The organism is Janthinobacterium lividum (assembly GCF_011601275.1).
Lineage (GTDB): Bacteria > Pseudomonadota > Gammaproteobacteria > Burkholderiales > Burkholderiaceae_D > Janthinobacterium > Janthinobacterium lividum_E.
Map to the genome: position 1 here is coordinate 1 of NZ_JAAOLY010000021.1, position 83,733 is coordinate 83,733.

The following is an 83,733-nucleotide window of genomic DNA, read 5'->3' on the forward strand; positions in this document are numbered from 1 at the left end:
CCTGCTGGAGCCGCTCGGCTATATACCGCCGGCTGAAGCTGAGGCAAACTATTACAAGCAACTGAGCAGTCAAGCCGTCGCGGCCTGACTCACACCAACCGGCCTCCACGAAAGCCGGGGCGATTCAGTTTTGCTTGAGAAGCTGCGGAAATTGGAGTGATAGAAAAGACCTGCGCGCCGACACGCTTGTCTTGCGAGATCGATACTTCGAATTCGACCTCATACATGCCCGGTTGAGTGTCTTTGAAGCGCTCCGGCAACACCAGCTCACCGATTAACGGTTCGATAACGCCGGTATCGCGGTTCGGCTTGTGGACGATGCATTGCGCCATGCGCATATCGTAGTCATTGCCGGTTTTTTTCGAACGGCCAGCCACTTGGGTGACGTGCAAAATTTGAATGGTGTTTTTCATTTTCTTCTCTCTTTAGTAGATTTGCCCGCTAGAGCAATGGAGCACGGCTGTGCTATGGTTTTAACAACTTCACCAACAATGAAACTACCTACAAACCTATGAGCCAACTTCAATTTTTCATCGTCGCTATGGCGATCATTTTTATCGTCGCCAGCCTCGTGAATGAAAAGCGCAAGAAGCCAGCGGGGCCATTAACACTGAAGCGGAAACAGCTACTTACAGACCCCGAACAGCAAATGTTTTCCGTGTTGTCATCGGCCCTCCCCGAATGCGTCGTACTTGCTCAGGTCTCGTTTTCCGCTCTTGTGACCGCCGAAGGCTGGCAATCCCGAAATCGCTTCAACCGGAAAGTGGCCGACTTCGTTTTGTGCAGCAAACAAATGAACGTCATCGCAGTGATCGAACTAGATGACCGTAGCCACATTGGCCGGGAGCATCACGACCGGGAGCGAGACGCCATGCTCAAACAAGCTGGATATACCACCATCCGCTACCCGAGCATTCCAACAACAGAACAAATACGACGCGATATCGAAGACCAGCTAATGGCAATGCATAACGCTCGATATGGTTGACGGCAGACGCAACTGTGCTATCGTTAACTTCGTCCAATCGGACAAATTAAAATGTCCGTTTGGACTAACTAAGAGCGATATTAATGTCCATTTGGACTAATTGCCAATGAGAAAATACTATGGAATATCAGGAATTGATAGCGAAAGCGTTACAGGGTAGAAAAGTGTTGCCTGTAGCGAAGGCGTGGGGCGTGCCTCAGAAGACACTGGATCGCTATGTGAATGGCGAGAGAGTGCCCGACTTCCATACGACCATAAAGATCATTGAAGAGTCGGGCGTCCCTGCAGACGAGGTAGTGCGGATCATAGCTGCCCATGAGCAGCTACGTAAAAATGGTGGGCCTCCCGTGAGTCGAACACGGCACCAACGGATTATGAGTCCGCTGCTCTAACCAAGCATGAGCTAGAGGCCCGGGGACTGCGGCGTGGCGGCGCTGTTGATGCCCGCCTCACGCGGCCGTTTTGGAAACGGACACGCGAGGATAGGGGTATCAGGGGCGTACGTCAAGCCCTATTGGCTTCTAGTTGCCTTCCAAGAAGCTTTTCAGCTTGTCGGAGCGCGATGGGTGGCGCAGCTTGCGCAGCGCCTTGGCTTCGATCTGGCGGATGCGCTCGCGCGTCACGTCAAATTGCTTGCCCACTTCTTCCAGGGTGTGGTCGGTGGACATCTCGATGCCGAAACGCATGCGCAGCACTTTCGCTTCGCGTGGCGTCAGGGAGTCGAGCACGTCCTTGACCACGCCCCGCATGGACGCGTGCAGGGCCGCGTCGGCCGGCGCCAGGGTGTTGTTGTCCTCGATGAAGTCGCCCAGGTGGGAATCGTCGTCGTCGCCGATCGGCGTTTCCATCGAGATCGGTTCCTTGGCGATTTTCATGATCTTGCGGATCTTGTCCTCGGGCATCTCCATCTTGATCGCCAAGGTGGCCGGATCGGGTTCCGCACCCGTTTCCTGCAGGATCTGGCGGGAAATCCGGTTCATCTTGTTGATCGTCTCGATCATGTGCACGGGAATGCGGATCGTGCGCGCCTGGTCGGCGATCGAGCGCGTGATGGCCTGGCGTATCCACCAGGTCGCATACGTCGAGAACTTGTAGCCGCGGCGATACTCGAACTTGTCGACGGCCTTCATCAGCCCGATATTGCCTTCCTGGATCAGGTCGAGGAATTGCAGGCCGCGGTTCGTGTATTTCTTGGCGATCGAAATCACCAGGCGCAAGTTGGCCTCCGTCATTTCTCGCTTGGCCTTGCGCGCCTTCATTTCACCAGCCGCCATCTGGCGGTTGATGTTGCGCAAGTCTGGCAGCGGCAATACAACGCGCGCTTGCAGGTCGATCAGGCGTTGCTGCAGTTCCTTGACGGTCGGAATGTTACGGCCCAGGATGGCGCTGTACGCGTGTCCTGCGTTGACTTCGCCATCGACCCAGTCGAGGTTGGTTTCATTGCCAGGGAAGACCTTGATGAAGTGGGCGCGCGGCATGCCGCAGCGGTTCACTGCCACGTCGAGGATCTGTTTCTCGATATGGCGCACTTCGTCGACCTGGCCGCGCAGGGTGTCGCACAGCTTTTCCACGACCTTGGCCGTGAAACGGATGCCCAGCAATTCTTGCGAAATGGCTTCCTGCGCCTTGGCGTACGGTTTCGAGTTGTAGCCTTCTTTTTCGAAGGCGCGGCGCATCTTGTCGAATTGCTGCGAAATGATGGCGAATTTTTCCAGCGCCGTGCGTTTCAGGGTTTCCAGCTGTTCGGCCGAGAAGCCGGCGGCGCCCGAAGCGCTCGCTTCTTCTTCCTCTTCTTCTTCCTCTTCTTCCGCTTCGCCCTCTTCCTCGTCTTCTTCGACGGGCGCGGCCACGACAGGGGCGGCGGCGACCGGTTCGTTTTCATCGACGAGGCCGTCGACGATTTCGTCGATCTTGATCTCTTCGTTGGCGATGCGGTCGGCGGCGGCGATGATTTCGGCGATCGTCACGGGGCAGGCGGAAATGGCCTGGATCATGTCTTTCAAGCCATCTTCGATGCGCTTGGCAATCTCGATCTCGCCTTCGCGCGTCAGCAGTTCGACCGAGCCCATTTCGCGCATGTACATGCGCACGGGGTCGGTGGTGCGGCCGAAGTCGGAGTCGACGGTCGACAATGCGGCCTCGGCCGCTGCTTCCGCCTCGTCGTCGCTGGTGACGACGGCAACGTTATCGGACAGCAACAACGTTTCCGCATCGGGCGCGTGCTCGTAGACGGCGATGCCCATGTCATTGAAGGTACCGATGATGCCTTCGATGGCTTCCGGATCGACAATGTTTTCAGGCAAGTGATCGTTGATTTCCGCGTAGGTCAGGAAACCGCGCTCCTTGCCGAACTTGATCAGGGTCTTGAGTTTCTGGCGCCGGCGCTCGAGTTCTTCCTCGCTCGCTTCCGTGTCGGACGAGAACGCGTCCTTCAGCAGTGCGCGCTCTTTCGCCTTGCGATCCTTGGCCTTGGCCTTGTCGACGGCCTTCAGTTCGGCCCGCTCGACGGCGTTCAGGGCGGCGACTTCATCATTTTCTGGCTGGAATTCTTTAGGCTTGCGGCCGCGGCGGCCTGGCACTTTTACCGACGGCAAGACATAACCGGACGTATCGATCGCCGCCAGGGTGGCGGCGTCGGTGGTCTGGCTGACCACGGGCGCGCTGGTGACGCGCGCTTCTGGCCGGTCGAGCGCCTTTTCGGCTTTCGTGGTAACTTTAACGGGCTTTACAGCCGCTTTGGATTCGGGTTTCTTGATTGGCACAGGCGCTTTCGATTACACAACGACTTGCTTTACGGTGGATTAGGATAAAGTTTGCTGCCAGTTCCCTGTCTACCTGCGGGAACCACCATCTTCGAACCTGCCGACAACGCAAATTCGACACTGTTACGTTACTTACACCTCATCGGCCACGATCCGCGGGAAGCGCAGCAATTCCTGTCCACCGGCTGTTGCCAGCCGCCTCGGCAAAAATTCCTGCATCGACCGCGTTGGGAGCGAGAGCCTGGCGCGGCTTGCCAGCGTCTGCGGGCCTTGCCCGCAACGCCGAAAGCGCCTGTTGGCCCTGGCTGCCGACACGATCCACCGCGCCGATCAAGAGCCTAACTTACTGAAAACAAATACTATTTACGAAACAGAACTAGCTTGCCAAAGCACACAATACTTAGCATTTAATTATAGCACGCGAAAAATGTTTTTCCAGTGCGCGCCATACCCTCAGGGCAAGGTTAGCGATTCACCAACTCAGCATCGCGCTCGCGCTCCAGCGCCCCCTGCTCCTGCATGATTTCGCGGTAGCGTACACCAATTTTCTCCGATGGCAAACCCGACGCAAACAATTGCTGCAATTCCGCCTTCAAGGCATTCAATTTGATCTCGCGGATGGTGCTCACCAGCCACGACAATTCGCTGTCGTAATCGGATTCCGTGCCGGCCGCGATCTCGCCGATAATCTCGTCGTATTCGCTGCCCAGCTCCTTCAACTGCTGCGCCAGCGCGGCAAAACTGCCGTGCTCGCCCAACGCCTGCCCCACGGCCACCAGTTGCCCCAGGCTGTGCGCCGCATCGGGCCCCAGGTGCTGGAAGGCGGCCAGGGCGGCCTCGTCGATACGCATCGTCAGTGGCGGATGCGCCACCAGCATGCGCATGATCTTCAATTCCAGCCCGACAGGCACGGGGCGGCCCGATTTCGGCGGCGCGCGGTGCGCCACGGCAACGGGTTTCGCCAGCTCGAACAGGGCTTCGATCTCGGCCGGCGTGGACTGCGTCAGCTGCGCCAACCCGCGCACGATCTGCAGGCGCAAAGACGATGGCGCCATCAGCTGCAGCAGGGGCTTGGCGTCGAACTGCACGCGGGCACGCCCTTCCGGTTCCGACAAATCATGTTCGCCCGACACTTCCTTGAGCAAGAACTGCGACAACGGCATGGCTTCATGCACTTGCTGCTCAAACCCTTCGGCGCCGAATTCACGGATATAGCTGTCCGGATCGTGTTCCGACGGCAAGAACAGGAATTTGATGGTTTTATTGTCCGACACGTGGGCCAGGCTCGCCTCCAGCGCGCGGCGGGCGGCGCGGCGGCCGGCCTTATCGCCATCGAAGCTGAAAATCACGTTATCGGTCTGGCGCAGCAGTTTTTGCACGTGGGTGGGCGTGCACGCCGTGCCCAAGGTCGCCACCGCTTGCGGGAAACCCATCTGCGCCAAGGCAACCACATCCATATAACCTTCCGTCACCAGCACGTAGCCGGCGTCGCGGATAGCCTGGCGCGCCTCGAACAGCCCATATAGTTCGAAACCCTTGGAAAACAAGGGGGTTTCCGGCGAATTCAGGTATTTCGGTTCGCCATGGTCGAGCACGCGGCCGCCAAAGGCGATCACTTGTCCCTTGGTATTGCGGATCGGGAACATGATGCGTTCGCGGAAACGGTCGTAGCGCTTGCGGTTATTGCCCTCTTCATCGACCTTGTCGATCACGAGACCGGCCTCGGCCAAGGCCACCACGTCGTATTCAGGGAAGACGGAGCGCAGATTGTCCCAGCCGCTGGGCGCGAAACCCATGCCGAAGCGAGCGGCCACTTCGCCCGTCAAGCCCCGGTTCTTCAGGTAGGCGATGGCTTCGGGCGCGTGGCGCAATTGCCCGCGGTAATAATCGCAGGCCTGCGTCATGGCATCGGACAGGGCCAGGCTTTGCGCCTGGATCTGCGCGCGCTGGGCCGGCGGAATCTTGTCGTCCGCTTCCGGCACGACCATGCCCACGTTCTGCGCCAGGTCCTTGACGGCATCGACAAAGCCCATGCCCGAGTACTCGATCAGGAAGCCGATCGAGGTGCCATGCGCGCCACAGCCGAAGCAGTGATAGAACTGCTTGGTGGGGCTGACGGTAAAGCTGGGCGATTTTTCACTGTGGAACGGGCACAAGCCCATGAAATTGGCGCCACCTTTTTTCAGTTGCACATAGCGCCCCACGACATCGACGATATCGACGCGGTTGAGCAAATCGGAAATGAAGGATTGAGGTATCACTGGCTAGGGCGGGTCTTGTTATAGGTCAGACTATACTACCGCACGCGGCCTGAGGTTGAGCCAGGTCAACGTGTGGGCTGTTAACAGGCTGCCAGCGCGACGGCTGACAGCCCTTGCTACTATTTATGCTTACGCTGCCGGCGTCAAGGCTTTCTTGACCAGGGCGGACACCACCGTCATGTCGGCGCGGCCAGCCAGCTTCGGCTTGACGATGGCCATGACCTTGCCCATGTCTTGCGGACCGGCGGCGCCCGAGGCGGCCACGGCGGCAGCCACTTCGGCCGCCACTTCTTCGTCCGACAGGCCGGCAGGCATGTAGCCCGTCAGATGCACCAGTTCGGCTTTTTCGATGTCGGCCAGGTCGGCGCGACCGCCGGCTTCGAACTGGGTGATCGAATCCTTGCGCTGCTTGATCATCTTTTCCACGATGGCCGTCACGTGCGCATCCGTCAGTTCGATGCGTTCGTCGACTTCCTTGCGCTTGATTTCCGCCAGCAACAGGCGAATCGTGCCCAGCTTGCCCGCTTCCTTGGCGCGCATGGCGTTTTTCATGTCTTCGGTAATTTGTTCTTTCAAGCTCATGGCAATCCTCGTGTTGGTAAGTAGGGTTCGATGCTCGTGCAGGCACTCCAAGCAGGCGGCCACAAAAGCGAAAACCCGCTGCGGCGAACCGGAGCGGGTATGCGACTCATCTGAAGTAGTACTCCAGGCGAATCAAAACAAAACCCGTGGCGAACAATGCGCCGAACTACCCGGGTTGGTTCTGACTGAACAGTCTTAGAATAATTTTTTCGGCAGTTGTTGGCTGCGGATGCGTTTGTAATGACGCTTGACAGCAGCTGCCAGCTTGCGCTTGCGCTCAGCTGTTGGCTTTTCGTAGAATTCGCGAGCGCGCAATTCGGTCAGCAGACCCGTTTTTTCGATGGTGCGTTTGAAGCGACGCATTGCGACTTCGAACGGCTCGTTTTCTTTAAGGCGAATAGTGGTCATGTAAAATTCAAACCGTTGAGGTGGTGTATAGGAAGAGATAGATAGTAGCAGCTTTTATTCGGAAAGGGAAGCCCCTCCCCCACTTGCGTGCGGCATGCAGCCTGAGATTGCCGCCCGGCTGTGGCGTAAACCACGCATCCGGACGGCAGCGTCGCTTAAACGGCCGACTTGCGGCGGCGCGCCATGAAGCCCAGCAAACCCAGGCCAGCCAGCAGCATGGCATACGTGCCTGGTTCCGGCACGGCGCTGACGTTCATGCTGACACCGTCCAGGAAAGCCGACGTATCGCGCGCATTGCCCGGGTTGATGCCGGCAAAGCTCAAGGTATGGCTGCCGGCACCGATGTTGAGCGCGTTCACATTAAAACTGCTCCAGCCCGTGCTGGTAACAGCATACTGCCCCAGCTGCGTGCCGTCCAGACTAACCGTTACGGCCTGTCCCTGGTCGTAACCGGGACGCAGCGCCAGATTGAAGGCGAACGCGTAGTCAGCGGCGCCCGAGCTGACGAAGCTTTGCGAGATCGATGCCGTATTTTGCAGGAAAGCAAAGGCATTACCCTCTTGCGCCACGCCATTCCATGCCGTGTAGCTGGCCGATACGCCCGCGCCGCCCGTGAAGCTCCATCCCGGCGCCACATTGCCATAGACGTAGCCGCCACCGACGGTATTGTTTTCAAATCCACCATTATTCAGCACGGGGGTGCTGGCAAAGGCGCTGGTGCTGAGCAAGGCAACTGCGACGGCGGCGATCAGGCGTTTCATATTAACTCCAGGATAATGTTTATTTAATTACCATCGGACATCAAAGATATCCAAAAGTCAATTTACATGCCAAGTATTCAATACAGTTTCATTGAAGTCAAGAAAATTATCACCAATAATCACAGGCCGAGGTCGCAGAACAACTAAGTATTACTGCAAGGCAATACCTGCCGCCACGCCGGAAGCCCAGGCCCACTGGAAGTTGTAGCCACCCAGCCAGCCCGTCACGTCGACAGATTCGCCGATGAAATACAGGCCCGGCATTTTATTGGCCATCATGGTCTGCTGCGACAGCTCGCGCGTGTCGATGCCGCCGCGCGTCACTTCCGCCTTGCGGTAGCCTTCGGACCCGTTCGGCACGATGGACCAGGCATTGATGGCCTGGCCCAGCTTGCGCAGCTGCGCGTCGGGCATGTCGGCGATGCGCGCGTCCGGCGCCAGGCCGTTAGTGGCCAGCAGGCAGTCGGCCAGGCGCTGCGGCAGCCATTGCGCGACGATATTGCCCAGCTGCTTCTTCAAGGTGCCCTTGCCTTCAATCAACGTCTGCGCCACGTCCACTTCCGGCAGCAGATTGATGACGATGGGTTCGCCCGGCAGCCAGTAGCTGGAAATTTGCAGAATAGCCGGACCCGACAGGCCGCGGTGCGTGAACAGCAAATCTTCGCGGAAACGCGCGCCCGTCGCCTTGCGGCCTTTCAGGCTGCCTGTTTCCACATCCACTTCCAGGGCGATGCCGGACAATTCCGCGAACGGCGCCCAGCTGGCCGCATCGAACGTCAGCGGCACCAGGGCCGGACGCGGCTCGACCATCGTCAAGTCGAATTGTTTGGCGATGCGGTAGGCAAAATCCGTGGCGCCGATCTTCGGGATCGACAGGCCGCCCGTGGCGATGACGATGCTGGCCGTCTCGATGTCGCCGCTATCGGTCTGCAGCACGAAGCCGCCATCCGCTTGCCGGACAACATTGTCGATCTTGCACGGCATGCGCCAATGCACGCCGCCAGCGGCGCACTCGTCCTTGAGCATATCGATGATCTGCTCGGCCGATTCATTGCAAAACAGCTGGCCCTTGTGCTTCTCGTGGTAGCCGATCCGGTATTTTTTCACGAGCGCGAGGAAATCCTGCGGCGTGTAGCGCGACAGTGCGCTCTTGCAGAAATGCGGGTTTTCCGAGAGGAAATTTTGCGGGGTGGCATTGATATTGGTGAAATTACACCGTCCACCACCCGAGATACGGATCTTTTCGGCCAGCTTGGCCGCGTGATCGATCAACACCACGCGCTTGCCTTGCTGGGCGGCAACAGCCGCACACATCATGCCGGCCGCGCCCGCGCCGATCACTGCCACATCAAATTGTTTTGCCATAAGAATTCCGGTCACCGCTGATTACAAAGACGCCATTGTAAACTGCGGCGACGCGGCTAGCGCGGCCGTGCTGCAATCTGCCGCGATGTCGTCAAGCATTGTTCCACCTGCTCGGCGATCGACGGCGGCACGGGCACGTCGCCGCGCAGCACGGCCGCGATCCAGGCCGCCGTCGTGGCTGCGTCGCGCTCGGCCGGCAAATGTGGTAACTCTTCCACCAGCAACTGCTTTTCCACCAGCACCGTACGCTCCACGCCGTGGAACCAGTCGATCTGCTGCGCCTTGTTGGCGTTGGCCACCGTCTCGCCCTCCGTGCCGCGCATCAGGAAAGCGTCGCCGCGCGCGGGATCAGAGGCGGTGAGGAAATATTCGCCGAGCATTTCCAGGTATTCCGGATGCGTGTACGACACCAGGCGCAAGGCGGGACCGGCGAACGGCTGCATGATTTTCACCAGGGTGTGCGTGGAATTGCGCACGCCCAGCACGCGCCGCAACGACAGCATCCAAGATAAGCGCGGCGCCAGCGATGCTATGGGCAGGAAGGCGGCTTGCCCGCGCGCCATGGCGGCCTCGGCTTGCGCATGGTCCGTGGAAGCGGGCACACCCAGCGCGGCCAGCACTTCGGCCGTCGTGATGCGGCCCGGGTCGCTGGTCACGCCATGCACGAGCACGGGTGCGCCCGCGCGTGCCAGCAGCAGCGCCAGCAAGGCCGTCAGGTTGGCCATCTTGCGTGCGCCGTTGTAGCTGGGAATGATGATCGGGGCAAATTCACCGGCCGGCGCGGCCAGCGGGGCAAATGAAGCTTCGGCAGCGTCGAGGAAGCCGGCGATCTCGTCCACGGACTCGCCCTTGATGCGCATCGACAACAAAATGCCGCCCAGCTCCAGGTCCGACACGCGGCCCTCGAGCATGGCGCGGTACAGGGCGTGGGCATCCATGCGCGTCATGCTGCGCGCGCCGTTCTTGCCGCGTCCTATTTCCTTGATGAAACGTGCTGCGGGGAATGGCTCACCGGCCACATCGGTATGGGGTATGGAAACAGTCGTCATGGCGCCAGCTTACACGGATTTTAGCCCTTGCAGACGGGCTGGAAGACGCCATAGGCGAGTATGCAACAGTCTTCCAGGTTCTTTTTTGATTGAATCCGCATCGCGGCTGCATCCAAACGCGCCACCGCTGCGTATAAGACTGCACAGGGGGACTCATCATGGAACACGCGATCAAACGGGAAACAGCCTTCGTCGGCATCGAAACGAGCAAGCTGCTGCTGAAAGCCGTACTGCTCTCGGGCAATGAAGTGCTGTGCAAGGTGCTGGAAAACGACGTGGCCGGCTACCGCTGGCTGCGCAGCTGGCTGCAAAGGAACGATGTGCCCGTCATGGGCTTGCGCGTCTGCATGCGCCTCGATATGCCGTACAGCGAGACGCCGGCGCGCATGCTGGCCGACATGGGCATGGTGGTTTGCGATGCCCAGCCCGCGCATCTGGCAGACTATCTGCGCGGCCAGGACTTGCCCGATGACGCGGCGCACAGCGCCGTGGTGCTGGCCAACTACTGTGCGCACAGGCGCCCCGCGCGCTGGACGCCGCCCTCGCCCGCCTACGTGGAACTGCGGCTATGGCTGCGCCGCCTGCACGCCATCGAAGGCGTGCGCCAGCAGGAATCGGCGCGCCTGAATACGCATCTGCAGGCCGGCCAGCATGCGCTGCACGCCCTGCTGCGCCAGCAGATCGCCTGCCTGGACGCACAGATACGCCAGCACGAAAGCGCCATCCTCGCGCATGTGAAGCGCCATCCCGGCCTGCCCCGGCCGCCCGAGCTGGCCGGCAACTACCAGGGCATCGCCCGCTACAACGTTGGCGCCAGCCTGGCCGGCGGCCATTGAACGCACGGGGGCCGGCAGCGTGCCGGCCCTGCCATAAAAACAACTGAACCATTGCCGTTTTGGCCCCATCCCCGCCGCCAGGCCGCATTTCCGCTACACTATTGCCTCTTAAAGAACGCAATCGCGAAAGCCGAGCCAGAATCATGAATACGCCAGACATCGAAAATATCAACGTCACCTCTTTCGCGCCCATGCCGACACCGGCCGAACTGCACGCCAAGCTGCCCTTGTCGGAAAGCGCCTTCGACACCGTCAGCCGCGGCCGCGAAGCGCTGCGCAACATCATCGACCGCAAGGACCAGCGCCTGTTCGTCGTCGTCGGGCCATGCTCGATCCACGACCCCGTTGCCGGCCTCGATTACGCACGCCGCCTGAAAGCGCTGCAAGAGGAAGTCAAGGACACGATGCTGCTGGTGATGCGCGTGTATTTCGAAAAACCGCGTACCACCACAGGCTGGAAGGGATACATCAACGACCCGTACATGGACGATTCGTTCAAGGTCAACGAAGGCATGGAAAAGGCGCGCCAGTTCCTGCTCGACGTGTGCGAACTGGGCCTGCCCACCGCCACCGAAGCGCTGGACCCGATCTCGCCGCAATACCTGGGCGACCTGATCGCCTGGACGGCCATCGGCGCGCGCACGACGGAATCGCAGACGCACCGCGAAATGTCCTCGGGCCTGTCGACCCCGGTCGGCTTCAAGAACGGCACCGATGGCGACATCAGCATCGCCGTCAACGCTATCCTGTCGTCGGCGCACCCGCACTCGTTCCTGGGCATTAACGGCGAAGGCAACGTCGCCATCGTGCGCACGCGCGGCAACGCGTATGGCCACGTCGTGCTGCGCGGCGGCGATGGCCGTCCGAACTACGATTCCGTGTCGATCGCCATCGCCGAACAGGCGCTGGCCAAGGCCAAGCTGCCGGCCAACCTGGTGGTCGACTGCTCGCATGCGAACAGCTATAAAAAGCCGGAACTGCAACCGCTGGTGATGGCCGACGTGGTCAACCAGATCCGCCAGGGCAACCGCTCGCTGGTGGGCGTGATGATCGAATCGAACATCGTCGGCGGCAACCAGAAGATCCCGCAAGACCTGTCGCAACTGACCTACGGCTGCTCCGTCACCGACGGCTGCATCGACTGGGACACGACGGCGACCATGCTGCGCGATGCGCACGCGCATTTGGTCAATCGCCCAAAATAATGCCGGCGATGTTGTCGGATTACGGCGCTTTGCGCCTAATCCAACCTACGAATTGAGCCGCGTAGGTCGGCTTGGCGCGCAGCGCGCAAGCCGACACCACCACGAGGCATATCACGCCATCTGCACATGCGGCAGCACGGCGAACGATCCCGCCAGCGCCTGTTCCGCCTTGCTGGCCGGGATATTGAGTTCATTGACGTCCAGGTAGATGCGCCCGTCCAGGATGCGCACGGCGTACAGGCGCGCCATGCCCTGCACGGGCGCCACCAGACGGCCCGAATCGAGCTCGATGATCCAGCTGTTCTTCGGCCCCATCAGGTTTTTCTCCATCAGCCCCCCCTGCGCCAGCGGGCCGCCCAGGCAAGGCACGGAGTCGAGCAGCGCGTACACCGTATCGTCAGCCGCGCGAAACAGCGCCACGCCGGGCAAATCCTGCCACGCCAGCCCCCGCTGCACCATGCGCGCGCCCGCCAGCGGCATGTCCTTCAGGCGGCAAATCATTTTCCATTGTTCCGACATCGCTAGCTCCCTCGAGAAAGGTACACGCTTGCATAAGCAAGAGCGGTGCCAGTGCCGGCACAGGCGGGGAATGGCCAAAATCCAGGGAAAAAATGGCACCGCGCCGCACTGCGCAAGTGCACACTGCCGCCGAAATGGTGCGCTGGCCGCACGGTGGAGTGCCCGGCTTTCCTTTACAATGGCGGATTACTCCTCCCTACCCCGCACCTTCATGATTGTTCTTGGCGTCGAATCCTCCTGTGACGAAACCGGCCTGGCCTTGTACGACACGCAACGCGGCCTGCTGTCGCACGCCCTCTATTCGCAAGTGGCCATGCACGAGCAGTACGGCGGCGTGGTGCCGGAACTGGCGTCGCGCGACCATATCCGCCGCGCCATTCCGCTGCTCGAAGAAACCCTGGCCAAGGCCGGCATCACCCTGCCCGAAATTGACGCCATCGCCTACACGCAAGGCCCGGGACTGGCCGGCGCGCTGCTGGTCGGTTCCTCCGTTGCCTGCAGCCTGGGCCTGGCCATCAACAAACCGGTGCTGGGCATCCACCACCTGGAAGGCCATTTGCTATCGCCCTTGCTGGCGTCGGAGCCGCCGGAATTCCCCTTCATCGCCCTGCTGGTATCGGGCGGCCACACGCAGCTGATGCGCGTCGATGGCGTGGGCCAGTACACGATGCTGGGCGAAACGCTCGATGATGCGGCAGGCGAAGCGTTCGACAAGTCGGCCAAGCTGCTGGGGCTCGGTTATCCGGGCGGTCCCGCCATTTCGCGCCTGGCCGAATTCGGCGATCCGCTCGCGTACAAGCTGCCACGCCCGATGCTGCACTCGAAGGATTTCAATTTCAGTTTTTCCGGACTGAAGACGGCCGTGCTGACGGTGGTGAAAAACCATGAAGAAAAAGTCATCGCGAATATCTGCGAGCAGGACAAGGCGAACATCGCGCGCGGCTTCGTCGACGCCATCGTCGACGTACTGACGGCCAAATGCGTGTCGGCCCTCAAGCACACGGGCTTGAAGCGCCTGGTGATCGCCGGCGGCGTGGGCGCCAACGCGCAACTGCGCGCCTCGCTCAACGCGGCCGCCGCCAAGAAGCGCTTCAAAGTGTATTACCCGGAGCTGGAATTCTGTACCGACAACGGCGCCATGATCGCCTTTGCCGGCGCCATGCGCCTGCAGATCAACCCGGCCGCCGCCAAGCACGATTACTCGTTCAACGTGCGCCCGCGCTGGCCGCTGGACGAGATCCGCGAAGTCTGATCATTTCAGCAGGAAGTTGCGCGCGCCCCCCAAGGCCGCGCCCTCTTCCACCGTTTCATCCTTCACTTCCACGCCTGACAGCTGCCTTGTAAACGCCTGCGACAGCAAATAATGCAGCCGGTACGCCGCCTGCGCATACGCCAGCCCCTCGGGGCGCACGTTCGAGATGCAGTTGCGGCGCTCGTCGAGCAGCCCCACCTTGGGCGCCCACGTCAGGTACAGGCCCAGGCTGTCCGGAGAACTCAAGCCCGGCCGCTCGCCGATCAGCACCAGCACGGCCTTCGCTTGCAGCAAATGCCCCACCTCGTCGCCAATGGCCACCCGCCCCTGCGCCACGATGTGCAGCGGCGACAGCGTCCACGCCTCCAGCGCCAGCCGAGCGCGCAGGGCGGCCAGGAATGGCGCCGCGTGGCGCTGCACGGCCAGCGCCGACAGGCCGTCGGCCGCCACCAGCGCCAGGTCGACTCCCGTGGCAGCAGCGGCCAGCCGCGCGCGGGAAACGTCGTCCAAGCGGCGTCCCAGATCGGGCCGTTGCAGATACTCGGCGCGCGTGGCGGCCGCGCTGTGCAGCTGCACGCAGTCTTGCCCCTGCGCGGCCAAGTCGCGCGCCAGGGCCTCGCCATCGAGCGCCAGGTGCACGGCGTCGCGCGCCTGCGCGTGGGCCAGCTGGAACGCCAGCTGCGCGCTGGTCGGCACGCTGACGCCACGGCGCCCCAGCGCGATGCGCGCCGCCGTATGTGCGCGCAGGGCCTGCCACGGGGTTTTCTCGTCCATGTATCCTCCCTAACCTTCCAGGCGCAGCAGGGCCGCCTGGAAGGCCGGCGCCAGCGCCACGTTCAGATTTCCCTGCGCATCCGTAATCCGCATGTGCGCCAGCCAGGCTTCGAATTCGGGCGCAGGGCGCAGGCCCAGCACGCGGCGCGCATACAGGGCGTCGTGGAACGAGGTGCTCTGGTAGCCGAGCATGATGTCGTCCGCGCCCGGCACGCCCATGATGAAATTGCAGCCGGCCACGCCCAGCATGGTCAGCAAGGCGTCCATGTCGTCCTGGTCCGCTTCGGCATGGTTGGTGTAGCACACGTCGCAGCCCATGGGCAGCCCCAATAGCTTGGCGCAGAAATGGTCTTCCAGTCCCGCGCGCACGATCTGCTTGCCGTCGTACAGATACTCGGGGCCGATGAAGCCGACGACGGAATTGACCAGCAGCGGCTGATACGCGCGCGCCACCGCATACGCGCGCGCTTCGCAGGTCTGCTGGTCCATGCCGTGGTGGGCGCCCGCCGACAGGGCGCTGCCCTGGCCCGTCTCGAAATACATGACGTTGTTGCCCACCGTGCCGCGCCCCAGCGACAGGGCCGCCGCCTGCCCCTCGGCCAGCAGAGACAAATCGATGCCGAAGCTGCGGTTGGCTGCCTGCGTGCCCGCCACCGACTGGAACACCAGATCGACGGGCGCGCCGCGGCGGATCGCCTCGATGGTATTGGTGATGTGGGTGAGCACGCACGACTGCGTGGGAATCTGGTACTGATCGATGACGGCATCGAGCAGGTGCAGCAGCGACACCACCTGCGCCACGTTGTCGGTGGCGGGATTGATGCCGATCACGGCGTCGCCGCTGCCCAGCAGCAGGCCATCGAGCACCGACGCCGCGATGCCCGTGGCGTCGTCCGTCGGGTGGTTCGGCTGCAGCCGCGCGGACAGACGCCCTTCCAGGCCCAGGGTATTGCGGAAAGCCGTGACGACACGGCACTTGCGCGCCACCAGCACCAGGTCCTGCAAGCGCATGATTTTCGAGACGGCGGCCGCCATTTCCGGCGTGATGCCGGCGGCCACCTGCGACAGCGTGGCCGTGTCCGTCGCGTCGTCCAGCAGCCAGTCGCGAAAGTCGCCCACGCACAGGTGGGAAATGAGCGCAAAGGCGGCGCGCTCGTGGGTGTCGATGATCAGGCGCGTGACTTCATCGTCCTCATACGGCACCAGCGCCTCGTTGAGGAACAGCGCCAGCGGCACCTCGGCCAGCGCCAGCTGCGCCGCCACCCGCTCGCGCGCGCTGGCGGCCGCTACGCGGGCCAGCACGTCGCCCGAACGGGGCGGCGTGGCCTTGGCCAGCAGCTCCTTCAGGCTGGCAAACTGGTAAACATGGCTGTCTATCGTATGGCTGAAGCGGGGCATAGATTGTGCTCCAAGGCATCCCAATGGCCCATTCTACGCCAGGCTACAGGCTGCGCAGCGCCCCTTCCAGCTGCGGATAGCGGAAGACAAAACCGTCGGCCAGCAGGCGGCGCGGGGCGACCCGCTGACCTTCCACCAGCAAGTCGGCCTGCTCGCCCAGCAAGGCGCGCATGACGAAGGCGGGCGTGGGCACGATGCTGGGGCGATGCAGCACGGCCCCCGCCACCCGGGCGAAGCGGCGCTGCTCGATCGCTTCCGGCGCGCAGAAGTTATACGCGCCGCTCACGGCCTGTTCTTCGCTGCGGCGCGCCACATGGGCGATGGCGCGGATGACGTCGCGCACGTGCACCCACGTGACCCACTGCTTGCCGCTGCCCAGCGGGCCGCCCACACCGAAGCGGATCGGCAGCAGCATTTGCGGCAGCGAACCCTGGTGGCCGAAGACGAGGCCAAAGCGCATGCAGCCCACCTGCACGCCAAATTTCTCCGCCTGGCGCGCGGCAGCTTCCCACTCCTGGCACAGCTGCGACATAAAGATGGCTTGCGGCGCGCTCTCCTCCGTCAATTCCGTGTCGTCGCCCTGCGGCTGCACGCCGTAGTAGCCGATGGCCGATGCCGACAGCAGCACGCGCGGCTTGTGCTGGGCGCGGGCGATCCACGCCACCAGTTCCTGCGTCAGCGCGACCCTGCTGCGGCGCAGGGCCGCCTTGCGCGCCTCCGTCCAGCGCTTCCCGACGATGCGCGCGCCGGCCAGGTTGACCACCATGTCGATGCGCTGCGCATCCGCCAATTCTTCGAATGACTGGATGCAGCGCACCTGACCATTGAACGTCCACGCGGCCTGCTTGGGCTGGCGCGTCAGCACCGTCACGGCATGGCCGTCGGCCAGCAAGGCGCTGACTAACTGCTGGCCGATGAAACCCGTGGCGCCCGTCACCAGCACGGATTGCGGCGCGGAGGCAAAGCGCAGCTGCTCCTCTTGCTCTGCCGTCTCTTGCACCTTGCGCCGTCCCAGCTGCCACACGGCATACGCGTCGCGCAGTCCGGACAAGCCCACGCCCACGCCGCACAGGGCGAGGAAGACGCTGAGCCAGCCATACGGCTGCCACACTAGGGCCGTCGGCAAGCTGGCCCATTCGCTGCTGTTCAACGCCAGCAGCGCGATGAAGGCGCCCGCGTTAATCGCCAGCACCGTGTGCGTGACTCGCTCCGTGGCGGGCAAAAGGCGCGTCTGGTCTTCGACGACGAAGTCCCACAGGGTCAGCACGATTTCCACGCCAAACACGATGACCAGCACCCAGGCCCAGGCCCCATGCCACTCCCATGCCGCCAGGCCCACGAACAGCAGACTGTAGATCAGGGCGCGCGTCGCGTGGATCGTCAATTCGAGACGCGCCGACGCCTTTTGCGGCAGCGCCTCCGTGATTTCATGGTGGTAGATGGTGTCGAAAGCGCCCAGGCAGCCTTGCGCCGCCATCAGTTGCAGGGCCAGCAAATGGGTATTCATGGTGTCTCCTTCATTTCCGGTGCGGCGGATTCGCGGAACACGCCCGCCTGCGTGAACGTGGTGCCGAACAGGGCATGGCGAATCTCGATGCGGATATTGAACTGCTGCGGCGTTTCATTGCGGTGGCACAGAAAGGTCTTGCCGGGCGTGAGTACGCCGGGCAGCGGCACGCGCCAGCCGAAAAGATCGAGAAAATAACCATCGCTGGTGAAGTGCAAATTGCCATCCTCGACGTGCAGCACCAACTTCATGCCAAGGCCCATGCCCACGTATTCGAGCACTTCACCCTTCGCACTTTCCGCCATGTAGGAGGTGAAGCGGATCGGCGCGCGCCCGTGCAGACGGTAGGTGCGCTGCTTGAAGATGAACGGGCAGCCGGGGCGCGAATAGACTTCGATATCGACTGGGAAATCGTGATCGTCGTACGGGATCAAAGCGCCGTCGATGAAGGGACGCGTCAGCCAACCGAGGAATTTTCCCAGGCGCGAGCTGGTGAGTTCACTAAGCTCCCCCCGGTAATACAGGGGCTGGCCCGGCGCGGGATTTTTCTCGAAGCGGCGGCGGATGTCCGGGTGCAGCGTGAGCCACTGCGCGCCCATCACCTTCTTGAACAGCTCTCCTTCCGAGGGGCCGTTCATGATTTTGCGCGCTTGCCAGGTTTGTCTTCCGGGCTGAGGAACTTGGCCACCTTGCCCCCCATCGACAGCATGCGCTGCAGGGTCGCTGGCGGCAAATTCTTGTAATCGCTGTAGGTGCTGCTGAGCATTTCCAGGAAGGCCAGCACTTCACCCATGCGCTCCAGGGTGGCCGGTGGAATGGCCGCATCGTGCTCGCCCTCGATCGCGCATTCACGCAGCACCGTCAGCGTGGGATCGATCTCACGCCGCTTGCGCTCCTCCATGATGACGCGGAAGATTTCCCACACATCCTGCAGGGCAACGAAATGGTCGCGCCGGTCCCCCATCACGTGCGTGATGCGCGCCAGGCCCCAGCTTTGCAATTCCTTCAGGCTGTTGCTGACGTTGGATCTGGCCACGTTCAGGCTGGCCGCGATGTCTTCCGCCGTCAGCGGCTCATTCGCCAGGAACAGCAGCGCGTGGATTTGCGCCACCGTGCGGTTGACGCCCCAGCGGGTGCCCATCTCGCCCCAATGAAGGATGTACTTTTGCGTGGTCGGGCTCAGTTCCATGGATTTCTCTTATTTCTGTCGTTACAGAAATGTAAGACGAAACAGAAACCGAGTCAAGCCCGATTCGTCAGGACTTTGCGGGCGGCTGGCCCATGGCGCGCAGGAACTGCTGCTGCGAGGCGTGCAGCTGGCCGTAACCGAGTTCACGGTACACGAGGCCGTGGCGCGGCGCCAGTTCGGCCAGGATGCGCGCCAACGCCGGGTAGTGGCGATGATTCCAGGTGGGGAACAGGTGATGCGTGAGGTGCAGATTCAAGCCGCCCAGCCAGTAACCTAGCCAGCGCAGCGCGCGCGGTTTTGGCGTCCAGTCGCAAGCCGTGTAAAACGTGTGCTGGTACCAGTCGTGCGGCAAGGTGCCGTCCGCGCCCGGCTGGAAGAATTCCACTTCGGCCCAGTGCGTGCCGAGGATCAACGCCACCAGCGCGCACGAGGCGATCATCTGGCCCAGGAAATACGCGCCCAGCACCACGTTCCAGCTTATGCCGTGCTGCTGCAACACCCACATGGGCAGCGCCAGCACCAGCGCCGCGTGGCCCAGCTTCCAGCCGAGGAACGACAGCCAGCCGCGCCAGTCCTGCAAGCGGCTGTGCGCCGCCACGGGCGTCTTGCCGAAGCGGTCCAGCCAGTCGCCATACCAGTTCAGGTACGGCAGCGACAGGGCCGCCACCACGGGCCAGTACAGGTATTGATAGCGGTACTGGGGCGACCAGCGTTGGAACGGCGTCTGGCGCAGGAAGGGGTTCGGTTCCGTGTCGAGGTCATAGCCTTCCACGTTCGCGTACGTGTGATGGAAGTGCACGTGGCGGATGGTCCAGAAATCCGTATCCACGCCCACGGGCAAGCCCACCAGGCGTATCAGCACACGGTTCAGGAAGCCCCGGCGGAAGACAGCGCTGTGGGCTGCATCGTGCAGGGTATTCATGGCCAGCGCCATGGCCGCGACCAGGCAAGCGACGTAGCTGGCGACAAACGGCCAGGTGCTGCCGGCGTTCAAGGCCAGCGCATACAGCACTACCGTCAGCGCGGCCAGGAACACGGTTTTCGCATGCAGGCGCGCGTCGCCGAAGCGGTGCGTTCCTTCGTCCGCCAGGTAGGCGTCGGCGCGGGCGCGCAATTCGCGGCGGAAGGCGGAATCGCGGGCGGGCTGGAAGCGCAGCGGCGGCAACGATGGTACAGGCTGCGTCACGCGCGCGTCCCCGCTGCGGCAGGCCACCACAGGCGGCGCGCGCCTTCGAGGCCATGCGCCAGCAGCGCGGCCAGGAAGACCATGCCCCACACGTCGCGCGCGCCATACCAGCCCAGGTACAGGGCCGGCATGGCCAGCGCGATGGCCACCCAGGCGATGGCGCCCCAGCGGCGCGCATCCGACAAGCCGCCCAGCGCCAGGGTGCCGCCGAAAATCAGTGCGAACAGGATGACCTGCTGCGCGCCGGCCAGCACCGCTTCATGGTTGACGTAATAGATCACGAGGCCAAACAAAATCACGCCGCCAATGCCGATGAACAGCTCGGGCACGTGGAAGGTGCCGCGCGACTGCCAGTGGGGAAAGCGCGCACGCAGCCATTTGAACAATTTCCCGTTGCTGGCCAGCAGCGGGTTGTGCGTGGGTGTCATGCCCTTCACGCCATAGCGCATTTCCACGCCCTCGAGTTCGGGCTGGAAGCTGCCGAACAGCCGGTCCCACAGCAGCAGGGTGCCGCCGAAATTGCGGTTGATGTAGCGTTTGTCCGTGCCGTGGTGCACGCGGTGGTGCGACGGCGTGACCATGAATTTATCGAGGATGCCGGACTTGTTTACCAGCGCATTGTGGTTATAGAACTGCACCGTGTAATGCAGGGACGAGACGACGAGGAAGATTTCCAGCGGCACGCCCAGCACGGCCAGGATGGCGATGAAGGGGAAATTCGTCAGCGACGAATACCAGGAATTGCGCACACCCAGCGACAGGTTGAAATGCTCGCCCTGGTGGTGCACCACGTGCACGGCCCATAGCAAAGGGATTTTATGGTGCAACCGGTGCATCCAGTAAAAGCACAGGTCCCAGGCAAAAAACGCGAATATCCACTGCGCCGCCACGGGCCACTGGTCGACGACGTGCAGGTTCGCATGGCGCAGCAGCAGGGCGAAGGCCGCCACCTCCACGCCGCGGAACACCCACATCAGGATATGGCCGGAATTGAGGTTGAAGATCACGTCCTTCCACGGCACGGGTGTCTTGCGTACCCATTTGAGTATCAGCAGTTCGGCCAGCACGAAGGCCAGCATGATCAGGAACGACAGGGCAAATGGATTCATCATGGTGCGGTTTTGATGGAAACGGCGCGGCGGGCAGCCAAGGATACCTGCATTTTCGCCAGCATGCCGCCAGCGATGCCAACAGCCAGGCCGGCGGCCAGGTCGATGCTCACGTGCCGGCGCAGCGCGATGATGGCGTAGCAGATGGCCGCGCCCAGCACCAGGGCCAGCGCGGAACGAACCAGGTGGCGTTTGTCGCACAAGGCCCACACGCACAGCAAGGTCAGGGCGCCGTGCAGCGACGGCAAACAGTTTTGCGTGGAGTCAAACGACTGCAGCATGCGCAGCGCCTGCGTGCTCCACGCGCCGCCCTCGCCCACGGGCGGGTAGGCGAGCGTGGTCGGATACAGCAGGAAGACCACGCCGCACAGGACGGCGGAAAGCGCCATGGCGCGCGCCAGCCAGCGCACGCGAGCCGCATCGGCCGCCAGGTAGGCGTAGGGGATCAGGATGAAGAAGGACAGGTACAGCCAGATGGCAGAGTCGCTATAGGGAATGGCGCGGTCGATGGCCGTTTCGGGCAGCAGTGCCCCCTGCCCTTGCAGCAAATCGCTGGAAAAATACACGAGGCCGACGCTGCCCCAGCCGGCCAGCAGGTGAAGCAGGCGGGAAGTCAGCGTCATGGTGTCTACAGATTTCATGCGGTGGCAAGGCGCCGGATGCGGCGCCGTTTCATGGTGGGGTCAAAAGGTGGCAGTTCGCTGCTCGCCGTCCAGGCCAGGCCGTCGGTGGCCACACCCAGGCCCTGCAGCACCGTGACCAGGTGCGCGCGCAGGGCGGCCAGGCCGGCATCGTCCAGCGCCGCATGCAGCTGTAAGGCGCTATCGCCCGATTGCACCAGGCGGTAATCGGCGTCGGGCGGCAAGGCTTGCGCGAAGGCCCGCGTCAATACGTCGGCAAACACGGCGACCGGTGCGCCGCCTTGTGCGGATGGCAACGGTGGCAAGAGCAGCATATCGTCGCAGCGCCCTTCGATGCCATCGATGGCGCGCGTGGCGCGGCCGCACGGGCATGGCGTGGCGCGCGCGAGCAGGATGTCGTCCAGGCGGTAGCGCACGATGGGTTGCGTGATGCGCGTAAAGTCGGTAATAACCGGCACGAAGCGCCGCTGCTCACCATCGAGCCACTGCGGCTCGATGTGCACATACTCTTCGTTCAAATGCAGCACGCCATGTTCGCAGCTGCTGGCAAGGAAACCTTCCGTGGCCTGGTAGATTTCATGCACGGCGCCAAATGCCTGCACGATCAGCGCGCGGTCCTGCGGCTCCAGCACTTCGGCGACCGAAATGACTTTTTCCGGCGCCAGCGCCAGGCTGCCGTCGATCACGCGCAAGGCCAGCTGGCGCAGCACCTGGGCCGGCGCGACGATGACGGACGGCCGGTATTGCGCCAGCCGCGCGCACAGCGAATCGAACGGTTCGAACAGATCGTAAAAAGCAAAGGTCAGCCAAGGCGAACGCACGGCCGTGTACAGATTGCTGTTCGCGCGCAGGAACAGCGCGACCCGTTCGCCGGAGAACAGGCCGTCGGGCAGCGCCTTGGCCAGCATCACGCCCGCCCATTGGGCTTTTTCGCGGGGGCTGACGGTAAACACGGCGCGTCGCGACGAGGTGCCCGACGACAGGCCCACCGTGATGTCGCCGACAGCCGGCGTGAAGTCGCGGCTATGCTCGGCCGCCATGGCCGCGTCCATCGCCTGCGCCAACGTGATTCCTGCTGTGTTCATGGCATCGAAATGCTCGAGCATCAGCGCCTTGTTCATCGTCGGCCACTGCGCCAGCGGCAGCTTGCGGTATGGGGCAAAGTAGCGGCTACGCGCGCACAGCGTGTCGATAAAGCGGGCCAGTTGCCGCTGCTGATAGGCGTCGAGCTGGGCGCGATCCGCAAAGCGCAAGCGGCGCGTGCGCCAGTACGACAGCAACAGCCAGAAAATACGCTTCACGTGCGGCCCGCCACGGCAATGTAGTCAACCGTGTCTTCATGCGTGATGCGTATCTGCGCATTGCCCGACCGGTGCAACTGGTGCAGGCGGTTCAGGGTTTCATAGTACGGCGCGCGCTTGTGCTGGATGATGAACGACAGTTCAGACGGTCCACGCAGTTGCTGGAAGCTTTCCGGCACCCAGGCCGCATCCGACGCCAGCAAGGTCCAGCCGCTATCCTGCAGCACGAAGGCACCCAGATGGCCGATGGCGTGGCCGGGCAAGTCGACGATGTAGATCTCGCCCGTGCCGCTGACGTCGCGCCCGTGCGTAAATGGCAGCAGGGCCGCCGGCAAGGCCGTCTCTGGCACGCTTTCCACGAAATCCAGGCGGTCGGCGATATCGTTCGGCAGCAGCTCGGGCACGAAGGCCTGGCGCACGGCGGCCACCCCGGACAGTCCCCGCACGGCGTCCCAGCCCGTTTTCGAGGCCATCAGGCGCGCGCCGGGAAAGTCGCGCAGGCCGGCGATATGGTCGGCGTGAAAGTGCGACAGCAGCAGGGTGTGGATGTCGCCGGGCGACACGCCATGCGCGCGCAGCTGCCCCTGCAGCGACTCGTTCTCGTCGAAGAAAATCGGCGTCACCCACGCATACATGCGGTACACGCCTTTCGACGTGGCGGCGCGGAAGTGCTCGGCGTAACCGGTATCCCACAGGTACAGGCTAGAGCGCGTCTCGATCAGGTAGGCGCGCGAGGGGAAGCAGCGGCTGGCCAGCCCGCTGCCTTTCAGGACCATGCACGATGGATGGGTACAGTGGCCAACGCGAAACGCGGTAATCCTAGCCATTGCGCTCCTTGCCCACCTTGTGCGCCGCCGCTTCCTGGCGCATCCACTGCGCCGTCAGGGCGATGCCTTCCTGCAGGCTGACGATGGGGCGGTAACCGAGCACCTTGCGCGCCTTGGCGTTATCGAGCGTCATGTCGAAACTGAGCGCGCCGATGCTGTAAGGCGTCAGCGATGGCTCGCGGCGGGTAAAACGAGAGGCGAACTGCATCAGGCGCGCGACCACCGCCAGCACGCGGTAAGACACGCTGACGATCTCGAACGGCTGCTGGAGATGGTCGCAAAACAGGGTGCGCAAGATGTCGCACAGGCGCGCCGGCTCGCCATTCGTGATGTTGAAGGCGGCGCCCGAAGCGATGGTCTTGTGCACGGTGGCCAGCCACATCGCATGCACGACGTTGTCGACATAGGTGACGTCGATGGTAGCCGTGCCGCCATTGGGCAGCGGCAGCTTGCCGCCGCGCTCCTGCAGCACCCTCGCCAGGCGCGGGATCAGCACCTGGTCGTGCGGGCCGAAGATGGCGCGCGGGCGCAGGATCACGCACGTCATGCCGCGCTGGCGGTCGACGCACTCCTGCACCAGTTTTTCCGCCATCGCCTTGCTGCGCGCATACGCGTTGACGAAGGCGTCGGGGCGGAAGGTTTCCGGCACCTCGTAGCGGTTGTGGTAGTCGAAATAGATGGCGGGGGTGGAGATGTGCACGAAGCGCGCCACGTGCAGGCTGGCGGCCGCGCGCAGCAACTGGGCCGTGGCCGTGACGTTGGCGGCGATGAAGTCGCGCTCCGCGCCCCAGGGCGACGACAGCGCGGCGCAGTGCCAGACCGTGTCCATGCCGCGCACCAGTTCGTCGACCTGGCGCGGCGTGGCTTGCGCCAGATCGAGCGCGACGAATTGCGCACCCATGCGTTCGAGTTCGCGGCCCACGGCAGCGTTGCGGCCCGTGGCGCGCACTTCCACGCCCTGCGCCAGCAGGGTGCGCACGGCATTGCGCCCCAGCCCGCCCGTCGCTCCCGTGACCAGAATCCGCCTCATCACACCACCTTCACAGGTCAAGAATCATGCCGCCGATGGTCAAGCCAGCGGCCGTGCCCATCATCAGCAAACGCTGGCCTGCCACGGCCCGCCCCGTCATCACCGCCTCGTGCAGGGCGGTGGGCAAGGACGCGGCCACCTGATTGCCATGCGTTTCAAAGATCTTGATGATTTTAGCATCGGGAACGTCGAGGATGCGCGCCGCATGCGCGAGGCCCAGCGGGCTGGCCTGGTGCGGCACGACCACGTCGATCTTTTCCAGTCCCGCGCCCGATTCCTGCATCAGTTCCGTCAGGAAGTCCGGCATCACCTTGACGGCCAGGCGAAACACGGCCTTGCCATCCATGCGGAACAGGTAGTCGCCCGGTTCGCAGCCGTTGCGCGGGTTGCGCTCGGTGCCGCCGCCGCGAATTTCGCAGTAGCGCCGCCCTTCCGGATACGTGCCCATCTTGTAGGCGCGGATGCCGGCGCTGCCGTCGCCCCGCTCGACGATGACGGCGGCGGCGCCGTCGCCAAAGATCATCGACGCTTCCGGCTCGCTCCAGTCGACGCCACGCGAGGCGAGGTCCGACGAGACGATGGCGATGCGCCGGTAGGCGCCGCCGGCCAGCATGGACGCGGCCACGCGGAAAGCGGCCATGAAGCTGAGGCAACTGGCGTTGACGTCGAAGCTTTGCGTGCCTGGCGGCAAGCCCGCATGGTCGGCCACGAAGCAGGCCGTATTCGGCAACGCCTGCTCGGGCACGCCGCAGGCGCAGATCAGCAAGTCGATATCGGCCGGACGCAGGCTGGCATTCTTCAGCGCATCGAGCAGGGCGGCGGCGCCCAGCTGGCTTTGCGATTCGTCGGGCGCGGCGACAAAGCGCGACAGCACGCCGCTCTTGCGCAGGGTATAGCCGGCCGGATGGCCCAGTTTCAGGTCCAGGCTCTCGGAGGTAACGCTGTGCGACGGTACGGCTTTGCCCGTCGCGATCAGGCGAACTGGAATCATGTCAGCCTTAAAAAAGTAAAGTAAATACGGTTGATGAAGGGTTGATGCGCTAATCGCGTGCCAACGGCGGCAATGCAACACCGCAGTTCTTGCAGAAGTTGGCATCGTCATCGAGCCCTTCTTTCAGGCACGTGGGGCAGGTACGCGTGGTGACCAGCTTGGAGCTGCGCTGTACCGTCATCTCGGCGCTGATAATGCCGGTAGGCACTGCCAGGATGCCCCAGCCCAGCAGCATCATCAGCGAGGCGATGGTGCGCCCGATGTCGGTCTTCGGCGTGATATCGCCGAAACCGACCGTGGTCATGGTGCTGATGGCCCAGTATATCGACGTGGGGATACTGCTGAAGCCGTTTTCCGGCCCTTCCACGACGTACATCACCGTGCCCAGCAGAAAGACCACCATCATGACGAACGATAAAAAAATGAGGATCTTGCGCCGGCTGGCCAGCAAGGCCCGCCCCAGCACCGTATATTCATGCACATAGGACGTGAGCTTGAGGATACGGAACATGCGCAGCAGGCGCAAAATGCGCACGTCGATCAGCACGTGCGCGCCCGGCAGCAGCAAGCCGATGTAGGTCGGCACGATGGCCAGCAAGTCGATAATGCCGAAAAAACTCTTGGCGTAGCGCACCGGATGCTGCAGGCACGCCAGGCGGGCGAAATATTCGATGGTAAATAAAATGGTGAAAAACCATTCCAGCGCCGTCAGCCAGGTGCCATAGCGCTCGGCCACGGAGGCGACACTGCTGAGCACGACCACCGTCACACTGATCAGGATGGCGGCGATCAGCAGCAAATCGAAGGCGCGTCCCGTGCGCGTTTCCGCCTCGAAGATGACGGTGTACACCCGCTCGCGCCAGCCCCGCTCGGGCTTGCCATATTTTTGCTGCGTTTCCTGCGCCGCCAGCTGCTGCGGCGTCAAGGGCGCCGCTCCGCTCTTCGTCGCGGCTTTCATGTGGTTGATGTGCTCATATACTATTATTGTATAGATAATTGACAAAGCACGGCGACACGCACTGTTGCGCTACGGCAGCACTACGACAGCTTTTTCGCCAGCAGCACGGCATTGCGCCGGTCGCGCTCTGCTTGCACGATGTCCGTCGTACGCGCTTCCGACAGGCCCACCGTGTGCAGCACGGTGGCCGTCAGCTGCAGCGCCGATTCCAGCGCCTCGGGCACGACCAGGGTGGCGCCCGCCTGTATCAAGGCCACCGCATGGGCCTCGTCGCGGGCGCGCGCATACACGGGCAGCTGCGGATATTCGCGGCGGATCGATTTCACGGCGTGCAGCACGGAGGCCGCATGGTCCATCGTCAGCACGACGGCGGCAGCCCGGTCCGCATTCACCTTTTGCAACAGTTCCGCGCGCGACGCATCGCCGAAATACACGGGGAAACCGCGCGGATGCAGGGTCGTCACCAGGCGCGCATCGTTTTCAATCGCCACATAGGCAATATCCTGCTCCGTCAGCACCTTGGCCAGCAACTGCCCCACCCGGCCGAAACCGGCGATGATGACGGTGCTGCCCTGCGGCGGCAGCGCGCCATGCGCCAGGTCGGCCAGTTGATGGTGGTGGCGCTGTTCCCACCAGTTACCGAACGCGCGCGCCGCCTTGGCCAGCGCCGGCGTGGCAAACAGGCTCAGGCCCACCACCAGCATGACGAACTGTGCCACCTGCGGACCGATCAATTTCGTGCCCAGCGCATACGCGACGACGATGAAGGCGAATTCGCCACCCTGCCCCAGCAGCACGCCCGTTTCCACGGCGCGCCCCCAGTGAAAGCCGCCGATGCGGAAAATCACGCTGATGACGAGGGTCTTCAGCGCAAACAGGCTCAGCACGGCCAAGGGAATCAGGACCGGCGACTTGAGGATTTCGCGCACGTCGATCTGCATGCCCACGGACATGAAGAACAGGCCCATCAGCAAGCCCTTGAAGGGCTCGATCGTCACCTCCACTTCGTGGCGGAATTCCGTTTCCGCCAGCAGCAGGCCAGCCAGCAAGGCGCCCAGCGCCATCGACAGGCCCGCCAGATACGTCAGGCCCGCAATGCCCAAGGTGCTGAGCAAGGTCAGGGCCATGAACACGTCGGGCTGGTGCTTCTTGACGAAAAACTGGAACAGGGGGCGGATGACCCTGCGGCCCAGCAGATAGATCAGCAGGATGGCGCCCGCCGATTTCACGGCCGCAAAGCTGAGCAGATACGCCAGGTCGTCGCTGCGCCCGCTGGCGAACACGTCGATCAGGATGAACAGCGGCACCACCATCAAATCCTGGAACATCAAGATGGAAAAGCCCGCCTGCCCGCTTGGGGTCTGCAGGGAACGCTGGTCGGTCAGCAACTGCATCACGACGGCCGTCGACGACAGCGACAGCACCAGGCCCAGCACGATGGACGCTTCCAGCGACAGGCCAAAGTAATACGCGACACCGCCGATCAGGCAGGCGCTGACGGCCACCTGTCCCACGCCTGCGCCGAACACCCAGCGCCGCAGCGCCCACAGTCGTTCCGTCGACAGTTCCAGGCCGATCATGAACATCAGGAACATCACGCCCAGCTCGGCCAGGCCGCTCACCTGCTCGGCGCGCACGAACGAAAAATACGTGAGCCACGTGAAGTCGCCCGCCCACAGGCCGAAGCCAAACGGGCCGAACAGGGCGCCTACGGCCAGGAAGCCGAGCACTTGGTTGACCTTCAGGCGTTGCAATAGCGGAATAAAAATCCCGGCCAGAGCGAGAAACAGCAGGGTTTCTCGCAAATACGGTAAGGCGTGCTGCTCTTCCAAGATAATCCTAACTTAATGATATTCATGCCGAATTGGCAATTATCGCATGCTGGGCCGTGGCAAACAGGCGCACACGCGATATTTTTGCCCAGGAGCAATACATTCGCTCCCTATTTCGGCGGCGCCAACATGTCGGCACGGGGGCGGTCCCAGCCCGGCACGTAGGCGGGACATGGCCGGCTGCGGAACTGTTGCAGCTCTACGGTCGTGAAATTGGGCTGCATGCCGGGATTGAAACGCACGTCCGTCAGCTTGTCCGCATTCAACCTGGGCATGCGGGCAAAGCGGAACCAGGCATCGACATAGCAATTGTCTTCCTGCAAGGCCCGCAAGGCCGCCAGGCTGCCCGCCGCCTGGGCGGAGACGGCGATGCCGGGCGCCAGTTGCTGGCCCTGCTTGCCCGTCTCGGCCAGCCCCGCCGGGCAGGCGGCGGGCGCCAGCGATGCGGGCAGCAGGCTCAGGGTGCCGCGCCGCAGGGTGTACACGTCCGTCTTGCTGTCGAGCGAAACATAGATCCAGCACAGGGGGTTGCTGGGAAACGCCGTCATGACCACGTCCCACACGCGTGTGCCGGGGTCCAGGCGCTGCACGGCCGCCTCGATACGCGTACGGCCGAGGGCCGACGCCACGCCCTGCGTGCCAATAAACGTGGCGGCCAGCGCGAAGGCCAGCAGCAACGGCCCGCGTCCCCGCTCGCCGGCGCGCCCTTGCAGCACGGCCAGGATCGCGCCCAGTCCCAGCAGCACGGCCAGCGAGGCGGGCGCCAAGTAGGTTTTATAGGTGAAGAAACACAGGGCCGCAGCCAGCCCCGTCAGCAGCACGCTTTTGACGATGCCGTAGCGCAAGGACATGATCACGGGCACTCCCAGCAGCACCCAGAACATCGGTTCGACAATGAAGACCATGTCGCCATACAGCCAGCGGCTGTCAAACGGATAAAACGGGTGCAAGCCGTAGGAATTGAGGAAATCCATACCCATGTGCAAGCAGAATCCCAGCAGCAGACAAGCGGCCAGGCCGATGCGGGCGGGCACGCTTTCCTTGAGCAGCCGGCGCGCGCCCGGCCATAGCAGCCACAGCAATGCCAGCAAGACCAGCGCCTGCGGCAAGGCCAGCAGCAAGGTATGTGTGTGGCCACGGTGGTGCAGCATGTAGCCGAACGGGCGCGGCAACAGCCGGGTCAGTACCAGATCGAGGTCGGGCGCGTTGCTGGCAAACCATGCCGAAAATAGAAACAGCGCGCGCCGGGTGCGCTGTGCGGGGGCTTGCGGCTCGGGCGGCAGGCTGCGGTGTACCAGTTCGCCGACCCCGAGGCCGATGACCGAATGCGTAATATTATCCATCGGGCAATTTTACAGGATGCCCGCCCCGGCGCGCTTTTGCGCTGTTACTTGCGCTACAGCTTTTCCAGTTCCGGGCCGCGCATGCCCACCAGCAAGGCGCGGCCATCGGGCAGCACGCGAAATTCGCCATAGCGGGCCTTTTCCCAGCGCGCCGCCTCGCCTTCCTTGAAGAACCACGCATCGCTGACCAGCACCCAGTTCCCATCCTTGGGCGTCAGCTCGAGCAGGAATTCGCCGGGCGCCAGCGCTTCCTTGGTATAGGGGCGCAGCAGTTCCGCCACGCCGCGCGCATCGCGCCTGGCCACGACGAGGGGCCGGCCAGGCGCCCTGTTCACGCTGGCCAAAGTCGAGAGGACGCCGAGGTTGACGAAATTGAGGCGCATGTAGTCGCCTTGCATCAGCGAGCGGGGATCGACGGGTTCCAGCGCCACGAAGACAGCTTCTCCTTTTGTAATCAGCTGCTCTTTTTGCCAGATGCCGCCATTGGCGACCAGCAACACCAGCAGCAAGCCGCCCAGCACGCCCAGGCGCACGGCGCGGCGCTCAAGGACCACGCCCGCCGGTTTGCTTTCCACCAGGTGCAGCACGGCGCCGCGCGTGGCCAGCCACGACAGCGCACACAGCACGGCGCCCGCTATCGCCAGCAGCGCCGCCTTGCTGGCCAGCGGCCAGGCCAGCTGGTAATAAAAGCTGCCGATGATCCACGCCGCCGCCAGCACAGCCGCCACGGCCACGCGCGAGCGCCCGCTCGTCACGCAATACGCAAGGATCAGCAGCACGGGCCCCAGCGCCGGCATGAACCAGGACAGCACGATCAACACCAGCGCCACGCCGATGGCGGGCAACTGGCGCAATGCGGGCCAGCGCCATCCCGTCCAGGCGGCGGCCGCCGCGGCCAGCACGAGCGACACGCCATTCAAGGCCTGCGCATACCAGGCAATACCCTGGTGCCGCGTCACTTCGCGCGCCACTTCGCCGGCAAAGCCACCGCCCAACGCGCCGCCCAGCATGAAGGTCATGCCAGACCAGAAGACCAGCCCCAGCAGGATCGCCAGCACCCAGCCCGTCGACAGCGATTCCAGGAAGGCGGCGACGGGCGCGCCGCGGCCGTCGTTGAAGGCTTGCTTCTGCAGCCAGTGGGCGGCCAGCCAGAAGGCCAGGGCCAGCATCCAGGCGAAATACAGTTCCGTGGGATCGTTCTCGAAAATCCAGTCGCGCGTGCTATCGACGATACCCAGCCCCAGCAAGCCGCAGGCGACCAGTCCCAGCAGCACACGCAGCCAGTCGCGCGGCAAGGCGGCGGCCACCACCAGGCATGCCAGGCACAGCATCAATGACGCCGTCTGCGTGGAATAGTCGCGGTACAGGGCATAGCCAAGCAAGCCGCCGCCCACGAGCAGGCAGGGCACGGCCAGTTGCTCGACAAACAGCGCCACGCCGCGCGTGCGGATCAGCAGCACGGCCACCACCAGCACGATGGCGGCCACGACATACGCGCCGGGACCGTGGCGCACGACGCTTTCCAGGCCCACGCCCAGCGCAATCATCAGGGGGATGGCGGCCAGCCAGGCGCCGAAGGCCGTCATCAGCACCAGCGGCCACGGCCGTACATCCTGCACGGGACGGGTAGCGTTCGGCGGCAACAGGCCGGCGCGCGTGGCGTCGTCGATCAGGGTGGCGAGCGCATCGGCTCGTCGAGTATTCAGATTGCTCATGCCGCCTCCCGCCGCGTGCGCCACAGTATGCCTTGCACGGTCAGCGCCAGCAGCACGGCGGCCAGCAAGCCCAGCATGACCAGCGCGCCGATGCCATCGCCACCGCTACCGCCGCTGAGCAACAGACGCGCCAGGCCGCCCACCAGCAAGGTGTTCAGGCCCAGCGCGACGGCGCTCAGGCCGAAGACGTCAAAATAGCGGCGCGTGGACAGCAGGACGCCGGCGACAGCCAGCAAGCCCAGCCCGGCCCAGTACGGCGATTCGAGCTCGCTGCCGAACAGGGCGCTGACGGCCGTGCCCGTGATGAGGATGGTGGCCAGCACCAGGCCCAGGCGCAAGGCCCAGTTGCCCGCGCCCGTCCAGCGCGCCAGCAAGGGCGAGACAAACGCGCACGCTGCCAGCACGACCAGCCAGCCGCTGACGAAAATGGAGAGATCAGCTGAATCGATGCGCCAGCTGTTGTGCGCATGCGCCTGCATCCACAGGGCGGCCGCCGTGGCCAGCACCAGCATCCACGGCGTCCACAGCACGTCGCTGCGCGCGACCAGACACAGCGGCAAGGCCAGCACGGCCCACAGGGCGAACAGCTGCCACGGATCGGCACCCGTCTGGTACGTCTGGCCAAAGTAAGCGAACAGGCCGCCGATGGCCAGCAAGGCCAGCAGCAGCAAAGGAACTCTCGCCTTGGGCACGGCAAATGCGCCCACGCAGGCGGCGGCAAACACCCCTTGCAGCAAGGCAAAGCGGCCCATGCGGCCGAAGTCTTCCCAGTTGGCGGCCACCCAGCAGATCAGACCCATGCCCAGCAACGCGGCGCCCAGCACGGCCACGCCGCGCGGCAGCCAGTGGGCCAGGCGCGCCGGTTCGCGCTGGAAACCGGCCACTTCCTGCAACTGCCGGGTTTGTTGGGCATCGAGCGCATGGGTCGAGGCGAGTTGGTACACGGCGAGGCGTAAATCCATCGTCTGCTTTCTATTGATTTTAGTATGGGAAGAAAGTGTCAGCGCTCGACGCTGACGCCGCGCCAGAAGGCGACGTGGCCGGCAATTTGCTTGGCGGCATCCTTGGGCTGGGGGTAATACCAGGCCGCGTTGGCATTGACCTGGCCGTCGACGACGACGTCGTAATAGCTGGCCGTGCCCTTCCACGGGCAGACGCTCGTGTGGCTGCTGGGACGCAGGTAGTCCTGCGTCACCTTTGACAAAGGAAAATATACATTGTTTTCAACGACTTGCACCTGCGCATCGGTAGCTTGCGCGATGACGGCGCCATTCCAGCTGGCTGTTGGCATTTGACTATCCTCCTTCTGCGCCGAGTGTAGCGCAAAAAGTCCGCCATGGCGCGCGCCATTGGCGCCCGGTTCAAGCGCCCGCGATGATCTGGCGCAAGGCTTGCTCGAACACTTCAGGCGGCTGGCCGCCGGAAATCAGGTGGCGCTCGTTGATGATGACGGCCGGCACCGAGTTGATGCCGTTCTGCTGGTAGAACTGCTCTTGCGCACGCACCTCGTCCGCATAGGCGTTCGATGTCAGCACTTCGGCCGCTTTGACGGTGTCCAACCCCACCTTGCCGGCCACGGCCAGCAGCACCTCGTGCGACGACGGATCCTGCCCTTGCGTGAAGTAGGCGTCGAACAGCGCCATCTTGAGTTCCTTCTGGCGCCCTTCCAGAGCGGCCCAGTGCAGCAGACGGTGGGCGTCAAAGGTGTTGTAGATGCGACCGCGCTTGTCCATGGCGAAGGTAAAGCCCAGTTGTTCGCCGCGCGCGCGGATGGCTTCGCGCGACTGCGCCATCTGTTCTTCGGTGGAACCGTATTTGCGGGCGATGTGTTCGCCGATATCTTCGCCTTCGGGCGGCATGTTGGCATTCAGCTCGAAAGGCTGGAAGTGGATGTCGGCCTGGACGGTGCCGTCCAGTTTGGCCAAGGCTTGTTCCAGCGATTTCAGGCCCACCACGCACCAGGGGCAGGAAACGTCGGAAACGAAATCGATACGGACGGGAGTGGGTGTGGCGGAGGAGGTTGAAACAGTCATGGTGGGCAGCCTTTGCGCGAGTCGGTGGCGGCCGCACCGTGCGGCGCCGCAAGCACAGCATATGCGTGCGGCGCGCGGGAAATCAAGCGCTTACTTCTTCTTGACGGGCGCCTTGGCCGCATCTTTCTTGCCGCCGATCTTGCTTTCCTTGCCGGATAGCAAGTTCGCGATATTCTGGCTGTGGCGGTAAGCGAGCAGCACGCTCATGACGATGACGGCCAGCAAGATGGGATCGACGCCGAACAGCAGGCCATAGTAAAACGGCGCGAACAGGGCCGCCACCAGGGCTGCCAGCGAGGAATAGCGAAACGCGTAGGCAATGATCAGCCAGGTGGCCAGAGTGGCCAGGCCCAGCCATGGATTGATGCCCAGCAGCACGCCAAGGGCCGTGGCCACGCCCTTGCCGCCGACGAAGCGGAAGAACACGGGCCACAAATGGCCGAGGAAGACGGCGATGGCCACCAGGGCCACGGCCGTGTCGCCCACGCCCAGCGCGCTGGCAAAATGGTCGGCCAGGAAGACGGCCAGCCAGCCCTTGGCGCCGTCGCCCAGCAGGGTCATGATGGCGGCGCCCTTGTTGCCGCTGCGCAGCACGTTCGTGGCGCCGGGATTTTTCGAGCCATAGGTGCGCGGATCGGCAATGCCGTAGACCTTGCTCATCACCACGGCAAACGATATCGAGCCGAGCAAGTAAGCGGCCACTGTCATTGCCACGGTTGTAATTACTGGATTCATTTCTTCCCTTTATTGTGTTTATTACACCAGCATCGAGGCTGGCGCAGCAGAATATACACCAGCGCCCCGCCTACGGACAGGGCGGGGACTGGTTTTCTTAATCCTGCAAGGCGCACTGCACCGGCTTGGCTTGCAGCAAATCAACAAGCACCTGCGGCGCCAGCGAGACGAGAAAACCGCGCCGCCCGCCATTGATGTAAATGCGAGGCAAGTCCAGGATCGATTGCTCCACGTACACGGGCATGGCCTTCTTCGTGCCGAATGGCGATGTGCCGCCGATCATGTAGCCGGAATGGCGCTGCGCCACTTCGGGCTTGCACGGTTCGACGGACTTGCAGCCGATGCCGCGCGCCAGGTTCTTGGTCGACACCTTGCAATCGCCATGCATGAGCACGATCATCGGCTTGGCCGCCTCGTCCTGCATCACCAGGGTCTTGATCACAGAGTGCTCGGGCACGCCAAGTTCGCGCGCCGACACGCTGGTGCCGCCGTGCTCTTCGTACGGATACGGGTGTTCTTCAAAGGAAACTTGATGCTTGCGCAGCAACTGCGTCGCCTGGGTTTCGGAAATATGCTCTTTTTTAGCCATGCGTGATACGCTGATCGTTCAGTGAGGAGTGCTAATTATGCAGGAAGAAATCCGCTTTGCCACATTCAATGTCTGCAACCTTGCCCCCGCCGGGGCGAAATTGTATGACAACCTGGAACCGTTGAGCCCGGCGCAATACGCAGCCAAGGCGGAGTGGACGGCGCGGCAGATCGACCTGCTTGACGCCGACGTGATCGGTTTCCAGGAAATTTTCTCGCAGGCGGCCCTGCGCGACGTGCTGTCGCGCACGCGCCACTACCGCGAAGCCACCGTGGCCGGCTACGATGCGATGGACTCCGCCGGACGCATGCTGCCCACGGTGGCGCTCGTATCGCGCCTGCCGCTGGCCGGCGCCGGTGTTGCCTGGGCGGATTTTCCGGCAGGCATGAGCGTCTCCGCCGAGGACAACGCCTGCCGCTTCGCCCGCGCGCCCCTGCATGTCCAGGTCATCTTGCCTGGCGGGCAACTCACCGATGTCGTCGTCGTGCATTTGAAATCGCGCCGGCCCGACTACCGCCATGGCGACGGCAACGATGCGGCCAGCTACGCACTGGCCAACCTGCGCTCTCTGCAGCGGCGCGGCGCGGAAGCCGTGGCCCTGCGCGTGCTGGCAAGCGAGCTGGGCCACAGCGGCCGTCCCCGCATCGTGCTGGGCGACTTCAACGACATCGCCAATGCCGTCACCACGGCCATCGTCATGGGCGCAGGCGCCCCGTGCGAAGCAGGCATGGAAATGCGCGCGCGCCTGTACGACGCCAACGCCATCCAGCTGCGCCAGGACGCCCTGCGCCACGTGGGCTACACGAATATCCACGACAGCGCCTACATGACGATCGACCACATCCTCGTCTCCGAACATTTTCATCCTGCCTCGTCGCGCGCCATCGGCGTGCTGCAGGAAGTGACTTATCTCAACGATCATTTGCTGCTGGGCTTGCCGCATGCATCCGACCATGGCCAGGTGCTGGCGCGCATCAAGCTGCTGGGAAACATTGACTAATGTAGCAACCTCGCCAGCGCGCTGCCCTCGACTTGCGCGCTGGCATAGCGCCCCTGGTATTGCTGACAGCCCTGTCCCCGCAGATACGCCAGTTGCTGCGCCGTTTCCACGCCTTCGGCGATCACCGTCAATTGCAGCTCGCGCGCCATGGCGATGATGGTGGCGGCTACGGCCGTATCGGACTGGCCCGCTGCGCCATCGGCTATGGCGGGCAGGAACGAGGGGTCGATCTTGAGTTTATCCACCGGATAATGGCGCAGATTGGCCAGCCGCGAATAGCCGGTGCCGAAGTCGTCGATGGCCAGCCTGGCGCCCAGCGCACGCAGCTGCGCCAGCACGCCGGCCAGGCGCGCGCCGCCCTTCATCAGCAAGGACTCCGTCACTTCCAATTCCAGGCTGGCGGCAGGCAAACCCGACGCGGCCAGCGCATCTTGCACGCTGATTAATAAATTATTGTGCAGGCACTGCGCCGGCGACAGATTCACCGAGACGCGCCAGGCATGGCCCGCATCGTGCCAGGCGCGCGCGCGCAGACAGGCCTGGCGCAGCACCCAGTTGCCAATCGACACCATCAGGCCGCACTCCTCGGCCACGGCGATGAAGCGCTCGGGCCGCAGCAGGCCCAGCTGCGGGTGGCGCCAGCGCAACAGCGCTTCGGCGCCGAGGATCTGCCCGCTGGCAACATCGAGGGCGGGCTGGAACTCGAGCACGAATTCATCGCGGCCCAATGCTTCGCGCAAGTTTTGCTCCAGGCTGGCACGCTCGACGATTTGCGCATTCATCTCGGCATTGAAAAACTGGAAATTGTTGCGCCCGTTCTCCTTGGCGTGGTACATGGCGATGTCGGCGTTGTGCACGAGGGTATCGATGCCGTCGCCATCGCTGGGAAAGATGGCCACGCCGATTGAGGTCGATACATGCAGTTCATAGTCACCCAGCTGGTACACCTGCGTCACGGCATGCAGCAGGCTGGCCGCCACGTGGGCCACCTGGTCGATGCCGCCCACCTCGGCCAGGATGATGACGAACTCGTCGCCGCCATGCCGGCTGACGGTATCGACGCCGCGCACGCAGCGCACCAGGCGCCGCGCCACTTCCTTGAGCAGCAAGTCGCCCACGTGGTGGCCCATGCTGTCATTGATGTGCTTGAAGTGGTCGAGGTCCAGGTACAGGATGGCCAGCATGCTCAGCTTGCGCCGCGCGGCCGCCAGCGCCAGCGACAGCCGGTCCAGCAGCAGCACCCGGTTCGGCAAGTCGGTGAGGAAATCGTGCTCGGCCAGGTGGCGCGTGTGCTCCTCGTTTTTCTTGCGCTCGCTGATGTCGCTGAGGATGGCCAGGTAATTGCTCAATTGCCCCTGCGGGTCGCGGATGGCCGTCAGCGACAGCCAGGCCGGGTAGCGTCCGCCCGCCTTGCGCTGGCCGGCGATGTCGCCTTGCCAATAGCCATTCGCGTCGACTTCATCCCACACGTGGTCGAAAAACGCGGGCGCGTCCGGCTCCACGCCCTGCAGGACGAAGGGTTTGCCCAGCATGTCGTCCAGGCTGTAGCCGCTGATCTCGCTGTACGCGGGATTCATGCTGACGACCCGCTGCTGCGGGTCCATCACGACGATGGCTTCGCGCGCATGCTCGACCACCTGTGCCGACAGGTACAGGGCCCGCTCTGCCAGTTTGCGGGAGGAAATATCGCGGATCACGGCGTAGAACAGGTAGGTATGGTCGAGCGTGACGGACGTGAGCAGCACTTCGCCCCAGAACAGCTGGCCCGTGCACGTCTGGTAGCGCCAGTCATAGCGGCAGTTGCCATCGGCATGGGCTTGCGCCGCCAGCTGCGTGCCGCGCAACGATGACAATGCGCCATCGGGCTGGCGCAAGGGCGAAAAATCGCTGAGGCGGCGCCCCAGCAGCCGTGGCCGGTCTTCGCATCGGAACAGGGCAATGGCGGCCGGATTCGCTTCGGCGACATGCTCGTCGCGCAGCAGCAGGATGGCGTCGGCCGATTTCTCGTACAACTGGCGGAAATTGTCGCCCATCAACAGCAAGGCGCCCTGCGCGGCGCCATCCTGGCCGCCGACCGTGATGTCGACGTCGATGCAGACCACTTGCCGCACACGCCCGGATTGGATGACGGGAAAAACGGTGGAACAGATGCAGCGCGGCGCGGCCCCATCGGCGCCCAGCTTCCACAGGCGCATGCTGCGCGCCTTGCCGCTCTCCCACACGGCCGCCAGTTCGCCGGCAACCTCCTCGTCCATAGTGGCGGCAGCGGGCAGCGCTGCGGCCACCCTGGCCCACGGCTGGCCCAGTACCAGCTCGGCTGCCACGCCATACAGGCGCGCCGCGCCGGCACTCCAGAAACGCACGATGCCGTCGCGGTCGATGCCGCGCATGGCCAGGCCCGGTGCCTGCTCGACGGCGGCAACGATGATGGACAGCAAATCGAGCGCCTTGCCGGCCGCCCCAGCCTGCGGTTCGGCCGCGGCCAGCAAACGGCCCGGCGACGGGGCGGCTCCGGCAATCCGATCAGACATCAGGCCCCCCGTGGCGCGGCCGCGCGGCAACCGGCTGGCGTATGGCCTGTCCGGTGGCGCAACCATCCTGACCATTCTTGCGCGCCGGCGAATCGGCTTCTTGAGGATGCGCAAGCATCGTGACGCGCACGGCGGGCATGCTGGCATTGGTCTCCGGTCGCCGTTTTTTGCATTCCAGCCCCGATTTTGTGCAATCTGTCGCATGGCGATGGCGGCCGGACTTGAATCTTCCTAAAGTGGCAACATGCGCATCGTCGTGAACGGCCGCAGCGGCAGGCGTGCTGTCTGCGGCCGCCACGGTGATGCGCTACCCGAATTCCCCCGGCCCGCCGCAGGCCGGCCGCACCGAGACCTGGCGCCGAACCCCTGCGCCGCTCCTGACTAAAAAACCTATGAAAAACGAGACCCTGCCCCCCGCCTCCCCCCTTGCCGCCACGCGCCGCCGGCGCTGGCGCACGCCCGTCTTGATCCTCGTCGTGCTGGGCCTGGCCGGCGGCGGCTGGACGGTGATGCAATCGAAGCAGCAAGCCGCCAAGGCGGCCGAGCAGCAAGCGAGCAAGAAGAAGGAGCAGGAAAAGACGCCCGTGCATGAACTGGCGCAGGGCGACGTGGCCGCCATCGATGCGCGCGCCCTCAGCATCAGCCTGCCCCTGTCCGGCTCCCTGGCGCCCGTGACCCAGGCCACCATCAAGGCCAAGGTTTCCGGCGTGATCGAGGAAACAACCTTGCAGGAAGGCCAGCAGGTAGCCAACGGGCAAATCCTCGTGCGCCTGGAAGCGGCCGACCTGCGCGCCCGCCTGACGCAGCAGCAAGCCATGCTCGACGAAGCACAGGCGCGCTTGTCGATGGCGAGCAAAAACGAGGCCAATAGCCAGGCGCTGCTCAAGCAAAAATACATTTCGCAGACGGCCTACGACACGACGCAAAACTCCGTCGACCTGGCGCGCGCCAGCGTCAAGTCCGCCGCCGCCATGGTCGACATCGCCCGCATCGCGCTGGCCGACACGGTAATCCGCGCACCGATGGCCGGCATCGTCAGCAAGCGCCACCTGCAGGCCGGCGAAAAAGTCTCGCCTGACATGCCCGTCTATACCATCGTCAACCTGGCGCAGCTGACCCTGGAAGCGCCCGTGCCCAGCGCGGACATCCCCCGCATCAAGCTGGGCCAGGACGTGCACTTCAAGGTCGACGGCTTCGGCGCGCGCGACTTCGCCGGCAAGGTCACGCGCATCAACCCCACCACAGAGAGCGGCTCGCGCGCCATGCTCGTCTACATCGCCGTCGACAATGGCGATGGCGCGCTGCGCGGCGGCATGTTCGCCAAGGGCAGCATCGTCACCGAGCGATCAATCGTGGCGCCGCTGGTGCCCCTGACGGCCGTGCGCAATGAAAAGCAGGGTCCCGTCGTGTATGCGCTGGTCAACAACAAGGTCGTCGCCCAGCCCGTCACGCTGGGCTTGCGCAATGAGGATGAAGGCTATGCGGAAGTCAAATCGGGCCTGGTGCCGGGCGCGAAAGTCATCGTCGCCAAGCTCGATGGGGTGAAACCTGGCCACGGCGTGACCTTTGCCGCGCCAGCAACCGCGCCCGCCGCCCCCGCCGCGCCGGCAGCCGTGCTGGCACGGAAGGATTAAGCCATGTGGATGACCAAAGTCAGTATTCAAAACCCCGTCTTCGCCACCATGGTCATGGTTGCGCTTGTGGTGCTGGGCATATTCTCCTACCGTGGCCTGGGCGTGGAGAGCATGCCCAGCGTGCAGTTCCCGTTCGCCGCCATTGAAGTGAACTACCCGGGCGCCTCGCCCGAAGCCGTGGAAAACGACATCACGCGCCCCATCGAGGACGCCGTCAACACCGTCAGCGGCATCAAGACCATCCGCGCCAACTCGTGGGAAGGGCGCGCCGGCGTCTACCTGGAATTCGAGCTGTCGACGAACATGGACAAAGCCATGCAGGACTTGCGCGACAAGGTGGCCCTGGTGCGCCCGCGCTTCCCGAAGGAAGCCAAGGACCCGTTCATCGCCCGCGCCGAAGGCGACAACGAGCGCCCCATCGCCACCATCGTGCTCACCTCCACCGGGCATGACCTGCGCTCGCTGTCGACCATGACGGAGCAGATCATCAGCAAGCGCTTCCAGGGCGTGGCCGGCGTGGGGCAAGTCAAGCTGCGCGGCTTGCGCGCGCGCCAGATCCTCATCAGCATGAAGCCCATCGAACTCAATGCCCAGGGCATCGGCGTCGATGAAGTGATCCGCGCCATCCAGGCGACGAATACCAATTTGCCGGCCGGTTCGATCAGCCATGGCGCGGCCGAGCAACTGGTGCGCGTGGAAGGCAAGATCAAGGATGCGCGCGAATTCGGCAAGATCATCGTCGCGCGCCGCGCCGTCGGCCCCGTCTACCTGGACCAGGTGGCCACCGTCGTCGACGGCGAGCAGGAAGAACTGTCGATCTCGCGCATGAACGGCCAGCAGGCCGTGACCATGGAAATCACCAAGGTGCAGGACGCCAACGTAGTCGAAGTGGGTACCGGCATCCTGAAAGTCGCGGCCGACCTGCAAAAGACCTTGCCGCCCGATATCACCCTGCGCGTGCTGGACGACGAATCGGAACGCGTGCAAAGCCAGCTCAATAACGTCAAGCGCACCATCATCGAAGGCGCCGTGCTGACCATGGTGATCGTCTTCCTGTTCCTGCACTCGTGGCGCTCGACCATCATCACGGGATTGACCTTGCCGATTTCCGTGCTGGCCAGCTTCATCGCCATGAAGGCCTTCGGTTTTACCCTGAACTTCCTGACCCTGATGGCGCTGTCCCTGTGCATCGGCCTGTTGATCGATGACGCCATCGTCGTGCGCGAAAACATCGTGCGCCACCTGGGCATGGGCAAGAACCACTACAAGGCGGCCAACGACGGCACCAATGAAATCGGCCTGGCCGTGATGGCCACCACGTTTGCCATCGTCGCCGTGTTCGTGCCGGTGGCCTTCATGGACGGCATCATCGGCCGCTTCTTCCTGCAGTTCGGCATTACCGTGGCCGTCGCCGTTCTCGTGTCGCTGTTCGTCAGCTTCACGCTCGACCCCATGCTGTCGTCCGTCTGGCGCGACCCCGTCAAGGACCGCTTCAAGTACGTGCCGTGGCTGGGCCGTTTCATGGCCTGGATCGAGACGGGTATCGACCGCCTGCACGTCTGGTATGGCAAGGTGCTGGCCCTGGCCCTGCGCTGGCGCAAGACGACGCTGGCCACGGCCGTGGCCCTGTTCGCGGGCAGCCTGATGCTCGTGCCCATGATCGGCGGCGAGATGTTCCCCGAGACGGACCAGGGCTGGGTCAACCTGCGCTTCAAGACGCCCGTCGGCTCCAGCCTCGAATACACGGATAGCAAAGTGCGCCAGATCGAAACGGCCCTGAAGGAATTTCCCGAGATCGACAGCCTGGTGGCCAATATCGGCACGCCCGATGGCCGCAACGCGGCCGAAGTGAACCTGAAGCTGACGGACATCAAGACGCACAAGCGCCGCTCGCAGCAGGAACTGGAAAAGCTGATCCGCGAACGCCTGGCGCCGATCGCCGGCATCACCCTGTCGGTCGGCCAGCGCCCCATCTTCATCGCCATCCTCGGCACGGACGAAGGCAAGCTCGATGCCGTGGCGCACACCCTGATGGACAAGATGCGCAACATCAAGGGCCTGGCCGACATGGAGTACAGCCAGGAAGGCGCCAATCCATCGACCACCGTGAAGATCAATAACGAACTGGCCAGCGACCTGGGATTGTCGGTGCAGCAGATCGGCAATGCGCTGCGTCCATTCGTGGCGGGCGACACGGTCAGCCACTGGCTGGCGTCCGACGGGCAGAACTACGACGTCAACGTGCAGTTGCCCAAGTCGGGCCGGCAAAAGGTGGCCGACCTGGCCGACCTGTCGCTGGCCTCGAGCAAGCTTGACGCGAATGGCAAGCCCGTCATGATTCCGCTGCGCCAGGTGGTTGAATTCGTGCCGTCATCGAGCCCGCAAGTGCTCAAACGCCAGGCCTTGCAGCGCCGGGTCGCCATCTATGCGGGCACGCAGGGCCGCCCTGCCGGCGACGTCGACGCCGACGTGCAAAAGGCGATGCAATCGATCGATCTGCCGCCGGGCGTACGCTTCGACGTGGCCGGCAATGCGCAGCAGATGGCCGAAACCATGGGCGGCGCCATGATGGCGCTGGGGATCGCCGTGATCTTCATCTACCTGGTGCTGGCCTCGCAGTTCGGCAGCTTTTTGCAGCCGATCGCCATCATGGTGTCCTTGCCGCTGTCGCTGATCGGCGTGCTGGCCGCGCTGCTGATCACGGGCAGCACCCTGAACATCTTCTCCGTGATCGGCTTCATCATGCTCATGGGCCTCGTTACCAAGAACGCGATTCTGCTGGTCGACTTCACCAACCAGCGCCAGCGCGAAGGCCTGGGGCAGTTCGAGGCGCTGATGGAAGCGGGGCAAGTGCGGCTGCGCCCCATCCTGATGACCACCCTGGCGATGGTCTTCGGCATGCTGCCGATGGCCATCGGCATGGGTGACGGCGGCGAATCGCAGGCGCCGATGGGCCGCGCCGTCATCGGCGGCGTCATCACCTCGACCCTCTTGACACTGGTGGTGGTGCCCGTCGCCTACACCTACCTCGATAGCCTGGGCAAGCGCGCCGCGCGCTTCTTTGGCGGTGGCGAGCATGCGCACACCGATGCACATGCCGACGCCGCACATTAAATCAGAACCGGTCGCCTTCACCGTCCCCGCATTGGCGGGGACGACGCGGCGGCTTCCTGAAGAGAGCTTCAGTTGACCAAAGCGGCCCCACTGGCTAGACTGTCCCCGTTATCAATTGTATGGAGTGACTCGTGGGTGCTTGTTCCAGTGACAGTAGTCGATTGACCATCGGCGATCGGCCTTAGGCAAGACGCGCGCATTCCGCCCGCCCTGCCCTCGGCAAGGTGCGGTTTTACCAGCGGCGATGTCCATTCGCCGCCACTTTCCCTCATCGTTCCACCGTTATCGTCTGCTGCCCCCTTTCGGGGGAATTTTCTTCGCCCTTGCACTCGCCTGTTCCTCCCAAGCCGGGAGAAATAATGGTGGTATTTGACTTTGCGCTGCGCGTTGCCGCGGCATTGACCCTGGGCGCCATGATCGGCGCCGAACGCCAGCTGCGCCAGCGCATGGCGGGCCTGCGCACGAACGCGCTGGTGTCCGTCGGCGCCTCGCTGTTCGTGATGGTTTCCGTGCTCGAAGGCGATGCCTCGGGCCACATGCGCATCGCCGCGCAGGTGGTGTCGGGTATCGGTTTTCTTGGCGCCGGCGTCATCATGCGCGAAGGCATGACGGTGCGCGGCCTGAACACGGCCGCCACCCTGTGGTGCTCGGCCGCCATCGGCATCCTGTGCGGCCTGGGCTTCGCGCTGGAAGCGGCCATCGGCACGCTCTTCGTGCTGATCGCCAACCTCGTGCTGCGCCACCTGGCGCAACGCATCAACGCGCACGGCAGCGAAGCGGGCATCGAGACGGAAAGCATCTACCGCGTGACGGCCGTGTGCGAGGCGGAGCAGGAAGTCCAGGTACGCAATCTGATGCTTCGCATGATCAGCGGCATGCCGGCCCTGATGCTGCAATCCTTGCATAGCGAGGATGCCGCGCACGCGGGACGCATCGAAGTGCGGGCCGACCTGCTCACGCCCTTGTCCAGCCTGGGCTTGCTGGAGCAGATCGTCAGCCAGGTGAGCCTGGAAGGCAGCGTCTCGGCCGTGCGCTGGGCGCTGGTGAACAACGCGGAATTTGTCGCAGAACGGGGTGTGTGATGAAAAAGTTCTTCCTTTGGTTTGCCAAACGTGGGCCGGCTGTCGCCACCTACCGCCTGACCGTCACCTGCCCTGCGGCGCAAGCGGACCACGTCGCGCGCCTGCTGCTGGCCGAACTGAAAGGCGCGGGCCTGGCGCCGTCGCAGATGCTGCGCAGCTGGGACGAGGCAAGACAGGTGGTGCAGCTGATCGCCACGGTGCTGTGCCAGGCCGTGCAGCGCGCCGTGCTGGTGCGCTTCGTCAACCGCGCCGGCGCCTGGCCGCAAGTGCGGCAAGTGCGCTGGGAGGGCGTCGCGCCATCAATCTGAGGCGGGCAGGCGCATGAGAAACAGCGCGCCGCCTTGCGGGCGGTTCTGCGCCTCGATACTGCCGCCGTACGCGTGCACGATGGCTTGCGACAGGGCCAGGCCCAGGCCGAAACCGGGAGCCTCGCCCGCGCGCGCCTTGGCGCCTCGGTAAAAGCGCTCGAACAGATGCGGCAAGTCTTCCACGCCGATGCCGGGGCCCGCGTCGGCCACGCCGACGATCGCATGCCCGCCATCGCGCGCCACGTGCACGGTGATGACGCTGTCTGGCGGCGAAAACTTCACGGCGTTATCGAGCAGGTTGGCCAGCACCAGGTCCACGGGGCCGGCCGCCACCCGCGCGCGCGCATCCATGCCTTCGTCGAAGACGATGCGGATGCCGCGCTGCGCGGCTGCCTTTTCCAGGCGCTGCGCGGCCGCCCGCACGAGGGGATTAAGTTCAATGGTTTCCACGGCATTGCGCTCCTGGCCCACGTCCAGGCGCGTGAGCATCAACAGTTCTTCCACCAGGGTCGTCAGCCGCTGCACTTCATCGAGGCAGGACGCCAGCGCGTCGACATACTCGGGCGTCTCGCGCGGGCGGCGCAAGGTGATTTCGATTTCCGTGCGCAGGCGCGACAGGGGCGAGCGCAGTTCGTGCGAAGCGTCGGCCGTGAAGCGGCGCTGCGCATCGTAGCCGTGTTCGAGGCGGTCCAGCATGGCGTTCAGGGTATCGACCAGGCGGCCGATTTCGTCCTGCGTGCCGGGATGGGGCAGGCGCTGGTGCAGGCTGGCTTCGCCGATCGAATGGGCCTGGTCCACCACGTCGTCGATGGCGCCCAGCACGCGGCGCGTGAGCATTTCGCCAGCCAGCCCCACAGCCGCCAGCAAGGCCAGCGCCATGGCGCCAAACAGCACGGTGGCCGCGGCCAGCACGTGATTGGTGTCGTCGAGCGAACCGGCCACCTGCACGGCCAGGCCCGCGCCGGACGAGGGCACGGGAATCGACACCATGCGCAGCGGCTCTTCGCCGAACTTGGGCAGGGTCTCGAAGACGGTCTCGCCGGCCGCCAGACGTACCAGCAAAGCACTAGGCGCCGGCAGCTGCGCCGCCTCCAGATTGCGGCTGCGCGCCAGCACGCGGCCTTCGCCATCGATGATCTGCACCAGGCGGTCGAGCCGCGTCAATGACGGCGGCGCCATGCCCGGCGCCACCTCGTGCACCTGCACGGGCTGGCGCGGCGCGGCCGGCAACATGGCCATTTCCGTCTCGCCCAGCGCCAGCAGGGCCGCATCGAGCTGGCCATGCACGGCGCGCGACAAGCCCCAGTAACCTGCCAGCGCCGTGCAGGCGACGATGGCGAGGATGACGGCCAGGTGCACCAGCAACAGGCGTTTGCGAAAGCTAGCCACCGTTGTTTTCCGCCAAGCGGAAACCGCGTCCGCGCACCGTGTGGATCAAGGGCGGCAAGCCCGGTGCATCGACCTTGCCCCGCAGGTTGCGCACGTGGACGTCGATCAGGTTGTCGATGCCGATCAGGTCCGCCTGCCATATCTGCTCGGCCAGGCGTGCGCGGCTCACCACCTCGCCCGCCTGGCGCAGCAGGATCAGCAGAATCGCGTATTCCTTGGGTGTCAACACCAGCGGCGCGCCGGCCCGCGTGGCCTGGTGGCTGACGGGATCAAGCGTCAAATCGGCCAGTGCCAGCACCAGCGGGCGGCTGATGTCGGAGCGGCGCAGCAAGGCGCGGATGCGCGCCAGCAGCTCCTCGAATTCGAACGGCTTTGTGAGGTAATCGTCGGCGCCCGTGTTCAGGCCCGCCACGCGGTCGGCCGTGGCGTCGCGCGCCGTGAGCATCAGCACGGGCGTCTGGATGCCGCGCGCGCGCAAGTCGCGGCAAAAATCGATGCCCTGCTTGCCCGGCAACATCCAGTCCAGCACGATGGCGTCATAGTCGACGGCGTAGCTTTCATCCTCGCCCTCTTCCGCGCTGTGCGCCACGTCGACAACAAAGCCTTCTTCCTGCAAGCCGCGGGCCAGCAGGCGCGCCGCCTTGCGGTCGTCTTCCACCAGGAGGATTCTCATGCCTGCCTTTCGCGTCGTGCCTTGTTTTCCATGCTGGCATTTTACCGCGCCGCAGCGCGCGCACAGCGAACCTGAAGAATGATTCAGGCGTTCTTGGGCGCTTCTTCAGGAGCACATTGCTATGCTTTCCCGGCGCTGTAGTGGCACTGCCGTAGCGGCGCTTTCGCGCTGGCAGCACTGCTGCCAGCGCCCCCTCTGACCGCCCGCCTGGGCACGGCATCCACGCATGCCCCATCACCATCAATAACAAGGAAACACGGGATGAACACGACCACCCGCAACGCCCTGGGCGCCAGCTGCGCCCTCGCTCTCGCCTGCTCGGCCCTGGCTGGCTGCGCCAAGCCTGTGCCGGCGGCCACGCCACCCGTCCAGGCCATGCACCTGGACGACGGCAGCATCGCCGTCGACAAGATGTCGCCGCTGCGCCAGCGCCTGCAGAACGCCGCCGTGCAGGAACAGGAGATCGCCACGCAGACGCAGGCGCCCGGCAGCATCGAGGCGATGCCGGAAAAACTGGTGAAAATCACGCCGCCACTGGCCGGGCGCATCACGCGCTTGCAGCGTTCACTGGGCGACAGCGTGAAGGCGGGCGATCCGCTGTTCACGCTCGATTCGGCGGAACTGAGCGCCGCCTACGCGGACGACAGCAAGGCGCGCTCCGCCCTGCTGCAGGCGCGCCAGGAACTCGAGCGCCAGAAGACGCTGTTCGAGGCGGAAATCGCCGCGCGCAAGGAGTACGAAGCGGCCCAGGCGGCCTACGACCAGGCCGGCAGCGACGCCCGGGCCAGCGCCGACAAGCTGGCCCAGTACGGCGCCGGTGCTGGCGGTGCGCGCCGCGACTATGTCTTGCGTTCACCGATCGCCGGCACCGTGATCGCCATGGAAGGCGCCCAGGGCGGCTACTGGAACGATATCAACGCGCCCGTCATGACGGTGGCAGATCTCTCCACCGTGTGGCTGTCGGCCAACGTGGCCGAGCGGGACCTGGCGCAGGTGGCCGTGGGCCAAGCGACCCGCATCACGGTCGACGCCTGGCCCGGCAAGGCTTTCGAGGGCAAGGTCGCCTATGTCGGCGCCGTGCTCGATCCCGAGACGCGCACGGTGAAAGTACGCGTGGCCATCGACAACCGCGCCGGCGCCTTCAAGCCGGGCATGTTTGCCCACGCGGGATTCGCCGGCGCCAGCCGCCGCGCCCTTCTCGTGCCGGCCGCCGCCGTGCTGCAAAGCGGACCATCGACGCGCGTAATGGTCGAACGCAGCCCGCTGGTATTCACGCCGCGCACGGTGCAGGTGGGCGCCAGCCATGGCGGGCAAGTGGAAATCGTCTCGGGCCTGAAGGCTGGCGAACGCATCGTCGTCAAGGAAGGAGTGCTGCTCAATGATTGACCGTTTCATCGCTACCTGCTGCCAGCGGCGCGGCATCGTCTGGCTCGTGCTGCTGTTCGTCGCCGCCTATGGCGTCTATTGCTGGAAGCAGCTGCCCATCGAGGCTTATCCCGACATCGCCGACGTCACCTCACAGATCGTCACGCAAGTACCGGGACTGGGCGCCGAGGAAATCGAGCAGCAGATCACCATTCCCCTGGAACGCGCCCTGCTCGGTACGCCCGGCATGCACGTGCTGCGCACGCGCAGCCTGTTCGCGCTGTCGCTGATCACGGTGGTGTTCGAGGATGGCAGTGACGGCTACTTCACGCGCGAGCGGCTGCAGGAACGCCTGGCCAGCGTGAACCTGCCGTATGACGCCAAGCCGGGCCTCGATCCCTATACGTCGCCCACGGGCGAGATCTACCGCTACACCCTGGAATCGAAAACACGCTCCCTGCGCGAACTGTCCGAACTGCAGTTCTGGACCGTGATCCCGCGCCTGCAGCAGGTGCGCGGCGTGGCCGACGTCAGCAATTTCGGCGGTCTCACGACGCAATTCATGCTGGAACTCGACCCCGCAAAGCTGGACAGCTACGGCTTCTCGCTGGCGCAGGTCAAGGAGGCCATCAACGCCAACAACATCAGCGGCGGCGGCAGCGTGATCGACCGCGGCCAGCAATCGTACGTGGTGCGCGGCGTGGGCTTGCTCCATTCGCTCGACGACATGGGCAACGTCGTCGTCAGCAGCAAGGACGGCGTACCCGTACTGGTAAAAGACCTGGGCAGGCTCGCTTACGGCAACGTGGAGCGGCGCGGCATCCTCGGCAAGGATGACAACCCCGACACCATCGAAGGCATCACCCTGCTGCTCAAGGATTTCAATCCGTCCGAAGCGCTGGCGGGCATCCATGCGGCCGTGGACGACTTGAACGCCAACGTGCTGCCGAAGGATGTCAAGGTCGTGCCCTACCTGGACCGCAGCTCGCTGATCGACGCCACCTTGCACACGGTGGGATTCACCCTGGGCGAAGGCATGCTGCTCGTCGCCCTCGTGCTGCTGCTGTATCTGGGCAGCCCGCGCGCGGCCGCCATCGTCGCGCTGACGATTCCGCTGGCCCTGCTGATCGCCTTCATCTTCATGCACCATTTTAAGATTCCCGCCAATTTGCTCTCCTTGGGGGCGATCGACTTCGGCATCCTCGTCGACGGCTCCGTGGTGGTGCTGGAAAACATGCTGCGCCGCCGCGAACGGGATCAGGAACGGCCCCTGACCCTGCAGGACGCCATCGACGCCACCCTGCAAGTGGCGCGCCCCATCATGTTCGGCATGGCCGTGATCATCGCCGCCTACCTGCCCCTGTTCGCCTTCCAGCGCATCGAATACAAGCTGTTCTCGCCCATGGCGTACGCGGTGGGCGCAGCGCTCGTGGGCGCGCTGGTGGTGGCGCTGGTGCTGATCCCGGGTCTGGCCTGGCTGGCCTTGCGCAAGCCGCGCCGCATGCCGCACAACCGCGCGCTGGACCAGCTGGCGGGCGCGTATGGCCGCTTCCTCGAACGCATGGTGGGCAGGAAGCGCTGGGTGGCGATGGTGTGCGCAGGATCGCTCGCAGCGCTTGCCATCCTGGGTGGCAGTATCGGGCGCGACTTTTTACCCTACCTCGATGAGGGTTCCTTGTGGCTGCAGGTGCAGATGCCGCCCGGGATTACCCTGGACAAGGCCTCCGAGATGGCCAGCGAACTGCGGCGCGCCGCGCTGGAATTTCCCGAAGTGTCGACCATCGTCACGCAGACGGGGCGCAACGACGACGGCACCGATTACTGGACGCCGTCGCACATCGAGGCGAGCGTGGGACTGCATCCGTATAAAAGCTGGAAATCGGGCATGAGCAAGCAGCAGCTAATCGCGAAAATGAACGAGCGCTTCGCGCGCATGCCCGGTGTCACGGTGGCTTTCATGCAGCCGATGATCGACGGCGTGCAGGATAAATTGTCGGGCGCGCACAGCGACCTGACGGTAAAAATCTTCGGCAACGACCTCGATGAAGTGCGTGCCATCGCCGGCAAGGTGGCCAATGTCCTGAAGACTGTCCACGGCGCCTCCGACGTGGCCGTGGACGTCGAGCCGCCCCTGCCCAACCTGAAGGTGGAGCTGGACCGCGCGAAGGCGGCCCGCTACGGCATCAACGCGGCCGACGTGGCCGACCTCATTTCCACCGGCATCGGCGGCGCGCCCATCGGCCAGGTGTATGTCGGCGAGAAAAGCTACGACATCGCCGTACGCTTCCCGCCCGCCACACGCTCCAGCCCGGACGCCATCGCCAGCCTGAAGCTCACGGCCGCCAACGGCGCGAAGGTGCCGCTGGCGCAGGTAGCAAGCATCAGCACCACTTCGGGCGAAAGCGTGATCGTGCGTGAAATGGGACGGCGCCACATCATCGTGCGCCTGAATGCCCGCGGGCGCGACCTGGCCGGCTTCCTGGCCGAAGCGCGCCCCCTGGTAGCGCAAGCCGTGGCAGGCGAGCACCAGCGCATCAGCGTCGAGTGGGGCGGCCAGTTCGAGAACCTGCAGCGCGCGCAAAGCCGTTTGGCCCTGATCCTGCCGATGACTCTGGGAGCCATGTTTTTGCTGCTGTTTGGTCAGTTCCGCAACATGCGCCAGCCCGCGCTGGTCCTGCTGGCCGTGCCGCTGGCCATGCTGGGCGGCCTGGCCGCGCTGCACCTGCGCGGCATGACCTTGAACGTGTCGAGCGCCGTCGGCTTCATCGCCCTGTTCGGCGTGGCCGTATTAAATGCCGTGCTGATGCTGGCGCAGATCAACCGCTTGCGCGTCGACGAGGGAAAAAGCTTGCGCGACGCCGTGCTCGAAGGCGCGCGCGATCGCATGCGCCCCGTGCTGATGACGGCCACCGTGGCCGCCCTGGGGCTGACGCCGGCCATGCTGGCCACGGGCCTGGGCAGCGACGTGCAGCGACCGCTGGCGACCGTCGTGGTGGGCGGCCTGGTGACGGCCACGGCACTGACCCTGCTGCTGTTGCCGGCCCTGTATTACCTGATCGAGGCGCACCTGCAAAAACGCCAGACGCATACCGAAGGAGAGACCCATGACACGTTTTAATCTGCTGCTGGCGGCCTGGCTGATCGCCCCTTGCGCCAGCGCCGCCCCGTTGACCTTCGAGACCTACCTGTCCGCCGTGGAAAGCCACAGCCTGGAACTTCAGGCGCAGCAGGAAAGCATCACCTCGGCCAAGGCAGGCATCGGCATTGCCGGCCTGCGTCCCGACCCGGAGTTCACTCTGGGCGCCACGCGCGAAACCGTGCACAGCACCGGGCACCGTCCCGTCACGTGGAACCCGGCCATCAGCATGGCCATCGAGACGGGCGGCAAGCGCGCCGCGCGGTTAAAAGCGGCGCACAGCAATATCGCGCTGGCCGAGGAAACGGTGGCTGGCTTCAAGAGCGAGCTGTATGGCACGGCCGCCGCAGCGTTCACGGAAGCGTGCCGCACGCGCGACGTCCTCGCACGCAAGGAGCAGACCATGGCTGCCCTGTCGACAGTGGTGGAGGCGAACACCGTGCGGCGCAAGGCGGGCGACGTGGGCGGCATCGAGCTGCTGCAATCGCGCGTGGAACGCGACCAGTTCCAGACCGAGTTGGCGCAGGCGCGCAGCGAGGCGGACAGCGCCATGTTGAATTTATCACCGCCTCTAGGGCGCCAGTTCGATGCGCTGTTTCCCGACGTGCAGCTGGCCTGCGACTTCACCGCGTTTGAGAACAAGGATGCCAGCGTGCTGCTGCCGCAAGCGCTCGAGGCCCGCAACGACGTGCGCATCGCGCGCGCCACCGTCGATAATCTGCGCGACGGCGCGGCCCTTGTGCGCGCCAACCGCTCGGTCGATCCGACCGTTACCGTGGGCCTGGCCGCCGCGCGCGGCTACCATGACGGGATCGACACCAGCGGCAATCCCGTCGACGGTTCACCCCGCTCGCGCGCGCTGTCCCTCTCGCTGGCCATTCCCATCCCCCTGTCGCGGCGCGACAAGGGAGATATCGTGCAGGCGGAAGCGGGCGTCACGCAGGCGATGCTGGCGCTGCGCCAGGCGGAACTGACGACGGAAACGCAGGTGCGCACGGCGCAGCGGCAGCTGCATGCGGCGCAGGACAGGTTGGCGCGCTACCGTGACGGCGTGCTGGTCGATGCGCAAAAGGTGGTCGATGGCATGCGCCTGTCTTACGTCAAAGGCAATGCGTCGCTGCTGGAATGGCTGGCGGCGCAGCGTTCGGCCGACGAGGCCTACCAGGGTTATGTGCAGGCGCGCGCCGATGCGGCCATCGCCAGCACGCAGCTGCAACTGGCGATCGGCCAGCGGCCGCGCTTGTAGCGGGAGAAAGTAGAACGAGGAGATACCGGCGCGGCGATGGTGCCGCACCGGTCGTCAAGAACGGGGAATTACTGGGGCTGGGCTGGCGCGTCGGTGTCGTCGTCTTCCGGCTCATCACTCTCCGCACCTTCGGCACCCTCTTCGCCATCGGCCGGCTTCGGATTGTTCTTCGCTTCCAGCTTGCGTCTGGCTTTTTCCTCGGCTTTCTTCTTCTTTTCCAGCTCTTTTTGCCGTTTTTCGTATTGGAAATTTGTCTTGGCCATTTACTACCTCTTTAGTTTTTAGATGTTACAGATAAGCATATAAGCCACATTATGACGTAGTTGGAGCAAACACCAAATGTTTAGCCGCGTGGATGGTGCTGCGCATGCAGCAGTTTCAGCCGTTCGCGGGCCACATGCGTGTAAATCTGCGTGGTGGAAATATCGGAGTGTCCCAGTAACAATTGCACAACACGCAAGTCCGCGCCATGGTTGAGCAAATGCGTGGCGAACGCGTGGCGCAGGGTGTGCGGCGACAGCGGGGCCGTGATGCCGGCGCTCAACGCATGTTTCTTGATGATGACCCAGAACATTTGCCGCGTCATGGCGCCGCCGCGCCGCGTGACGAACAGCGCGTCGTCCATTTGCCCGTCAAGAATGATGCCGCGCGCTTCCTTCAGGTAGCGCTCGATCCACAGCCGCGCCTGTTCGCCGAACGGCACCAGCCGCGTCTTGCTACCCTTGCCCGTGATGCGCAGCACGCCATCATTGAGGCTCAGTTCCACGGATTTCAAGTCCACCAGCTCCGACACGCGCAAGCCGCTCGCATACATAAGTTCGAGCATCGTGCGCTCGCGCAGGCCCAGCGGCGTGCTCACGTCGGGCGCCGCCAGCAAGGCTTCCACCTGCGCTTCGCTCAGGGTATGCACGAAGCGCGCGGGCTGCTTGGCCGAGACCATCTTCAGGCACGGATCGGCCGCGATATGCTTGTGCCGCAGGGCCAGCTGGTAAAAACGCTTGAGCACGGACAAGCGCCGGTTCGACGACGTGGCCTTGCTCTCGTCGTGGCGGGCGGCAAAATACGCTTCGATATCGACCGTGGCAACTTCGTACAGACCCTCGCGTCCGGGCCGCGCCACTTCCAGCCAGCGGGCAAACAAACGCATGTCGCGCCGGTAAGCGTCCAGCGAGTTTTTCGACAGGCCGTCTTCCAGCCACAGGCTGTCGCAGAATTCATCGATCAGGGTGGCGTTGTCGGGGGCCAGCAGGCTGTTCATCATAGGTAAGCCGCCACGCCTTCATGCGCCAGCAGCCAGCGCTTGACGCCCAGGTGAAATCCCGTCGCGTCGTCGTGGTGGGCAAAGCCGCCCAGGCCGCCAGCGGCCGTGACCCGGTGGCAGGGGATCACCACGGGAAACCAGTTGGCGCCGCAGGCCTGGCCCACGGCGCGCGGCGCCGAGCCGATCAGGCGCGCCACGTCGCCATAGGTGCGCACCTGGCCGCGCGCAATGCCGCTGATCGCCGCCCACACTCGTTGCTGGTAGGCGCTGCCCGAAGCGGCCAGCGGCAGGTCGAAGACATAATCAGGATCGCGGAAATAGCGCGCCAGTTGCTGGCAGGCCCGCTCGGAGACGGCATCCTGCGCGTCTTTTTCCGCAAAGTGCGGCGGCAGGTAGACCAGTTCGCATACCTGGCCATCGTGCGCACGCACGCCCATGGCGCCGAACGGCGCGGCCACGATGGCGCTGAACAGTTCACTGCCCTGTTGTTTTTTCATCTGCTGATCATTATTCAAGTGTGGCATATATGCAACCTGCCGGCGCGGGAAACGGCGCCACGGGAATTATGCACCGTCTTTGGGCGTGCCGGCGGACGTTTCCTGCGCACGAAAAAAAAGCGCACCAGTCGGTGCGCTTCAAATATTGCTTCACGTTCCCGGTCGTTTGGGTCCGCCGGTGCCGGCTTGTGGCCGCAGACAGCTATGACTCAACAACTTCTGTGAAACGTGTGTCTCCTCAATATATCCCCGGTATCAATACCGTTTTTATAGACCACTCCCCCACTAACTTTGTTACCAATTCTGTATTTCAGCCTTGCTACCAGGGCGTATATGCATATACGTGTTTCCCCTTAAGGCTGCCCATCATAGCGCATTTATTCGGCCGTATCGACTTTTTTTGCACCATGACGGGGACAACTGTTTTAGTTGTAAATTAAATTTGGCAGCCACAGCGAGATTTGTGGTACGTAGGTAATCAAACCCAGGAAGGCCAGCATGGTCAGCAGCCATGGCATCACGGCCACGGTCAGCTCCGAGATGCCCATCTTGGTGATACCGGACGCCACGTACAGGTTCAGGCCCACGGGTGGATGGCACATGCCCACTTCCATGTTGACCACGATCAGGATGCCGAAGTGCACAGGATCGATGCCCAGCTTCATGGCGACGGGGAACAGGATAGGCGCCATGATCAGCACGATGGACGACGGTTCCATGACGTTACCAGCCAACAACAGCAGCACGTTGACCACCAACAAGAAACTGATCACGCCCAGGCCCTTGCCCGTGATCCATTCGGCCATCGCCTGCGGGATGTTTTCGCTGGTCATCAGGAACGAGAACAGCACGGCATTCGTGATGATGTACAACAGCATCGCCGACATGGCGGCCGAATCAAGCAAGACCTTGCCCACTTGCTTGATCTTCAAGTCCTTGTAGACGAAGACGGCGATGATGAAGGCGTACACGGCAGCCATGGCGGCCGCTTCCGTCGGCGTGAAGGCGCCGGAATAAATGCCGCCCATGACGATGACAATCAAGAGCAGGCCCCAGGCGCTCTTCTTGAACGTGACGAAGCGCTCGCCCCAGCTGGCCTTTTTCATGCGCGGATAGTTGTGCTTGCGCGCCAAAAACCACGTGGTCAGGCCCAGCAGCATGGCCAGCATCATGCCGGGAATCACGCCCGCCATGAACAGTTTACCGACCGAGGTATTCGTGCTGACGGAATACATCACCATCACGATCGACGGTGGAATCAAGATCCCCAGCGCGCCCGAAGTGGTGATGACGCCGGCGCCGAAACCGCGCGGATAGCCCTGCTTGACCATGGCCGGCAGGATGATGGAGCCGATCGCCACCACGGTGGCGGGGCTGGAACCGGACACGGCCGCAAACAGCGCGCACGCCATCACGCCGGCCAGCGCCAGGCCGCCGTGCCAGTGGCCGACCATGGAGCTGGCGAAGTTGATCATGCGCCGGGCCACCCCGCCATGCGTGAGGAAGTTACCCGCCAAAATGAAGAACGGGATGGCCATGATCTCGAATTTCTCGATGCCCGTGAAAATCTTCAGGGCCACCGATTCGATGGGCACGCTGGTCATGGTGAACAGAAACGTCAGTACCGTCAGGCCCAGCGAAATGGAAATCGGCATGCCGGTCAGCATCAGCGCCAGCAGCAATACAAAAATAATCAGCGCGTTCATGCCTTGGCTCCTTTTTCTTCCGCCGCCAGTTCATCTTCCAGGCCCTCGACGTGCGAGTGGTCGTGTTTCGGCAAGGCGCCCGTCTTGATGAAATGCACCATCACCTGCAGGAAGCGGAAGCACATCAGGTAGGAGCCGAGCGGCACGGCCAGGTAGACCAGCCACATCGGCACTTCCATGTCGGCCGACGTCTGGTCCGTGTGGCCAATCGACCACACGAAGCTGGCGCCCAAGGTACCCACGATGCCTGTAAACAGGGCGCCGGCGCCGAGGCCGAAGACGATGAAGCGGTCGCGCCAGCGCGGATTCATACGGTTGATCAAGACATCGACGCCCACGTGGATGCCCGTGCGCACGCCATACGCGGCGCCGAACTTGGCCATCCAGACGAACATGTAGATACACAGTTCCTGGGCCCAACTGGTATTGATTTGAATCAGGAAGTCTTGCAGGCCCGGTATCGGCAGGCCCGCCAGGTAGCGGTGCACGACCGCGACGAAAATGATGAAGGTGGCTGCGCCCATCAGGGTCGCGATCAGCCACTCTTCCAGGTGATCCAGAAATTTCATGGTGGACTTTCAAAGAATGCGGGTACACGGACTCCCGCGCAGGACGCGCAGGAGTCATTCAAGCCAGTGGCAGGGATGCCCTGCCTGGCGCGCCAGGCGGCGCGCTACAGCATGCTGCTTACTTCGCGCTTTCCTTGTTGATGGCCGAGATCAGATCCTTGCCGATGCGCCCTTCCATGGCCTTCTGCACGGGCGCCAGCGCCTTGCGCCACTCGGCCTGTTCCTGCACCGTCAGCGTATAGATCTGCGTCTTGCCCGCTTTCTTGATGGCGTCGAGGGCCTGGTCGTTGTCGCGCTGGGCGATGGCTTTTTCAAACGTGGTCGCCTCGCGCATGGCTTTTTCCAGCTGGCCGCGTATATCGGGCGGCAAGCCATCCCAGAATTTCTTGTTGACGATAACGGCATAGCCCAGGTAGCCGTGGTTGGACACGGTTACGTGCTTCTGCACTTCATGCATCTTTTGCGTGTACATGTTCGACGGCGGATTTTCCGTGCCGTCGACCACGCCCGTCTGCAGCGCCTGATACACTTCCGAGAAGGCCAGCACCTGCGGGTTGGCGCCCAGCGCGCGCATCTGCGCATCGAGTACCTTGGACGACTGGATGCGCATTTTCAGGCCCTTGAAGTCGGCCGGATTGTGCAGCGGCTTGTTGGCCGACATCACCTTGAAGCCATTGTCCCAGTAGGCCAGGCCCGTGATACCCTTGGGTTCCAGCTTTTTCAGCAGGCTCTTGCCGATTTCGCCTTCGGTGACGTTGTACAGCGCCGTCTTGGTAGGGAAAATATAGGGCAGGTCGAACGCTTCGAATTCCTTCACGCCCAGCGGGCCGAACTTGGCCAGCGAGGGCGCCAGCATCTGCACGGCGCCCAGCTGCAACGCTTCGAGTTCTTCCTTGTCCTTGTACAGCTGGCTGTTCGGGTACAGTTCGACCTTGACCTTGCCATTCGTGGCTTTTTCGGCCAGCTGCTTGAAGCGTTCGGCGGCCTGGCCTTTCGGCGTGTCGGTCGCCACGACGTGGCTGAACTTGATGACGATGGGGGCTTGCGCGTAAGCGTGGACGCCGGCGGTGGCGCCGATGGCGGCGCACAGCGCGACGAACATGGTTTTCATCTGCATTGTTGTCTCCTGAGTGGTTTTTGAAAAACTTTATTATTTGTCTACTTGAATATTGTGCCAAAGAAACTGCCGCCGCTATTGTGGTTAACCACAATAGCCGGTTCCCGATAAGCCGCTACCCTGCCAGCCATGCCGACTCCCCCCACCCTTGCACGCCGCTTCAAGCTATCGAGCCCGATGCGCTGGCTGCTGCCCGTCATCCTGCTGCTGCTGTTCCTGTCCATCCTGTTCTGGCTGCCCTGGCAGGCGCGCCAGATGGAAAGCAACGAACGCCAGGAGCAGCTGATCGCCGACACCCTGTGGGTGGAACAGACCATCCGCTTCCAGCTGGCGCGCAACGAGGAAAGCCTGTTCAACCTGGGCGTGGACATCGCCAGCAGCTCCCTGTCGGCGGAAAAGGTACACGAACGGCTGCAGCAGATGTTGCGCAATGGCCGAGAACTGCAGCGCGTGCTGTGGCTCGACACCAGCGGCAAGGTGCTGGCCACCAGCGACAACAGCCTGCCGCATGCGCTGTCGTTTTCGCCGGCCTCGCTGACGGCGGCCGACAATGCGCGCCGCTTGCACCGGGGCCAGTACGCCCAGCCTTCGCAGCAGACGGGCTTTCCCGACGCGCCGCCGGGCGCCATGCTGATGGATTACCACCAGCCCCTGTTCGACGGCCAGCGCTATGTCGGCAGCCTGGTGGCCACTTACCAGATCAGCAGCCTGCTCGATGAAATGGTGCCGTGGTGGTTCGCCCAGGATAACCAGATTTCGCTGATCGACCGCGACGACAAGGTGCTGGCGCGGCGCGCCGCCGCCGGCCCCGGTCACGGCGTGTACACGCACAAGCGCGCGCTCGACGTGCCCGGCGCCAGTATCACCCTGTTTACCGACAGCGTGAAAAGCCAGCCCAAGCTGCTGCCCAATTTGCTGGTCGGCTCCGTCATCGCCCTGTCGCTGGGCTTGCTGTGGAGCTTGCTGGCCCTGTGGCGGCATATTTCGCGCCGCCTGGTGGCCGAAGGCGCGCTGCGCCAGCAGATGCTGTTTCGCACGGCGATGGAAAACTCGCTGGTGACGGGCATGCGCGCGCGCGACCTGGAAGGCAGGGTCACCTACGTGAATCCCGCGTTTTGCCAGATCGTCGGCTATCCGCCCGAGGAAATCCTGGGTCGTTTGCCGCCCATGCCCTACTGGGTGCCCGAGGCGCTGGAGGAATACCAGCAGCGCTTCGTCAAGGCCTTGGCCGGCAATCCCACGCCGCAGTTCGAAACCTATTTCCAGCGTCCGGACGGCACGCGCGTGGCGGTGCTGATCTTCGAGGCGCCCTTGGTGGACAAGAATGGCCAGCAGACGGGCTGGATGGGTTCCGTGCTCGATATCTCGGACCGCAAGCGCGTCGAGGAACTCAATCGCCAGCAGCAGGAAAAGCTGCAAACGAGCTCGCGCCTGGCCACCATGGGCGAACTGGCATCGATGCTCGCGCATGAATTGAACCAGCCGCTGGCGGCCATTTCCAGCTATACGACGGGCGCCTTGAATTTGATCCGCCGCGCCATCGAGCATGACGCTCCCGTCGATCCGGGCACCTTGAAACCGGCGCTGGAACAGGCCAGCGCGCAGGCGCAGCGGGCCGGCCAGATCATCCGCAGCGTGCACGATTTCGTGCGCAAGAGCGAGCCGCAGCGCCAGGATATCGCCATCCGCACCCTGATCGACGGCATCCGCGCGCTGATCGACCTGCAGGCGCGCAAATACTATGTCACCATCCAGGAAGAGCTGCCGCCGGATCTGCCGCTGCTGCGCGCCGATCCCGTGATGATCGAGCAAGTGCTGCTGAACCTGACGCGCAACGCCATCGAGGCCATGCAGGACGCGGCGCCGGGACGGCGTATCATGCGCCTGCGGGCCAGCCACGACGCGCAGCAGGGCATGGTGACGGTGGACGTGATCGACCATGGCCATGGCATCCCGCAGGACGTGGCCGAGCGGCTGTTTTCGCCGTTTTTCTCGACCAAGTCCGAAGGCATGGGCATGGGTCTGAACATCTGCCGCACCGCCATCGAATTTCACGGCGGCGCGCTGACCTTCGGCGCCAACCCCGCTGGCGGTACCATCTTTACATTCAGCGTGCCGGCCGCGCCAGGCGCGCCGCACCCGCATTAACCAGTAATCAGTAACCAATAACGCATAACGACAAGCCGGAGACACCATGCTACACATCATCGACGACGAAGAGGTCGTACGCGACTCCCTGTCCTGGCTGGCCGCCTCGCGCAGCATCGAATCGCGCAACTACGCCAGCGCCCAGCAATTCCTCGATAGCCTCGACGGCAACTTCGACACGGCCGGCGACTGCGTGCTGCTCGACGTGCGCATGCCCGACATGAACGGCATCGCCATGTTCGACCAGCTGGTCAAGCGCGACCTGACGGCGCGCCTGCCCGTGATCTTCCTCACGGGCCACGGCGACGTGCCGATGGCCGTCGACAGCCTGAAACGGGGCGCCTTCGACTTCTTTGAAAAGCCGTTCAACGACAACGACCTGATGGACCGCGTGCAGCAGGGCCTGGCCAACTCGCGCCAGGCCGGCGAGCTGGCCGCCGTGCACGCGCGCCTGGCCACCCTGTCGACGCGCGAACGCGAAGTGCTGGACCTGATTTTGGCGGGCAAGATGAACAAGGTGGTGGCCGACAAGCTGGGCATCAGCATGCGCACCGTGGAAGTCCACCGCGCGCATATCTTCGACAAGATGCAGGTCAAGACGGCGGTGGAACTGGCGGGATTGTTGAAGTAATGACGCTGATTGTTGGATTACGCAGCGCTGGCGCGCCGCTAATCCAACCTACATTCCACTGTAAGCCGACGCCACCCCTATCACTCATCATGGTGTTCATGATGCTCTTCCACGCCATGCTTCCAGTAACTGGCCACATGCAGATGCTGCTTCGGCACCCGGGCGTCAATAAAGTGCCCGCGCAAGCCCTGCACCTGCGCATGCTCGCACGCCACCCACACATAGCCGTCGCCTTCCTGCGGCAAGGCCACTTGCTCCAACGCTTCCAATAGCAGCGGCCCCTTGCAGCCATTGCGCGCCACCCAGCGCACGTCCAGCTGCGCCGCGCTGTCCAACGCGATCTGCTCGCCGTCTTCGACGATCTCGATCACGGCAATGGCGCGCGCCGTGGCCGGCAACTGCTCCAGGCGGCGGGCGATGGCCGGCAAGGCCGTCTGGTCGCCCACCAGCACATACCAGTCGAAATCAAGCGGTACCAGCATCGAGCCGCGCGGGCCGCCCACGCCCAGGGTCTGGCCGGGCGCGGCTTGCGCCGCCCAGCTGGCCGCGGGGCCGTCGCCATGCAGCACGAAGTCGATTTCCAGCTCGCGCCGCGCGGCGTCGTAGCGACGCGGCGTGTAATTGCGGGCGATGGGTCGCGCGCCTTCGGCGTACTGGATGGGATTCGGCCCATTGCCCAGCACGGGAAACACGGGCGCTGTCTGTCCCGGGGCTGGGAAGAACAGTTTCACGTGGTCGTCGTGCGCCGGCGAGACAAAGCCGTCCAGGTCGTCGCCCGCCAGGGTGATGCGGCGCATGTGCGGCGTCAACTGTTCGGTGCGCACGACGGTGAGCACGCGCAGTTTCAAGTCATGCCGCACGCGTTCGATGGCGTGCGGGCGTGGCGCTGCAGTTGTTAAAGTAGTCATTGCGTATCCTTGTAAAGTGGGCTCAGTGGCCGTCAACGATGGCGTTCGCCGCCTGTTCCAGCACGGCGGAGACGCGCTCGGCTTCCGCCTCGCTCCAATTGGTCTTGTTCAGCAACAGCGCATGCTTGAGGGTATGCATGGCCTGGTGCACGCGCTCGGGCAAGGCCTTGCGCGCCTGGACGCGGGCAAACATGTCGAGGCGGGCCAGGATGCCGTCCACCTGGGCGCGGTTCTCGTCCAGATACGCGCGGCCCAGGTCCGTGATCGTATAGAGTTTCTTGCCGCTGGCGCTTTCGGAAGACGTGACGTGATCCTGCTCTTCCAGCAGGGTCAGGGTCGGATACACGGCGCCCGGACTGGGGGCGTAGGCGCCGCCGCAACGCTCTTCGATGGCCTTGATGATTTCATAGCCGTGGCGCGGGCTGATTTCAATCAGCGCCAGCACGATCAGCGGCAGGTCGCCGCGGCCAAAGACGCGCTCGGCCCGTTCGCCGCGCCCACCGCGCCCGCCAGGACCACCGCCCATGCCGCCCATGCCATCACCGCGCTCGTCGAAGCCGCGCGGGCCGCGGCCATGCATGAAGTAGTCACCGCGATGCCCATGGCGGTGGTCGTGGCGATGCTCGCCGTGATGGTGGTGGTGATGCTGACCGCAATGGCCGTGTTCTGTATGGTGTGAGTTTCTCATGTTTTCTCTTTAAAGATATATCGTTAGTAGGTATCGTCATTTTATAACGATATATCGATAAGTCAAGGGGAAATTTGCTATGCTCGTCTTTTCCCACTCCACACGCCGATGCCATGCCTGAAAAAACCGTTGCTGAAAAAATGTATGTGAAAAATGCCACGACCCTGACCGTGCTCAATGACGGCGGCGAGCATGAGGAATTGCTGGCGCAGTTGCCGCCGGAGCGGCTGGTACGGGAAAGTGAAAAAGCCGACTGGATACTGCTGTTCGCGCGCAGCCGCGCGGAACTGGAGCAATTCCTGCCCGTGGCGCAGGCGCGCCTGGCGCCCGGTGGCGCCCTCTGGGTGGCTTACCGCAAGGGGGGAATCAAGGCAGGCAGCGATATCCACCGCGACGATATCCGCCTGTATGCGCAGGGATCAGGGCTCGACAGCGTGGCGATGGTCGCCATCGACGCCGGCTGGTCAGCGCTGCGCCTGAAACAAGTGTAGTCGAGGTCTAGGCGATGCCGTGCAAGGCCAGCGCCCATTCGACGTGTTCGCGCACGATGGCCGATGGATGCTCGCGGCGCGACAGCAGGGCCGCGACGATGTCGGCCTGGCCTTTGGCCTTGGCGGCCGCATTGCCCATGCCGACGGCCAGGTTGCGCAGCCAGCGTTCGTGGCCGATGCGGCGAATGGCGCTGCCTTCCATGCGGCGGTTGAATTCCTCTTCCGTCCAGGCGAACAGCTCCACCATGCCGGCGCTGCCCAGGCTGTGGCGCTCGTCGAAGTCGGGCACGACGGCGCGCTGGGCGAACTTGTTCCACGGGCAGACGGTCTGGCAATCGTCGCAGCCATACACCTTGTTGCCAATCAGGGGGCGCATCTCGACGGGAATGGCGCCCTTCAATTCGATCGTCAGATACGAGATGCAGCGGCGCGCGTCGAGCTGGTACGGCCCGAGGATGGCTTGCGTCGGGCACACCGTGATGCACGCCGAGCACTGGCCGCAGCGCGGCGTTTCCGGCGGATCGACGGGCAACGGCACATCGATGAGGATCTCGCCAAGGAAAAAGAAGGAACCGCCCTGGCGGTTGATCAGCAAGGTGTGCTTGCCACGCCAGCCCAATCCCCCCTTTTGCGCCAGCTCGACTTCCATCACGGGCGCCGAATCGCTGAAGACGCGGTAGCCGAAGTCGCCGATCTCGCCCTTGATGCGCTCGGCCAGCTGCTGCAGGCGCGAACGCATCACCTTGTGATAATCGCGGCCGCGCGCATACACGGAGATCACGGCCGCTTCAGGATCGGCGTCGCGCGCCGCCTCGTGCGCACGCCAGTCCGGCCCCAGCGCCGGCGGCAGATAATTCATGCGCGCGCTGATGGCGCGCACCGTGCCCGGCACCAGTTCGGCCGGGCGCGCGCGCTTCATGCCATGGCTGGCCATGTAATCCATTTCGCCGTGATACCCTGCGGCTAGCCAGGCTTGCAAGGGCGCTTCCATGTGCGACAGGTCGACGTCGGCGATGCGCACCTCGGCAAAACCCAGCTCGCGCCCCCATTCTTTGATGGTGCGCGCCAGGACGGCGAGATCGGTGACGGTGGCGGACATAGGGGACTTTACGGAAAACGGGAGGCGCGCGGGCGGTTACAATGACAGCAGCCTCCATTTTATGCGATACCGAAGATAATGACCGAACACTTCAAAGCCCACCTCCACGACGAAGCCGGCACCGCCGCGCTGGGCGCCGCGCTGGCGCGCGCGCTGGCGCCGGGCCTGGCGATCTACCTGCACGGCGACCTCGGTGCCGGCAAGACGGCCCTCACGCGCGCCCTGCTGCACGCGGCCGGCCATGCGGGCCACGTGAAAAGCCCCACCTACACCTTGTCCGAACCGTACACGGTGCAGCTCGATGGCCAGAGCGTCAACGTCATCCACTTCGACCTGTACCGCATGGGCAGCGCCGAGGAATTTCTCGACGCGGGCTTTCGCGAAGACTTCGACGGCCGTAATATCTGCATCGTCGAATGGCCGGAGAAAGCCGAACCGGTGCTGCCGCCGGCCGACCTGAATATTTATTTGAACGTTGCGGGTACAGGACGTGATGTAGAATTGCAAGCGTCTTCTGAATTGGGTCTGTCATGCCTTCACCGTCTCAAGTTCGCCCCGAACCTTTGATCTCCTCGCCCATCACCCGGCGCACGGTCCTCAAGGCCGGCGGCACCCTGCTGTTGTCCGTGTTCGCGCCCATGTCGGCGATGGCGGCGCAAATTCTCGCCGTGCGCGTCTGGCCGGCCGAGGACTACACGCGCGTCACCCTGGAAAACGACAGCATCCTCAAGGCGACCCACTTCATCGTCAAGGATCCGGAACGCCTGGTGGTCGACATCGAAGGGCTGGAACTCAATCCCACCTTGAAGGGCCTGGTGGCGAAGATCCAGTCGAACGACCCGTACATCAAGCAGGTGCGCGTGGGCCAGAACCGGCCCAACGTCGTGCGCCTGGTGTTCGACCTGAAAGAGGAAGTCACGCCGCAGTTGTTTACCCTGCCCCCGGCCGGCTCCTACAACCACCGCCTGATCTTCGACCTGTATCCCGTACGCGAGCCGGACCTGATCGCGCAGATGATCGAAAAGGGCGACTGGTCGAGCGACCCGGCCAAGCCACCCATGGCCGACACGCACACGCCGCCGCCCGCGCTGCCGCTGCCCGAGAGCGGCAAGCCGCCCGTGGCCGCCGTCACACCGGCAACGCCGATCGTGCCGCCCGTGCCCGACGTGCGTCCGGAACAGCGCCCCGAAGCGCGTCCCCTGCCGGGCCAGAAAGTGGTGCGCATGATTACCATCGCCCTCGATCCCGGCCACGGCGGCGAAGACCCGGGCGCCATGGGCAGCCGGGGCAGCCGCGAAAAAGACGTGGTGCTGGCCATCGCCAAGCGCCTCAAGACCAAGCTGGAACTGCAGCCGAACATGCGCGTCATGCTCACGCGCGACGCCGATTTCTTCGTCCCGCTGGGCATGCGCGTGGAAAAGGCGCGCAAGGTGCAGGCCGACCTGTTCGTCTCGATCCACGCCGACGCCTTCATCCAGCCGACGGCGCGCGGCTCGTCCGTCTTCGTACTGTCCGAAAAGGGCGCCACCTCGACGGCCGCGCGCTGGCTGGCCAACAAGGAAAACCAGGCCGATCTGATCGGCGGCGTGAACGTGAAGAACCACGACAAGCAGCTGGCCAGCGTGCTGCTCGACCTGTCGACGACGGCGCAGATCAATGACAGCATGAAGCTGGGCAAGGCCGTGCTGCGCGAAATCGGCGGCATCAACCGCCTGCACAAGGGTTCCGTCGAACAGGCCGGCTTCGCCGTGCTCAAAGCACCGGACATCCCTTCCATCCTGATCGAGACGGCGTTCATCTCGAATCCGGAAGAAGAAGCCAAGCTGACCGACAACGGCTACCAGGACCAGATGGCCGACGCCATCGTCACGGGCATCAAGAATTATTTTGCCAAGAATCCGCCACTGGCGAAAAGCCGCCTGACCTGACATGACATGAAAGCCTAGCATGAGCGAGAGTACCTTTGGCCAGCTGCCGGCCGTGACCATCCGCGCCGCCGATGGCGCGCAAGCGACCGTCACCCTGTACGGCGGCCACCTGGTCTCGTGGCAGACCAGCGATGGCCAGGAGCGCCTGTTCTGCAGCCGCGATTCCGCCCTCGACGGCAGCCGCGCCATCCGTGGCGGCGTACCCGTGATCTTTCCCCAGTTCGGCGCGCGCGGCACGGGCATGCGCCACGGCTTTGCGCGCGTGGCGACGTGGCAGCTGGAATCGAGCGGCGAGGCCGATGGCGCCGCATGGGCGCAATTTGTCCTGACCCAGGCTGACTTGCCGGAAGCGATCGCCGCCACCTGGGCCTGGGCTTTCACCTTGCGCCTGCGCGTGGCCGTCAAGGCGCAGGCGCTGGAACTGAACCTGTCCGTGCACAACACGGGCGAGCAGGCGTTTCCATTCTCGGCCGCCCTGCACAGTTATTTTGCGATTGATCAATTGAGCGAAGCGCGCGTTGGCGGCTTGCAGCGCGTGCGCTACTCGGACGAGACGCCGCAAGATGCCTTGCAGGCGGAAGAAGTGCTGCAGTTCGCGGACAAGATGGACCGCATCTACTACCAGCTGCCCGGTCCCTTGACCCTGCAATCTGGCAGCCATACCCTGCGCCTGGAGCAGCAGGGCTTCACGGACGCCGTCGTGTGGAACCCGGGCGCGCAAGACGCGGCCGCCCTGCCCGACCTGCCCGACGACGAGCAGCCGCGCTTCATCTGCATCGAGCCGGCCCTGATCCAGCCTGATACCCTGGCCGCCGGCGCCGAATGGACGGGCCGCCAGCGCCTTGAGTTTATTTAATTCGATTCCTTGATGATGCGTCCATTGCCCGGCTGAATCGGGCGCGCATTCAAGGGATACAAGCGGCTGAACAACGCCATCTGCGCCGGCGACGCCTGCACCGGCTGCTTCATCACCATCCACAGCACGCCTTCGCTGCAAGGCGGCTCCGTCATCGACCCCATATACGTGTAGTAATCGCGCCGCGCCGGCAGCATCTCGGCCGGGTCGAGCAGGATGGTCGGCTGCATGGTCTCGAATTTTTCCAGCGGCAGGTTGTTCCACACGGTCTGGATGGTCGCTTGCGGCGCGCCCCGCTCCAGCAGCAGCGCCAGCACGGCTTGCCGGCCTTCCGCGTCGCGGTGCACCAGGTGCACCACCATCTCGAACGCCTTGCCATTGATGCGCTCTTCGGACGGGCGGTGGAAATGGAATTGCTGCAGCTCGAACATGCGGTTCTGCACCGTGATGTAATTGCCGCCGCTCACGCCCACCTGCACCGTGTGGCCATTGTCGACCACGTTGAACGAGGACGGATGGTAGTCAAAGCTGATCTGCTCGAGTTCCACCTTCATGCCATCGCGGATATCGATCGGCGACTGGCGGCTGCCATTGCCGCACTTGGCCCAGTCGACATTGATCTTGCTCCAGTTCGCCGGGCCGCTGTCACCCTCGTACGACCAGTGCGTGCCGCGCGCCACGGGCGGTGGCGGCGGCGGTGCGGCCTTCACCACGGCGGCGCGCTTGGCGCGGGCGGCGGCGCGGGCCGCCTGGGTGGCGCGCATTTCCGCCAGGCGCGCCGCGATGCGTTCGGACAGGTCGACTTCGGCCGCTTCTTCCTTTTCGCGCGCCGTGGGCGCGACGACGACAGGCGTCTTGACCTCCTTGCCCTTCACCGATTCGGTCAGGGTTTTCATGGCGGCCGCGCGCGCCGACGCCGACATGGGCGCGGATGCGGTGGCGCTCGCCGGGGCGGGGGCATCTTTGGCGCTTGCCATGGCCGTCATCACGGCAAGGCTGCAAGCTAACAGGGCGCTCAAATGTCGCATGGAAATCCAGAAAGTAAGAATACCCTCTGGTTTACGGTTGGAAAGCAACAAAACTTGAATCAAGGCAGGAGCAAAGCAGAAGTACCGAAGAGAAAACGGGATCCAGGGCCAGCTGCGGACGGCGCCGCAGCATGCTTGCCCTGGATCTTTGCAGCAATTACGCCGACTTGCCGACCATGCGCTTGTAGAGTTTCCACATGCCGCCCAGTACCACCGGCACGACAGCGGCGCCGACACCGATCAGCACGATCAAGGTCAGGTGGTCGCGAATCCATGGGATATTGCCGAAGAAGTAACCCGCCGTCACCAGACCGACCACCCACAACAGGGCGCCCGTGATGTTGTACATCTGGAAGCGCGCATGCGTCATGTCGGAAATGCCGGCCACGAACGGGGCGAAGGTACGCACCACCGGCACAAAACGGGCCAGGATGATGGTCTTGCCGCCGTGCTTTTCAAAGAATTCATGCGTGCGGCGCATGGCGTCCTTGTTGATCCAGCGGTAATCGTGGGTAAACACCCTCTGCCCGATGGCCTCGCCTATCCAGTAATTGAGCGTATTGCCCGTGACGGCGGCTGTCACCAGCAAGACTATCAGCAAGCCCAGGTGCATCTGTCCCGTCGCGCAAAACGCGCCGGCGATAAACAACAAGGTATCTCCAGGGAAAAAAAACAGCACCACGAGGCCTGTCTCGCAAAAAATAATGGCAAACAGCACCGCATACACGAGGGTGCCGTACTGCTCGATCAAGATACCCAACGTCTTGTCGACATGCACGATCATGTCGAGGAATTGCACAAAATCCATATATTTTTCCCTAAAGGTAGCGGCGGAATCATACACCACCCGGCCCGCGCAACGGCAGTCCCCGGGGCGATATTTCTGGATTAATTATGCGGCGCCCTTGCGCGTGTGGCAATTTAAGTAAAGGTTAAGGAAAAGCCATATCGGCAGGCAACTGTCAGGATCGCCATCTGCAATGTTTTTCCAACGAAATATTGCCATTCCGGTATACACTTTCTGCACGACGCAACCCGCGTCGACCAGGAGAAAACATGTATCGACACCCACTGAGCGGCCTGACCATGGCCACCGTACTGGGCCTTGCACAGCTGGCTGCCCACGCGGCGCCCGTCCAGATCAAGGCGCCCGCCGAACTGCCCGCCAAGGCAACCTTGGCCGACGTGATCAAGGCATCGAAGCCGTCCGACTGGCGTCCGCTGGACCCGGACAACACCCTGTACCTCGACATTCCCGCCGGCCGCGTGGTGATCGAACTGGCACCCGACTTCGCGCCGAAACACGTGGCCAACATCAAGGCCCTGGTGGCGGAACAGTATTACGACGGCCTGGCCATCACGCGCGCGCAGGACAACTGGGTGGCGCAGTGGGGCGATCCGAACGAGAAAAATCCCAAGCCGATCCAGCATGCCCAGCGCACGCTGCCCGGCGAATTCACGGTACCGCTGAAAAACATCAAGAGCTTCACGCGCCTGCCGGACGTCGATGGCTATGCGCCGCAAGTGGGCCATTCGAACGGCTTCCCGTCGGCACGCGATCCGAAAACGGGCACGGCCTGGCTCACGCATTGCTATGCCACCGTGGGCGTGGGCCGCGACAGCACCAGCGACAGCGGCGGCGGCACGGAGCTGTACGCCGTCATCGGCCAGTCGCCGCGCCACCTGGACCGCGACATCACCGTCGTCGGCAGGGTCGTTTCCGGCATGCCATTACTGTCCACCCTGCCACGGGGCACGGCGCCCATGGGCTTTTATGACAGCCCCGAGAAAAACGTGCCGATCAAGGCCATCCGCCTGGCCGCCAGCGTGCCACCCGAGCAGCGCAGCAACCTGGAAGTGATGCGCACCGACAGCGCCGCTTACCAGGCCGTGCTGGAAGCCCAGCGCCACCGCGGCGGCCCGTGGAGCAAGGTCACGGCAGGCCATATCGACCTGTGCAATGCGCCGATACCGGTGCGGGAGGCGGGGAATAAATAGCGACTAAGGCTGGGGTCAGCCCCCGGGCACGTCGGCGCTAAATTTTGAGTTAGCGGTGTTGAGGGTCTGACCCCAAGTACGCTGGCGTTGGCGGCGTTGAGGGTCTGACCCCGGTATAATTGGGTCATGAACGCTCCCATCACGCCCCACCGCCCGATCCAGGCCTTGCCTGACCAGTTGATTTCGCAAATCGCCGCCGGCGAGGTGGTCGAGCGGCCATCCGCCGTCGTCAAGGAATTGCTGGAAAACGCGCTCGACTCGGGCGCCACGCAGATCACGGTGCGGCTGGAAGAAGGGGGCGTGAAACGCATCGCGATTACAGACAACGGCCGCGGCATCGACAAGGATCAGCTGCCGCTGGCCCTGGCGCGCCACGCCACGTCAAAAATCGCCTCGCTGCACGACCTGGAAAACGTGGGTACCCTGGGCTTTCGCGGCGAGGCGCTGGCCTCGATCGCCTCGGTGGCCGCCGTCACCGTGACCTCGCGCACGGCCGACGCAGCCCATGCGTGGGAAATCGTCGGCTCGCACAATGGCAGCGTCTCGCCATCGTCGGGCGCGCACGGCACCACGGTCGACGTGCAAGACCTGTATTTCAACACGCCCGCGCGGCGCAAATTCCTCAAATCGGAGCAGACGGAATACGGCCACTGCGCCGAAGTCGTGCGCCGCATCGCGCTGGCGCGGCCGGACGTGTCGTTCTCGCTGTCGCACAACGGCCGCACCATCGACCAGTGGAATATCAGCGAACTGGCCAAGCGCAGCGCCCACATCCTCGGCAACGACTTCGCCGAAGCGCGACTGGCGCTGGACGAGTCGGCCGGCAGCCTGCACATACACGGCTTTGCCGGCTTGCCGACGGCGTCCAAGGCGCGCGCCGATGGCCAGTTCTTTTATGTCAACGGGCGCTTCGTGCGCGACAAGCTGCTCGTGCACGCCGTGCGCATGGCCTACCAGGACGTGCTGCATGGCGACCGTTTTCCGTCGTACGTGCTGGCGCTCGACCTCGACCCGGCCCTGGTCGACGTCAACGTGCACCCGTCGAAGATCGAAGTGCGCTTCCGCGACAGCCGTTCCGTGCACCAGTTCGTATTCCACGCCGTGCAGCGCGCGCTGGCGCAAACGTCGGCCACGGCCTTCGGCAGCGTACCGGCGCCTTTGCCGGCCGCTTCCACCCTGGGCGGCGATACCGCTGGCGCGGGTTTGGGTGGCCCCGGCATCTGGCGCCGCGAGCAGACGCAAACGTCATTCGGCGCGCAGTTTACAAATACCTTTGCCCCCGCCTCGCCCGGCGCGAACCTTCCCTTCTTTGCCGACGCGCCAGGCGTGGCCCAGGACGCGGCGGCCTATGGCGCCCTGTTCAGCGGCGGCGCAGGTGCCGCCAACTCGCCGATCACGCAGGTGGAACCGTACATCGCCTCGCCCGAAGCGATGGCGCGCGAAGAGTATCCGCTGGGCTTTGCCCTGGCCCAGCTGCATGGCATCTACATCCTGGCGCAAAATACCAAGGGCCTGGTGCTGGTCGACATGCATGCGGCGCACGAGCGCATCCTGTACGAGCAGTTGAAAAACGCGCTGCAGGCGCAAGTGTCGGGCCAGGACATGCAGGTGCAATCCTTGCTGATCCCCGTGACGTTCTACGCGGACGCCATCGAAGTGTCGACGGCGAATGAAAACCAGGACACATTGAAAGCGCTGGGCTTCGACATCGCCGCCCTGTCGCCCACCACCCTGGCCGTGCGCAGCGTGCCGACCTTGCTGAAGAACGCCGACGCGCAAACCCTGGCGCGCGACGTGCTGCGCGACGTGCGCGAATACGGCGGCTCGCGCGTGCTGATCGAGCGCCAGAACGAATTGCTGGGCACCCTGGCCTGCCACACAGCCGTGCGCGCCAACCGGATTTTATCGGTGCAGGAAATGAACGCCCTGCTGCGCCAGATGGAGAGCACGGAACGCGCCGACCAGTGCAACCATGGCCGGCCGACGTGGGTGCAGGTCGAGATCAACGCGCTCGATAAACTGTTCCTGCGCGGCCAATAAAATTCCGGGGTCAGACCCGCCGGGTCTGACCCCAGCCTTTGCCTTGCCCCCCCCATCGCAAGCACATCAAAAAAGCATCATGACAAATACCCATACCCTCCCCCTGGCCGTCGCCATCATGGGCCCCACGGCCAGCGGCAAGACGGCCAGTGCGCTGGCCATCGCGCAAGCCATCCCGTCCGAGATCATTTCCGTCGATTCCGCCCTCGTCTACCGGGGCATGGATATCGGCACGGCCAAGCCGTCGAGGGAAGAACTGGCCCAGGTACAGCATCATCTGATCGACATCATCGACCCGCTGGACGCCTATTCCGTGGCGCAGTTCCGCAACGACACCCTGCGCCTGGTGGCGGAGATCTCCGCGCGCGGCAAGCTGCCGCTGCTCGTCGGCGGCACCATGCTGTATTTTAAGGGTCTGGCCGATGGCCTCGACGACTTGCCCGGCGCCGACCCGGCCTTGCGCGCCCAGCTGGAAGAGGACGCGGCCGCCATCGGCTGGCCCGCCATGCATGCGCGCCTGGCACAGCAAGACCCTGTCACGGCGGCGCGCCTGGCGCCGCAGGACGCGCAGCGCATCGGCCGCGCGCTGGAAATCATCGCCCTGTCCGGCCAGCCCATGTCGGCCCTGCTGGCGCGACGCGAAAAGACCGTGCTGCCGTTCCAGTTGCAATCATTCGCGCTGGAACCGTCGGACCGCGCCGTGCTGCATGCGCGCATCGCCACGCGCTTCGACCTGATGCTGAAAAACGACGCCCTGCTCGATGAAGTGGATGGGTTGCGCCGGCGCGGCGACCTGCACCCGGGCCTGCCATCGATGCGCTGCGTGGGCTACCGCCAGGCCTGGGACTACCTCGATGGCCGCATCGACCGCGCCGCCCTGCGCGAGACGGGCATCATCGCCACGCGCCAGTTGGCCAAGCGACAGCTGACCTGGCTGCGTTCGATGCCGGAACGCATCGTCATCGACTGCCTGGGCGCCGATCCGGCCTCGTCCATGCTGGCGCAGATCCAGCCGTTGCTGAAATAATCATGAACGCTGTAACACACAAAAAATCCACAGATTTTTCATGGCCAGCATTGACAAGGAAATGGGAAGACTGGATAATGCTCGGCTGTTGGGTGATATAGCTCAGTTGGTTAGAGCACAGCATTCATAATGCTGGGGTCGGTGGTTCAAGTCCACCTATCACCACCAAAGAACATCGATCAGGTTTCCCCTGATCAAAACGAGCATCCGGTCTGACCGGTCTGTTTGGTGATATAGCTCAGTTGGTTAGAGCACAGCATTCATAATGCTGGGGTCGGTGGTTCAAGTCCACCTATCACCACCAAGAATTTGCAGTATGAAGAACCCGCCCCTGTCCCGTGCAGCGGCGGGTTTTTTCATTTCCGCCATCAGCGCGCATGCGGCCTGCGCGCAACACTGTCCCCTCCCCATGCAATCGGGGATTGTGGCAAGCCGCCTCTGCCGCTTACAATGAGAATAATTCTCATTTATATTATTCATCACCCATGTCCGCCATCCAGCCCAGCCTGCAACAGCAAGTGCAGTCGCTTTACAGCGAGCATCACGGCTGGCTGGTCGGCTGGCTGCGCAAGAAACTCAGCTGCCCGCATGGCGCGGCCGACGTGGCGCAAGACACTTTTTTACGCATCATCGCCTCGCGCGACGCCCTGTTCGGCATGCGCGAGCCGCGCGCCTATCTGTCGACGACGGCGAAACGCTTGCTGCTCGACCGCGCGCGCCGGCAAGTACTCGAACGCAGCTACCTGGCGGAACTGGCCCTGCTGGCCGACAGCCTGCCCGGCGCACCCTCGCCGGAGGAGATCCTGATGGCCGTGCAGGCGCTCGGGCAGATCGCCACGGCGCTGGACGGCTTGCCGGCCAAGGCACGCGACGCCTTTTTGCTGCACTACCTGGAAGAACAGCCGCAGGCCGCCGTCGCCGCGCAGCTGAACGTCTCCACGCGCATGGTGCAAAAATACCTAGTGCAAGCCTTGCTGGCCTGCCGCCACGCCTGCCCGGCCATGGCGGCATGAGCGGCACGCGCACCGATATCGCCGCCGAGCAGGCCGCCCGCTGGATCGTGCAGCTGAGCGCGGACGACCTGGCCGAACGCGACATGGCGCGAGCCGGCTTCGCTGCGTGGAAGGCGGCCGATCCGCTGCACGCGACAGTGGCCGCCGACATGGAAAACCTGCTGCGTCAATTGAATGCCGTGCGCGAGCCGGCCGGCGGCGACCATCGCCCCGCACGCGCCGCCCTGGCCGCCATCGCGCCCAAGCGCCAGCGTCTGCGCCAGCTGGCCGCCGCCAGCGCCGTAGCCGTGCTGGTGCTGACCGGCGCGCTGGTCCTCGGCGAACGTCCCGCCTACCTGCTGGCCGACCTGCGCAGTCCCACGGGACAATGGCAGACGCACACCCTTGCCGATGGCAGCCGCCTGACCCTGGCCGGCGGCAGCGCCGTCAACGTGCGCTTCAATGCGGGCGAGAGGCATGTGGAACTGGTGCGTGGCGACATTCTCGTCAACGTGGCCAAGGATGCGCAGCGCCCCTTCATCGTCGACAGCGACCACGCGGCGATCCGTGCGCTGGGTACGCGCTTTGCCGTGCGCAGGGAAAACGGCGCCACCATCTTGAGCATGCTCGAATCGACAGTATCGGCGCAGGTGCCGCAACATCCGGCCGTCGTGGTGCAGGCGGGCCAGCGCACGCGCATCACGCGCGATGGCGTCGGGCCACTGACAAGCATCGATGCGGCCAGCGTGCAGCAAGCGTGGCGCGCGCACCAGCTGGTGGTCGACGGCTTGCCGCTGGCCGACGTGCTCGACGAGCTGGCGCGCCAGCGCCCCGGCCAGCTGCATTACGACCGGGCGCAGATCGCCGGCATCCGCGTGGCGGCCGTGCTGCCGCTGGACGACACGGACAAGGCGCTGCAGCTGTTGATCGACAATTTCCCCCAGTTGCGCATCCGCATGCTGACGCGCTACCTGGTGATGGTGGACGCGCCCGCCAGCGGCCCCGCAAAAAAATAAATGTATTTTTTTGCGTTCGCGGTTCCACTTTGCGCATCTCGTGCGTCAAGGCAGCTGAGATCAATCAAAAAAGGCTGTCACCATGTACGCTCAAGTCGTTGCCCTTTCATCCACGCACACCCTGCGCACGCGTTTGCGCCCACTGGCCCTGGCCGCCCTGTTGCTGGCCAGCGCCGGCCTGCACGCCCAGGCAGTCGCCCAGACCGTGCCGGCTGCCGCCAGCTACGCCATCCCCGCCGGTCCGCTGGCCGGCGCCCTGAACCGCTATGCGCAGCAGGCGGGCGTGTCCATCGTCATCGATTCGGCCAAGGTGCAGGGACTGCAGACGGCCGGCCTGCAGGGCAGCTACGCCATCGACGACGGCTTTGCAGTGCTGCTGCGCGGCAGCGGCTACGCCATCGGCAAGACGGCCACCGGCTATGTGCTGGTGGCCGCGCCGGCGTCCGCCCCAACGGCGGCGGCCAGCGCCGCTTCGGCGGCCGAGCGCACCATGCCCTCGATTACCATCGTCGGCCAGGCCGAGCAAGGCGCCACTACGGAAGGCAGCGGCTCCTACACGGCGCGCAAGATCACCCTCGGCAAGGGAGAACAGTCGATGAAGGACATGCCGCAATCGGTGAGCGTGCTGACGCGCCAGCGCCTGGACGACCAGGGCATCACGGACTTGCGCGAAGCCGTCAACAACGTCACCGGCGTGGTCGGCGTGCATGGCGTGGGCCCGGGCGTGGTGATCACTTCGCGCGGCTTCCAGATCGATCAATGGCAGTACGATGGCGTGCCGATCGACCGCAACACCTATGCGCTGGGTAACTGGGGCCAGGAAAACATGGTCATCTACGACCGCCTGGAAGTGCTGCGCGGCGCATCAAGCCTGCTCGAAGGCACGGGCAGCCCGGGCGGCTCCGTCAACCTGGTGCGCAAGCGCCCGCTGGCCACGCGCCAGGTCGCGCTCACGGGCCGCGCCGGTTCGTGGGACCACTACGGCGCGCAGCTCGACGCCAGCACGCCGCTGAATGCGCAAGGCAGCCTGCGCGGACGCGCCATCGTCGATGAAGACGACAGCCATTCCTTCATCGACCAGGTCTGGAGCAAGAACCGCACCGTGTATGCGGCGCTCGACTACGACCTCGGCCCCGCCACCACCGTGGGCCTGGCCGTGAGCAACGTCAATGGGCGCGGCCGCCCGATGTTCATCGGCCTGGCGCGCTACGCCGACGGCAGCGAGCTGGGATTGCCCCGCTCGACCTATACGGGCGCCGACTGGAACCGCAGCAAGGTGGAACAGACCACCGTCAACCTGGACCTTGAGCACCACTTCAACAGCCGGTGGACCTTCAAGACGGCCGCGCTGGGCGTCAATGAACGTACCAATTCGACCCACCAGCGCATGGCCGGCACCATCAAGGCCGATGGCAGCGGTTCCATGTACGGCGACTTCTCCACCGATTTCAAGAACCAGAAGCGCGGCATCGACGCCTTCGTACGTGGCAAATTCGATGGCCTGGGCATCGCGCAGGAAGTCGTCGTGGGCGCCAGCTATGTGAAGTTCCATTCCGACGACCGCTATGCGCGCGCCTGGACGCAGGGCGCGCAAATCTTCAATATCGACCATCACCGCCCATGGCAGGACTTCGACACCATCGCCGCGCGCGGCGTGAGCTCCAGCAGCACCTACGACATGCGCCAGAAAGGCCTGTACGGCACCTGGAACGGCCAGCTGACCACTCACCTGAAAGCCTTGCTGGGCGGACGTTTCAGCTGGTATGACTTCGAGTATGCCCCCCAGGGCGGCACGGCGGACACCACCCGTGTCACGGCCAAGTTCACGCCATCGGTGGCCCTGATGCATGCGCTGACGCCGCAATGGTCCACCTACGCCAGCTATGCGGGCGTGTTCCAGCCGCAGACGAACCGCAACGCGGCAGGCCAGGTCCTGAAACCGGTCACGGGCGACAGCTATGAAGCGGGTATCAAGGGCGAGCTGCTGGACGGCAAAGTCAATACCTCGCTGGCCGTCTTCCGCTACGAGCACAAGGACCGCGCCGTCAACGACTACGCCGCCGGTTTCGCCTGCGACGGCTGGTACTGCTCGCGCGCCTCGGGCAAGGTGCGCAGCCAGGGCCTGGAAGCGGAAGTGTCGGGCGAAGTGGCGCGCGGCCTGCAGCTGTCGGCCGGCTATGCCTACACGACGACGACCTACCTCGACGACCCGGACAACAAGGGCGAGGTCTTCTCGACATGGACGCCGAAGCACATGTTGCGCCTGTGGTCCGGCTATACCCTGCCCGGCGAGTGGAGCAAATTCAGCGTCGGCGCCGGCGTGAACATGCAAAGCCACACGCTGGACTTCGGCCGCTCGTTCGACGTGGCCGGCTTCTCGCTGTGGAACGCGCGCCTGGCCTGGCAAGCCACGCCGCAGCTGTCGCTGGCCGTCAACGTCAACAACCTGTTCGACAAGCGCTACGTGATCCCGTCGTATAACGACACGGGCGGCAATAACCACTTCGGCGACCCGCGCAACGTGCAGCTGACCCTGAAGTACACGCCGAAGTGGTAGGCGGGTAGGAAGGCCGAGGGCCGGCGCGAGGGCCGTGGCGCGACATTCAGTTCGCGCCGCGGCCGGGATTTTCGGCTAAGATGATGGCGCGGCGTTGCGCCGCACCGCATCGTGCATCGGCCTCTCATTCATCTACACCGTCAATGGAACAAAAAGACAAGTCTTGGGTCACTTCGGTGGACGTCGCCAAACGGGCCGGCGTCTCGCGCTCCGCCGTCTCGCGCACGTTCACGCCCGGCGCCAGCGTGGCGCCCGAAACGCGGGCCCGCGTGATGGAAGCGGCGCAGTCGCTGGGCTACCAGGTCAACATCCTGGCGCGCAGCATGAACCAGGGACAAAGCAACCTGGTAGGCGTCGTCATCACGGGCTTCACGGACCCGTTCCGCGTAGCCCTGCTGGGCGAAGTCACGCGCAGCCTGAGCGAACATGCGCTGGTGCCGCTGCTGATGAATGCGGAAGATCCCGAGCGCCTCAGCGAACTGCTGCGCATCCTCCTCAGCTATAAAATTTCCGGCGTCATCATGACGTCCGGCTCGCCGCCGTCCGCCGTGGCGACGGAATACCTGCAGCGCCAGGTGCCGGTGGCCATGATCAACCGCGCGCGCGACCTGAAGGGCGTGGACGTGGTCAACAGCGACAACCGCAACGGCGGCGAACTGGCGGCCAGCACCCTGCTCGACAGCGGGGCCAAGCGGCTGGCCTTCGTCAACACGCGCGCCAGCAGTTTCAGCGGCATCGCGCGCGGCAAGGCTTTCCTCGAGCACCTGGCGCCGGCGGTGGCAAAGAAACGCTGCACGGCTGGCGAATACCTGGCCGACGCCATCGGCTACCAGGCGGGCCAGGAAGCGGCCGACGCCCTGCTCGCCTCGGGCAAGCTGCCCGACGGCGTCTTTTGCGCCACCGACCTGATCGCCTGCGGCTTCATCGACGCGGCGCGCAGCAAGTATGGCATCGACGTGCCCGCGCAATTGCAGGTGATCGGCTTCGACGACATTCCCATGGCCGCGCTGGACGCCTACCAGCTGACCACCATCCGCCAGGATGCGGGCGAACTGGCGCGCCGCGCCGTCAAGAGCCTGGTCGAACGCATGGAAAAATTTGCCATGCCGGGCCGCCTGAAGGAAGTTCCCGTCACTCTGGTGCGGCGCGGCACGACGCGCTAAACGATGCAATACGGCAGATGGCGCAACGCCGTCTGCCTGCCCGCCACCGCCCGCCGTTCCCCGTTTTCCACACTTTTTCATCCCCCGCCTGTACTTGTTGACATCAAAAAAAATCCGGGTTACTGTTTGCACACGTGTACTGCACACGTGTGCAATTTCTTCAGACAGGCCAGTTCCGGCCACACCACTACAAAAAGCGCCCCTTCCACGGAGGCGTCATCAAGGAGACTGTTATGTTGAACCACGTTCTAAGAACCGCCCTGCTCGGCATCGGGGCGATCGGCCTGGCGGCCTGTACCACGCCCGCCGGCACGCAGCACAGTACGCCCGCCGCCGCCGATCCGAAGCTGGCGAAGATCGGCCAGATCGTCGTCGTGTACATGGAAAACCGCAGCTTCGACCACCTGTTCGGCACTTTCCCCGGCGCCGACGGCATCGCCAATGGCCGTTCGCCCGACACCACCACGCAGACCGGCCCCAATGGCAAGCCGTATGCCATGCTGCCCGCCGTGGCGCTCGACAAGGGCGGCCTGGACTCGCGCTTCAAGGCCGACATCGCCAACGCGCCCTTCCACATGGAGCCGAGCGTGTCGCTGGGCGACAAGACGGCCAGTCCCGTGCACGCGTTCTGGACGCACAAGCGCCAGATCAACGACGGCAAGAACGACCGCTTCGTCGTCGAGGGCAATACGGGCGCCCTGCCCATGGGCTATTTCGACGGTAGCAAGCTCAAACTGTGGGCGCTGGCGCAGCGCTACACGCTGGCCGACCGCTTCTTCCAGTCCGCCTATGGCGGCTCCTTCCTCAATCACATGTGGCTGACCTGCGCCTGCACACCCGTGTTCCCGAACGCGCCCAAGTCGATCGTCGCCCAGGATGAGCGCGGCACGGGCCACAAGAAGGGCGAAGAGGCGGAAGTGACGCAGGACGGCTACGCCGTCAACACCATGCAAGGCCCGCTGCTGTTCGACCCGACCAAGAAGCAGACGTTCCTGCCGCCGCAAACCATGCCCACCATCGGCGACCGCCTGACGGACAAGGGCATCTCGTGGGTCTATTATGCGGACGGCTACGACATCGCCGTCGCCTCTACCAAGTCGGGCAAAAAGGCCGACGATTTCTCGTATCACCACCAGCCGTTCACCTACTTCAAGCGCTTCATCGACAGCCCGCAGCAGCGCGCCACGCACCTGAAGGACCGTTCGGACATGCTCGCCGACGTCCAGGCGGGCAAGCTGCCGCCCGTCTCGTTCTACAAACCCATGGGCAAGAAGAACATGCATCCGGGGATGGATAAATCGAGCGTGGCGGCCGGCGACGACGAGGGCGTGGCCATCATCAGCGCCATCATGGAAGGGCCGCAATGGAAGGATACCGTCATCATCGTCACCACCGATGAAAACGGCGGTTTCTGGGACCACGTGGCGCCACCGAAAGGCGACCGCTTCGGCCCGGCCACGCGCATCCCCGCCCTGGTCATCTCGCCCTTCAGCGAAGGCGGCCATATCGACCATACCGAGTATGAAACCGTGTCGATCCTGAAGTTCATCGAGGAACGCCATGGCCTGGCGCCCTTGAGCGAGCGCGATGCGCGCGCCAACAGCCTGGCCAAAGCCCTCAAGCTGTAACTCCCATCGTCCTGCCTATCTATCCTGGGTGCGCCGCCCTGCGCGGCGCGCCCGGGCAACTCACATCCAAAGGAAACGCCATGCTGCACGCCCGCCATCTTCCCCTGTCCCTCCTGATGCTCGCCCTGGCCGCCTGTGGCGGCGGAGACGATACGCCACCTGTCCCGGTCACGCCGCCGGCCACTCCGCCCGTCACGCCACCGCCCACCACCTACTACCAGACCAAGACGCCGTACACGCCGCAGCAGGACGCGGCCACATACGAAACCGCGCCGGCCGGCTACGCGCCCGTGTTTACCGAACTGGTGGCGCGCCATGGTTCGCGCGGGCTGTCGAGCATGAAATACGATGCGGCCTTCTACAACGTCTGGCAACGGGCGGCCGCCGACGATGCGCTCACGCCGCTGGGGCAAAAGCTGGGAGCCGACATCCTGAAACTGATGAAGGCCAACGCGCTGCTCGGCTACGGCGTGGACGGCATCACGGCGCCCGGCTACGGCAACCTGTCGCAGACGGGCATCAATGAGCACAAGCAGCTGGCCGTGCGCATGCTGGCGCGCCTGCCCGCCCTGTTCACGCAGCTGGGCGCGAACGCCGCCAGCGCGCCGCGCCAGATCGTCACCATCAGTTCCGGCGTGGACCGCGCCAAGGACAGCGCCGCGTATTTTGCGCAGTCGCTGGCCGCCACGGCACCAAACGTCGCGCCGCTGATTACCCTGCCGCCCGCGCCCGCCGGCTACCCGGCCGGCAAGCCCGTGGCCCAGCCCAATGGCACCAACCGCTTCCTGCTGTATGCGCACAAGCTGGTGCCGAAGACGGACCTCGTCACCGATGCCCTCGACCGCCATTACCCGACTTACCAGGATAGCCAAGCCTATCAGGCCTACCTGGAAAGCCCCGCCTTCCTGGCCAAGTACACAGCCATCGACACGGATGCCACGGCGCGCACCCTGGGCCGCGAAGTGCTGGAACGTCTGTTCAGCAAGGCCTTCGTCGACAAGATCGACAATGGCACCTACCGCTTCGCCAATACGGGCACGTACAGTTTCACCAGCGACGACGGCAAATTCACCAACACCGTCACGGGCGACGGCGGCACCACGATCAAGGGCCTGGCCGACGCGGCCTCGGTGCTGTACAACCTGTACGCCATCATGGCCGGCATGACGAGCGAAGTGAAAGCCGACTTCGTACAGTACATGCCGTCGGACGCGGCCAAGTACCAGGCCTTCGTGCAGGACTACCAGGATTTCTATAACAAGGGCCCCGGCACCACGGAAAGCGCCGGCGTCACCTGGAACTACGTGCGCGCGCTGCGCGACGACTTTTTCACGGAAGTGGACGCCATCGCGCGCGGCGACCTGTCGCACGGCGCCAAGCTGCGCTTCACGCATGCGGAAGCCATCATCCCGCTGGCCACGGCCATGGGCCTGAAGACCGTTGTCGGCGCGCTGCCTGCGGCGCAAACCTACAGCTATGACAACAGCAGCTGGCGCGGCCTGTACGTGGCGCCGATGGCGGCCAACATGCAGTGGGACGTGTACCGCGACGCCGGTGGCAATGTGCTCGTGAAAATGCTGTACAACGAAAAGGAAACGGACTTCCAGGCCGCCTGCGATGGCGCCCGCTTTGCTGCCGGCAGCCATTTCTATGTGTATGCGAAACTGAAGACCTGCTACGGCCACGTGGCGCAGTAACCGCGAAGTGCAGGCGGGCAGCCGTGCCCGCCTGTCTGGCGTTTGATGCTAGGCTACGCCTGGTAATCAATCACGTCACCCGCGGATCGCCATGCCCCACCGTTCCCCCTGTCCAGCATGCTGCTGGCCCTGTCCTTGCACGCCAGTCACGTCCTGGCCGTCGAAGGCCATTACCAGACCAAGACGCCCTATGCGCCGCAGCAGGATACGGCCACGTATGCCGCGCCGCCGGCCGGCTTCCAGCCCATCTACACGCAACTGGTGGCGCGCCACGGCTCGCGCGGCTTGACCGGCATGAAGAGCGACGCGGCCCTGTATGCGATGTGGCAGCAGGCCGCCGCGCAGGATGCGCTGATGCCTTTGGGACGCGAACTGGGTCCCGACATCCTGGCCCTGATGAAGGCCAACGCGCTGCTTGGTTATGGCGTGGCCGGCATCGAGAAACCCGGCTACGGCAATCTGTCGCAGACGGGCATCGAGGAACACCAGCAACTGGCCGTGCGCATGCTGGCGCGCATGCCCGCCCTGTTTACGCAAGTGGGCCAGGACGCGGCGACGGCGCCGCGCCAGCTCGTCACCATCGATTCCGGCGTGGACCGCGCGCGCGACAGTGCACGCTTTTTCACGCAGTCGCTGCTGGAGCACGCGCCCGCCCTGGCTCCCTTGTTGTACTTTCCGCTCGCCCCGGCGCCGTATCCGCAGGGACGCAAGGCGGTACCGCAAGCGGATGGCGTCAACCGCTTCCTGCTGTACGCGCACAAGCTGACGCCGCAGACGGATCTTGTCGCCGATCGCGCCAACCCGTATTACCCCACGTATGCCGCCAGCCAGGCCTACCAATACTATGAAAGAACCAAGCAGCTGCACGCGCTGATGGATGCCCCGGCCAGGCTGCCGGCAGCGGCCGCGCATGCACGCCACGTGCTTGAACGGCTGTTTGCACCTGCCTTTCTCGACCAGCTTGAGCGCGGCGCCGCCAGCTATGCGGACACGGGCAGCTACACGTTCACCAGCGCGGACGGGAAACTCACGCGCACCATGGCGGGCAGCGGCAAGACCGTCATCCGCAGCCTGAATGCGGCCGCGACGAAACTGTATGAACTGTATGCGATCGCCGCCGGCATGCGCCATGAAGTGCCGGCCGATTTCAGCCGCTACATGCCCGCCGAGGATGCGCGCTACTACGCCTATATCGCCGACCACGAGGATTTTTACCAGAAAGGGCCGGGCACCACGAGCAGCGCAGGCGTAACCTGGCGCTTCGCGCTGGCCTTGCGCGACGATTTTTTCAAGGAAGTCGATGCACTGGCCAGCGGTGACTTGGGCCACGCGGCCAAGCTGCGCTTCACGCACGCCGAGATGATCATTCCGCTCGCCTCGGCCATGGGCTTGAAAGAGGCGCTGGCACCGCTGCCGATATCGGACAGCGCCAGCCATAAAGGCCCTCGATGGCGCGGCCAGAACGTCTCGCCGCTGGCGGCCAACATGCAGTGGGATGTGTACCGCAACAGCGAAGGACAGCTGATCGTGCGCCTGCTGTACAACGAAAAGGAAACCGATTTCCAGGCCGCGTGCGACGGCGCCCGCATCGTGCCGGGCAGCGTCTTCTACGACTATGCAAAACTGAAAACTTGCTACGGATACGTGGCGGCGCGCTGATGCAGCGCACCGCCATGGTGCCTTACTTCAGGGTCGGCATGGCAAACTCGGCGCCTGCCGCCGTCGATGCCGGCCAGCGCTGCGTGACGGCCTTCTGTTTCGTGTAGAAACGCACGGATTCCGGACCGTGCGCATGGTGGTCGCCAAACAGGCTGCGCTTCCAGCCGCCGAAGCTGTGGAAGGCCATCGGCACGGGAATCGGCACGTTCACGCCGACCATGCCCACCTGCACCCGGTGCGTATACTCGCGCGCCGTGTTGCCGTCGCGCGTGTAGATGGCCGTGCCGTTGCCATATTCATGCGCATTGACCAGGTCCAGCGCCGTCGTAAAGTCCGGCACGCGCACGATGCACAGCACGGGGCCGAAGATTTCTTCCTTGTAGATCGTCATGTCCGGCGTGACGT

At 64.1% G+C, this 83,733-nt stretch carries 73 protein-coding genes and 3 tRNA genes; 30 read left to right on the forward strand and 46 right to left on the reverse strand.

All coding sequences use genetic code 11. The features are described from left to right. Positions 1-89: 89 nt before the first annotated feature. Entirely contained in the window at positions 90-413 is a 324-nt protein-coding gene (locus GYK42_RS24770) for a hypothetical protein (RefSeq protein ID WP_166449653.1), read from the reverse strand. 98 nt (positions 414-511) lie between these two features. Here GYK42_RS24770 and GYK42_RS24775 point away from each other — a divergent pair, with 98 nt between their 5' ends. Next, complete coding sequence (locus GYK42_RS24775) at positions 512-988, forward strand: DUF2726 domain-containing protein (RefSeq protein WP_166449654.1); 477 nt, start codon at positions 512-514, stop codon at positions 986-988. A 334-nt stretch (positions 989-1,322) separates the two neighbouring features. Here the strand turns inward: GYK42_RS24775 and GYK42_RS24780 are convergent. From GYK42_RS24780 to ybiB, 8 genes are all read right to left on the reverse strand, one after another. Continuing rightward, positions 1,323-1,401: transfer RNA gene (locus GYK42_RS24780), tRNA-Ile, on the reverse strand. A 108-nt stretch (positions 1,402-1,509) separates the two neighbouring features. Beyond that, on the reverse strand, positions 1,510-3,750 hold the full coding sequence (rpoD, locus tag GYK42_RS24785) for an RNA polymerase sigma factor RpoD (RefSeq protein WP_166449655.1): 2,241 nt from the start codon (positions 3,748-3,750) through the stop codon (positions 1,510-1,512). 464 nt (positions 3,751-4,214) lie between these two features. Further along, positions 4,215-6,011 (reverse strand): DNA primase, encoded by a 1,797-nt coding sequence (gene dnaG / locus GYK42_RS24790; RefSeq protein ID WP_166449656.1) that lies wholly within the window; start codon positions 6,009-6,011, stop codon positions 4,215-4,217. Between the two features lie 129 nt (positions 6,012-6,140). Then, entirely contained in the window at positions 6,141-6,593 is a 453-nt protein-coding gene (locus GYK42_RS24795) for a GatB/YqeY domain-containing protein (RefSeq protein ID WP_034746974.1), read from the reverse strand. A 195-nt stretch (positions 6,594-6,788) separates the two neighbouring features. Next, a complete protein-coding gene (gene rpsU / locus GYK42_RS24800) occupies positions 6,789-7,001 on the reverse strand; it encodes a 30S ribosomal protein S21 (RefSeq protein ID WP_008451879.1) in 213 nt (70 codons plus the stop codon). 155 nt (positions 7,002-7,156) lie between these two features. Next, a complete protein-coding gene (locus tag GYK42_RS24805; RefSeq protein ID WP_166449657.1) occupies positions 7,157-7,762 on the reverse strand; it encodes an FxDxF family PEP-CTERM protein in 606 nt (201 codons plus the stop codon). 150 nt (positions 7,763-7,912) lie between these two features. Beyond that, on the reverse strand, positions 7,913-9,127 hold the full coding sequence (locus tag GYK42_RS24810; RefSeq protein ID WP_166449658.1) for an NAD(P)/FAD-dependent oxidoreductase: 1,215 nt from the start codon (positions 9,125-9,127) through the stop codon (positions 7,913-7,915). Between the two features lie 56 nt (positions 9,128-9,183). Next, positions 9,184-10,176 (reverse strand): DNA-binding protein YbiB, encoded by a 993-nt coding sequence (ybiB, locus tag GYK42_RS24815; protein WP_166449659.1) that lies wholly within the window; start codon positions 10,174-10,176, stop codon positions 9,184-9,186. Between the two features lie 158 nt (positions 10,177-10,334). On the opposite strand from ybiB, the gene GYK42_RS24820 reads away from it, so the two are divergent. Both GYK42_RS24820 and GYK42_RS24825 read left to right on the forward strand, forming a co-directional pair. Beyond that, positions 10,335-11,012 carry a hypothetical protein gene (locus GYK42_RS24820; RefSeq protein ID WP_166449660.1) on the forward strand — a complete coding sequence of 226 codons (678 nt, stop codon included), beginning with the start codon at positions 10,335-10,337 and terminating at the stop codon, positions 11,010-11,012. Positions 11,013-11,155: 143 nt separating this feature from the next. Beyond that, a complete protein-coding gene (locus GYK42_RS24825; protein ID WP_046686144.1) occupies positions 11,156-12,217 on the forward strand; it encodes a 3-deoxy-7-phosphoheptulonate synthase in 1,062 nt (353 codons plus the stop codon). A gap of 111 nt (positions 12,218-12,328) precedes the next feature. On the opposite strand, the gene GYK42_RS24830 is transcribed toward GYK42_RS24825, so the two are convergent. Then, positions 12,329-12,736, reverse strand: a complete 408-nt coding sequence (locus GYK42_RS24830; RefSeq protein WP_166449661.1) for a nitrite reductase (NAD(P)H) small subunit — start codon at positions 12,734-12,736, stop codon at positions 12,329-12,331. A gap of 211 nt (positions 12,737-12,947) precedes the next feature. Between GYK42_RS24830 and tsaD the strand changes: the two genes are divergently transcribed. Beyond that, positions 12,948-13,988 (forward strand): tRNA (adenosine(37)-N6)-threonylcarbamoyltransferase complex transferase subunit TsaD, encoded by a 1,041-nt coding sequence (tsaD, locus tag GYK42_RS24835; RefSeq protein ID WP_166449662.1) that lies wholly within the window; start codon positions 12,948-12,950, stop codon positions 13,986-13,988. Here the strand turns inward: tsaD and eutC are convergent, their stop codons facing one another. From eutC to ybaK, 21 genes are all read right to left on the reverse strand, one after another. Beyond that, positions 13,989-14,762, reverse strand: coding sequence for an ethanolamine ammonia-lyase subunit EutC (eutC, locus tag GYK42_RS24840; protein ID WP_166449663.1), 774 nt, complete (start codon positions 14,760-14,762; stop codon positions 13,989-13,991). Between the two features lie 9 nt (positions 14,763-14,771). Beyond that, positions 14,772-16,160 carry an ethanolamine ammonia-lyase subunit EutB gene (locus GYK42_RS24845; RefSeq protein ID WP_166449664.1) on the reverse strand — a complete coding sequence of 463 codons (1,389 nt, stop codon included), beginning with the start codon at positions 16,158-16,160 and terminating at the stop codon, positions 14,772-14,774. A gap of 43 nt (positions 16,161-16,203) precedes the next feature. Beyond that, a complete protein-coding gene (locus tag GYK42_RS24850) occupies positions 16,204-17,667 on the reverse strand; it encodes a TIGR01777 family oxidoreductase (protein ID WP_166449665.1) in 1,464 nt (487 codons plus the stop codon). Further along, complete coding sequence (locus GYK42_RS24855; protein ID WP_166449666.1) at positions 17,664-18,305, reverse strand: DUF4166 domain-containing protein; 642 nt, start codon at positions 18,303-18,305, stop codon at positions 17,664-17,666. Before GYK42_RS24855 ends, GYK42_RS24850 begins: the two co-directional genes overlap by 4 nt. Then, positions 18,302-18,856 carry a GbsR/MarR family transcriptional regulator gene (locus GYK42_RS24860; protein WP_046686150.1) on the reverse strand — a complete coding sequence of 185 codons (555 nt, stop codon included), beginning with the start codon at positions 18,854-18,856 and terminating at the stop codon, positions 18,302-18,304. The genes GYK42_RS24855 and GYK42_RS24860 overlap by 4 nt, the downstream gene beginning before the upstream one ends. A 67-nt stretch (positions 18,857-18,923) precedes the next feature. Further along, positions 18,924-20,042, reverse strand: a complete 1,119-nt coding sequence (locus GYK42_RS24865) for a fatty acid desaturase family protein (protein WP_346768162.1) — start codon at positions 20,040-20,042, stop codon at positions 18,924-18,926. After that, entirely contained in the window at positions 20,039-21,154 is a 1,116-nt protein-coding gene (locus GYK42_RS24870; RefSeq protein WP_166449668.1) for a sterol desaturase family protein, read from the reverse strand. The genes GYK42_RS24865 and GYK42_RS24870 overlap by 4 nt, the downstream gene beginning before the upstream one ends. Continuing rightward, on the reverse strand, positions 21,151-21,774 hold the full coding sequence (locus tag GYK42_RS24875; RefSeq protein ID WP_166449669.1) for a phosphatase PAP2 family protein: 624 nt from the start codon (positions 21,772-21,774) through the stop codon (positions 21,151-21,153). The genes GYK42_RS24870 and GYK42_RS24875 overlap by 4 nt, the downstream gene beginning before the upstream one ends. A 14-nt stretch (positions 21,775-21,788) precedes the next feature. Next, positions 21,789-23,093 carry a F390 synthetase-related protein gene (locus GYK42_RS24880; RefSeq protein ID WP_166449670.1) on the reverse strand — a complete coding sequence of 435 codons (1,305 nt, stop codon included), beginning with the start codon at positions 23,091-23,093 and terminating at the stop codon, positions 21,789-21,791. Next, positions 23,090-23,920 (reverse strand): MBL fold metallo-hydrolase, encoded by an 831-nt coding sequence (locus GYK42_RS24885; RefSeq protein ID WP_166449671.1) that lies wholly within the window; start codon positions 23,918-23,920, stop codon positions 23,090-23,092. The genes GYK42_RS24880 and GYK42_RS24885 overlap by 4 nt, the downstream gene beginning before the upstream one ends. Next, positions 23,913-24,950 carry an NAD-dependent epimerase/dehydratase family protein gene (locus GYK42_RS24890; RefSeq protein ID WP_166449672.1) on the reverse strand — a complete coding sequence of 346 codons (1,038 nt, stop codon included), beginning with the start codon at positions 24,948-24,950 and terminating at the stop codon, positions 23,913-23,915. Before GYK42_RS24890 ends, GYK42_RS24885 begins: the two co-directional genes overlap by 8 nt. 10 nt (positions 24,951-24,960) lie before the next feature. Next, positions 24,961-25,941, reverse strand: coding sequence for a 3-oxoacyl-[acyl-carrier-protein] synthase III C-terminal domain-containing protein (locus GYK42_RS24895; protein ID WP_166449673.1), 981 nt, complete (start codon positions 25,939-25,941; stop codon positions 24,961-24,963). Positions 25,942-25,990: 49 nt separating this feature from the next. Then, positions 25,991-26,899 (reverse strand): ion transporter, encoded by a 909-nt coding sequence (locus tag GYK42_RS24900; RefSeq protein WP_166449674.1) that lies wholly within the window; start codon positions 26,897-26,899, stop codon positions 25,991-25,993. Positions 26,900-26,979: 80 nt separating this feature from the next. Continuing rightward, entirely contained in the window at positions 26,980-28,731 is a 1,752-nt protein-coding gene (locus tag GYK42_RS24905) for a cation:proton antiporter (protein WP_166449675.1), read from the reverse strand. A gap of 110 nt (positions 28,732-28,841) precedes the next feature. Beyond that, the gene (locus GYK42_RS24910) at positions 28,842-30,074 is read right to left on the reverse strand and encodes a metal-dependent hydrolase (protein ID WP_166449676.1); all 1,233 of its coding nucleotides are present in this window, start codon (positions 30,072-30,074) and stop codon (positions 28,842-28,844) included. Between the two features lie 53 nt (positions 30,075-30,127). Next, entirely contained in the window at positions 30,128-31,789 is a 1,662-nt protein-coding gene (locus GYK42_RS24915; RefSeq protein WP_166449677.1) for a GDYXXLXY domain-containing protein, read from the reverse strand. After that, entirely contained in the window at positions 31,786-32,751 is a 966-nt protein-coding gene (locus GYK42_RS24920; protein ID WP_166449678.1) for a DUF2157 domain-containing protein, read from the reverse strand. The genes GYK42_RS24915 and GYK42_RS24920 overlap by 4 nt, the downstream gene beginning before the upstream one ends. A 38-nt stretch (positions 32,752-32,789) precedes the next feature. Further along, entirely contained in the window at positions 32,790-33,080 is a 291-nt protein-coding gene (locus GYK42_RS24925) for a DUF427 domain-containing protein (protein ID WP_058049836.1), read from the reverse strand. A 70-nt stretch (positions 33,081-33,150) separates the two neighbouring features. Beyond that, entirely contained in the window at positions 33,151-33,822 is a 672-nt protein-coding gene (locus tag GYK42_RS24930; protein ID WP_166449679.1) for a DsbA family oxidoreductase, read from the reverse strand. 90 nt (positions 33,823-33,912) lie between these two features. After that, positions 33,913-34,557 carry a glycerol-3-phosphate 1-O-acyltransferase PlsY gene (plsY, locus tag GYK42_RS24935; protein WP_240943804.1) on the reverse strand — a complete coding sequence of 215 codons (645 nt, stop codon included), beginning with the start codon at positions 34,555-34,557 and terminating at the stop codon, positions 33,913-33,915. Between the two features lie 97 nt (positions 34,558-34,654). Beyond that, positions 34,655-35,146, reverse strand: coding sequence for a Cys-tRNA(Pro) deacylase (ybaK, locus tag GYK42_RS24940; RefSeq protein ID WP_058049838.1), 492 nt, complete (start codon positions 35,144-35,146; stop codon positions 34,655-34,657). A gap of 37 nt (positions 35,147-35,183) precedes the next feature. On the opposite strand from ybaK, the gene GYK42_RS24945 reads away from it, so the two are divergent. Then, positions 35,184-36,146: an endonuclease/exonuclease/phosphatase family protein gene (locus tag GYK42_RS24945; protein WP_166449680.1), complete on the forward strand. Its 963-nt coding sequence runs from the start codon at positions 35,184-35,186 to the stop codon at positions 36,144-36,146. Here GYK42_RS24945 and GYK42_RS24950 read toward each other — a convergent pair. Further along, positions 36,143-38,677: a sensor domain-containing protein gene (locus tag GYK42_RS24950; RefSeq protein WP_205711543.1), complete on the reverse strand. Its 2,535-nt coding sequence runs from the start codon at positions 38,675-38,677 to the stop codon at positions 36,143-36,145. The two genes, GYK42_RS24945 and GYK42_RS24950, sit on opposite strands and share 4 nt — an antisense overlap. A 392-nt stretch (positions 38,678-39,069) precedes the next feature. Here GYK42_RS24950 and GYK42_RS24955 point away from each other — a divergent pair, with 392 nt between their 5' ends. The 4 genes from GYK42_RS24955 to GYK42_RS24970 all read left to right on the forward strand — a co-directional run bounded on the left by GYK42_RS24955 (position 39,070) and on the right by GYK42_RS24970 (position 44,815). Next, positions 39,070-40,311 (forward strand): efflux RND transporter periplasmic adaptor subunit, encoded by a 1,242-nt coding sequence (locus GYK42_RS24955; protein WP_166449681.1) that lies wholly within the window; start codon positions 39,070-39,072, stop codon positions 40,309-40,311. Positions 40,312-40,314: 3 nt separating this feature from the next. After that, positions 40,315-43,425: an efflux RND transporter permease subunit gene (locus GYK42_RS24960; protein WP_166449682.1), complete on the forward strand. Its 3,111-nt coding sequence runs from the start codon at positions 40,315-40,317 to the stop codon at positions 43,423-43,425. A 359-nt stretch (positions 43,426-43,784) separates the two neighbouring features. Beyond that, positions 43,785-44,507: an MgtC/SapB family protein gene (locus GYK42_RS24965; RefSeq protein ID WP_166449683.1), complete on the forward strand. Its 723-nt coding sequence runs from the start codon at positions 43,785-43,787 to the stop codon at positions 44,505-44,507. Next, positions 44,507-44,815 (forward strand): hypothetical protein, encoded by a 309-nt coding sequence (locus GYK42_RS24970; protein WP_166449684.1) that lies wholly within the window; start codon positions 44,507-44,509, stop codon positions 44,813-44,815. Before GYK42_RS24965 ends, GYK42_RS24970 begins: the two co-directional genes overlap by 1 nt. On the opposite strand, the gene GYK42_RS24975 is transcribed toward GYK42_RS24970, so the two are convergent. Then, complete coding sequence (locus tag GYK42_RS24975; protein WP_166449685.1) at positions 44,807-46,204, reverse strand: ATP-binding protein; 1,398 nt, start codon at positions 46,202-46,204, stop codon at positions 44,807-44,809. The genes GYK42_RS24970 and GYK42_RS24975 overlap by 9 nt on opposite strands. Next, positions 46,197-46,877 (reverse strand): response regulator transcription factor, encoded by a 681-nt coding sequence (locus tag GYK42_RS24980; protein WP_035821962.1) that lies wholly within the window; start codon positions 46,875-46,877, stop codon positions 46,197-46,199. Before GYK42_RS24980 ends, GYK42_RS24975 begins: the two co-directional genes overlap by 8 nt. A 261-nt stretch (positions 46,878-47,138) precedes the next feature. On the opposite strand from GYK42_RS24980, the gene GYK42_RS24985 reads away from it, so the two are divergent. From GYK42_RS24985 to GYK42_RS24995, 3 genes are read left to right on the forward strand one after another with little or no spacing between them, the layout of a single operon-like run. Then, positions 47,139-48,263 carry an efflux RND transporter periplasmic adaptor subunit gene (locus GYK42_RS24985; protein ID WP_166449686.1) on the forward strand — a complete coding sequence of 375 codons (1,125 nt, stop codon included), beginning with the start codon at positions 47,139-47,141 and terminating at the stop codon, positions 48,261-48,263. After that, positions 48,256-51,360, forward strand: coding sequence for an efflux RND transporter permease subunit (locus GYK42_RS24990; RefSeq protein ID WP_166449687.1), 3,105 nt, complete (start codon positions 48,256-48,258; stop codon positions 51,358-51,360). Before GYK42_RS24985 ends, GYK42_RS24990 begins: the two co-directional genes overlap by 8 nt. Beyond that, the gene (locus GYK42_RS24995; protein WP_166449688.1) at positions 51,347-52,624 is read left to right on the forward strand and encodes a TolC family protein; all 1,278 of its coding nucleotides are present in this window, start codon (positions 51,347-51,349) and stop codon (positions 52,622-52,624) included. Before GYK42_RS24990 ends, GYK42_RS24995 begins: the two co-directional genes overlap by 14 nt. Before the next feature lie 68 nt (positions 52,625-52,692). Here GYK42_RS24995 and GYK42_RS25000 read toward each other — a convergent pair whose 3' ends face one another. The 6 genes from GYK42_RS25000 to GYK42_RS25025 all read right to left on the reverse strand — a co-directional run bounded on the left by GYK42_RS25000 (position 52,693) and on the right by GYK42_RS25025 (position 57,768). Further along, positions 52,693-52,887 (reverse strand): hypothetical protein, encoded by a 195-nt coding sequence (locus tag GYK42_RS25000; protein WP_046686172.1) that lies wholly within the window; start codon positions 52,885-52,887, stop codon positions 52,693-52,695. Between the two features lie 80 nt (positions 52,888-52,967). Then, positions 52,968-53,885 carry a site-specific tyrosine recombinase XerD gene (gene xerD / locus GYK42_RS25005; RefSeq protein WP_431190187.1) on the reverse strand — a complete coding sequence of 306 codons (918 nt, stop codon included), beginning with the start codon at positions 53,883-53,885 and terminating at the stop codon, positions 52,968-52,970. Continuing rightward, the gene (locus GYK42_RS25010) at positions 53,882-54,382 is read right to left on the reverse strand and encodes a methylated-DNA--[protein]-cysteine S-methyltransferase (RefSeq protein ID WP_166449689.1); all 501 of its coding nucleotides are present in this window, start codon (positions 54,380-54,382) and stop codon (positions 53,882-53,884) included. The genes xerD and GYK42_RS25010 overlap by 4 nt, the downstream gene beginning before the upstream one ends. A 425-nt stretch (positions 54,383-54,807) precedes the next feature. Next, a complete protein-coding gene (locus tag GYK42_RS25015) occupies positions 54,808-56,088 on the reverse strand; it encodes a TRAP transporter large permease (RefSeq protein WP_034746868.1) in 1,281 nt (426 codons plus the stop codon). Continuing rightward, positions 56,085-56,657 carry a TRAP transporter small permease gene (locus GYK42_RS25020; protein ID WP_166449690.1) on the reverse strand — a complete coding sequence of 191 codons (573 nt, stop codon included), beginning with the start codon at positions 56,655-56,657 and terminating at the stop codon, positions 56,085-56,087. The genes GYK42_RS25015 and GYK42_RS25020 overlap by 4 nt, the downstream gene beginning before the upstream one ends. 118 nt (positions 56,658-56,775) lie before the next feature. Then, the gene (locus GYK42_RS25025; RefSeq protein WP_431190188.1) at positions 56,776-57,768 is read right to left on the reverse strand and encodes a TRAP transporter substrate-binding protein; all 993 of its coding nucleotides are present in this window, start codon (positions 57,766-57,768) and stop codon (positions 56,776-56,778) included. Between the two features lie 135 nt (positions 57,769-57,903). Here GYK42_RS25025 and GYK42_RS25030 point away from each other — a divergent pair, with 135 nt between their 5' ends. Further along, positions 57,904-59,922, forward strand: a complete 2,019-nt coding sequence (locus GYK42_RS25030; RefSeq protein ID WP_240943805.1) for a sensor histidine kinase — start codon at positions 57,904-57,906, stop codon at positions 59,920-59,922. 46 nt (positions 59,923-59,968) lie between these two features. Next, entirely contained in the window at positions 59,969-60,553 is a 585-nt protein-coding gene (locus GYK42_RS25035; RefSeq protein ID WP_166449692.1) for a response regulator transcription factor, read from the forward strand. A gap of 80 nt (positions 60,554-60,633) precedes the next feature. Here the strand turns inward: GYK42_RS25035 and GYK42_RS25040 are convergent, their stop codons facing one another. Together GYK42_RS25040 and GYK42_RS25045 are read right to left on the reverse strand one after the other, a co-directional pair. After that, complete coding sequence (locus GYK42_RS25040) at positions 60,634-61,461, reverse strand: siderophore-interacting protein (RefSeq protein WP_166449693.1); 828 nt, start codon at positions 61,459-61,461, stop codon at positions 60,634-60,636. A gap of 22 nt (positions 61,462-61,483) precedes the next feature. Beyond that, complete coding sequence (locus GYK42_RS25045) at positions 61,484-62,149, reverse strand: PadR family transcriptional regulator (RefSeq protein WP_166449694.1); 666 nt, start codon at positions 62,147-62,149, stop codon at positions 61,484-61,486. Between the two features lie 113 nt (positions 62,150-62,262). Between GYK42_RS25045 and GYK42_RS25050 the strand changes: the two genes are divergently transcribed. Next, positions 62,263-62,640, forward strand: coding sequence for a DUF3052 family protein (locus GYK42_RS25050; protein WP_166449695.1), 378 nt, complete (start codon positions 62,263-62,265; stop codon positions 62,638-62,640). A 7-nt stretch (positions 62,641-62,647) separates the two neighbouring features. Here the strand turns inward: GYK42_RS25050 and queG are convergent, their stop codons facing one another. Beyond that, complete coding sequence (queG, locus tag GYK42_RS25055) at positions 62,648-63,739, reverse strand: tRNA epoxyqueuosine(34) reductase QueG (RefSeq protein WP_166449696.1); 1,092 nt, start codon at positions 63,737-63,739, stop codon at positions 62,648-62,650. Between the two features lie 78 nt (positions 63,740-63,817). Between queG and tsaE the strand changes: the two genes are divergently transcribed. From tsaE to GYK42_RS25070, 3 genes are read left to right on the forward strand one after another with little or no spacing between them, the layout of a single operon-like run. After that, positions 63,818-64,306, forward strand: coding sequence for a tRNA (adenosine(37)-N6)-threonylcarbamoyltransferase complex ATPase subunit type 1 TsaE (gene tsaE, locus GYK42_RS25060; RefSeq protein ID WP_034780043.1), 489 nt, complete (start codon positions 63,818-63,820; stop codon positions 64,304-64,306). Further along, complete coding sequence (locus GYK42_RS25065; protein ID WP_166449697.1) at positions 64,270-65,667, forward strand: N-acetylmuramoyl-L-alanine amidase; 1,398 nt, start codon at positions 64,270-64,272, stop codon at positions 65,665-65,667. Before tsaE ends, GYK42_RS25065 begins: the two co-directional genes overlap by 37 nt. A 19-nt stretch (positions 65,668-65,686) precedes the next feature. Continuing rightward, complete coding sequence (locus GYK42_RS25070) at positions 65,687-66,523, forward strand: D-hexose-6-phosphate mutarotase (RefSeq protein WP_166449698.1); 837 nt, start codon at positions 65,687-65,689, stop codon at positions 66,521-66,523. Here the strand turns inward: GYK42_RS25070 and GYK42_RS25075 are convergent. After that, on the reverse strand, positions 66,520-67,551 hold the full coding sequence (locus GYK42_RS25075; RefSeq protein WP_166449699.1) for a carbonic anhydrase: 1,032 nt from the start codon (positions 67,549-67,551) through the stop codon (positions 66,520-66,522). The genes GYK42_RS25070 and GYK42_RS25075 overlap by 4 nt on opposite strands. A gap of 157 nt (positions 67,552-67,708) precedes the next feature. Beyond that, positions 67,709-68,359: a VTT domain-containing protein gene (locus GYK42_RS25080; RefSeq protein ID WP_166449700.1), complete on the reverse strand. Its 651-nt coding sequence runs from the start codon at positions 68,357-68,359 to the stop codon at positions 67,709-67,711. A gap of 248 nt (positions 68,360-68,607) precedes the next feature. Between GYK42_RS25080 and GYK42_RS25085 the strand changes: the two genes are divergently transcribed. The 12 genes from GYK42_RS25085 to GYK42_RS25140 all read left to right on the forward strand — a co-directional run bounded on the left by GYK42_RS25085 (position 68,608) and on the right by GYK42_RS25140 (position 83,328). Further along, positions 68,608-69,549 (forward strand): peptidylprolyl isomerase, encoded by a 942-nt coding sequence (locus GYK42_RS25085; RefSeq protein ID WP_166449701.1) that lies wholly within the window; start codon positions 68,608-68,610, stop codon positions 69,547-69,549. Positions 69,550-69,675: 126 nt separating this feature from the next. Continuing rightward, the gene (gene mutL, locus GYK42_RS25090; RefSeq protein WP_166449702.1) at positions 69,676-71,589 is read left to right on the forward strand and encodes a DNA mismatch repair endonuclease MutL; all 1,914 of its coding nucleotides are present in this window, start codon (positions 69,676-69,678) and stop codon (positions 71,587-71,589) included. A gap of 79 nt (positions 71,590-71,668) precedes the next feature. After that, on the forward strand, positions 71,669-72,616 hold the full coding sequence (gene miaA, locus GYK42_RS25095; protein WP_166449703.1) for a tRNA (adenosine(37)-N6)-dimethylallyltransferase MiaA: 948 nt from the start codon (positions 71,669-71,671) through the stop codon (positions 72,614-72,616). Positions 72,617-72,707: 91 nt separating this feature from the next. Then, a tRNA-Met gene (locus tag GYK42_RS25100) sits at positions 72,708-72,784 on the forward strand. Positions 72,785-72,843: 59 nt separating this feature from the next. After that, positions 72,844-72,920 (forward strand) — tRNA-Met (locus GYK42_RS25105). 181 nt (positions 72,921-73,101) lie between these two features. Further along, positions 73,102-73,629 carry a sigma-70 family RNA polymerase sigma factor gene (locus tag GYK42_RS25110; protein ID WP_166449704.1) on the forward strand — a complete coding sequence of 176 codons (528 nt, stop codon included), beginning with the start codon at positions 73,102-73,104 and terminating at the stop codon, positions 73,627-73,629. Then, positions 73,626-74,624 carry a FecR family protein gene (locus tag GYK42_RS25115; protein WP_166449705.1) on the forward strand — a complete coding sequence of 333 codons (999 nt, stop codon included), beginning with the start codon at positions 73,626-73,628 and terminating at the stop codon, positions 74,622-74,624. Before GYK42_RS25110 ends, GYK42_RS25115 begins: the two co-directional genes overlap by 4 nt. 82 nt (positions 74,625-74,706) lie before the next feature. Beyond that, positions 74,707-77,181 carry a TonB-dependent siderophore receptor gene (locus GYK42_RS25120; RefSeq protein ID WP_166449706.1) on the forward strand — a complete coding sequence of 825 codons (2,475 nt, stop codon included), beginning with the start codon at positions 74,707-74,709 and terminating at the stop codon, positions 77,179-77,181. A 143-nt stretch (positions 77,182-77,324) separates the two neighbouring features. Further along, positions 77,325-78,344 (forward strand): LacI family DNA-binding transcriptional regulator, encoded by a 1,020-nt coding sequence (locus GYK42_RS25125; protein WP_166449707.1) that lies wholly within the window; start codon positions 77,325-77,327, stop codon positions 78,342-78,344. A 233-nt stretch (positions 78,345-78,577) separates the two neighbouring features. Further along, positions 78,578-79,972, forward strand: coding sequence for an alkaline phosphatase family protein (locus GYK42_RS25130; RefSeq protein ID WP_166449708.1), 1,395 nt, complete (start codon positions 78,578-78,580; stop codon positions 79,970-79,972). Between the two features lie 80 nt (positions 79,973-80,052). Further along, complete coding sequence (locus tag GYK42_RS25135) at positions 80,053-81,669, forward strand: histidine-type phosphatase (RefSeq protein ID WP_166449709.1); 1,617 nt, start codon at positions 80,053-80,055, stop codon at positions 81,667-81,669. 135 nt (positions 81,670-81,804) lie between these two features. Continuing rightward, on the forward strand, positions 81,805-83,328 hold the full coding sequence (locus GYK42_RS25140; protein ID WP_240943806.1) for a histidine-type phosphatase: 1,524 nt from the start codon (positions 81,805-81,807) through the stop codon (positions 83,326-83,328). A gap of 22 nt (positions 83,329-83,350) precedes the next feature. Here the strand turns inward: GYK42_RS25140 and GYK42_RS25145 are convergent. After that, positions 83,351-83,733, reverse strand: a 383-nt coding sequence (locus GYK42_RS25145) for an aldehyde dehydrogenase family protein (protein ID WP_166449711.1), incomplete at its 5' end; no start/stop codon positions are given.

Coding starts and splice junctions, on each gene's coding strand:
- GYK42_RS24770 (WP_166449653.1), bottom strand. CDS start 413: ATGAAAAACACCATTCAAATTTTGCACGTCACCCAAGTGGCTGGCCGT.
- GYK42_RS24775 (WP_166449654.1), top strand. CDS start 512: ATGAGCCAACTTCAATTTTTCATCGTCGCTATGGCGATCATTTTTATC.
- GYK42_RS24795 (WP_034746974.1), bottom strand. CDS start 6,593: ATGAGCTTGAAAGAACAAATTACCGAAGACATGAAAAACGCCATGCGC.
- rpsU (WP_008451879.1), bottom strand. CDS start 7,001: ATGACCACTATTCGCCTTAAAGAAAACGAGCCGTTCGAAGTCGCAATG.
- GYK42_RS24805 (WP_166449657.1), bottom strand. CDS start 7,762: ATGAAACGCCTGATCGCCGCCGTCGCAGTTGCCTTGCTCAGCACCAGC.
- GYK42_RS24810 (WP_166449658.1), bottom strand. CDS start 9,127: ATGGCAAAACAATTTGATGTGGCAGTGATCGGCGCGGGCGCGGCCGGC.
- ybiB (WP_166449659.1), bottom strand. CDS start 10,176: ATGACGACTGTTTCCATACCCCATACCGATGTGGCCGGTGAGCCATTC.
- GYK42_RS24820 (WP_166449660.1), top strand. CDS start 10,335: ATGGAACACGCGATCAAACGGGAAACAGCCTTCGTCGGCATCGAAACG.
- GYK42_RS24825 (WP_046686144.1), top strand. CDS start 11,156: ATGAATACGCCAGACATCGAAAATATCAACGTCACCTCTTTCGCGCCC.
- GYK42_RS24830 (WP_166449661.1), bottom strand. CDS start 12,736: ATGTCGGAACAATGGAAAATGATTTGCCGCCTGAAGGACATGCCGCTG.
- tsaD (WP_166449662.1), top strand. CDS start 12,948: ATGATTGTTCTTGGCGTCGAATCCTCCTGTGACGAAACCGGCCTGGCC.
- eutC (WP_166449663.1), bottom strand. CDS start 14,762: ATGGACGAGAAAACCCCGTGGCAGGCCCTGCGCGCACATACGGCGGCG.
- GYK42_RS24845 (WP_166449664.1), bottom strand. CDS start 16,160: ATGCCCCGCTTCAGCCATACGATAGACAGCCATGTTTACCAGTTTGCC.
- GYK42_RS24850 (WP_166449665.1), bottom strand. CDS start 17,667: ATGAATACCCATTTGCTGGCCCTGCAACTGATGGCGGCGCAAGGCTGC.
- GYK42_RS24855 (WP_166449666.1), bottom strand. CDS start 18,305: ATGAACGGCCCCTCGGAAGGAGAGCTGTTCAAGAAGGTGATGGGCGCG.
- GYK42_RS24860 (WP_046686150.1), bottom strand. CDS start 18,856: ATGGAACTGAGCCCGACCACGCAAAAGTACATCCTTCATTGGGGCGAG.
- GYK42_RS24870 (WP_166449668.1), bottom strand. CDS start 21,154: ATGATGAATCCATTTGCCCTGTCGTTCCTGATCATGCTGGCCTTCGTG.
- GYK42_RS24875 (WP_166449669.1), bottom strand. CDS start 21,774: ATGACGCTGACTTCCCGCCTGCTTCACCTGCTGGCCGGCTGGGGCAGC.
- GYK42_RS24885 (WP_166449671.1), bottom strand. CDS start 23,920: ATGGCTAGGATTACCGCGTTTCGCGTTGGCCACTGTACCCATCCATCG.
- GYK42_RS24890 (WP_166449672.1), bottom strand. CDS start 24,950: ATGAGGCGGATTCTGGTCACGGGAGCGACGGGCGGGCTGGGGCGCAAT.
- GYK42_RS24895 (WP_166449673.1), bottom strand. CDS start 25,941: ATGATTCCAGTTCGCCTGATCGCGACGGGCAAAGCCGTACCGTCGCAC.
- GYK42_RS24900 (WP_166449674.1), bottom strand. CDS start 26,899: ATGAAAGCCGCGACGAAGAGCGGAGCGGCGCCCTTGACGCCGCAGCAG.
- GYK42_RS24910 (WP_166449676.1), bottom strand. CDS start 30,074: ATGGATAATATTACGCATTCGGTCATCGGCCTCGGGGTCGGCGAACTG.
- GYK42_RS24915 (WP_166449677.1), bottom strand. CDS start 31,789: ATGAGCAATCTGAATACTCGACGAGCCGATGCGCTCGCCACCCTGATC.
- GYK42_RS24920 (WP_166449678.1), bottom strand. CDS start 32,751: ATGGATTTACGCCTCGCCGTGTACCAACTCGCCTCGACCCATGCGCTC.
- GYK42_RS24925 (WP_058049836.1), bottom strand. CDS start 33,080: ATGCCAACAGCCAGCTGGAATGGCGCCGTCATCGCGCAAGCTACCGAT.
- GYK42_RS24930 (WP_166449679.1), bottom strand. CDS start 33,822: ATGACTGTTTCAACCTCCTCCGCCACACCCACTCCCGTCCGTATCGAT.
- plsY (WP_240943804.1), bottom strand. CDS start 34,557: ATGAATCCAGTAATTACAACCGTGGCAATGACAGTGGCCGCTTACTTG.
- ybaK (WP_058049838.1), bottom strand. CDS start 35,146: ATGGCTAAAAAAGAGCATATTTCCGAAACCCAGGCGACGCAGTTGCTG.
- GYK42_RS24945 (WP_166449680.1), top strand. CDS start 35,184: ATGCAGGAAGAAATCCGCTTTGCCACATTCAATGTCTGCAACCTTGCC.
- GYK42_RS24950 (WP_205711543.1), bottom strand. CDS start 38,677: ATGTCTGATCGGATTGCCGGAGCCGCCCCGTCGCCGGGCCGTTTGCTG.
- GYK42_RS24955 (WP_166449681.1), top strand. CDS start 39,070: ATGAAAAACGAGACCCTGCCCCCCGCCTCCCCCCTTGCCGCCACGCGC.
- GYK42_RS24960 (WP_166449682.1), top strand. CDS start 40,315: ATGTGGATGACCAAAGTCAGTATTCAAAACCCCGTCTTCGCCACCATG.
- GYK42_RS24965 (WP_166449683.1), top strand. CDS start 43,785: ATGGTGGTATTTGACTTTGCGCTGCGCGTTGCCGCGGCATTGACCCTG.
- GYK42_RS24970 (WP_166449684.1), top strand. CDS start 44,507: ATGAAAAAGTTCTTCCTTTGGTTTGCCAAACGTGGGCCGGCTGTCGCC.
- GYK42_RS24980 (WP_035821962.1), bottom strand. CDS start 46,877: ATGAGAATCCTCCTGGTGGAAGACGACCGCAAGGCGGCGCGCCTGCTG.
- GYK42_RS24985 (WP_166449686.1), top strand. CDS start 47,139: ATGAACACGACCACCCGCAACGCCCTGGGCGCCAGCTGCGCCCTCGCT.
- GYK42_RS24990 (WP_166449687.1), top strand. CDS start 48,256: ATGATTGACCGTTTCATCGCTACCTGCTGCCAGCGGCGCGGCATCGTC.
- GYK42_RS24995 (WP_166449688.1), top strand. CDS start 51,347: ATGACACGTTTTAATCTGCTGCTGGCGGCCTGGCTGATCGCCCCTTGC.
- GYK42_RS25000 (WP_046686172.1), bottom strand. CDS start 52,887: ATGGCCAAGACAAATTTCCAATACGAAAAACGGCAAAAAGAGCTGGAA.
- xerD (WP_431190187.1), bottom strand. CDS start 53,885: ATGATGAACAGCCTGCTGGCCCCCGACAACGCCACCCTGATCGATGAA.
- GYK42_RS25010 (WP_166449689.1), bottom strand. CDS start 54,382: ATGAAAAAACAACAGGGCAGTGAACTGTTCAGCGCCATCGTGGCCGCG.
- GYK42_RS25015 (WP_034746868.1), bottom strand. CDS start 56,088: ATGAACGCGCTGATTATTTTTGTATTGCTGCTGGCGCTGATGCTGACC.
- GYK42_RS25020 (WP_166449690.1), bottom strand. CDS start 56,657: ATGAAATTTCTGGATCACCTGGAAGAGTGGCTGATCGCGACCCTGATG.
- GYK42_RS25025 (WP_431190188.1), bottom strand. CDS start 57,768: ATGAAAACCATGTTCGTCGCGCTGTGCGCCGCCATCGGCGCCACCGCC.
- GYK42_RS25030 (WP_240943805.1), top strand. CDS start 57,904: ATGCCGACTCCCCCCACCCTTGCACGCCGCTTCAAGCTATCGAGCCCG.
- GYK42_RS25035 (WP_166449692.1), top strand. CDS start 59,969: ATGCTACACATCATCGACGACGAAGAGGTCGTACGCGACTCCCTGTCC.
- GYK42_RS25040 (WP_166449693.1), bottom strand. CDS start 61,461: ATGACTACTTTAACAACTGCAGCGCCACGCCCGCACGCCATCGAACGC.
- GYK42_RS25045 (WP_166449694.1), bottom strand. CDS start 62,149: ATGAGAAACTCACACCATACAGAACACGGCCATTGCGGTCAGCATCAC.
- GYK42_RS25050 (WP_166449695.1), top strand. CDS start 62,263: ATGCCTGAAAAAACCGTTGCTGAAAAAATGTATGTGAAAAATGCCACG.
- queG (WP_166449696.1), bottom strand. CDS start 63,739: ATGTCCGCCACCGTCACCGATCTCGCCGTCCTGGCGCGCACCATCAAA.
- tsaE (WP_034780043.1), top strand. CDS start 63,818: ATGACCGAACACTTCAAAGCCCACCTCCACGACGAAGCCGGCACCGCC.
- GYK42_RS25065 (WP_166449697.1), top strand. CDS start 64,270: ATGCCTTCACCGTCTCAAGTTCGCCCCGAACCTTTGATCTCCTCGCCC.
- GYK42_RS25070 (WP_166449698.1), top strand. CDS start 65,687: ATGAGCGAGAGTACCTTTGGCCAGCTGCCGGCCGTGACCATCCGCGCC.
- GYK42_RS25075 (WP_166449699.1), bottom strand. CDS start 67,551: ATGCGACATTTGAGCGCCCTGTTAGCTTGCAGCCTTGCCGTGATGACG.
- GYK42_RS25080 (WP_166449700.1), bottom strand. CDS start 68,359: ATGGATTTTGTGCAATTCCTCGACATGATCGTGCATGTCGACAAGACG.
- GYK42_RS25085 (WP_166449701.1), top strand. CDS start 68,608: ATGTATCGACACCCACTGAGCGGCCTGACCATGGCCACCGTACTGGGC.
- mutL (WP_166449702.1), top strand. CDS start 69,676: ATGAACGCTCCCATCACGCCCCACCGCCCGATCCAGGCCTTGCCTGAC.
- miaA (WP_166449703.1), top strand. CDS start 71,669: ATGACAAATACCCATACCCTCCCCCTGGCCGTCGCCATCATGGGCCCC.
- GYK42_RS25110 (WP_166449704.1), top strand. CDS start 73,102: ATGTCCGCCATCCAGCCCAGCCTGCAACAGCAAGTGCAGTCGCTTTAC.
- GYK42_RS25115 (WP_166449705.1), top strand. CDS start 73,626: ATGAGCGGCACGCGCACCGATATCGCCGCCGAGCAGGCCGCCCGCTGG.
- GYK42_RS25120 (WP_166449706.1), top strand. CDS start 74,707: ATGTACGCTCAAGTCGTTGCCCTTTCATCCACGCACACCCTGCGCACG.
- GYK42_RS25125 (WP_166449707.1), top strand. CDS start 77,325: ATGGAACAAAAAGACAAGTCTTGGGTCACTTCGGTGGACGTCGCCAAA.
- GYK42_RS25130 (WP_166449708.1), top strand. CDS start 78,578: ATGTTGAACCACGTTCTAAGAACCGCCCTGCTCGGCATCGGGGCGATC.
- GYK42_RS25135 (WP_166449709.1), top strand. CDS start 80,053: ATGCTGCACGCCCGCCATCTTCCCCTGTCCCTCCTGATGCTCGCCCTG.